The 115,343-nt window shown below is 65.5% G+C and carries 88 protein-coding genes, 5 tRNA genes and 2 pseudogenes (2 of these 95 running past the window's edge); 44 read left to right on the forward strand and 51 right to left on the reverse strand.

The annotated features are described in order from the left end of the window. From CXB49_RS12455 to CXB49_RS12490, 8 genes are all read left to right on the forward strand, one after another. Positions 1 to 647 carry the 3' portion of a hypothetical protein gene (locus CXB49_RS12455; protein WP_101708699.1) on the forward strand. Its footprint begins 391 nt before the window's first position, so the window shows 647 of its 1,038 coding nt (coding positions 392–1,038); its start codon lies beyond the left edge, outside the window; it ends in the stop codon at positions 645 to 647. A gap of 16 nt (positions 648 to 663) precedes the next feature. Continuing rightward, positions 664 to 1,593 carry a JmjC domain-containing protein gene (locus CXB49_RS12460; RefSeq protein WP_158300812.1) on the forward strand — a complete coding sequence of 310 codons (930 nt, stop codon included), beginning with the start codon at positions 664 to 666 and terminating at the stop codon, positions 1,591 to 1,593. Between the two features lie 21 nt (positions 1,594 to 1,614). Then, complete coding sequence (locus CXB49_RS12465; RefSeq protein ID WP_101708701.1) at positions 1,615 to 2,733, forward strand: bifunctional 2-polyprenyl-6-hydroxyphenol methylase/3-demethylubiquinol 3-O-methyltransferase UbiG; 1,119 nt, start codon at positions 1,615 to 1,617, stop codon at positions 2,731 to 2,733. Positions 2,734 to 2,759: 26 nt separating this feature from the next. Further along, positions 2,760 to 3,464 carry a ferritin-like domain-containing protein gene (locus CXB49_RS12470; RefSeq protein ID WP_101708702.1) on the forward strand — a complete coding sequence of 235 codons (705 nt, stop codon included), beginning with the start codon at positions 2,760 to 2,762 and terminating at the stop codon, positions 3,462 to 3,464. Between the two features lie 7 nt (positions 3,465 to 3,471). After that, complete coding sequence (locus CXB49_RS12475; RefSeq protein WP_101708703.1) at positions 3,472 to 4,326, forward strand: hypothetical protein; 855 nt, start codon at positions 3,472 to 3,474, stop codon at positions 4,324 to 4,326. Positions 4,327 to 4,470: 144 nt separating this feature from the next. Next, positions 4,471 to 4,701, forward strand: a complete 231-nt coding sequence (locus CXB49_RS12480) for a hypothetical protein (protein ID WP_158300813.1) — start codon at positions 4,471 to 4,473, stop codon at positions 4,699 to 4,701. A gap of 83 nt (positions 4,702 to 4,784) precedes the next feature. Then, positions 4,785 to 5,585, forward strand: coding sequence for a putative 2OG-Fe(II) oxygenase (locus CXB49_RS12485; protein WP_101708705.1), 801 nt, complete (start codon positions 4,785 to 4,787; stop codon positions 5,583 to 5,585). Further along, a complete protein-coding gene (locus tag CXB49_RS12490) occupies positions 5,572 to 6,408 on the forward strand; it encodes a class I SAM-dependent methyltransferase (RefSeq protein ID WP_101708706.1) in 837 nt (278 codons plus the stop codon). Before CXB49_RS12485 ends, CXB49_RS12490 begins: the two co-directional genes overlap by 14 nt. A gap of 54 nt (positions 6,409 to 6,462) precedes the next feature. Here the strand turns inward: CXB49_RS12490 and CXB49_RS12495 are convergent, their stop codons facing one another. Genes CXB49_RS12495 through CXB49_RS12510 form a run of 4 tightly spaced genes read right to left on the reverse strand, consistent with a single transcriptional unit; the run spans position 6,463 to position 12,019 of the window. Continuing rightward, the gene (locus CXB49_RS12495; protein ID WP_101708707.1) at positions 6,463 to 8,169 is read right to left on the reverse strand and encodes an ABC transporter ATP-binding protein; all 1,707 of its coding nucleotides are present in this window, start codon (positions 8,167 to 8,169) and stop codon (positions 6,463 to 6,465) included. A gap of 21 nt (positions 8,170 to 8,190) precedes the next feature. After that, a complete protein-coding gene (locus CXB49_RS12500; RefSeq protein WP_101708708.1) occupies positions 8,191 to 9,255 on the reverse strand; it encodes an ABC transporter permease in 1,065 nt (354 codons plus the stop codon). A 16-nt stretch (positions 9,256 to 9,271) separates the two neighbouring features. Continuing rightward, positions 9,272 to 10,210, reverse strand: a complete 939-nt coding sequence (locus CXB49_RS12505) for an ABC transporter permease (RefSeq protein ID WP_101708709.1) — start codon at positions 10,208 to 10,210, stop codon at positions 9,272 to 9,274. Positions 10,211 to 10,231: 21 nt separating this feature from the next. Further along, positions 10,232 to 12,019 (reverse strand): ABC transporter substrate-binding protein, encoded by a 1,788-nt coding sequence (locus tag CXB49_RS12510; protein WP_101708710.1) that lies wholly within the window; start codon positions 12,017 to 12,019, stop codon positions 10,232 to 10,234. Positions 12,020 to 12,263: 244 nt separating this feature from the next. Between CXB49_RS12510 and CXB49_RS12515 the strand changes: the two genes are divergently transcribed. Continuing rightward, the gene (locus CXB49_RS12515) at positions 12,264 to 12,629 is read left to right on the forward strand and encodes a hypothetical protein (protein WP_101710700.1); all 366 of its coding nucleotides are present in this window, start codon (positions 12,264 to 12,266) and stop codon (positions 12,627 to 12,629) included. A gap of 35 nt (positions 12,630 to 12,664) precedes the next feature. Here CXB49_RS12515 and CXB49_RS12520 read toward each other — a convergent pair whose 3' ends face one another. The 4 genes from CXB49_RS12520 to CXB49_RS12535 form a co-directional block, all read right to left on the reverse strand. After that, positions 12,665 to 15,784, reverse strand: coding sequence for an efflux RND transporter permease subunit (locus CXB49_RS12520; RefSeq protein WP_101708711.1), 3,120 nt, complete (start codon positions 15,782 to 15,784; stop codon positions 12,665 to 12,667). 10 nt (positions 15,785 to 15,794) lie between these two features. Next, positions 15,795 to 16,898, reverse strand: coding sequence for an efflux RND transporter periplasmic adaptor subunit (locus CXB49_RS12525; RefSeq protein ID WP_233492798.1), 1,104 nt, complete (start codon positions 16,896 to 16,898; stop codon positions 15,795 to 15,797). Between the two features lie 439 nt (positions 16,899 to 17,337). After that, the gene (locus CXB49_RS12530) at positions 17,338 to 17,991 is read right to left on the reverse strand and encodes a hypothetical protein (RefSeq protein ID WP_101710702.1); all 654 of its coding nucleotides are present in this window, start codon (positions 17,989 to 17,991) and stop codon (positions 17,338 to 17,340) included. A 142-nt stretch (positions 17,992 to 18,133) separates the two neighbouring features. Continuing rightward, complete coding sequence (locus CXB49_RS12535; RefSeq protein WP_101708712.1) at positions 18,134 to 20,698, reverse strand: TonB-dependent receptor; 2,565 nt, start codon at positions 20,696 to 20,698, stop codon at positions 18,134 to 18,136. A gap of 737 nt (positions 20,699 to 21,435) precedes the next feature. On the opposite strand from CXB49_RS12535, the gene CXB49_RS12540 reads away from it, so the two are divergent. The 3 genes from CXB49_RS12540 (at position 21,436) to CXB49_RS12550 (ending at position 25,653) form a co-directional block, all read left to right on the forward strand. Continuing rightward, entirely contained in the window at positions 21,436 to 23,079 is a 1,644-nt protein-coding gene (locus CXB49_RS12540; protein ID WP_233492799.1) for a protease pro-enzyme activation domain-containing protein, read from the forward strand. 241 nt (positions 23,080 to 23,320) lie between these two features. Beyond that, a complete protein-coding gene (locus CXB49_RS12545; RefSeq protein ID WP_101708714.1) occupies positions 23,321 to 24,937 on the forward strand; it encodes a protease pro-enzyme activation domain-containing protein in 1,617 nt (538 codons plus the stop codon). An 83-nt stretch (positions 24,938 to 25,020) separates the two neighbouring features. Next, positions 25,021 to 25,653: a HugZ family protein gene (locus tag CXB49_RS12550; protein WP_158300814.1), complete on the forward strand. Its 633-nt coding sequence runs from the start codon at positions 25,021 to 25,023 to the stop codon at positions 25,651 to 25,653. An 8-nt stretch (positions 25,654 to 25,661) separates the two neighbouring features. Here the strand turns inward: CXB49_RS12550 and CXB49_RS12555 are convergent, their stop codons facing one another. From CXB49_RS12555 to CXB49_RS12620, 14 genes are all read right to left on the reverse strand, one after another. After that, complete coding sequence (locus CXB49_RS12555; protein WP_101708716.1) at positions 25,662 to 27,107, reverse strand: PhoPQ-activated protein PqaA family protein; 1,446 nt, start codon at positions 27,105 to 27,107, stop codon at positions 25,662 to 25,664. A gap of 186 nt (positions 27,108 to 27,293) precedes the next feature. Then, on the reverse strand, positions 27,294 to 29,012 hold the full coding sequence (gene argS, locus CXB49_RS12560; protein ID WP_101708717.1) for an arginine--tRNA ligase: 1,719 nt from the start codon (positions 29,010 to 29,012) through the stop codon (positions 27,294 to 27,296). A gap of 151 nt (positions 29,013 to 29,163) precedes the next feature. Further along, positions 29,164 to 30,189: an MBL fold metallo-hydrolase gene (locus CXB49_RS12565; RefSeq protein WP_101708718.1), complete on the reverse strand. Its 1,026-nt coding sequence runs from the start codon at positions 30,187 to 30,189 to the stop codon at positions 29,164 to 29,166. Positions 30,190 to 30,294: 105 nt separating this feature from the next. Further along, positions 30,295 to 31,764 (reverse strand): DUF3138 family protein, encoded by a 1,470-nt coding sequence (locus CXB49_RS12570; RefSeq protein WP_101708719.1) that lies wholly within the window; start codon positions 31,762 to 31,764, stop codon positions 30,295 to 30,297. Between the two features lie 48 nt (positions 31,765 to 31,812). Then, positions 31,813 to 32,652 (reverse strand): ABC transporter permease subunit, encoded by an 840-nt coding sequence (locus tag CXB49_RS12575; protein ID WP_101708720.1) that lies wholly within the window; start codon positions 32,650 to 32,652, stop codon positions 31,813 to 31,815. Next, positions 32,649 to 33,557 (reverse strand): ABC transporter permease subunit, encoded by a 909-nt coding sequence (locus CXB49_RS12580; RefSeq protein ID WP_101708721.1) that lies wholly within the window; start codon positions 33,555 to 33,557, stop codon positions 32,649 to 32,651. The genes CXB49_RS12575 and CXB49_RS12580 overlap by 4 nt, the downstream gene beginning before the upstream one ends. A gap of 168 nt (positions 33,558 to 33,725) precedes the next feature. Then, positions 33,726 to 34,826 (reverse strand): polyamine ABC transporter substrate-binding protein, encoded by a 1,101-nt coding sequence (locus tag CXB49_RS12585; protein ID WP_101708722.1) that lies wholly within the window; start codon positions 34,824 to 34,826, stop codon positions 33,726 to 33,728. A gap of 677 nt (positions 34,827 to 35,503) precedes the next feature. Then, a complete protein-coding gene (gene yegQ / locus CXB49_RS12590) occupies positions 35,504 to 36,850 on the reverse strand; it encodes a tRNA 5-hydroxyuridine modification protein YegQ (RefSeq protein WP_101710703.1) in 1,347 nt (448 codons plus the stop codon). A 22-nt stretch (positions 36,851 to 36,872) separates the two neighbouring features. After that, positions 36,873 to 37,292, reverse strand: a complete 420-nt coding sequence (locus CXB49_RS12595; protein ID WP_101708723.1) for a hypothetical protein — start codon at positions 37,290 to 37,292, stop codon at positions 36,873 to 36,875. A gap of 156 nt (positions 37,293 to 37,448) precedes the next feature. Next, positions 37,449 to 37,664, reverse strand: a complete 216-nt coding sequence (locus CXB49_RS12600; protein WP_101708724.1) for a hypothetical protein — start codon at positions 37,662 to 37,664, stop codon at positions 37,449 to 37,451. Then, positions 37,661 to 38,518 carry a ferritin-like domain-containing protein gene (locus tag CXB49_RS12605; RefSeq protein WP_101708725.1) on the reverse strand — a complete coding sequence of 286 codons (858 nt, stop codon included), beginning with the start codon at positions 38,516 to 38,518 and terminating at the stop codon, positions 37,661 to 37,663. Before CXB49_RS12605 ends, CXB49_RS12600 begins: the two co-directional genes overlap by 4 nt. A gap of 44 nt (positions 38,519 to 38,562) precedes the next feature. Next, complete coding sequence (locus CXB49_RS12610; protein ID WP_101708726.1) at positions 38,563 to 42,453, reverse strand: ATP-binding protein; 3,891 nt, start codon at positions 42,451 to 42,453, stop codon at positions 38,563 to 38,565. 3 nt (positions 42,454 to 42,456) lie between these two features. Further along, positions 42,457 to 43,188, reverse strand: coding sequence for a response regulator (locus tag CXB49_RS12615; protein WP_101708727.1), 732 nt, complete (start codon positions 43,186 to 43,188; stop codon positions 42,457 to 42,459). Positions 43,189 to 43,199: 11 nt separating this feature from the next. Then, positions 43,200 to 44,414, reverse strand: coding sequence for an EAL domain-containing protein (locus CXB49_RS12620; protein WP_101708728.1), 1,215 nt, complete (start codon positions 44,412 to 44,414; stop codon positions 43,200 to 43,202). 258 nt (positions 44,415 to 44,672) lie between these two features. Between CXB49_RS12620 and fliW the strand changes: the two genes are divergently transcribed. Further along, positions 44,673 to 45,116, forward strand: coding sequence for a flagellar assembly protein FliW (gene fliW, locus CXB49_RS12625; RefSeq protein ID WP_101708729.1), 444 nt, complete (start codon positions 44,673 to 44,675; stop codon positions 45,114 to 45,116). Further along, the gene (locus CXB49_RS12630; RefSeq protein ID WP_101708730.1) at positions 45,113 to 45,685 is read left to right on the forward strand and encodes a DNA-3-methyladenine glycosylase I; all 573 of its coding nucleotides are present in this window, start codon (positions 45,113 to 45,115) and stop codon (positions 45,683 to 45,685) included. The genes fliW and CXB49_RS12630 overlap by 4 nt, the downstream gene beginning before the upstream one ends. Positions 45,686 to 45,733: 48 nt before the next feature. Here CXB49_RS12630 and clpB read toward each other — a convergent pair whose 3' ends face one another. Next, on the reverse strand, positions 45,734 to 48,313 hold the full coding sequence (gene clpB, locus CXB49_RS12635; protein ID WP_101708731.1) for an ATP-dependent chaperone ClpB: 2,580 nt from the start codon (positions 48,311 to 48,313) through the stop codon (positions 45,734 to 45,736). Between the two features lie 177 nt (positions 48,314 to 48,490). Between clpB and mnmC the strand changes: the two genes are divergently transcribed. Continuing rightward, positions 48,491 to 50,494, forward strand: a complete 2,004-nt coding sequence (gene mnmC, locus CXB49_RS12640) for a bifunctional tRNA (5-methylaminomethyl-2-thiouridine)(34)-methyltransferase MnmD/FAD-dependent 5-carboxymethylaminomethyl-2-thiouridine(34) oxidoreductase MnmC (protein ID WP_158300815.1) — start codon at positions 48,491 to 48,493, stop codon at positions 50,492 to 50,494. On the opposite strand, the gene CXB49_RS12645 is transcribed toward mnmC, so the two are convergent. Beyond that, entirely contained in the window at positions 50,495 to 50,920 is a 426-nt protein-coding gene (locus tag CXB49_RS12645; RefSeq protein WP_101708733.1) for a thioesterase family protein, read from the reverse strand. 443 nt (positions 50,921 to 51,363) lie between these two features. On the opposite strand from CXB49_RS12645, the gene crcB reads away from it, so the two are divergent. The 5 genes from crcB (at position 51,364) to CXB49_RS12670 (ending at position 55,152) form a co-directional block, all read left to right on the forward strand. Then, a complete protein-coding gene (crcB, locus tag CXB49_RS12650) occupies positions 51,364 to 51,744 on the forward strand; it encodes a fluoride efflux transporter CrcB (RefSeq protein WP_101708734.1) in 381 nt (126 codons plus the stop codon). Between the two features lie 159 nt (positions 51,745 to 51,903). Continuing rightward, entirely contained in the window at positions 51,904 to 52,947 is a 1,044-nt protein-coding gene (locus CXB49_RS12655; RefSeq protein ID WP_101708735.1) for an ABC transporter substrate-binding protein, read from the forward strand. Further along, positions 52,944 to 53,732 (forward strand): ABC transporter ATP-binding protein, encoded by a 789-nt coding sequence (locus CXB49_RS12660; protein WP_101708736.1) that lies wholly within the window; start codon positions 52,944 to 52,946, stop codon positions 53,730 to 53,732. Before CXB49_RS12655 ends, CXB49_RS12660 begins: the two co-directional genes overlap by 4 nt. Further along, positions 53,726 to 54,511, forward strand: a complete 786-nt coding sequence (locus CXB49_RS12665) for an ABC transporter permease (RefSeq protein ID WP_101708737.1) — start codon at positions 53,726 to 53,728, stop codon at positions 54,509 to 54,511. The genes CXB49_RS12660 and CXB49_RS12665 overlap by 7 nt, the downstream gene beginning before the upstream one ends. A gap of 194 nt (positions 54,512 to 54,705) precedes the next feature. Beyond that, the gene (locus tag CXB49_RS12670) at positions 54,706 to 55,152 is read left to right on the forward strand and encodes a hypothetical protein (protein WP_101708738.1); all 447 of its coding nucleotides are present in this window, start codon (positions 54,706 to 54,708) and stop codon (positions 55,150 to 55,152) included. Between the two features lie 60 nt (positions 55,153 to 55,212). Here CXB49_RS12670 and gltX read toward each other — a convergent pair whose 3' ends face one another. Beyond that, positions 55,213 to 56,601 carry a glutamate--tRNA ligase gene (gene gltX / locus CXB49_RS12675; protein ID WP_199406873.1) on the reverse strand — a complete coding sequence of 463 codons (1,389 nt, stop codon included), beginning with the start codon at positions 56,599 to 56,601 and terminating at the stop codon, positions 55,213 to 55,215. Positions 56,602 to 56,687: 86 nt separating this feature from the next. Beyond that, a complete protein-coding gene (locus CXB49_RS12680) occupies positions 56,688 to 57,314 on the reverse strand; it encodes a LysE family translocator (RefSeq protein ID WP_101708740.1) in 627 nt (208 codons plus the stop codon). 221 nt (positions 57,315 to 57,535) lie between these two features. Between CXB49_RS12680 and CXB49_RS12685 the strand changes: the two genes are divergently transcribed. Both CXB49_RS12685 and CXB49_RS12690 read left to right on the forward strand, forming a co-directional pair. Then, a complete protein-coding gene (locus CXB49_RS12685) occupies positions 57,536 to 58,963 on the forward strand; it encodes a PLP-dependent aminotransferase family protein (protein WP_101708741.1) in 1,428 nt (475 codons plus the stop codon). A gap of 107 nt (positions 58,964 to 59,070) precedes the next feature. After that, the gene (locus tag CXB49_RS12690; RefSeq protein WP_101708742.1) at positions 59,071 to 60,348 is read left to right on the forward strand and encodes an O-acetylhomoserine aminocarboxypropyltransferase/cysteine synthase family protein; all 1,278 of its coding nucleotides are present in this window, start codon (positions 59,071 to 59,073) and stop codon (positions 60,346 to 60,348) included. A 44-nt stretch (positions 60,349 to 60,392) separates the two neighbouring features. On the opposite strand, the gene CXB49_RS12695 is transcribed toward CXB49_RS12690, so the two are convergent. The 5 genes and pseudogenes from CXB49_RS12695 to CXB49_RS12715 form a co-directional block, all read right to left on the reverse strand. Continuing rightward, entirely contained in the window at positions 60,393 to 61,298 is a 906-nt protein-coding gene (locus CXB49_RS12695) for a L,D-transpeptidase (protein ID WP_101708743.1), read from the reverse strand. Between the two features lie 133 nt (positions 61,299 to 61,431). Beyond that, positions 61,432 to 62,661 (reverse strand): glycosyltransferase family 4 protein, encoded by a 1,230-nt coding sequence (locus CXB49_RS12700; protein WP_101708744.1) that lies wholly within the window; start codon positions 62,659 to 62,661, stop codon positions 61,432 to 61,434. A gap of 95 nt (positions 62,662 to 62,756) precedes the next feature. Then, positions 62,757 to 68,207: a calcium-binding protein gene (locus CXB49_RS12705; RefSeq protein WP_101708745.1), complete on the reverse strand. Its 5,451-nt coding sequence runs from the start codon at positions 68,205 to 68,207 to the stop codon at positions 62,757 to 62,759. Positions 68,208 to 68,242: 35 nt separating this feature from the next. Beyond that, positions 68,243 to 69,293: pseudogene (locus CXB49_RS12710) on the reverse strand (IS630 family transposase). Continuing rightward, entirely contained in the window at positions 69,242 to 71,203 is a 1,962-nt protein-coding gene (locus CXB49_RS12715) for a type I secretion system permease/ATPase (RefSeq protein ID WP_158300816.1), read from the reverse strand. Before CXB49_RS12715 ends, CXB49_RS12710 begins: the two are co-directional and overlap by 52 nt. Before the next feature lie 179 nt (positions 71,204 to 71,382). Between CXB49_RS12715 and CXB49_RS12720 the strand changes: the two genes are divergently transcribed. From CXB49_RS12720 to CXB49_RS12745, 6 genes are all read left to right on the forward strand, one after another. Further along, a complete protein-coding gene (locus tag CXB49_RS12720) occupies positions 71,383 to 72,807 on the forward strand; it encodes a TolC family protein (protein ID WP_101708747.1) in 1,425 nt (474 codons plus the stop codon). A 92-nt stretch (positions 72,808 to 72,899) separates the two neighbouring features. Then, positions 72,900 to 74,447 (forward strand): 23S rRNA (uracil(1939)-C(5))-methyltransferase RlmD, encoded by a 1,548-nt coding sequence (rlmD, locus tag CXB49_RS12725; protein ID WP_101708748.1) that lies wholly within the window; start codon positions 72,900 to 72,902, stop codon positions 74,445 to 74,447. Positions 74,448 to 74,701: 254 nt separating this feature from the next. Then, positions 74,702 to 75,889 (forward strand): NupC/NupG family nucleoside CNT transporter, encoded by a 1,188-nt coding sequence (locus tag CXB49_RS12730; RefSeq protein ID WP_101708749.1) that lies wholly within the window; start codon positions 74,702 to 74,704, stop codon positions 75,887 to 75,889. Positions 75,890 to 75,992: 103 nt separating this feature from the next. Then, positions 75,993 to 76,622 (forward strand): YecA family protein, encoded by a 630-nt coding sequence (locus CXB49_RS12735; RefSeq protein WP_101708750.1) that lies wholly within the window; start codon positions 75,993 to 75,995, stop codon positions 76,620 to 76,622. A gap of 137 nt (positions 76,623 to 76,759) precedes the next feature. Then, positions 76,760 to 77,590: an undecaprenyl-diphosphate phosphatase gene (locus tag CXB49_RS12740; protein WP_101708751.1), complete on the forward strand. Its 831-nt coding sequence runs from the start codon at positions 76,760 to 76,762 to the stop codon at positions 77,588 to 77,590. A gap of 343 nt (positions 77,591 to 77,933) precedes the next feature. Then, entirely contained in the window at positions 77,934 to 78,404 is a 471-nt protein-coding gene (locus tag CXB49_RS12745) for an NUDIX hydrolase (protein WP_101708752.1), read from the forward strand. Positions 78,405 to 78,467: 63 nt separating this feature from the next. On the opposite strand, the gene CXB49_RS12750 is transcribed toward CXB49_RS12745, so the two are convergent. The 3 genes from CXB49_RS12750 to folD all read right to left on the reverse strand — a co-directional run bounded on the left by CXB49_RS12750 (position 78,468) and on the right by folD (position 80,958). Then, entirely contained in the window at positions 78,468 to 79,040 is a 573-nt protein-coding gene (locus tag CXB49_RS12750; RefSeq protein ID WP_101708753.1) for a hypothetical protein, read from the reverse strand. 7 nt (positions 79,041 to 79,047) lie between these two features. After that, a complete protein-coding gene (gene purU, locus CXB49_RS12755; protein WP_101708754.1) occupies positions 79,048 to 79,917 on the reverse strand; it encodes a formyltetrahydrofolate deformylase in 870 nt (289 codons plus the stop codon). A 189-nt stretch (positions 79,918 to 80,106) separates the two neighbouring features. Further along, the gene (gene folD / locus CXB49_RS12760; RefSeq protein ID WP_101708755.1) at positions 80,107 to 80,958 is read right to left on the reverse strand and encodes a bifunctional methylenetetrahydrofolate dehydrogenase/methenyltetrahydrofolate cyclohydrolase FolD; all 852 of its coding nucleotides are present in this window, start codon (positions 80,956 to 80,958) and stop codon (positions 80,107 to 80,109) included. Between the two features lie 226 nt (positions 80,959 to 81,184). Here folD and CXB49_RS12765 point away from each other — a divergent pair. From CXB49_RS12765 to CXB49_RS12790, 6 genes are all read left to right on the forward strand, one after another. Then, positions 81,185 to 81,261 (forward strand) — tRNA-Pro (locus CXB49_RS12765). A gap of 18 nt (positions 81,262 to 81,279) precedes the next feature. Beyond that, positions 81,280 to 81,356: transfer RNA gene (locus tag CXB49_RS12770), tRNA-Arg, on the forward strand. A 28-nt stretch (positions 81,357 to 81,384) separates the two neighbouring features. Beyond that, positions 81,385 to 81,460 (forward strand) — tRNA-His (locus CXB49_RS12775). Positions 81,461 to 81,509: 49 nt separating this feature from the next. Next, positions 81,510 to 81,585 (forward strand) — tRNA-His (locus CXB49_RS12780). 50 nt (positions 81,586 to 81,635) lie between these two features. Next, positions 81,636 to 81,711 (forward strand) — tRNA-His (locus CXB49_RS12785). Between the two features lie 165 nt (positions 81,712 to 81,876). Further along, positions 81,877 to 82,551, forward strand: a complete 675-nt coding sequence (locus CXB49_RS12790) for a GntR family transcriptional regulator (protein ID WP_101708756.1) — start codon at positions 81,877 to 81,879, stop codon at positions 82,549 to 82,551. Here CXB49_RS12790 and CXB49_RS12795 read toward each other — a convergent pair. Next, entirely contained in the window at positions 82,545 to 83,450 is a 906-nt protein-coding gene (locus tag CXB49_RS12795) for a LysR family transcriptional regulator (protein ID WP_199406681.1), read from the reverse strand. The two genes, CXB49_RS12790 and CXB49_RS12795, sit on opposite strands and share 7 nt — an antisense overlap. A gap of 101 nt (positions 83,451 to 83,551) precedes the next feature. Between CXB49_RS12795 and CXB49_RS12800 the strand changes: the two genes are divergently transcribed. Beyond that, positions 83,552 to 84,391: a pirin family protein gene (locus CXB49_RS12800; protein ID WP_101708757.1), complete on the forward strand. Its 840-nt coding sequence runs from the start codon at positions 83,552 to 83,554 to the stop codon at positions 84,389 to 84,391. Here CXB49_RS12800 and CXB49_RS12805 read toward each other — a convergent pair. The 5 genes from CXB49_RS12805 to CXB49_RS12825 all read right to left on the reverse strand — a co-directional run bounded on the left by CXB49_RS12805 (position 84,370) and on the right by CXB49_RS12825 (position 94,167). Then, positions 84,370 to 84,738: a response regulator gene (locus CXB49_RS12805; protein ID WP_158300817.1), complete on the reverse strand. Its 369-nt coding sequence runs from the start codon at positions 84,736 to 84,738 to the stop codon at positions 84,370 to 84,372. The two genes, CXB49_RS12800 and CXB49_RS12805, sit on opposite strands and share 22 nt — an antisense overlap. A 138-nt stretch (positions 84,739 to 84,876) precedes the next feature. Beyond that, a complete protein-coding gene (locus CXB49_RS12810) occupies positions 84,877 to 89,676 on the reverse strand; it encodes a hemagglutinin repeat-containing protein (protein ID WP_158300818.1) in 4,800 nt (1,599 codons plus the stop codon). Between the two features lie 163 nt (positions 89,677 to 89,839). Beyond that, complete coding sequence (locus CXB49_RS12815) at positions 89,840 to 91,507, reverse strand: ShlB/FhaC/HecB family hemolysin secretion/activation protein (protein ID WP_101708760.1); 1,668 nt, start codon at positions 91,505 to 91,507, stop codon at positions 89,840 to 89,842. A 161-nt stretch (positions 91,508 to 91,668) separates the two neighbouring features. Beyond that, positions 91,669 to 92,739 (reverse strand): alanine racemase, encoded by a 1,071-nt coding sequence (alr, locus tag CXB49_RS12820; RefSeq protein ID WP_101708761.1) that lies wholly within the window; start codon positions 92,737 to 92,739, stop codon positions 91,669 to 91,671. A gap of 3 nt (positions 92,740 to 92,742) precedes the next feature. Next, entirely contained in the window at positions 92,743 to 94,167 is a 1,425-nt protein-coding gene (locus tag CXB49_RS12825) for a D-amino acid dehydrogenase (RefSeq protein WP_369826579.1), read from the reverse strand. Between the two features lie 22 nt (positions 94,168 to 94,189). On the opposite strand from CXB49_RS12825, the gene CXB49_RS12830 reads away from it, so the two are divergent. Beyond that, positions 94,190 to 94,678, forward strand: coding sequence for a winged helix-turn-helix transcriptional regulator (locus CXB49_RS12830; protein WP_101708763.1), 489 nt, complete (start codon positions 94,190 to 94,192; stop codon positions 94,676 to 94,678). A gap of 192 nt (positions 94,679 to 94,870) precedes the next feature. Beyond that, positions 94,871 to 95,071, forward strand: a pseudogene (locus tag CXB49_RS12835) (methyl-accepting chemotaxis protein); the annotation flags it as partial. A 53-nt stretch (positions 95,072 to 95,124) separates the two neighbouring features. On the opposite strand, the gene CXB49_RS12840 reads toward CXB49_RS12835, so the two are convergent. Then, complete coding sequence (locus tag CXB49_RS12840) at positions 95,125 to 98,250, reverse strand: M12 family metallo-peptidase (RefSeq protein ID WP_158300820.1); 3,126 nt, start codon at positions 98,248 to 98,250, stop codon at positions 95,125 to 95,127. Between the two features lie 417 nt (positions 98,251 to 98,667). Here CXB49_RS12840 and CXB49_RS12845 point away from each other — a divergent pair, with 417 nt between their 5' ends. Further along, positions 98,668 to 99,135, forward strand: a complete 468-nt coding sequence (locus CXB49_RS12845) for a YbaK/EbsC family protein (RefSeq protein WP_101708765.1) — start codon at positions 98,668 to 98,670, stop codon at positions 99,133 to 99,135. Between the two features lie 13 nt (positions 99,136 to 99,148). Here CXB49_RS12845 and CXB49_RS12850 read toward each other — a convergent pair whose 3' ends face one another. From CXB49_RS12850 to CXB49_RS12880, 7 genes are all read right to left on the reverse strand, one after another. After that, positions 99,149 to 100,426 (reverse strand): flagellar assembly protein T N-terminal domain-containing protein, encoded by a 1,278-nt coding sequence (locus tag CXB49_RS12850; RefSeq protein ID WP_101708766.1) that lies wholly within the window; start codon positions 100,424 to 100,426, stop codon positions 99,149 to 99,151. Next, complete coding sequence (locus CXB49_RS12855) at positions 100,427 to 101,155, reverse strand: LPP20 family lipoprotein (protein WP_101708767.1); 729 nt, start codon at positions 101,153 to 101,155, stop codon at positions 100,427 to 100,429. 113 nt (positions 101,156 to 101,268) lie between these two features. Continuing rightward, complete coding sequence (locus CXB49_RS12860; RefSeq protein ID WP_101710705.1) at positions 101,269 to 102,183, reverse strand: GlxA family transcriptional regulator; 915 nt, start codon at positions 102,181 to 102,183, stop codon at positions 101,269 to 101,271. Next, positions 102,176 to 103,081, reverse strand: coding sequence for an EamA family transporter (locus CXB49_RS12865; RefSeq protein ID WP_101708768.1), 906 nt, complete (start codon positions 103,079 to 103,081; stop codon positions 102,176 to 102,178). Before CXB49_RS12865 ends, CXB49_RS12860 begins: the two co-directional genes overlap by 8 nt. Continuing rightward, on the reverse strand, positions 103,068 to 103,280 hold the full coding sequence (locus tag CXB49_RS12870) for a DUF1737 domain-containing protein (RefSeq protein WP_101708769.1): 213 nt from the start codon (positions 103,278 to 103,280) through the stop codon (positions 103,068 to 103,070). The genes CXB49_RS12865 and CXB49_RS12870 overlap by 14 nt, the downstream gene beginning before the upstream one ends. A gap of 100 nt (positions 103,281 to 103,380) precedes the next feature. Then, the gene (locus tag CXB49_RS12875) at positions 103,381 to 103,935 is read right to left on the reverse strand and encodes an isochorismatase family protein (protein WP_101708770.1); all 555 of its coding nucleotides are present in this window, start codon (positions 103,933 to 103,935) and stop codon (positions 103,381 to 103,383) included. Positions 103,936 to 104,038: 103 nt separating this feature from the next. Further along, entirely contained in the window at positions 104,039 to 104,650 is a 612-nt protein-coding gene (locus tag CXB49_RS12880; RefSeq protein ID WP_101708771.1) for a LysE family translocator, read from the reverse strand. A 184-nt stretch (positions 104,651 to 104,834) separates the two neighbouring features. Between CXB49_RS12880 and CXB49_RS12885 the strand changes: the two genes are divergently transcribed. From CXB49_RS12885 to CXB49_RS12900, 4 genes are all read left to right on the forward strand, one after another. After that, positions 104,835 to 106,280, forward strand: coding sequence for a PLP-dependent aminotransferase family protein (locus CXB49_RS12885; protein WP_101708772.1), 1,446 nt, complete (start codon positions 104,835 to 104,837; stop codon positions 106,278 to 106,280). Between the two features lie 234 nt (positions 106,281 to 106,514). Next, positions 106,515 to 106,778 carry a translation initiation factor IF-1 gene (gene infA / locus CXB49_RS12890; RefSeq protein WP_101708773.1) on the forward strand — a complete coding sequence of 88 codons (264 nt, stop codon included), beginning with the start codon at positions 106,515 to 106,517 and terminating at the stop codon, positions 106,776 to 106,778. Positions 106,779 to 106,899: 121 nt separating this feature from the next. After that, positions 106,900 to 108,219, forward strand: a complete 1,320-nt coding sequence (locus CXB49_RS12895; protein WP_101708774.1) for a glycoside hydrolase family 19 protein — start codon at positions 106,900 to 106,902, stop codon at positions 108,217 to 108,219. A 201-nt stretch (positions 108,220 to 108,420) separates the two neighbouring features. Beyond that, a complete protein-coding gene (locus tag CXB49_RS12900) occupies positions 108,421 to 109,575 on the forward strand; it encodes a class I SAM-dependent methyltransferase (RefSeq protein WP_101708775.1) in 1,155 nt (384 codons plus the stop codon). A gap of 28 nt (positions 109,576 to 109,603) precedes the next feature. On the opposite strand, the gene CXB49_RS12905 is transcribed toward CXB49_RS12900, so the two are convergent. The 3 genes from CXB49_RS12905 to uvrA form a co-directional block, all read right to left on the reverse strand. Beyond that, positions 109,604 to 109,915, reverse strand: a complete 312-nt coding sequence (locus CXB49_RS12905; RefSeq protein WP_101708776.1) for a thioredoxin family protein — start codon at positions 109,913 to 109,915, stop codon at positions 109,604 to 109,606. A 56-nt stretch (positions 109,916 to 109,971) separates the two neighbouring features. Continuing rightward, complete coding sequence (locus CXB49_RS12910) at positions 109,972 to 110,418, reverse strand: VOC family protein (protein WP_101708777.1); 447 nt, start codon at positions 110,416 to 110,418, stop codon at positions 109,972 to 109,974. 61 nt (positions 110,419 to 110,479) lie between these two features. Then, entirely contained in the window at positions 110,480 to 113,311 is a 2,832-nt protein-coding gene (uvrA, locus tag CXB49_RS12915) for an excinuclease ABC subunit UvrA (protein ID WP_101708778.1), read from the reverse strand. Positions 113,312 to 113,477: 166 nt separating this feature from the next. Here uvrA and CXB49_RS12920 point away from each other — a divergent pair, with 166 nt between their 5' ends. Next, positions 113,478 to 114,839, forward strand: coding sequence for an MFS transporter (locus tag CXB49_RS12920; RefSeq protein WP_101708779.1), 1,362 nt, complete (start codon positions 113,478 to 113,480; stop codon positions 114,837 to 114,839). A 436-nt stretch (positions 114,840 to 115,275) separates the two neighbouring features. Then, positions 115,276 to 115,343 carry the start of an N-acetylmuramoyl-L-alanine amidase-like domain-containing protein gene (locus CXB49_RS12925; RefSeq protein WP_199406682.1) on the forward strand. Its footprint extends 877 nt past the window's final position, so only the first 68 of its 945 coding nucleotides appear in the window; it begins with the start codon at positions 115,276 to 115,278; the stop codon falls past the right edge of the window.

Genomic DNA, 115,343 nt, shown 5'->3' on the forward strand with positions numbered 1-115,343 from the left:
AAATGCAGCGGATGCTGGGCAAGCGCGTCCGCGTGGTCAATGACGGCGTGCCCGGCTACGGCCCGCTCGATTATATAAAGACCTTGCGCGCCATCCCGCAGCGGGATTGGGTCGTCGTGCTGCATACCGAGGAAAACGACGCTTGGGACGCCTACGGCCTGTTCCGGCATGTCAACGTCGCCTGTGGCTACCTGATCAGCTCCGGCATGGAGGGCGACGCGCTGCGTTGCGCGCTGATGAAGTCCCTGCTCCTGCAGGCCTCGCTCGAAGCCTGGGACAGCTTCGTGCATTACGACCGCCCGACGCCGCTGGGCTTCGACCAGCGCTCCGTCGTCGCCGCGACGGTGCTGAACGCCCGGATCGCGAATCTGTACCGGGAACAGCAGGCAAAGCGTGGACGGCATCTGACATTCACCATCGTGCCGTGGAAGGCGCGCTTTTCCCCGTCCTGGCTGCAGCGTTACAGCCCGCCGCCATTTATCGACGCCGCCAGACAGCCGTCGCCGTTCGAGGACGACCTGGACATGCTGAGCTATTTTCGCGGCGCCAAATCGCCGCTGTATCTGGAAACCGATGCCCATCTGGCGCCGGCGGGCGCCCAGCGGGTCGCCGAGAAACTGGCGCAGTGGGCTACGGACATACAATGATCGTCGGGAAACCATCATGAACGATATCGTGGACTCCAGCCTGAAAACGGCGACCTACCTGGCGGAACTGCTCAGTCCCATCGGCCTGGACGACTTCTTTGCCGAATACTGGGACCAGAAACCGCTCTATATCGCCGATGGCAGCCCGCGCTTTGCCGGACTGGCCGACGCGGGCCGATTGCGGGAAATCGTCGAAAGCGGCTCGCCCTGGCAATATCGTCGCCTGCCCGAAATGTATCTGGACAGCGGCTTCATCCCGCATGACCAGCTGATCGTCGAATATACCGACATGGATGGCAGGCGCGCGGTATCGGTCCGGCAAAAACGGGTGAAGATGCTGCTGGAGGCCGGCGCGACGGCGAATTGCTTCGGCCAGGAAGCGCACTTCCCCGAACTGATGCAATTGAAGAAACGCTTCGCCGAATACTTTTCCGCCGAGGTCGAAACCAGCCTGTTCTACTCGCAGCAGGACCACCCGGGCCTGGCGCCGCATTACGATTGCGTCGAGATCTTCGTGCTGCAGATCAGCGGTCGAAAACGCTGGTACGTGTCCAGCCAGCGTCAGACCAACCCGCTGGTCGGGTACGGCCAGCCGGTGAGCTACGACCACGACGCGCCCCACGCCGTCATCGACCTGGAACCCGGCGATCTGCTGTATCTGCCGCGCGGCAGCTTCCACCACGCCTGTGCGCTGTCCGGCGAATCTCTGCACACCACGGTCGCGGTGAAAATGCCCAGTTATTTCGATCTGTTCAGCGCGCTGGCCGATATCGCGGTCGGCAGCGACGACATGCGCGGCTACCTGCCTCCGGGCGGCGCCAACGCCTGGGCCGCGGCCGGCCCCGCCCTGCTGGAGCGCCTGTCCGCGCTGCTGGAGCAGCCGGCCTATGCCGCCGAAGTACAGAAGCTGCTGGGCCGCCGCAGCGGCGGCCACTTTCACGCCTGACCACCATCCGGGAACGCCGAGATGCTCGATGAACTGAAACAGATAGTGGGCCGGCTGATCGATGAGCCGGTCGACATGGCGCCGTTGCGGCAACGATTCGGTCCAGGCCGGGAGCCGGCCTCCCCGGCACAAGTCGCCGAGTTCGCCGGCCTGTATTGCGCGCAGGCGCTCGCCCAGGCCCCCGCCGACGCCGGCCCCGCCAGCGCGGCCGAAGAGGGGGCGTGGTCGCTGCTGCATTTCATCGCCGAACTACCGGCGCCTATCGCCGACGAGATCGGGCGCATCGCCGACTTCCGCGACACCGTCGAGCGCGCATGGCTGGAGCCGTTGGCCGACGCCTATGTCGGGCTATGCAACGTCACCCACGATGTGTGGGCGCACCTGCTGGGACAGGAAAGCGCCGAGGACGCGCGGATACTCGCCGCGCTGAATCGCCGGGCCGGCGTCCGGACGCTGGATTTCGGCGCCGGTTGCGGACACTTCGCGACGCAGCTGGCGATAGGCGGCGCCTGCGTCGATGTCGTCGAAATCGATCCGGTGAAGCTGGCCTTCCTGCAATATCGCAGCCGGCGGCTTGGGCTGGACATCCATTGCGGCATGCGGGACGCGCCGTATCAGCAGATACTCGCGATCAACGTGCTCGACCACCTGCTCGATCCCGGCGCCGCGCTGCGGCAGCTGACCGAACGCCTGCAGCCCGGCGGGCTGCTGCACCTGCTGGCCGAGTTTCCCGCCGACGGCTGGCACCAGGCCGACCCGGCCAGCATCCAGGCCTGCGCCGCGCTGCTGAACCGGCACTACGTCCGGCAGGCGCCGTCCGCCGTTCCCTGGCTGGACAGCTATACCCGCGCCGCCGCGCCGCCAACCGCCTCGGGCGGCCGGCCGGCCCTGCACCCGCGCGCCTCGCTGAGCGCTCGGCCGGGAGCACCGGAAATCATCTTGTCGAGCACCGCCTTCTATACCCGCCCCTGCGCGCTGGATCATCAAACCGCGACGCTGTGCGGCGAACTGGACGGCAGCCGCACGCTGCAGACGCTGTCGGCCGATCTGGAGCTGGAGCTGGACGAGCTGGCCGCCTTCTGCGACTTCCTGCAGCAACACGGCCAGCTGACCTGGCTGCCCGAATTTCAGCCTCGTTGACCCAAACAGATGACGGAAGGATGCCCATGGCCATCTTGCTAAGAAAATTGATCACCGCCGTTGCCCTGCCGATTCAGTGGCGGCGCAGCCGGCAACACGCCGCGGAAACGCTGAAGGCGTTTTCGGAAATCGAATTCGACAGCGCATGGCAATACCTGAACGCCATCCAATACGTCGACCAGCCGGAGATTCAACTGATGTTGTTCGGCAACTGCCTGGAGGAAATGGAACACTCGGACAAGTTTCTCAACGCCGCCCACAAGCTGGCGTCCGGCCGCATGGGCAGCCATACCCTGGCACGCAAGGAATTGGTCAAGAACCCGAACGACGTGCTGTACTTTCTTGCCTTCGCCCACGACAGCGAACGCTCGATCGCGACCCAATTCAAGGGCTATGCCAGGGCCTGCGGCAAATTCAGCGACGCCGCCGCGGTGTTCAACGACATCGCGATAGACGAAGAGAAACACGAACGCGAGGCCCGTTCCTCCTTGGTCAGCGCGGTGGGCTCGGAGCGCACCGCCCGCTGGCTGATATTCAAGGTCAAGCTGTACAAGGCCTACAGCGGCTGGATGCGTTTCAGCAAGAAACTGGGCGATATCATTTTCGCCGCATGGCTGGGCGTGATTTTCCTGCTTTTCGGCTCATTGCTGAGAAATTACTGCCGGCGCACCTTACTCAATCCATCACGACAAACACCTCAACTGGGAGGCACAAAAAATGAATGTTATTGATCGCTTGATGGCAGACCACGACAAGGATCCGGCGGCGGCCGCGCACGAGTTGCGCGAGCTGGACCCGTTGAGCCTGAGTCTGGATACCACGCCGCGTTACAGCTGGTTGCTGAATCATGTGCTGGGGGAGCTGGACGGCACCTGGGCCGACGCCTGCGAGCGCCAGCAACGGATCGCCGCGCTACCGGACGCCTCACCGACCATACATCGCAATCATGCGATCGCCGCGCTCTACGCCGGCCAGCCGCTGCAGGCATGGCACGCTCAGGCCCGCTTCATGGCCGCCAGCGGCGCCAGCGAGACCGAAGCCCAGGCGGTGATCCGCCTGGGCGTGCTGCAGCACAGCCCGGATCGCGAATCGTCCGGCGAAAACTTCCTGTCGGCGCTGCGCGGCGCCCTGGAGCAGATCAAGCAGTGGAACGGCCCGAACGCCGTCGCGGCGATGCTGGGCGCGGCGCTGAACAATGTCGTATCGGGCTGGATGAACCACGCGGCGGAACCGTCGGCGCCGATCAACGATGTCATGCAGGAGGCCGCCGTTCGCTGCCAGGCGATGTGGCAGGCCGGCGGCACCTGGGTCAACGCCGAGCGGGCCTGCTATCTGCGCGCGCTGGTGGCCAACCATCTCGGCCACTGGACGCAGGCCAGGGACGCCGCCGCCGAAGGCTTGAAGCTGATAGACAGCCATGGCGAGGAGGACGTGGACCGCGCCTTCCTGCTGCTGGAACTGGCCCGCGCGCACGGCGGCCTGTCCCAGGCCACGCAACAACAGCAGGCGCGGGAAACCGCCGTCGCCCTGGCCCAAGCGTTCTCGGAGCCGGGCCTGCGCGAATGGTTTGACAGCAAATTGGTCGGGGCCTGATCCGCTTGCCGCATGGCTGCGCGCCGGCGCCGGCCGACCCAGAACCTTGCCGACGATGGCTCGCCATCGCCTGCCTGGTATGTCCGCTTAGCCTGTCGTTAGCGGCCATCTTGTTACTTCGCAACTTACACAAAGGAGCAAGTCATGAGTGAAGTGCAAAACGATCAACGCAATGCGCGTCGCTTGAAGAAACTGGTATACACCAGCATCGCCACCGGCCTGATCGGCGTGACCAGCCTCAGCGCGGCGGCACACGGCAATGCCTCTTCCCACGCCTTCAGCACCATCGACTGGAAAGCGGACTCCTTCTCGGTACAGACCAAGGACACCGCCAAAGTCGAGCATGCCCAGGACGTGACCGACGTTAAGCGTTAAGTCGCATGCAGCATGGCGGCCGGCGCCTCGGCGTCGGCCGTCACCCGTTTGACGGCGGCTGCCAATGACAAGCAAGCGATATCATGCCGACTAGCCCCCAGATTACCGAGCAGGACCCGATCCGCTATTGGAGCGAATTGGGCCAGCGCCACGCGCTGGCATCGCGTTACGACGACGCCATCGCCGCCTTCGAGAACGTGCTGCGACTGGCAGGCGATCATGTGCTGGCGCAAGCATGGATGGCGGCGCTGCGGCATGCCAGCGGCGACCCCTCGGCCGACTACCGCCCGGCGGAGATGATAGTCGAGAGCCGGCCCGCCGGCGCCGACCTGCTGCGCCGCCTGTCCGCCTGGGTCGTCGAACGCGCCGATCTGGTGCCGGACCCGGTGGACAAGGCCACCCATGGCGGCAGGCAAAGCGGCGAACTGAGCATGGACGACGGCCCGCTGGCCGCCGAGTTGCAGCAGCTGCTGGCCGCCGAGGTTTGCCGGATACTCGAATTGCCCGATCCCGGCGTCGCCAGCCTGGCCGCCCAGGGCCTGCGCATCAGCGCCTGGTCGGTGGTGCTGGACAGCGGCGGCTACCAGGACATCCACATTCACCAGGCCGGCGTGCTCAGCGGCGTCTTCTATCTGAGGATTCCGGCGATGTCGGGCTCGGAGCACGCGGGCTGCCTGCTGTTTCCGCACACCGTGCCGTGGCTGCCGCCCCGGAGCGGGGTCCAGCCGCCGCCGCCCTGGCCGGTCAGGCCGGAATCCGGCCTGCTGCTGCTGTTTCCATCGTATCTGTGGCACCGCACCGAGCCGTTCCGCAGCGACGAGCCTCGCATCTGCATCGCCTTCGACGTCCTACCGGGAGCACCAGCCCGCCATGCCGATCAATGAGAACTTTCTTGCCGCCGCCGCCCGCGCCTTCGATCCGGGAATGGGCACCGAACATGTCGGGCCATTGCTGTACGCCTTGCTGCGCATGCATCGTCCGCGCCGCGCGCTGGCGATAGGGCTCGGTTATTCGACGCTGTTCCTGCTGCAGGCGCTGGCCGACAACGAGGCCGAGGCCCGCCGCGACGCGGCGGTCATCGCCGGCGCCGCGGACGATCCGCTGCGCCGGGAGGTGCTGCATCCGCAATACCCGCATGCCGGCCATCGCGGCCGCCTGCACGGCATCGACGATTTCTCCGACGATCCCGGCCGGCTGGACCAGTTTCTCGGCTGCGTCGAGCATTTAGGACTGCAAGCGTATTTCTCGCTAGAGCGTTGCCGCTATCAGGACGCCGCCCTGGCCCGGGCGCCGGACGGATTCGACTTCATGTGGATGGACTGCGGCCACCAACTGGACTACGCGCCGCTGCTCAACCGTTTCTGGCCGCTGCTCGACGACGACGGCGGGCTGCTGGCGATGCACTACACCTATGTCGATATCGACGCCGAGGACGAGCATGGCGGCAAGCACAAGGTGATGATGCCCGGGCCGTTCATCAACACGGTCCGCCAGCAGTTGCTGCAGGCCGGCCTGCAGGCCAATTTCGAGACCCTGTCGCTGATCGAGCCGCACAAGCACCGCCAGGGCAGCGTCAGCCTGCTGCGCAAGCTCGATGACGGCGAATGCTGCCGCCCGTCGTCGCTGGCCAGCGAGCAGAGCCTGCTGTACGGCGAGCCGGGCGAGCCGCTGGCGCCGTTGACGGAACGCGCCGAAGAGATGGACTGAGGTGGCGCAAAAAAACCGGCCCCGCGGGGCCGGTTGTCTCGACCGGGAAACGGACTAGGCCGGCGCCAGCGCCGCGCTCCAGCCCTGCGGAATCGCGCCCAGCAGCTTCTTCGTGTAGCCGTCCTGCGGCTCCCGATAGATCACGTCCGCGTCCGCCTGCTCCACCACCCTGCCCTGGTTCATCACCAGCACCTGGTCCGAGATGTGCTTCACCACCGCCAGATCGTGCGAAATGAACAGATACGACAGCTTGTACTCGTCCTGCAGGTCCTGCAGCAGGTTCAACACCTGCGCCTGCACCGACACGTCCAGCGCCGACACCGACTCGTCGCAGATCAACACCTCCGGCTTCAAGGTCAGGCAGCGCGCGATCGCGATGCGCTGACGCTGCCCGCCCGAGAACTCGTGCGGATACTTCGCCAAGGCGCCCGCCGGCAGGCCCACCTTGTCCAGCAGGTCCTGCGCCAGACGGCGCCGTTGACCCGCATCCTGGCCGATGCCGTGCAACAGCATCGGCTCGGTCAGGATCTGCTCCACCGTGAAGCGCGGATTCAACGACGCATACGGGTTCTGGAAGATGATCTGGATGCGCTTCTTGTACGCGTGGAACGCCTTGGCGCTCATGCCGATCAGGTCCTGGCCGTGGAACAGCGCACGGCCCGCCGTCGCTTGGTGCAGCCGCACCAGCGTCAGCCCCACCGTCGTCTTGCCCGAACCGGACTCGCCGACGATGCCCAGCGTCTTGCCCCGCGCCAGCTTGAACGACACGTCCTGCACCGCGTGGAACTGCCGCTTGCCGAACAGGCCCTCGCGGATGTCGAAGCTCTTGCACAGGCCCTGCACGTCCAGCACGATCTCGTCGCCGGCCGCGTAGCCGCGCGCGCGCTCCGCCGGCTCCACATAGCCGCCCGGCTTCAGGAAGTCGTCTATCACCGCCAGCCGCTCCGGCCGGCGGTCCAGGTTCGGACGGCACGACAGCAGCGCCTTGGTGTAGGCGTCCTGCGGGTTCTCGAAGATCTGCTCCACCGTGCCCTGCTCGCGGATCACGCCGTGCCGCATCACCACCACCTCGTCGGCGAACTCGCCGACCACGCCCAGATCGTGGGTGATGAACAGCACCGACATGCCGTGTTTCTTCTGCAGATCGGCGATCAGCTGCAGGATCTGCTTCTGTATCGTCACGTCCAGCGCCGTCGTCGGCTCGTCGGCGATCAACAGCTTGGGCTCGCAGGCGATCGCGATCGCGATCATCACCCGCTGCTGCTGGCCGCCGGACAACTCGTGCGGGTAGCGCTTCACCCGCTTCTCCGGCTCCGGCAGCCCCACTTCGCGCAGCAGCTCCACCGCCCGCTTCCACGCCGCGCCGCGGCTCAGGCCGGCGTGCAGCGTCAGCGTCTCGACGATCTGCTCGCCGACGGTGAACACCGGGTTCAAGGAGCTCATCGGCTCCTGGAAAATCATCGCGATGTCCTTGCCGCGCAGCCGGCGCAGCTCGGCCGGACTCTGTTTCAGCAAGTCCTTGCCCTGGAACAGCAGCTGGCTGCCGGCGTCGATCTCGCAGCCCTGCTGCGGCAGCAGCTGCATGATGGCCATCGACGTCACCGACTTGCCCGAACCCGATTCGCCGACCAGCGCCACCGTGCGGTTGGCTGGAATGTCGAAGCTGACGCCCTTCAGCGCCTCGAAGCGGCCGCCGTCCTCCTGGCGGAAACGCACCCGGAGCTCGCGGACCGACAGCAAGGCTTGATTATCGTTCTTCATCTTGTCTCTCCCCGTTCCGGCCTATTTGCCGACCGCGCGCGGATCGAGCGCGTCGCGCAGCGCGTCGACCAACAGGCTGAACGCCGTCACCAGCACCGACATGGCGACGGTCACCGCCAGCATCTGCCACCAATAGCCCTGGATCAGCTCGGTCGGCGCCTCCTCCAGCATCGATCCCCAGCTGACCTGGCGCACGTCGACGCCGAAGCCGAGGAAGGACAGGATGGCCTCGTACTTGATCAGCGCCACCGTCAGCAGCGAAAACTGCACCAAGAGCAGGTGGGAAATATTGGGCAGAATGTGGACGAACATCTTGCGCATGTCGCCGGCGCCTATCGCATTGGCCGCCTGCACGTACTCCCGGCCTTTCAGCTTCAGGTACTCGGCGCGCACCAGCCGGTAGGTGCCGGTCCAGCTGGTCAGCGCCATCACCGCGATGATGGTGCCGATGCCGCGGCCGGAAACGGCGGCGAAGGACAGCAGCAGCAGCATGTCGGGCACCGAGGTGAACACGCTGTAGAACCAGTTGAGGAAGTCGTCGACCCTGCCGCCGAAATAGCCGGACATCGCGCCGAGCGCGCAGCCTATCAGCAAGGAGCACACCGCGCCGAACACACCGACGAAGATCGAGGTGGACGTGCCCTTCAGCGTTTTCTGGATCACGTCGCGGCCCTGCAGGTCGCCGCCGAACGGCAGCGTCTCCAGCCGGCTCCGGGCCTTGCCGGCGTAGTCGCCGGCATGTGGTTTGGCGGCGGCCAGCTCCCGCCCTATCGGGTCTTCCGCCGGACTCATCGCGACCACCGGCGCGGCGACCACCGGCCGGGCCGAGACCGACTCGGGTGGCAACACGTCGTCGGCGGACGGCTGCACCCAGCTGGGCGGCGCGTACGGCACGCCGACCTCGTCGGTCCAGCCGGCGCCGATCAGATTGCACCAGCCGCCGACAGCGACCAGCAAGTAGGCCAGCACAATCCACAAGGAAAGAAAGCCCACCTTGTTGCGCTTCAGGCGCTGCCATCCGAGCGCCCACAGGCTGCGGGACGGCATGGCCGGCGCGCCGCCGGCGGTATTCTGCAATGTCGTCATTATCGTTCTCCCCCGCTCACTTCAGTTGCACGCGCGGATCGATCCACTTGTAGACCAGATCGCCGAGCAGATTGAACGCCATGGTGGCGATGGCGATGTAGATGGTGATCGCCTTGATCACCGGAAAATCGCTCTTGTTGACCGCCTGGATCACCTCGTTGCCCATGCCGGGAATGCCGAAGAAGTTCTCCAGCACCAGCGCGCCTATCAACAGATAGGGCAGCGACATCATCACGCTGGTGACCACCGGGATCAGCGCGTTGCGCAGCACATGCTTCAGCATGATGCCGCGCTCGGACAAGCCTTTGGCGCGCGCGGTGCGGACATAGTCCTGGCCCAGCTCCTCGACGAAGAAGCTGCGGTAGAAGCGGATATCCGGCCCCAGCGACACCATCAGCCCCATCAGCAGCGGCAGCGGCACATAGAGGAAGAGATTGGTCCAGAACGAATCGCCCCAGCCGCGCACCGGGAACCAGCCGAGCTTGAACGCCAGAAAATACTGGCCGGCGATGATGTAGATCAGCGCGCTGATCGACATCGCCACCGTGCAGACGATGGTGATCAGATGGTCGGTCAGGCCGCCGCGGAAATAGGCGACCAGCGCGGCCAGCGGGATCGCGATCAGCAGATCGACGACCAGCATCGAGCCGGCCAGCGTCAGCGACGGGCCCACGCGGCTGCCTATGATGTCGGCCACCGGCTGCTGGGTGGACCAGGAGGTGCCGAAGTTCAGCGTCAGCACCTGGTGGACGAACAGCCAGAACTGCTCCGGCAGGCTCTTGTCCAGGCCGAGCTGGCTGCGTATCTGCGCCAGCACTTCCGGCGTCAGGTGCTTGCCGGCCAGCACCAGCGACGGATCGCCGCCGACGACGCTGAACAGGGTGAAAACCAGCAGCATGACGCCGAGCAGGGTCGGGATCATTTGCAGCAGCCGGCGGATGATGAATGCGGACATGATGTTCTCCTCGCTAGCCGCTTATTTCTGCACGTCCAGGAAGCGCCAGATGGCGTTGAAGTTGGGATGCACCTTGAACCCCCTGACCCAGGGCTGGGCGACGCCGTTGGTATAGCGGACGTCGCCGTAGACCCAGGGCGTGTCGCCGGCCACGATCTTGTTCATCTGGTCGTACAGGCGGTTGCGCTCCGGTCCGTCCGGCAGCACCCGCGCCTGCTCGTACAGGCTGTCGTAGCGGGCCGAGCGGTAGCAGGCGTAATTGCTGCCGCCGGTGTTCGGCCCGTACAGCAGCTGCATGAAGTTTTCGCCGTCGGGATAATCGGCCCCCCAGGCGGCGCCGGCTATGCCGTACTTGCACTCCTGCAAGGCCTTGGCCTGCTCGTTCCATTGCACCACGCGGAAGTCGACGCGCACCTTGATGCGGTCGAAGGCCTTCTGCCAGTACTCGTTCCACTGCTTGTCGATGGCGGTCGGCCCGGTGACGAAGTCCACCGTGAACGGCTTGCCGTCCGGCTGGTCGCGATAGCCGTCGGCGCCGACCTTGTAGCCGACCTGATCCAGCAAGGCGTTGGCCAGCGGCGGATTGAACGGATAGGCGGCGCGGAAATCGGGATTGTGGCCGGCGACGTTGGGCGGGATGATGTATTGCACCGGCACCGCCTGGTTGCGGCGGATATTGCGTATCGTCTCGCCGTTGTCGAAAGCCATCGCGATGGCGCGGCGCAGCGCGATCCTGTCCTTGCCGAAACCACCGACCACCGGATCCTTCATATTGAAGGTGTAGAAGGTGATGCCCTCCTCCAGGCTGCGGTTGAGCTGGATGCCGCGCTCGCGGTATTCCGCCTTCAATTCGGCCCGGGCCGGATTGCTCGCATCCAGCCGCAACACCTGGCGGATCAGCGGCTGCGGAATGCTGGGATTGCCGCTCAGGACATCCAGCTCCCCGCTCTTGAACGCCAGCCAGGTCGGCTGCTCCTCCTGGATCACCGAGATCTCGATCCGGTCTATCTGCGGATAGCGCTTGCCGTTCATCTGCGCGGCTATCCGCCGGTCCAGCGGGCTGGCGCCGGCATCGTAATGGAAGGCCTCGCGGCGGAAGTTGGGATTGCGCACCAGCGAGATGCTGTTGCCGGGCTTCCAGTCCTTCAACATATAGGGGCCGGTGCCGACCGGATGGGCGTTGGTATTGTCGCCGTAGGCCTCGACGACCTCGCGGGCCTGCGCCTCCACCCAGCTGCCAGCCAGCAGATAGGGCAGCGACGGGAACGGCTGCTTGAACTTCAGCTGTAATGTGTAGCGGTCCGGCGTCTGTATGCCCGCCACCGGCGCATCGTAATCGAGCTTGCCCTTGGCGGCCTTCTTGACCAGCGCGTCCAGTCCCACCAGCTTGTTGGTGAAGGTGTCGCTGAGCGGCGACGCGATCGACGGATCGGACAGGCGCTTGATCGTGTAGGCGTAGTCGGCGGCGGTCAACTCGCGCCGCTTGCCCTTGAAGGCCGGATCGGGCGCGAAGTAGATGCCTTTCCTGAGATGGAAGGTGTAGCTCAGGCCATCGGCGCTGACCGTCGGCATCGCCGTGGTGACGTTGGGAATCACCTTCACCGGCCTGGCCAGATAATCGAAGGTCAGCAGCGGATCGTAGATGTGCTCGATCACCGCCGCCGAATAGACGTCCGCCACCTTGGCCGGATCGAAACCGGTTTCCTGGGCGTTGAACACCGCGTGCAGGATCTTCTCCGCCGACGCGTGCAGCGGCAGCATCCCCCCCCAGACCATCAGTGCCGCCGCAATCGGCTTTCTCAGGCACATAGTCGTTTCTCCTCCATTTTATTATTCGCGCGGTCGCGCCCGCGGCCTGCCGGTCTGTCGCCGTCATCGCCCGCCGTCGCGCCGCCTGTTGCACAAGCTTGTTAACAGAAACCCGTCACTGCCCAAACCTTAACGATTGACACGGTCGCGGGCTGACAGCATCGTAAAATTAATAACGGCGATTATGAACCTGCCATGCGCGGCGGCCTCGTCCGGCGCCGCGCCGACAATCAAGGAGAGCGACATGAAACCCCTGTTCACCGCCGCCGCGCTGCTGGCGGCCGGCCTGCTGGCCGGCTGCGCCACCCAGCTCGGCTATGCGCAGAAAGTCAACGGCTGGCAAGGCCGGGACGCCAACGAACTGCTGGCGACCTGGGGCACGCCCACCGGCCAGATGACCATGCCCAACGGCAATCTGCTGTACACCTATCGCAGCGCCTATAGCCAGGACATGCCTATCCAGGCCAACGGCTTCTACCATCCATGGATCAACGGCGGCGGCTCGGTCTATTACAGCTGCACCACCAACTTCGTCGTCGACCCGAAGAGCCACCTAGTTCAGTCGGTCAGCTTCGACGGCAACGACTGCGTCGCGCCGCCGCGTAAATAAACCAGGCCCGCGGGACCGGAGCCGGCGCTCGCCGGCTATTTGCCGCCCGCCTCGTTCAGCTTCAACGCGCGGCGGCCGCCCAGCAGACGACGGATGCGGGTGCGCAGGCTGTCCAGATAGGTGTACACCACCGGCACCACCAGCAGCGTCAGCAAGGTGGACGTCAGCAAGCCGCCTATGATGGCCTGCGCCATCGGCCGGTTGCTCTCCGAACCATCGCCGGTGCCCAGCGCCAGCGGCAGCATGCCGAAGATCATCGCCAGGCTGGTCATCATGATCGGACGCAGACGGACCCGGCCCGCCTCGGCGATCGCGTCCTCGCGCGCCATGCCGTCGGCGCGCGCCCGATTGACGAAGTCCACCAGCAAAATGCCGTTCTTCGCCACCAGGCCCATCAGCATGATGATGCCGATGATGGAGAACATGTTCAGCGTCGAGCCCCACAGGAACAATGCGACGAACACGCCGCCGAAGGCCAGGGGCAGCGACACCATGATGGTCACCGGCATCGTGAAGCTGCGGAACTGCGCCGCCAGGATCAGGTAGATGAAGATCACGCCGAGACCCAGCGCGCGCAGCGCGTTGCTCACCGTCTCCTCCATGTCCTTCTGCTGGCCGCGGTGCATCCGTTGCACACCCTGCGGCAGCGGCGTGCCGTCCAGCAGCTTGTCGATGTCGGCCATCGCAGAACCGACGTCGCGGCCCTCGACGTTGGCCATGATGCTGATCTCGCGCATCATGTTGGTGCGCTTGATCTGGCGCGGGCTGACGCCCTGGCGGGTCTCGATCAGCGTCGACAGCGGCACCATCTGCGAGGCGCCGTTGTCGTCGCGGTTGCCGGCCACCTTCAGCTGGTCCAGCAGCTCCTGGCGGCGCGCGTCCTTCGGCACCCGGATGCGCACATCGTAGTTCTCGCCGTCCGGCGCCTCCCAGGTGGTCACCACATTGCCGGCCAGCAGCATCGACAGCAGATTGCCGACGCGATTGAGATCGACGCCCAGGCTCAGCGCCGCGTCGCGCTTCAGCGTCAGGCTCAGCGACGGGTCGCCCTCGGTCAGATTGGATTCGATGTCCTTGATGCCCTTCACCTTGGCTATCCTGGCCATGATGTCGCGCGACACCGCGTCCAGCTCGACCAGATTGGAGCCGCGCAGGCCGATGAAGATGGGCTTGCCCTGCTGCTCGTCGTTGGCCACCGCCTTGATCAGCACGCCGGCCACCGGCTGCACCCGCTTGCGGGCGTCGGCGATCACCTGATCCAGGCTGCGCTGGCGCGAACGCTTGTCGCCGATGTCCACCGTCAGCGAGCCGTCGTTCTTGCCGGCGCCGAAATTGCCGGCGCCGACGTCCAGCGACACCGTCCGTATCTCCTGGATGCCGGACAGCGCGTCGGCCAGCTCCTTGCCCTTCTGCGCCGTGTATTCCAGCGACGAGCCGGGCGCGGTCTGGTAGACCACATTGATCTTGCCGCTGTCGCGCACCGGCAAGAACTCGCCGCCTATCATCGGCACCAGCGCGAAGCTGGCGGCGGTCAGGCCCAGCGACAGCGCCAGCACGGTCTTGCGATGGCCCAGCACCCAGCGTATCGCCGAGGCATAACGCTCGGACAAACGGTCCAGCGAGGTCTCGAACCAGTCCAGCATCCTGCCCAGCGGGCCGCGGTGGTGATCGCCGTGATGGTGCGGGTCGTGCCAGATCGACGACAGCATCGGGTCCAGCGAGAAGCTGACGAACATCGAGATCAGCACCGCCACCGCGACGGTCAGGCCGAACTGGTGGAAGAAGCGGCCGATGATGCCGCCCATGAAACCCACCGGCAGGAAGACCGCCACCACCGTCAGCGTGGTCGCCAGCACCGCCAGGCCGATCTCGTTGGTGCCGTCCAGCGCCGCCTGGTAATGGCTCTTGCCAAGCGCCGCGTGGCGGACGATGTTCTCGCGCACCACGATGGCGTCGTCTATCAGCAGGCCGATGGACAGCGACAAGGCCAGCAGCGTCAGCACGTTCAGCGTGAAGCCCAACAGCTGCATCGCGAACAATGTGCCGACCAGCGCCACCGGCAGCGTCAGCCCGGTGATCACCGTGCTGCGCCAGCTGCCCAGGAACAGGAAGACGATCAATATCGTCAGGCCGGCGCCCTCCATCAGCATCGACTCGACGCTGTCCAGCGCCTTCTTGATGTCTTCGGCGGAGTCGTAGGTGTAGCGCAGCACCGTGCCGGCCGGCATCTGCGGCTTCAATTCGGCTACCAGCTTCTTGACGCCGGCGGCCACCGCCACCTCGTTGGCGCCGCGCGCCGCCTTGACGTCCACACCGAGGCCGGGCTGGCCGTTGACCAGCGAGATGCTGTCCTGCTCGGCCACGGTGTCGGCCACCACGGCGATATCGTCCAACCGGATCGGCGTGCCGTTGCGGAAGCCGACGGCCAGCGCGGCGAAATCGTCGGCCGACTTCAGCTTGCCGGACACCCGTATCGCCCACTCCTTGCGGGAGGTGGACACGTCGCCGGCCGGGAAGTCCTGGTTGGCGGCCTTGATCGCGTCGGCCACATCGGTCAGCGCCAGGCCGGAGGCCTCCAGCCGCACCGGGTCGATGTCGATGCGGATCTCGCGCCGCACCGCGCCGATCAGGCTGACGTCGCCGACGCCCTCCACCATCTGCAGCCGCTTCTTCAGCACGTTCTCCACCCAGCTGCTCAATTCGCGCGGACGGGTCTGGCTGGAGGTCAGCGACAGCGACAGCATGGGCTTGTCGTTCGGGTCCACCTGGGACACCGACGGCGTGCCGATCTCGCGGCGGAACTGGCCTTGCACCGACGCCACCTTGTCGCGCACGTTCTGCACCGCGACGATGGGGTCGACCGACAGCTCGAATTCGGCCACGACGAAAGAATTGCCTTCGGAAGAATAAGAACGGATTTCCTTGATGCCGCTGACGGTGTTCAGCGCCTCCTCCAGCGGCTTGCTGACCTCGCTCTCCACCACCTCGGGCGAGGCGCCGGAATACGGCGTCGACACCACCGCCATCGGCAGGCGGACATCGGGCATCTCTTCCACGGCCAGCTTCTGCCAGGAGAATAGCCCCAGCACCATCAGCGTCATCATCAATACAGCGGCGAAATACGGATTGCGCACGCTAACACGGGTCAGCCACATCGCGCTCTCCTCAGACCCGGCCAGCCGGCAGGCTGACCGCGTCGCCGACCTTGCTGCCCAGCAATTCGCCGATCACCACGCTCTCGCCCGGCGCAACGCCGGCGATCGCCGCCTGGCGCTCGCTCTCGGCGCGCAGCGCCACCGTCACCGGCCGCTTGGCCAGACGCCCCTTCTCCGCCACCATCACCCACGGCTTGCCGTCGATGTCGCGCACGGCGGACAGCGGCACCACCACCTTGTCCTTGACCTCGCTCAGCACCACGCCGCCCTTGGCGAACTGGCCCACCTTCAAGTGACGGTCCGGATTGACCACCCGCACGAACAGCGTGAAGCTGCGGGTGCCGGGAATCGCCACCGGATTGATGCGCACCACCTTGCCGCCCTCCTGCGCGTCGCGACCGTCCACGCTGAAGCCGGCGGCCATGCCGACCCTGACCGCGCCTATCAATCGCGACGGCACGGTGGCGGCGATCTCCAGCACCGACAGGTCGGCCACCGAGAACAGCTTCATATTGCGGCTGGCCACCTCGCCCGGATTGATCTTGCGCTCGTACACCACGCCGTCGATCGGCGATTTGACCTGGGCGTCGGCCAACGAGCGCTTGGCGCGCGCCAGTTGCGCCGCCTGGGCGCGCAACTCGCCCTCCCTCACCCGGTAATCGCTTTCCAGCTCGTCGTAGGCCACCTGCGAGATAAAACCCTTGCCCAGCAGCTCGCGCTGCTTGTCCAGTTTGACCTTGGCCAGCTTCAGCCTGGCCTTGGAATTGTCCAGCTGGGCGTTCTGCTCCGCCACCGATTGACCCAGGGCCTCGGCGTCCAGCACCGCCAGTATCTGGCCGCGCCGCACCGCCTCGCCTTCGCGCACCCGCACCTCGCGGACGTTCGCGTCGACCTCGGACGCCACCGCGCTGCTGGACAAGGCGTTCAAGGAGCCGGTGAACGGAATGGTGGCCGCCAGCGGACGCACCTCCGCCCGCATCACATCGGCGTTGGACAGGCGGCGCGCCACCGGCGCGGAGGCCGCCTTGCCCTCCTTGCCGGAGGCGTCGCTGTGGTTACAGGCGGCAAGCGGCAGCAGGCAGAGGGCTAGCAGGCAAAGACGTGTGTTCATCATCTGTGTTTTCTGACATGGATATCGCGTCCACATCCGGTTTATTTGGCATCGGTTGGTCGACAAGCCGGAAGCATATCATCATATCCGGGACGAAACAGGCGGCCCAACCGCGACCGCCCGCCCGATCATGCCACAGGCATTGTTACATGTGAACGTCATTGGGCGAACAGTTCCGATCCGACGATGACCAGCTTGGCCGCCTGTCAGGCGCCGCGACTCCGCCAGCGCCATCGCCACCAACCCGTATCGAGTCCATGTTCCGCTTGATATGCCGCTCCGGCCGCAGCTCCGCCCTCCCCGTCGACGGCGGCTCAGACCGGCGACGGACCGAGCGCCAGGCGGAGGAGCTGGGTCTTGATGATTGCAGGTCCAGCCCGATGGCGGCCCGCCTGTCGGCCGCGCCGCCCTTCCGAGCCGGAGAAGATCATGGACAAGCTCGTCAGGAGCTTGAGTCGAGCCGGAAACCGAACTCCTGTTTCAGCTGGGAACTGGCCTGGCAGGTATAGCCTTGCAATGCGGTCGCGATCGCCGACTTGAACGCGCTGCGGTAGCGCGGCGGAATGTCGCCGCTGAAGCTGTAGCTGGCGTTGCCGCCGAACTTGCCGTCCGCGCCGACGCTGAACACCACGTTCACCACGCCCTGTACATCGTCCTCCTGCGCCTTGCTCGGATATTCCGGCGCCTCCAGATGGCTGCAGTTGGCCTTGGCCGAAACCGGGCCTTTGGGCGCTTCCACCACCGGCGCCGGTGCCGGCGTCGGCGCAGGCTGCGGCGTCGGATCGGATGTCACCGACTGGATCGCGTTCGCCGATTGCGTGACCGGCGGCGGGTTCACCACCGGCGGCACGTAGGCCTGCGGCTTGGGCGTCGCCGGCTGCTGCACCACCTTCTCGATTTTCGGCGGCGGCGGCGGCGGCGGCGGTTCGCTGATCACCGCGACTTCCACTTTCTGCTCGATCACTTTCACCACGCCCTGCGCCAATCCCGTCACCAGCCCGTAGATCAGCAAGGCGTGGAACACGATGACGCCGACAAGACCGGCCGAGCGTCGGCTGAATTTTCCGTTGCCAGGTTTGAGTGAAGCACTTCTCATCGCAAAGGCCTTCCCTACATGCATGCGCTTGCGGAGCGGGACCGGCATCTCGCCAGCCCCCGACAACACAAGTGAACTCCTGTAACGGATTGACCGCAATCCGTAGTTGCCCGGGCGCCGGCCGGCGCCCGGAGCAACACGCTTACATCTTGTAGTTGAACTTCATGAAGTAGGCCCGGCCCACTTGGTCGGCGAAGCGCGCGTCGTAGTTGCCTTGGAACAGGTACTGCTGGTTGCTCCACGGCGGCAACTGGTCGAACAGGTTGCGCACGCCGGCGGTCAGGGTCAGCTGCTTGGTCACATCGACGCTGCCGGACATATTCCAGGTGGAGTACGGCTTGACCATGTGGTTGGTCGAGGCGAACACGCCGGAGTTCTGGTCGGTATAACCGGACTTGTAGTTCTGGGACAGCAGCGCGCTCCACGGACCGCGGTTCCAGTTCAGGGTCAGATTATGTTGCCAGCGGAAGGTCGGCTCGTTCTGCGTCGCGACATACTGGCCGAGGTTGCTGTAATAAGCGCCGTTCTCCTCGATCTGGTATTCGTACTTGGCGAGATAGGTGCCGGCCAGTTCGACGGAGAAGTTGCCGACCGAAGTCTTAGGCAGCGCCCAGCGGAAGTTCAGGTCCACGCCGGAAGCGCTGGTATTGCCCATGTTCTGGGTCGTCGCGATGCCGGTCAGGTTGCCGCCATTGCTCGCGTCGTAGAACAGCAGGCTGTTGTGGTTGCCGTCGAACAGGGTCGCCTCGGACATCGTGCTGATCTGATGCTGGATCGTGACCCACCACAGATCGGCGCTGGCGGTGATGCTCTTGATCGGCTCGATCACGATGCCGGCGGACAGCGACGAGGACTTCTCCGGCTGCAGCTTGGTATTGCCGCCGACCTTCAGGTAGCGCTGCAGGCTCGGGCAGCTGGCCGACAGGCTCGGGCAGCTGATCGGATCCGCGTAGAAGTTGCCGGTCAGCTGGCTCTGGTTCGGCTGGTACATGTCATACAGCGACGGCGCGCGGAAACCGGTGCTGGCCGACGTGCGCAACAGCACTTGCGGCGACAGCTCGTAACGCAGCGAAACGCCCGGGCTGACCGAGTTGCCCACATCGTTGTAATGGTCATAACGAACGGCGACCTTGCCGTCCAGGTGTTTGATGATGGGCACATCGGCCTCGGCGAACAGCGCCGACGCGGTCCGGCTTCCCTTGGTGTTCAGCGACTGGTTCATGCCAGGGCCGATGGCATCCGTGGAAATCGGATAGTTGAAATTGTGCTCCAGCGTGTCATGGCGGGTTTCCGCGCCGAATGCGACGGCGAGCGGGCCGGCCGGCAGCTGCAGCACTTCCTTGCTCAGGCTGAAATCGGCGCTGGCAACGGTGTATTTGCCATCATCCAGATGGCCCTTGATGCCGATCTGGTTCCAGACATTCGGGTCGGTGGCCAGACCGGACACCAGGCTGATCTGGTTGTTTATGTAGGCATTGGCCACTTCCTTGTCGCCGGTGAAGCCGCTGACCAGCTCTTCGGACGCGTAGCTCTGGGCATAGCCCATGCCGGTCTTGTAGTCCCAGCCGCCCAGTTGGCCTTCCAGATTGAGCTGGAGCTTCTGCTGAACGTTGATGGCTTCGGTCACGCGGTTGCCCAGCGGCATGGTGCGCAGAAACGGCGAAATCGACGCGCTGCCGTCGGCGGTGACGATGCCCTGGGTGCCGCTCGGCAGGAAGACTTCGAGGCCGGTCGGCGCCGGCGCCGAGATCGTGGTGTTCTTGTTGCGGGTGATGTTGTAGGTCACCGACAACTCATGATTGTCGCCGATGCGGACCGTGCCCTTGGCCAGCGCGGACCACTGTTCGGTTTCCGGCTGGATGCCCACCATGGTGCCCGGGTACATCTTGCAGACGCCGCCCTTGGCCGCGGCGGCGCCGCAGTTCGGATAGCCGCTGGGGCCGATCAGGCTGTTGCCGCCGTCGATGGTGTAGTTGGCCGGGTAGCTGTTGGCGCTGGCCTTCATCGCCGGCGTCAGCGCCGAGGCGAAGTCGCGCTGGCTGGCCATGATGGCATCGGTCTTGTGGTAGGAGGCGGTGGCGAAGACGTTGAAGCCGTCTTTCGCCAGATTGCCATAGCCATAAGAGCCGTTCACGTTCTTTTCATTGCCGCCGGAGCGTTCCGGCTTCATGAAGTCGCCGCCTATGGTCAGGCCTTCGGCGGTCTTCTTGGTAATGAAGTTGATCACGCCGCCGATGGCGTCGCTGCCGTAGATGGCGGCGGCGCCGTCCGGCAGCACGTCCACCCGCTCGATGGCGGACAGCGGAATGGCGTTCAAGTCGGCAGCGGTGCCGTCGAACGGGTGATACGGTACGCGGCGACCATCGAGCAGCACCAGGGTGTATTGCTGGCCCAGACCGCGCAAGTTGGCGAAAGCGGCGCCACCGGTGGACTGGCCAACGCTGGAGTTCGCGCCGATATTGGATTGGTTGGAGGCCAGGGCGTTGACCACTTGCTCAACGGTATTCAGCCCTTGCTTCGTCAGATCGCTGACCTTGATCGTGGTGACTTCGGTGGCTTGTTCGCTTTTCAGGCGCTTGATGTGGGAACCAATCACATCGACGCGTTGCAGCGAGGAGCTGTCGGAATCGTCCGCGTAAGCAGCGGCGGTGGTCATGGTTCCCATCAGCGACAGCGCGACCACCAGTGTTTTTCTCTTGTAATTCATGATTTCTCCAAATCCCTTGTAGATTGTGTCGTCCGATCGCCTCGTGGGCGTTGGATCTATTTATTCGTCGTAACCGAGGAAGGCGTTTTGAGTGTGAAAGTTTGTAATGACTAACGTCAACAGCCATTTATTTTCGTGACGTCAACGGAAATCCGGACAGTCGATCACACCCACGTCCGTAACAAACCGTCACACTTTTCAAACACGGAATCCCCTTTAAATTCATTGTTCCGTCTCCAGTCTTGGTCACACTCCGTCACAAAAACAAATAAAAACATATTTTGACAGACGAAGGTCACACCTCGAATTTGTTGCTTTTTTGCATTTTCCTCCTCCTTTATGTTGTGTTTTTCACAAATCCGTCTCGATGCCTCAGCTAAAACCCATTACCTATCAGCATGCCTGTTATGAGTAATCTGTGAAACGCATTCTCATTCAAAAAAGAACAAAAGCTCTATTTCGTCATTTGGTCGAATTCCTAAACTCCCAAATTGGATAATTCTTGTCCAATTTATTAATTAAGCCCCGTAATTATGAATTTGTGTTAAATGCATTTGGCATTTTCCGTCCAGTTAATATATTGCGAAATAGTCGTATGAAATTACGACATGCCTCCGACTGCCGGAGGCGGTTTCAAGGGAGAACCGGGCGGACACAATTCGCAACACAAACCCCGCCCCCATCAGGGAAAGGCATACCGCCTTCCCCTGCTTTCAACTGCAATGAGGAGAAATTGCATGTTTGCAAAACAGCACGCTATTGCACTGATCGTTGCCGGCCTGTTCGGCGCCGGCGCCCAAGCAGCAGAAGCCTGGGTCGACACCGCGACCCAAGCCCACCCGCTGGTCTCCACCCTGACCAGTTCCGTCGCCGCCAAGAGCACGGGTGAACTCGCTGCGGGCCAATCGGTACACGTAGCCGTGACGCTGAAGCTGCGCAACAAGGCCCAGCTGGACGCGCTGACCGGCAGCCTGCTGGCCGGCACCAGCCACAAGACCCTGAGCCACGCTGAATTCATGGCCCAGTACGCGCCGACCCAGGCCCAGGCGCAAAAAGTGGTGGCCCACCTGCAAAAGAGCGGCTTCCGCAACATCAAGGTGGCCCCGAACCGCATGCTGATCACCGCCGACGGCAGCGCCGCCACCGCCAAGACCGCGTTCAACGCCACGCTGCACCACTTCAGCGTCAATGGACGCACGGCCTTCGCCAACGTGAGCGCCGCCCAGGTTCCGCAGTCGCTCGGCGACGTGGTGCTGGCCGTTCACGGCCTGCAGAACGTTCACACCTTCCACACTACCCTGCACAAGGCCAGCGGCGTGAAGACCCTGGCTTCGGCCAAGACCAACAGCGCCGTCGGCCACAACCCGACCGACTTCCCGCTGATCTACAACGCCAGCAGCCTGCCGGCGGCCAGCAACACCACGGTCGGCATCATCTCCGAAGGCGACCTGACGCAGACGCTGCAAGACCTGCAGCAGTTTGAAGACTCCGCCGGCTACAGCTATGTGCAGACCAATGTGGTCAACGCCGGCGACGCTTCGTCCGACACTGACGGCACCGACGAATGGAACCTGGACAGCCAGGACATCCTGGCCGCCGCCGGCGGCGCGTTGCAGCAGCTGAACTTCTACGTCGCCACCTCGATGACCAACGATGACATCACCGCCGCCTACAACGCGGCCGTCAGCGATGGCTCGGCCAAGGTGATCAACGTGTCGCTGGGCGAATGCGAAAGCGACGCCAAGAGCGACGGCACCATCGCCTCCGACGACCAGATCTTCCAGACCGCGGTCGCCCAGGGCCAGACCTTCGCCGTCTCCACCGGCGACTCCGGTTCCGCCGAATGCGGCCGCAGCGCGGGCCAGAGCTACCCGGCGACGTCGCCGTACGTGATCGCCGTCGGCGGTACCACGGTGAACACCAGCGGCACCACCAAGTACTCGTCGGAAAGCGTGTGGAACGGCGGCGGCGGCGGCCCGAGCGTCGTCGAGGCGGCTCCGTCTTGGCAAACCAGCGCCGGCGTGCTGACCACGTCGAAGACCAAGCGCGGCGTGCCCGACGTATCGTTTGACGCCGATCCGAACAGCGGCGCCAAGGTGATCGTCAACGGCAGCAGCGAACAAATCGGCGGCACCAGCCTGGCCGCTCCGCTGTTCACCGGCTTCTGGGCCCGCATCCAGTCCGCCCACAAGAACAGCCTGGTATCGCCGAACCCGGCCATCTACCAGTTCTTCAAGGCCAACCCGTCGCTGTACCACGACGTGACCACCGGCAGCAACGGCGGCTACAAGGCCACCGCCAGCTGGGATTACGCCACCGGTTGGGGCAGCCTGAACGTGGCCAACCTGAACACCTTCATCAACAGCCACTCCGGCTTCTAAGAAGGCATCAGGCATCAGGCAAAGCCCCGGGCAACCGGGGCTTTTTCTATTTCACCCGCCACCAGAACACGCACTCCCTACACACACATTAATTGATAGCAATCAATTAAAAAAGAATCAAGCAAACACTTTACAAAAGAAAAGACAAGCCGCTACCATGGAAAGTACACGCGCATAACACGCTCGGCTTACCCAGCCAAGGCGCGGCGCGTGCTTCCCAAAGAGATAAGGAGAAATAGGCATGCGTACCAATCAATCGCTTCTATTACTGCTCTTCGGCTTATCCAGCCTCTCTGCCGAGGCTGCCAGCTGGGCTGCCACCAACACCCAGGCTCACCCGATCCAGCAACTGATGCCGGCGGCGCTCGACGAAGGCGAGATCGCCGGCGGCCAACTCGTGCACATCGCGGTCAGCCTGGCCGTGCGCAACAAGGCCGCGCTGGACACGCTCACCGGCAACATCCTCTCCGGCCGGGGCCAGATCATCAACGATGACCAGTTCATGGCCCAGTACGCCCCCACCGCCGCCCAGGCACGGCAAGTGGTCGATTATCTGCAGCAAAACGGTTTCCATAACGTCACCGTGGCGCCCAATCATCTGCTGATCACCGCCGACGGCAACGCCGCCACGATTTACAACGCCTTCCGGACCAAGCTGCATCGGTTCAATGTCGACGGCCGGCAGGCGATAGCCAATATGCAGAGCGCCCAAGTCCCGGCCAGTCTGGCCGGCATCGTGCTGGCGGTGCACGGCCTGCAGGACGTCAGCCGTTTCCATACCACCTACCGCGCCCAGAGCGTAAGCAAGGCCGTCGCCACCACCGCCGTCATCGGCCACGAACCGACAGACTTCGCCGCCATCTACAACGCCGCCAGCCTCCCGCCCGCCAGCAATACCGTGGCCGGCATCATCGCCGCCGGCGATCTGACCCAGACGGTAGCCGACCTGAACAGCTACGCCAGCAGCGCCGGCTTCGCCGCGCCCAATGTCTCCATCGTCAATGTCGGCACGCCCGGCACCGACACTTCTGGCACCATAGAGTGGAATCTGGACAGCCAGACCATGCTCGCCGCCAGCGGCGGCGCGCTGAAACAGCTGCAATTCTACGTGGCGACCTCGCTGAGCAATGCCGACATCATCGCGGCCTTCAACTCGGCGGTGTCGGCCAACAGCGCCAAGGTGGTCAATGTGTCCCTGGGTGAATGCGAGCTGGCCGCCCTCTATTCCGGCATGACGGCCAGCATCGACCAAACGCTGCAGGCGGCCGTGGCCCACGGCCAGACCTTCTCGGTCTCCAGCGGCGACTCCGGCTCCTACAGCTGCGGCGGCTCCACTCCCTACCAAAGCTATCCGGCGGCATCCCCGTACGTGATCGCCGTCGGCGGCACCACGCTGAGCACCAACGGCAACACCGCTTACGCCGGGGAAACGAGCTGGAGCGGCGGCGGCGGCCCCAGCGCCACCGAGGCCGCGCCGTCCTGGCAGACCGCCTCAGGCGTGCTGACTCTCTCCAAAACCCGGCGCGGCGTACCCGATATCGCCTTCGACGCCGATCCGGGCAGCGGCGCCTTGGTTCGGGTGGCCGACAAGACCTATCAGGTCGGGGGCACCAGTCTGGCCGCGCCGCTGTTCTCCGCCTTCTGGAGCCGCATCCAGTCGGCCAACGGCAATCGGCTGGGCATGCCGGCCCGCGGCATCTACCAGTATTTCAAGGCCAACCCCTCGCTGTACCGCGATATCGCCAGCGGCAGCAACGGCGCCTACAAGGCCGCGGCCGGCTGGGACTACACCACAGGCTGGGGCAGTCTGAACGTGGCCAATCTCAACGCCTTCATCGGCAAGACCGGCGGCTTCTGAGTCACCAGAGCCACCACGCCCCGCTGCGGCGGGGCGTCTGTTTTGCGCTTAGAATGACGGCATCGTCACCACGCCGGCCCGCCATGAAACCCGATCTCGCCATCCGCCTGCTGCACCGATGCCGCCACGCCACGCTGGCCACGCAGTCGCGCCAATATCCCGGCTACCCGTACGCCAGCGCCATCCAGTTCTTCTGCGACGAGCGTCACCACCCGGTGTTCGTCGTCAGCGCGCTGGCCGAACACAGCAAGAACCTGCTGGCCAACGCCCGCGTCAGCCTGTCGCTGCTCGAACCCGGCGATGACGGCGCCCAGTCGGCGCTGCGGCTGACCATGCTGGGCGACGCCGAACGCTTCGATGCGCCCGACGTGCTGCGCCGCCGGCTGCTGCGCTACCTGCCGGAAGCGGAGGCGTGGCTGGGGCTGGACTTCATGTTCTTCAGATTGATTCCGAAGCGGCAGCGGCTGATCGCCGGCCTGGGCAGCATGGGCTGGATAGACGAAAGCGCCTGGGCGGCGCTGCCGGCGCTAGCGCTGGACGAGGAGCAAGCGCTGCTAGACGAGGCGCAGGCGGCGCTGCCGGCCGCCATCCGGCTGCTGGGCTGCGATTGTTTCGGCGCCGACCTCTTGGATGACGGCAGTTACCGGCGCGTGGACTGGGAGGCGGAGGCGCGCGCCCCCGCCCAGATCCGCGAGCGCTTGCTGCGGCTTGCCTGAAGACGGCTTCAGCCGCCCAATTGCAGGCGCGGCGCGCCGAAAGGCACGCGCGAGCCATCCGGGTAACGATTAGGCCAGATCAGCGGCGGCGTGGTCCAGGTGAAGTCCTTGCCCTCGAACTCGATGAAATAGGACTGCCAGCCCGGCTGCGACGCGTCCGGCGTGAACTCGAAACGACACTCGCCTTGCCGGCAGCTGCCGTCGATCGGCTGATCCTGATAACGGATGCCTGAACGGAGGCGGAAGTCGCGGCTGTCCGGATTGCGCGCCAGCCATAATTTGGCGCGGACCGCCGGCTCCCGGGTGCTCACGCTGAGCCGCCCGCTGGCCTCATCCCCTTCCACGCTGGCCTCGGGCAAAGGCTTGCCCGCCAGCCAGCGGCCCATGAACTGGCTCAGCGCCTCGCCCACCTGCTTGCTGCCCACGTAATGGGACTGGTTCGGCAGATAGCGTAGCTGCATCGGTCCCTTCAGCATCGGCAGGTAGCTCCAGGCGGAGTCCGGCACCGCGAAATCGTCCCCTGACGCCGATATCAGGTATTTCTTCAATCTGGGCATGCTTTGCCGATAATTGACCACATCCTCGAACCGCAGCAGGGCGTCGAAACCGGGGCTGCCGTTCAGCACCTCGGCGGTGATGCGGTTTTGCTGATAGTCACGCAAGGCCACCGGCCATTGCTTGCCGTAGCTGTTGTACACGTGGGTGAAGTTGACGCGGATGTTCCAGAAATCGGCGACCACCGGCACGATGGCCTGGACCCGTTCGTCGTTCAGTCCGGCCAGCCAGCTGGTCCAGCCGCGCTTGGAACTGCCCGACAGCACGAAGGCGCGCGCCTCCGGCAGGCTGGCCTGGATCGCGTCCATCGCCGCCGTCGCCGCCTGCGTCATCGGCAGATGCAGCGAGCTGAAGCGATCGGCCTCCGGCTGATCCACGCTTTTGCGCCAGCTGTAGGCGACCAGCGCATCCTCGCGGCCGGCCGGCTGTCCGTCCAGCTTCAGATTCTGGTTGGGCGCGTAATACAGCTCGGCCACCGCGATGCCCAGCCCGCGCGCCAGCTCGGCCAGCGGCAGCGGGTCCCGCGGCGGCTGCGCGCCCTTCTCCGCATGATTGATGCCGCCGCTGATATACAGCAATACCGGCGAGCCCGGCCTGCGTCCCGGCGGCAGCGCCAGTTTCAACTCGTGCTCCCATTGCGGCGCGTCGCTGACCAGCGTGCTGCCCTCGCCCGGCCAGCGCTGCGACACGAAGCCGTAGCTGCGCATCTTGACGCCGCCCTCCTCGCTTTCGCCGAGCAGCTTGGCCGGCCGCTGGCTGGCCTTGGCTTGCTTCAGGTATTGCGGCACGGTTTGCGGATCGGCTTGAGCCGGCGCGGCGGCGGGCAGCAGCAGGCAGAGCGCGACGCCGGCGCGGCGCGCGGCGACAGACAGGGAGGCATTCATCAGGATGGCGTTCATATGATTTGGAGGATTGATTTTTGATCATGCGCGGGTAGCGCAAAAACACGCCCGCCCACGATGGACTCCGCGCCCGCCATGCCATCCGTTCCGGAAAACCTTGCCACGCGCGCCCTCCTCATGCGCCCGCCGATAAAAAAACCCCGCCGTTCAGGGCGGGGCTTTCTGCGTCAGGCAGGCAGGCGCTTACATCGACTCCAACACCTTGATGCCCAGCAAATCCAGACCGGCGCGCAGCGTCCTGGCGGTCAGCGCGGCCAGTTGCAGACGGCTGGCGCGGACCTCGCCCTCGCTCTTCAGGATCGGGCAGGCCTCGTAGAAGCGCGAGAACAGCGTGGCGATGTGGTACAGGTATTGCGACAGATAGTGCGGGTAGCAGCCTTCCACCACCGAGTTCAGCGTGTCCTCGAACTGCGCCAGCGCGGCGGCCAGCTGCTTCTCGGCCGGCTCGGTGATGACGATCTTCGCGCCGGCGTCGTAGTCCTCGGCCTTGCGGAACACGCTCTGCACGCGGGTGTACGCGTATTGCAGATAAGGCGCGGTGTTGCCCTCGAAGGCCAGCATCGTGTCCCAGTTGAAGATGTAGTCGCTCATCCGGTTCTTCGACAGATCGGCGTATTTCACCGCGCCGATGCCGACCGCGTTGGCGATCTCGCGCTTCTGCGTTTCGGACAGGTCCGGGTTCTTCTCCGACACCAGCGCGTAAGCGCGTTCCTCGGCCTCGTGCAGCAGCTCGATCAGCTTGACCGTGCCGCCGGAACGGGTCTTGAACGGCTTGCCGTCGTCGCCCATCATCACGCCGAAACCGACGTGTTCCAGCTTCATTTCCTCCGGCGCGAAGCCGGCCTTGCGGCAGATGCTGAACATCTGGGCGAAGTGCTGGCTCTGGCGCGCGTCCACCACATAGATCACGCGGTCCAGCTTCAGCTCGCGGTGCCGGTAGCGCACCGCGCCGATATCGGTCGTCGTGTAGATGAAGCCGCCGTCCTTCTTCTGGACGATCACGCCCATCGGCTTGTCTTCCTGGGTGCGGAACTCTTCCAGGAACACCACCTGAGCGCCGTCGTCCTCGGTCAACAGGCCGGTTTCGCGCAATTCCTGCACGATGACCGGCAGGTCGTCGTTGTACGACGATTCGCCGCGCACGTGCTCGCGCCTCAGGCCGACATTCAGCGTCTGATACACTTCTTCGCAGTGCTTCAGCGACACGTCGACGAACTGGCGCCACAGCTTCAGCACCTCCTCATCGCCACCCTGCAGCTTGACCACGTAGTCGCGCGCGGTGTTGGCGAAGTCCTCGCTCTCGTCGAAGCGGACCTTGGCGTTGCGATAGAAGGTTTCCAGATCGGACAGTTGCAGGTCGGCGTCGCCGGCGTGGCGGGTTTCCACCAGATAGGCCACCAGCATGCCGAACTGGGTGCCCCAGTCGCCGACGTGGTTGGCGCGGATCACGTCGTGGCCGACATATTCCATCACCCGGGCCAGCGCGTCGCCGATGATGGACGAGCGCAGGTGGCCGACGTGCATTTCCTTGGCCAGGTTGGGCGACGAGTACTCGACCATCACGCGTTGCGGCGCGACCGGCGCGATACCCAGCTTGTCGTCTTTCAGGGCGGCTTCGCTTCGTCGGGCAAGATATTCGGGGGCTAGGTGAATATTGATGAAACCCGGACCGGCGATTTCCACCTTGTCGGCGATGCCGGCAAGATCGAGCGCGGCGACGACCTTTTCGGCCAGCGCGCGCGGATTGGTCTTCAGCGCCTTGGCGGCGCCCATCACGCCGTTTGCCTGGTAGTCGCCGAATTCCGGCTTGGACGCCGGCTGGATCACGGCGGGCGCGTCCGGCGCGCCGGCTGCCGCCAGCGCTGCCTGTACCCGCTGATTGATTAGTTGATGAATCGTCATTGATAGCCCCGCGAAATGCCGCGAAAACGAAAAAACGTCTTCGCTTCTGAAAAATATGGGTTTGATTGTATGCGCCCGCGCCGATGCGGGCAATGCTTGATCCGGCGATGTCGGCCGCCAATCGGCGTTCGCTTGATCCACTGCAGGTGAATCACGCATCCAGCCAGAAAGTCTCGCCTAGCGCCGGCACGCCGAAATCGGCCGGATCGACGCCGCGGCGCGCCAGCGCCACGGCCAGGTCCAACGGCGGCTGGTGCAGCGGCTCGTCGGTCAGCGCGAAGCTGCCCCAGTGCACCGCCAGCGCGCGCCGCGGCCGGATGATGCGGAAGATTTCCACCGCCTCGGCCGGATCGATATGCTGAGCGGCCAGAAACCAGCGCGGCTGGTAGGCGCCTATCGGCAGCAGCGCCAGATCGACGGCGCCCAGGTGTTCGGCGATGCGCGCGAAAAGCTCGGGATGATAACCGGTATCGCCCGGATACCAAAGTTGGACGCCGCCGCCCGCCGCGGCGAAACCGCCCCACAACGCGCGGTTGCGATCGCCCCAGGCCCAGCGCTTGCTCCAGTGCTGGGCCGGCGTCAGCGTCAGCTCCACCGCGCCGTGGCGGTGGCGCTGCCACCAGTCCAGCTCGACGATGCGCCCGGCCGGCGCCCCCGCCCGCCGCAGCGTCGCGCCGACTCCCAGCGGCGCGACAAACAGCGGCGCGCCGCCCGGCTGCGCCGCCAGCCGGCTCAAGGTGGAGAAATCGAGATGGTCGTAGTGATTGTGCGTCACCATCACCACGTCGACATGCGGCAGCGCTTCCAGCGGCAAGGCCGGCGGCAGCAGCCGTTTCGGCCCAGCCCATTGCAGCGGCGACGCGCGCTCGGACCATACCGGGTCCAGCAACAGATTGACGCCTGCCAGCTGGATCAGTCCGCTGGCGTGGCCTATCCAGGTATACGACGGCCGGCCGCGATTGGCCGTCAGCGCGGCGACGTCGGCTTCGACGCGGCGGACGTCCTGCGGCCGGTGCTCGGTCCGCAGCCAGCGCCGCCGCCATCTCCAGCGCGCCAGGTCGACGAAGCGCGGCTGCTTGAACGGATACAGATTGCGGTAACCGTCCGGGCCATGGTGGGGGCGCCCGGGATCGGGACGATAGCGCGGCAGCGGCCAGCGCAGCAGATCGAGAAGCATGGTCGGGGAAGCGGCGTCGCGCGAAAATAAAATGATTACGGCATTTTGCCGCAAGGCGGGCAAATAAAAAAGCGGCGGGCCGAGCCCGCCGCCGCGTCTGCTCGATCAGAAGCTGTAGACCGCCTGGGCGCCCAGCATGTCGTTGCTCCGCTTCAGGCTGCCGTCGTTGCGCTGGAACACCGCCTGGCTGGCCCAATCATGCCGGTACTCCAGCTTCAGCGTCAGCTGGTCGGTCGGGAAGAACAGCAGGTCGGCGGTCAGCGCCTGGCGATTGGCGCCCTTGCAGTCGGTGGCGCCGCTGGCCAGGCAGGCCGGATCGACGCCGAAACCGTTGACGCCGTCGTAGCCGCCGCTGCCCAGCGCCACGCCGCCGCCGCCGCCGCCGTTCTTGCTGTCGTTCAGATAGTCGTAGCGCAACGTGGCGCCCATCTTGCCCAGCGTGTCCGTCATCCACTTGCGGTGGCCCAGCAGCGACACGCCGTACCACTGCGCCTGCCCGCCGTTCCAGGCCGCCTTCTGCTGCTGGCCGTAGTCCAGCTCGGCGTTGTAGATCACGTCGCCCAGCGTGTAGCTGGCGTCGGCCTCGACGAAGAAGTAGTTGGAGTACGGATCGGTCGCCCCGCACTGGTAGCCGAAGCCGCCGCTGCAGCCGCTGCCGGTCAGCAGCGTCTGCCGGCCGGCGTTGAACGAGCCGCCCAGATCCAGCGCGCTGCTCCAGGTGTAGTCGACGCGGGCGGTGACGGTCGGCGTGTTGTTGCTCTTGACCTGGGGATTGCCGTTGGCCGCGTTGGTGCCGGTATTGGCCAGATTCGCGTGGGTGCGGTACTGCTCGTTGGCCAGCAGGAACTTCCACGCCCAGACGTCGTGGCTCCAGGCGACGCCGGCGCCGACATAGCTGCCCGGATCGCTGAAGTCGTACAACAAGCCGTGGGACAGCGTCACCATCTGATTGGACTGCTGCACCTCGTAGCCGCCGAAGCTGTTCTGCAGGCCGGCGTTGACGCTCCAGGTGTCGGACAGCGGGAAGTTGATCACCGCGGTGTTGATGATGTTGTTGCCGCTGCCGCCGTCCAGCAGGGTGTTGCCGGAACCGCGGTTCGGCATGATGGTGATTTCGGCGCTGGGGGCGGTCGGCCCGACGCCGAAGGTCTTCTTGATGTCCAGATAGACGTCGCCGAAGGTGCTGTTGCTGTAGGCGTAGCTGTTCTGGTGGTTCAGGAACTGGAAGCCGGCGCTGTTCTGTGCCCGGTTGTAGACATAGGTGGGATCGAGATAGCCGGTGATGCTCAGGCCGGCCAGCGGGCCGTCGGTGGCGGCGGTGTTCAGCTTGTCCACCTTCAATTCCATATTGGCCACCCTCTCCTTCAGCTCGGAATTGGCGTCGTCGCCGGCCGCGGCCGCGGCCGGCGACGGCTGGCTCGCCGCCGCCGCGTCCACCGCCTTCTGCAAGGCGGCCATCTGCTGCTGCAATTGCTGCATCTGGGCCCTCAGCCTGGTGATCTCGTCCGCCTTGGCGTCGGCCAGCGCCGCGCCGGGCAGCGCCGCGATCAGGGCGCTGATCAATATCCTCTTCATCGTCATTTCTCCTTGTGCCGCATTGTCGTTGTCGTTTTCACACCGCTCTCAACCATTGGCGAAGGCCAGCCGCATTTCCTTGTCGCGCTTGCGCGCCATCGCCCCCATATAAACATTGGCCGCCACCACGCCCAGCGACACCAGCACGATGAACAGCGTGGCCAGCGCGTTCATCTCCGGGTTCAGACCCAGCCGCACGCGGGAGAAGATCACCATCGGCAAGGTGGTGGAGCCCGGCCCCGACAGGAAGGCGGTCAGCACCAGATCATCCAGCGACAGCGTGAACGACAGCAGCCAGCCCGACACCAGCGCCTGCGAGATCAAGGGCAGCGTGATGACGAAGAATACCTTCAACGGCCGCGCCCCGAGATCCATCGCCGCCTCTTCCAGCGACAAATTCAGCTCCCTCACCCGCGACTGCACGACGATGGTCACATAGGACACGCACAGCATCACATGGCCTATCCAGATGGTGAACACCCCCCGGCCCTCCGGCCAGCCGAAGCTCTGCTCCATCGCCACGAACAAGAGCAGCAGCGAGATGCCCTGTATCACCTCCGGAATCACCAGCGGCGCGTTGACCATGCCGGTGAACAAGGCGAACAGCCGGAAGCGGCCGAAGCGGCCCAGCACGAAGCCGGCCCAGGTGCCCATCACCACCGACGCCGTCGCCGTCATCAGCGCGATCTTCAGGCTGAGCCAGGCGGCGCTGATCAACTCGTCGTCGTCCAGCAGCGCGGCGTACCACTTGGTGGAAAAGCCCGACCATACCGTCACCAGCTTCGACTCGTTGAACGAGTACAGCACCAGCAACGCGATCGGCAGGTAGAGGAAGGCGTAGCCCAGGCCCAGCACCAGAAAGGACAACGGTTTGCTTGGCTTGATCATCGCGCCTCCTCCATGGTCTTGACCTGGTAGTGCTGGAACAGCGCCATCGGCACCAAGAGCAGCGCCACCATGCAGCAGGTGACGGTGGCCGCCATCGGCCAGTCCAGATTGTTGAAGAACTCGTCCCACATCACCCGGCCTATCATCAACGTGTCCGAACCGCCCAACAGCTCCGGGATCACGTACTCGCCGACCGCCGGGATGAAGACCAGCAGGCTGCCGGCGATGATGCCGTTCTTCGACAGCGGCAGCGTCACCTGCCAGAACGCGCGCCACGGCCTGGCGCCGAGGTCGTAGGCGGCCTCCAGCAGCGTCAGGTCCATCTTCACCAAGTGAGCGTACAGCGGCATGATCATGAAGGGCAGATAGGAGAAGACCATGCCGATGTAGACGCCCCAGTTGGTGTGGTACAGGTGCAGCGGACTGTCTATCACCCCCAGCCACAGCAGGAACTGGTTCAGGAAGCCGTCGTTCTTCAATATGCCTATCCAGGCGTAGACGCGGATCAGGTAGGAAGTCCAGAACGGCAGCATCACCATCATCATCAGCGTATTGCGCGTCGTCCCCTCGGCCCGGGCGATGTAATAGGCCATCGGGTAGCCTATCAACAGGCACAGCACGGTGGAGAAGAAGGCCATCTTGACCGAGCTGATATAGGTGGCGAAGTACAGGTCGTCGCTCAGCATGAACTTGTAGTGGCCGATGTTGAGCGCGATGGTGTAGACGTCGCTCTCCAACTTGGTCAACGGCGTGTAAGGCGGGATGCCCAGCTGCTGCTGCGAAAAGCTGATGCCCACCACCAGCAGGAAGGGCAGCAGGAAGAACACGAACAGGAACAGGAAGGGCACGCCGATCACGGCGCCCCTGCCCGACGGCAAGAAGCGTTTCAGAACGGTTTGTTTCATGGTGGCACCACGACGCGCCAGGCGTCTCGACATTGCGTCCCGCCGGCGGATCCAGCCCGCCGACACCATCCGTCCCGCCGCGCGCGGCGGGCGATGTTCCACGGTTGTCCGGCCGTCCCGGCCAGGCCGGGCGGCGGACTGATTGTTATGCGCTACGGCCGCGACGACTCAGCGGCCGGTCTTCAACTGCGTCCACAAGCGGTTCTGCAGACGCATGATGTCCGGCGGCAGCGGCTTCAGCAGGAACAGCGTCTTCATCACCGGCTCGGGCGGGTAGATGGTCGGATCGTTGGCGATTTCCGGCTTGACGAATTTGCGCGCCGCCGCGTTGACGGTCGGGTAGAACACCTCGTCGGTGATCGCCGCGTTGACTTCCGGCGTCTCGATGTAGTTGATCCACTTCAGAGCCTCTTCCGGATGCGGCGCGTCCTTCGGAATCACCATCACGTCGAACCAGATCGGCGCGCCGGACTTCGGAATCACGTAGCCCAGCTGGTAGGCGCGCTTCGCCTCGGCCGCGCGGTGCTTGGCGATGTTGACGTCGCCGGACCAGCCCAGCGCCAGACAGATGTCGCCGTTGGCCAGGTCGTTGATATAGCCGGACGAATTGAACTGGGTGATGTAGGGCCGGATCTTCTTCAAGGCCTCGAAGGCGGCCTGGTAGTCGGCCGGGTTCTTGCTGTTCGGGTCCTTGCCCAGATGATGCAGCGTGACGGCGAACACGTCGTTGGCCTGATCCAGCACCGACACGCCGCAGCCCTTCAGCTTGGACACGTATTTCGGATCGAACAGGATGTCCCAGCTGTCCAGCGGCGCGCCGTTGCCCAGCAAGGCCTTGACCTTGGTGTAGTTGTAACCGAGGCCGTCGGTGCCGTAGGCCCAGGGCACGCCGTGGGCGTTGCCCGGATCGGCGTCGACGATCTTGGCCATCAGCGCCTTGTCCAGGTGCGACAGGTTGGGAATCTTGGACTTGTCGAGCTTCTGGTAGATGCCGGCCTCGATCTGCTTGGCCATGAAGTTGGACGTCGGCACGACGATGTCGTAGCCGGCGCGGCCGGTCAGCATCTTGGCCTGCAGCGTGTCGTCGCTGTCGTAGACGTCGTATTTGACCTTGATGCCGGTCTGCTTTTCGAAGCCGGGTATCGTGGACTTGGCGATGTAGTCGGACCAGTTGTAGACGTTGAGCACCTTGTCCTCTGCCAGCGCGCCCGAGGCCGGCAACAACAGCAACAGCGAATACAGAACTTTGCGAACCAGTTTCTTGTTCATGACAGGCTTCCTAAGTAGCACGACCATAAAGGCTCCCGATCCAGGCCGGGAGAGCCGGGGAACGCATTCTTCAATCGCAGGACCGCTGCCGCCGCCACACTGCCAACATACACCGTGGGCAGGCGCGCGCAATATGTCCATGCGTTACGGCATGTACAACGGAATTCCGTATGGAATCAGCGGGGTGGATCAGCGGGAGACGGGAGGGCTGGGGTGCTCGGACGGGGGAGAGGCGACGGATGCGGACGACGAACAGGCGGATGCGCGACAGTCGGGTCGGAAGCAGGCGATTTGCATCATGGTTTCCTCTCTCACTCTCCATGCGCGGCGTTGGTGTTTAATAAATTCCACGCCGCTTGCTTTATGTCACTACTTTTTAATCACAATTACTTACGCTGGCAATAGCGCCCCGCTTGTCCGGGATGAAAAAACCGCCTCCGACGCGGCGGCGACGTCGGCGCCGTTTAGGATAGTCAACAGTCGCGCGCCGCTGCCGACCTTGGCGCCAGCCTGGCCAGCCGGCCATCCAAGACAATGTCATCACAATGCCTCGCCCGTCGCCACGCTCCGCCGCCGGTACCGCCCATCAAGTGGAAATCCCGCAACACCGCAGGCACCAGCCGCGCAAACAAAAAGCCGCCCAAGGCGGCCTTTTCCAACGACGGCGACAACCGCGCTTAGAACAAGCGGGTGATCAGCGCCCTGCCGTCGTAGCCGGCCATGCCAGGAATGCGCACCTGCATGCCGTTGCCCGGCGCGACCTGCACGGCCTCGCCGTTGCGGGTCATCTCGGCCAGTTCGATCACGCGGTTACCGGACGGGTGTATCACCTCCAGCTTGTCGCCGACGGCGAAGCGGTTCTTCACCTCGATCAGCGCCCAGCCGTCGGCGTCGACTTCGATCACGTCGCCGACGTACTGGCTCTGCTTGGCCTTGGAGTGGCCGGTCAGGTAGTTCTGGTAATCCTGGCTCTGATGGCGCTCGAGGAAGCCCGGCGTGTAGCCGCGATTGGCCAGGCCGTCCAGATCGGCCAGCAGGCCGAGATCGAACGGGCGGCCGGCGACGGCGTCGTCTATCGCCTTGCGGTAGACCTGGGCGGCGCGCGCCACGTAGTACAGGCTCTTGGTGCGGCCTTCGATCTTCAGCGAATCGACGCCTATCTTGACCAGCTTCTCCACCTGCTCGACGGCGCGCAGGTCCTTGGAGTTCATGATGTAGGTGCCGTGCTCGTCCTCGATGATGGGCATCAATTCGCCCGGACGGCTGCCTTCCTCGATCAGATAGGTCTTGTCGGCCAGCGGATGGCGCTGCTGGCTGCCGCAGGACGAGAAGCTCTGGTTCGCTTCTTCCATCGCCTTGTTGAAGTCGAACTGGATCACCTGCACGTCGCCGGAGTCGTCGCCCTCGGTGTCGTGCACCTTGTAGTCCCAACGACAGGCGTTGGTACAGGTGCCCTGGTTCGGATCGCGGTGGTTGAAGTAGCCGGACAGCAGGCAGCGGCCGGAATAGGCGATGCACAAGGCGCCGTGCACGAACACTTCCAGCTCCATGTCAGGGCATTCCTGGCGGATCTCGGCGATCTCGTCCAGGCTGAGCTCGCGCGACAGGATGATGCGCGACACGCCCAGCTTCTGCCAGAACTTGACGCCCATGTAGTTGACGGTATTCGCCTGCACCGACAGGTGGATCGGCACTTCCGGCCACTTTTCGCGCACCATCATGATCAGGCCGGGATCGGCCATGATCAGCGCGTCGGGCTTCATCGCGATCACCGGCTCCATATCGGCCATATAGGTCTTGATCTTGCTGTTGTGCGGCAGGATGTTGCTGGCGACGAAGAACAGCTTGCCGCGGGCGTGAGCCTCGTCTATGCCCTGCTTCAGCTCTTCCAGCTTGAAATCGTTGTTGCGGGCGCGCAGGCTGTAGCGCGGCTGGCCGGCGTAGACTGCGTCGGCGCCGAAATCGTAGGCGGCGCGCATCTTGTCCAGCGTGCCTGCCGGCAGCAGCAGTTCGGGGGCTTTGATCATGGCGGGAAGTCGGTAACGGTTAGTTGAGCAGGCAGGACACCGGCAGCGGCTGCTTGTCGGGCTTGACGAAGGCCTTGCGCGCGGAGTCGGCGGCTAGGCGCTCTGCCGAGTAATACTGTTCCAGCACGGCGCGGGCATCCTGCGCCAGGTCGGCGCAGCTGTCCAGGAAGGCCTGCCAGTCTTCCGTCAACGCCGGACAGGATTCGACGCGGCTGTAGGCGATCGCCAGCAGCGCCATCGTCAGCGTGTGGTTGTACTTGGTCGCCGCGCCGTTGGCCATCGCATAACGCGACAGCGCGTGCGCGCAGCGTGCCGCCGCCTCCGGCGCCGGGTACTCCCGACGATAGCCCCAGGCCGCGTACAAGTGGGCTGTGTGGTTAAAATCCGATGCAGGCAGCGAATGGGTTTCCAGCTGACGCAGGAATACCTGATGCTCCATGGTGCAGACACTCCGCAAGTGCAAAAAACGACAGGCTCGCCCAGCAGGGGAGCCTGTTGACTAAATATCCGGCGCGATTATGCGCGGCCCTGGTGGCAGCGTCAAGCCCGCGTGACGCGATGCCGCAACTTTAAGCCGCTGTTTTTAAAAGCCGTTTCATTTTCGTGGTTTTTGTAATAACACGCACAGCGAGGCCAGTTGCATGCCCAGGGCCGGCAGCATCAGCACCGGACACAGCAGGCGCAGCCAGGCGCTGTCCGCCTGCCCGCCCTGCCACAGGCCGGACAAGGCCGCGAACAACAGGGTGGACAGCGCCAGCATCGCCAGCGCCAGCTTGCGGCTGCGCTGCATGCGCTTGATCAGGTTCATCATCGGGTATCGCCTGTTTTTTCAGATTGGAAATCGGTCGCCGCGGCCGTCTCGCCCAGTCGGGCCAGTTCGGCCAGCTCGTCGGCGAAGAAGCCCGCGGCCGCGCGCGCGGGCAGATTATACTCGCCGGGATGAAGCCGCATGCCGTGCTCGTCGAGCAGCCGCAGAAAAGTGGCTTGGGGCGCCAGGCCGCGCTGTCGGCACAGTTCGCCGAACCAGCGGTTGCCTATCCCGACATGGCCGACCTCGTCGCGCAGGATGACGTCCAGCACCGCGACGCTGTCGTCGTCGCCTATGCCGGCCAGCTTGCGCTGTATGCCCGGCGTGACGTCCAGCCCGCGGGCCTCCAGCACCCGCGGCACCAGCGCCATCCGCGCCAGCGCGTCGTGATCGGTCTTGCGGCACATCGCCCACAGCCCGTCATGGGCCGGGAAATCGCCGTAAGCAAAGCCCAGCGCCGTCAGCCTGCCCTGCAGCAGGCGGAAATGGCCGGCCTCCTCGGCCGCGACCCGCAGCCAGTCGTCGACGAAGGCGTCCGGCATGTCGCGAAAGCGCCAGGCGGCGTCCAGCGCCAGATTGACGGCGTTGAATTCGATGTGGGCGATCGCGTGCAGCAAGGCGCCATGGCCCTGCGGCGTCGACAGGCCGCGGCGCGGCACCCGAGCCGGATGCACCAGTTCGGGCCGCTCGGGCCGGCCCGCCTGCGGCAACGAATACGGCGGCGCCTCGTCCCGCCGCGCCAGCCGCCCGGCATCCCAGTCGCGCCGGATCCGCTCTGCCAGCGCCAGCTTGTCCTCCACCACCGGACACAACAGCGCCGTTTCCAGCCAGGAATACAACGATTGCTCTCGGTTCATCGGAGCGATTCTAAAACGCCGCGCCGCGACAGGCAAAGCCGGAGTCAGCCTATGGTCTCCGCCTGCCTCGTCAGCCAGTCCTCGAACACCGCCAGCCGGGCCTCGAAGGTCTCCATCGCCTGATGCGCCAGTTCCAGGTTGCGTCCCTTGCCGGCCTTTTCCACCGTCTCGGCGGCATCGCCCATCGCATTGGCGCCCACCATGCGGCTGGCGCCCTTGATCCGGTGCGCGGAGAAGCCGACCCGCTCGGCGTCGTCGGCCGCCAGCGCCGCGCGCAGCTCGGCGACGTCCTCGTTGTTGCCGGTCTGGAATTCGCGCAGGATTTCCAGCTCCACGCTCAGTTCGCCGTTGCTGTACACCTCGAGCACGCTGCGGTCGACCGGCGGCGCCTCCGCGGGGGCCGGCGCCGACTCGGCCGGCGCGTCCGCGGCGACTGGCGCGACGGGTGCCGCCAGCGTCTCTACCCCGTCCGCGCCGCCGCCCTGCCCCATCCATTTGCTCAGCACCGCCTCCAGCGAATAGATGGACAGCGGCTTGGTCAGGAAGTCGTCCATGCCGGCCTCGCGGGTCTTGTCCATCTCTTCCTTGGCGGCATTGGCGGTGCAGGCGACGATGGGAATGCGGCCGCGCTCCGGGTGGGACTCCTCATGCGCGCGCACCAGCCTCGCCAACTGGTAGCCGTCTATGCCCGGCATGTGGCAGTCGGTCAGGATCAGCGAATAACGGCCGGACAGCCACTTGCTGAAGGCGCGATCGCCGTCCTCGGCCCAGTCGGCCGGATAGCCCAGTTTTTCCAGCTGCTTCAGCGTCAGCTTGCGGTTGGTCGGATTGTCCTCGGCGAACAGTATCGGGTACAGGCTCGCTCCGGCGCCGCCGGCGTCCAGCCCGGCAGCCGGCTCCATCGGCACCGGCTGTTCCGGCAGCACCACCGGCTCGACCTGTTCGGCCAGCCACTCCAGTTCCAGCAGCAGCCGCGCGCAACTGCCCTTGCCCTGCTCGCTCTCCATTTCGACATGGCCGCCCATCAGCCCGGCCAGCCGCCGGCAGATCGCCAGGCCGAGGCCGGTGCCGCCGAAGCGGCGGGTGGTTTCCGAATCGGCCTGGGTGAACGGCTGGAACAGCTTGTTCAATTGTTCGAGCGACATGCCGATGCCGGTATCGGCGACCTCGAAGCTCAGCACCTGGTAGTTGGCGATGGTGTCCATCACCTTGACCAGGATGTCGACGCGGCCGCTGGAGGTGAATTTGATGGCGTTGCTGATGAAGTTCTGCAGGATCTGCCGCACCCTGAGCGGGTCCATCACCAGCGTCGGCGCCAGTTTCTCGTCCAGCGTCAGCGTCAATTCCAGGCCCTTCTTGTTGGCGTTCTCCTGGTACAGGCTGCGCACGCTGTCCATGAAGGGCCGCACCGCCGTGCGGGCCGGCACGATCTCCAGCCGGTCGGCCTCGATCTTGGAGAAGTCCAGAATGTCGTCTATCAGCCGCAGCAGCGTGTTGGCGGAGTCCTGTATCGTCGACACGGTGTCGCGCTGCTCGCCGTCAAGCCGGGTCATCGCCAGCAACTCCAGCATGCCCAGCACGCCGTTCATCGGCGTGCGTATCTCGTGGCTCATCGTCGCGAGGAAGGCGCTCTTGGCGCGGTTGGCGGCATTGGCCTGGTCGCGCGCCATCCGCAGTTCGAACTCCGCCATCTTGCGCTCGGTGATGTCCAGGCAGGCCAGGATGATCACCGACTCGGCGGCGTCGGGAAACAGCAGCTGGCCCTCGAACAACACCCAGATCGGCCTGCCGGTGCCGGTCAGGCATTCCAGCTCGCAATGGATGCGGGCGTTGTCCTGCTGCATCTTGGACATCTGTTCGGCCAGTTCGTACCAGCCGTGCTCGGACGCCAGCAGCTCCATCAGATGCATGCCGGACAAGCCGTATTCGTCGCCGACGTCGAAAATGCCCTCGGCGGTCAGATTGGCCCGGGTGATCTGAAAATGCTCGTTCAGCCGCAGCAAGCCCACCGGCGACGCCGAATAAACCGCCTCCTCTTCCTGCAACACCGCGCGCAACTGCGCTTCCGACAGCTTGCGGCGGTCCTCCTCGGCATAGAAGCCCAGGATGTTGGCGTAGGCGCCCATCAAGGGCAGGATGCTGATGCCCAGCAGCGACAGCGTCGGACGCAATAGGCAGACGCCGGCGGCGGCCTCGCCGCCCAGCATCACCGGCAGCGACACCCAGGACGGTTGCGCCGACAGGCTGCGGAACAGGCCCGCCAGCGGCGCCGCCGCCTGCGACAGCTGCTGTATCGTCGGCAGAAAGTCCGGCCAGTCGCCGGCCTGCAGATGCAGCGCCTCGTCGTCGCCGTCCCGCGTGGACCACGCTACCAACAGGCAGTGTTCCGAACTGGTGAAATCGACGAAGGTGTCGTGCAGGCGCCGGAAGACCTCGCCGCGCTCGGCGCGCGACAGCAGCATCGATTCGATCTCGGAGATCACCGACAGCAAGGCCACGCTGCGCTCCAGCGAGGTCTCCGCCAGCCGGCGCTTGTGCTCGTCGCGGACGATCAGGATATTCAGCGGCGGGTCGGTGTCCTCGAGGAAGCGGCTGACGGTCAGCATCGCGTGAAAGCGCTCGCCGCCGCTGCCCATGCCCTCGACCGGCAGCGTGCGCCCGACTTGCACTTCCAGACCCGCCATCACCGCGTGCAGCTCGTCGTCCATCACGAACAGCTGCCGCACCGGCATGCCGATCAAGGTGTCCATGACATAGCCGAACATCCGGCCGGCGCCCTCGTTGGCCATGTCGATCACGCCATCCTGATTGACCACCAGCATCGAATCGCCGGACACGTCCAGCATGCGCTGCAGGAAATCCAGCGGCTTCAACACCTTGCGCACCATCACGTAGAGCAGGAAGGCCAGCAGCGCGAGCACCACCACGCCGAACAGGCCCTCGCGCAGCAGGATGCGTCGGTAATAGCTGCGATTCTCCTTGGCCACCTCGTCCGCCCGGGTCGAGACGATGTGCTGCGAGCGCTGCAACACATCGGTCAGCTGGCGCAGATTCAGCGCGTAGTCGTTGGCCTGGCCGAACTTCAGCTTGCCGTCCAGCTGCTCCAGTTGCAGTTGCACCAACAGCTGCTGCTTGTTCGCCATCTGCGACAGCTGGGCGAACTGCTGGGACAGCTGCGGATCGTTCAGGCTGCCGATGCGCAGCTGCAGCTTGGACAGCGTCAGCATCGCCGCGCTCAGCCGCCGCGCCAGGTCCTCCTCCACCCGGCGGTCCAGCCGGTGTTCCAGCTCCGCGCGCAGGACCAGCGATTGCGCGTTGGAGCGCAGCCAGAAGTCCAGCGTGCACACGTCCTGGGTCAGCCACGCCAGATTGTTGATGCGCGCGTCGCCGCTGGCCGCCATCTGCACCACATCCTCGTCCAGCAGGTGCTGGATCCGTTCCTGCACTTCGCGCGACTGCTCGAACATCGCGGTGGTCAAGTTCTCCCGCTCGTCGACGGCGGCGCGCCATGCCGCGCGCGCCTGGGAGCGCATCTGCTGAAACTGGCGGAACGATTGCCGCAACTGGGTCAGGCGCTGGGCGACGCGCGCCTCGTCGCGGCCGTGCAGCGAGGTGATCAGCGTCAGGAAACGCTCGTCCACCTGGCGCGCCTGCCGATCGAGCTGGGCCAGCTCGGCGGCGGTGGGCGGTTCCCGCCGCAGCAGCAGCATGCGGATCTGGCCGCTCTCCTGGTGCTGCAGGCCGGCGAACTCGAACATCAGCGCCGAGTCCTGGTTCTGCTCCACCAGCTGGCCGGCCTGTTCGTATTCGTCCCAGGCCTGCCATTGCAATTGCAGCATCACGCTGGCCTGCAGCAGGCCCAGCAACAGCACGATGGCCAGCACGCTGCGCCCGATCGCCATCGCCTGTCTGTGCCGCGGCCTGGCCTCGGTCATGTCCTAATGCCTCACTGTCGGATTGGCCGCCGCTTCGTTGACTTCCACCACATAAAGCTGCGCCACGCCGTAGCGGTCGCGATAACTCTTCAGCACCGCCAGCTGATTGGCGGAAATGGTCGCCCCGCGCGGCAGCAGCAGGTGGCCGGCCTTATTGCGCAAATCGCGCGTCAGCATCGCCCCCGGCTTGACATCGTCCAGCGGCATGCAATGTTCCTCCGGCTCCTCCTGGTAGACCAGGCCGCGAACCTCGAACAGGCGGCCGAACACCTTTCTGTCGTACTCGGTGCCGGTGGCCACATGGTAGTAGGCGAACGGGTCGATTTCCGGTCGCGGCCGTTGCAGCGCCGCCTGGATCGCCTTCTCGACGTCGGCCGGCTTCGGCGGCTTGACGACGAAACCGTCGGCGTGCAGCTGGCTGGCCAGCACCACATTGGCGCGGTCGGCGTGGCCGGACAGGAAGACGAAGGGCAGATTGGAAGCATTGGCGGTATGGCCGCAGCGCAGTTCCTTCAACAGGTCCATGCCGTTCATCGGCAGCATCTGCACGTCGCACAGCACGATATCGACCATGCGGATGTCCAGCATCCGCATCGCGATGGTGCCGTCCGCCGCCTGGAAAATGGATTCCTGCTTGACGCCCATATGATGCAGCGCCTGCGAGATCAGCGTGCGGACCAGGGTCTGGTCGTCGACGATCAGCATGCGCAAGCGGGTGAAATCGGTCGGAGCCATCGCGTCCTCCCTCACTCGACGGCCGCCCCGGCGCCGGACTTGCCGCCCAGGCTGTCGGCGGTCATCTCGACCAGTTCCTGCTCCGGCACCGCCGGCGCCAGATGCTCGCCGACTCCGTGCGGGCAGCCCAGCGCCTGCGCCAGCGCCACGCTTTCCTCGTCGTTCAGCCCCGTCGCGCAGACCGCGGCCTGCGGCAGGCCGAAATAACGCAGCAGCCGGAACGCGCCGGCGTCCTCTCCCAGCAGCGTCCGCAGCCAGCGCAGCGTTTCCGCCGGCACATTGACCTGGTCGAACGGAAACTTCAGCAGATTGCTGACCGTCAGCGAACCGGCGCCGAAACCGTCGGCCACCAGCCGGAAACCCAGGTATTTGATCTTGGCGACGTTCTCGAAGCACAAGGCGCCCGAGCGCCGGCTCAAGCCGTCGGCCAGCTCGAAGCCGATCCGGTCCGCCGCGACGCCGTACTGCTGCAGCAGCGCGAAGCAGTGGTCGAAGACATTGTCGGCGCCGAGGCAGGCTTCGTCGATGCGGATATTCATCGGACACTCGTCCAGCGCGGTGCGCTCGCCGATCTGCAGCAGCAGCTTCGCCATCCGTTCGACCACCGTCTCCAGCGCCACCGCCGAGGCCATCCGCCGCCCCGCCAGCAGAGGCAGCAGGTGTTCGAAATCGTAGCGGGCGCCGGCCACGTTCAGCGCGTTCAGCGAAAATCCCCGCAGCCGCCGGTCGGCCAATGAAAACACCGGGGCGAACTCCAGCCGGTAGTTGTCGTTGCAGATATCGTCGAGCAGCGCCTCGATGTCGACGCCCGCCTGCGGCCCGCCCCGCTCCAGCGCGTTGAAGATATTGTTCAGCGTGGCGACGAAGGCCTCGGCCGAATACGGCTTGGACAAGAAGCGGGTGCAGGCGATGCCGAGATTGGCCGACATGTCGGCTATCGTCTGCAAGGTTTTGTCGTCATAGCCGGAAATGATCAGCAGCGCGCCCTGATAGCCGAGCCGGGCGACATTCTTGATGAAATCGATGCCGTTCATGCCCGGCATGCCGATGTCGGTGATCACCAGGTGGTAGCCGCCCTCGGCGATGCTGCGCATCGCCTCCGCCGGGTCGCTGAACTCGTCGATGTCGACGGCGAAACGGTTGAAGAAGCTCGCCTGCCGCGAAATCAGCTTGCGCAGTACCAGCTGATCGTCGAGGATCAGGAACCGCTTCGGTTTCAACTCCATGCCAGACCGCCCCTTTCCAGACGGAACCGGACCCGGCTCCAAGCGCCGGGCGCAGACGCGCCGCCTTGACTTGCCGATTATGATTGAGTGAGCGCTGTGTGAAAAACCGCGGGGCGCCGGGGTCGTTTCCCCATTCCGGCGCTAAGACATTCGCGTAACATCACGTAACGCAATACCATGTATAGGCTGACAACTTTATCAGCACAAGCGGGCACGGCGTCATGCCCGCCGCAACCGTCCACGCCTGAGGAGAATCCCGTGCGCTTCGATTCCAACCAGTTGGGCAGCGTCGAGGTGGATGAAACCACCGTCATCACTTTCCCGCAGGGCATTCCCGCGCTGGAAAACTGCACCCGCTTCAAGCTGTTCCACGACATCACCCACCCGCTGCCGCAAGTCTATTGGCTGCAATCGCTGGACGACCCCGGCGTCACCTTCAGCCTGGCCCTTCCGGACAGGTTGGGCGTGCGCCTCCAGATCGAGCTGTCGGACGAGGAAGTGGCCGAGCTGGGACTGTCCAGCCCGCAGGACGCCGCCGTGCTGCTGATGCTGTACCGCCCGCTGGATGCGCAGCGCGAGTCCCATCCGGCGCTCGGCGCGCTGCAGGCCAATCTGTGCAATCCGCTGGTGATCAGCCTGGCCTCGCGGCGCGGCATCCAGAAAACTGGTCTGCTGATCGACGTCCTGCTGCACACGCCATGAACGAAACGCCACGCTGTCCCTGGTGCGGCGACGATCCGTTGTACGTCGCCTATCACGACGAGGAATGGGGCCGTCCCGAGCGCGACGACCGCAAGCTGTTTGAAATGCTGATACTGGAAGGCGCGCAGGCCGGGCTGTCCTGGATCACCATCCTGAGAAAGCGCGAAGGCTACCGCGCCGCCTTCCACGGCTTCCAGCCGGAAAAGGTGGCGGCGATGACCGAGGACGATGTCGAGCGGCTGATGCTGGACGCCGGCATCGTCCGCAACCGCTTGAAGATCAACAGCGCCATCCGCAACGCCAAGGTTTTCCTGCAGATGCAACGGCAGCACGGCAGCTTCGCCGACTGGTTGTGGGCGCACGTCGACGGCAAGCCGATACTGCGGCGCCGCGACGACGAACGGGTGCCGGCCAGCACCGAGTTGTCCGACCACGTCAGCAAGGCGCTGAAGAAGGCCGGCATGAACTTCGTCGGCAGCACGGTGGTTTACGCCTATCTGCAGGCCTGCGGCGTCGTCAACGACCACCTGCCCGGCTGCTTCCTGCACCCGGAACCGGCCGGACGATGAAAAACGGCCGCGCGAGCGGCCGTTTCTTCCGTCTACAAGGCGGGGAACTCAGTCGAAGGCCAACCGGCCGTCGCGCGCCTCCACCATCACCGTCGCCTTCGGCAGGTAGCGGCCGGCCAGTATCGCCTTGGCCAGCGGGTTTTCCAGCTCGGACTGGATCGCCCGCTTCAGCGGCCTCGCGCCGTAGACCGGATCGAAACCGACCTCGGACAGCAGCGCCAGCGCCTCGTCGCTGATCTGCAGATTCAGCTCCAGCTTGGCCAGCCGCGCCTCCAGGCCCTTCAGCTGGATGCGGGCGATGGCCTGGATGTGCTTCTCGTCCAGGCCGTGGAACACCACCACGTCGTCGATGCGGTTGATGAACTCCGGACGGAACTGCGTCTTCACCTCGGCCATCACGGCGAGCTTGATCACCTGGTAGTCGTCGGTGGCCATCGCCTGGATCTGCTGGCTGCCGATGTTCGACGTCATCACGATCACCGTGTTCTTGAAATCGACGGTGCGGCCCTGGCCGTCGGTCAGCCTGCCGTCGTCCAGCACCTGCAATAGCACATTGAACACGTCCGGATGCGCCTTCTCCACCTCGTCCAGCAGGATGACGCTGTACGGCTTGCGGCGCACCTGCTCGGTCAGGTAGCCGCCCTCCTCGTAGCCGACATAGCCGGGCGGCGCGCCGATCAGCCGGGCCACCGAATGCTTCTCCATGTATTCCGACATGTCGATGCGGATCAGATGGTCCTCGCTGTCGAACAGGAAGCCGGCCAGCGTCTTGCACAGCTCGGTCTTGCCGACCCCGGTCGGCCCGAGGAACAAGAAGGATCCATACGGCTTGTTCGGATCGGCGAGGCCGGCGCGCGAACGACGGATCGCGTCGGCCACCGCCGTCACGGCCTCGTCCTGGCCGACGACGCGCCGGTGCAGCACATCCTCCATCTTCAGCAGCTTCTCGCGCTCGCCGGTCAGCATCTTGGACACCGGGATGCCGGTGGCGCGGCTGACCACCTCGGCGATCTCCTCGGCGCCGACCTGGGTGCGCAGCAGGCGGTTGGGCCGGGCTTCGCCCTGGTCGCCGGCGGCCTCGGCCTCCTTCAAGCGCGCCTCCAGCTGCGGCAGCTTGCCGTACTGCAGCTCGGCCAGCTTCTGCCAGTCGCCCCGGCGCTTCAGCTCGTCCATGTCCACCTTCAGGCGGTCGATTTCCTCGCGTATGGTCTGCGTGCCCTGCTGGGCGGCCTTCTCTGCCTTCCAGATCTCTTCCAGATCGGCGTACTCGCGCGACAGCGCGGCGATCTCGTCCTCTATCAGCTTCAGCCGCTTCTGGCTGGCCTCGTCGCTTTCCTTGTTCACCGCCTCGCGTTCTATCTTCAGCTGGATCAGCCGGCGGTCCAGCCTGTCCATCGATTCGGGCTTGGAGTCCAGCTCCATCTTGATGCGGCTGGCGGCCTCGTCTATCAGGTCTATCGCCTTGTCCGGCAGGAAGCGGTCGGTGATGTAGCGCTGCGACAATTCCGCCGCCGCGACGATGGCCGGGTCGGTGATGTCGACGCCGTGGTGGATCTCGTACTTTTCCTGCAGGCCGCGCAGGATGGCGATGGTGTCCTCGACCGAGGGCTCGCCGACCAGCACCTTCTGGAAGCGGCGCTCCAGCGCGGCGTCCTTCTCGATGTACTTGCGGTACTCGTCCAGCGTGGTCGCGCCTATGCAGTGCAGCTCGCCGCGCGCCAGCGCCGGCTTCAGCATATTGCCGGCGTCCATCGCGCCGTCGGCCTTGCCGGCGCCGACCAGCGTGTGGATTTCGTCGATGAAGATCAGCGTCCGGCCGTCGTCCTTGGCCAGATCGCTCAGCACCGCCTTCAGCCGCTCCTCGAACTCGCCGCGATACTTGGCGCCGGCGATCAAGGCCGCCAGATCCAGCACCAGCAGGCGCTTGCCCTTCAGGCTCTCCGGCACCTCGCCGTTGACGATGCGCTGCGCCAGGCCTTCGACGATGGCGGTCTTGCCGACGCCGGGCTCGCCTATCAGCACCGGATTGTTCTTGGTGCGGCGCTGCAGCACCTGGATCGCGCGGCGGATCTCGTCGTCGCGGCCGATGACCGGGTCCAGCTTGCCCTGGCGGGCGCGCTCGGTCAGGTCCAGCGTGAACTTCTTCAGCGCCTCGCGCTGGCCCTCGGCGTCGGCGCTGGCGACGCTGTCGCCGCCGCGCACCGCGTCGATCGCGGCCTGGATGGACGCGTGGTTGCCGCCGTGCTCCTTGAGCAGGCGACCGGTCTCGCCCTTGTCCTGGGACAACGCCGACAGGAACAGCTCGCTGGCGATGAAATCGTCGCCGAGCTTCATCGCGATCTTGTCGGCGACGTTCAAGAGATTGGCCAGGTCGCGCGACACGGTGATCTCGCCGCCGGCGCCCTGCACCCGCGGCAGCCGTTCGGCGGCCTGCTTCAGGCCGCCCTTCAGCGCCGGCACATTGACGCCGGCGCGGGCCAGCAGGCCCCCGATGCCGCCGTCGGCCTCGTCCAGCATCGCCAGCAGCAAGTGCTGCGGCTCGATATAGGCGTTGTCGTTCGCCACGGCCAGGCTCTGGGCGTCGCCCAGCGCCTGCTGGAATTTGGTGGTCAGTTTGTCGAATCGCATCGTTGCGGCTCCCTGGATGGACTGTCGATGACTGTCATTTTGGGGAGGGCCTTAACCATTTCAAGAGTGGCGACATTCGCTTTGCCACTGTGGAATCGTTGCATGGCCCGTGCGACAATCGTCTCTGACCAAAACAGCCGGTCCGCGCCGCAGCGGCCGCGGACCTTTGCGCATACCATGACTAGCTCGAACGCTTACGGCATCGCTCCGCATGCCGAACTCGCCTGGCAGGACGGCCAGCCGCAATCCGTCGCCTTCGGCGATGTGTACTTTTCCCGCGACTCCGGCCTGGAGGAGACCCGCCACGTCTTCCTGCGCCACAACCAGCTGGAAGAGCGCTTCGCCGCGCTGCGGCCCGCCTCGCAGTTCGTCATCGCCGAGACCGGCTTCGGCACCGGCCTGAATTTCCTCTGCGCCTGGCAATGTTTCGCGGCGCAGGCGCCGGCCGACGCGCGGCTGCATTTCGTCAGCGCGGAAAAGTACCCACTGACGCCGGCCGACCTCGGGCGCGCGCTGGCCTTGTGGCCGCAGCTGGCCGCGCTGTCGACGCAGTTGCTGGAACAGTACGACGCGCTGACGCCCGGCTGGCACCGCTTCGTGCTGGCCGAGGGCCGGGTGATGCTGACGCTGATGGTCGGCGATGTGCTGGACGTGCTGCCGCGGCTGGACGCCCGCGTCGACGCCTGGTTCCTCGACGGCTTCGCGCCGTCCAAAAACCCCGACATGTGGCAGCAGCCGCTGTTCGACCAGATGGCGCGGCTGTCCGCCCCCGGCGCCAGCTTCGCCACCTTCACCAGCGCCGGCGAAGTCCGGCGCGGACTGGCCGCCGCCGGATTCGACGTGCACAAGGCGGCGGGGCACGGCCGCAAGCGCCACATCTGCCACGGCTGGATCGCCAGTCCACCGCAGCCCGGCTGGCAGCCGCCCTGGTATGCGCGGCCGCCGCAGCGCTGGCGCGAGCGCAGCGCCATCGTGGTCGGCGGCGGCATTTCCGGCGCGTCCACCGCCCGCAGCCTGGCCGGCCGCGGCTGGCAGGTGACGCTGATCGAACGGCTGCCGCACCTGGCCGGCGCCGCCTCCGGCAATCCGCAGGGCGTGCTGTACGCCAAGCTGTCGCCGCATCTGACGCCGCTGTCGCGGCTGGTGCTGTCCGGCTACGGCTACAGCCTGAGAACGCTGCGCCGCCTGCTGCCGCAAGGCGCGGACTGGCAGGCCTGCGGCGTGCTGCAGCTGGCCCACGACGAGCAGGAGGCCGCCAGACAGCGGGGACTGGCGCAACTGGGCCTGTCGCCGGCGGTCGTCCGGCCGCTTGACCGGGACGAAGCCAGCGAAATGGCCGGCGTGGCCTTGCCTCAGGGCGGCTTGTTCTTCCCGCAAGGCGGCTGGGCCCACCCGCCGGCGCTGGTCCGCCGGCTGGCCGACCATCCCAATATCGCGCTGCGCGCCGGCCGCACCGCGCTGGAGCTGAGCTACGATCCGGCCCAGCGCAGCTGGACGGCCAGCGACGAAAGCGGCGCGCTGGCGGTGGCTTCGGTGGTGGTGCTGGCCGGCGCGGCGGAAACCGCCCAGTTCGACCCGGCCAGCCACCTGCCGCTGAAAAAGATACGCGGCCAGATCACCAGCATCGCCGCCACCGAGCAAAGCGCCCGGCTGCGCACCGTGCTGTGCGGCGAAGGCTATGTTTCGCCGGCGCGGCAGGGACGCCACTGCCTGGGCGCCACCTTCAAGTTCGACGACGACGATCTGGCGCTGCGCGACGACGAGCACCGCGAGAACTTGTCGATGCTGACCGAGCTGTCTCCGGCCTTGCGCGCCAGCCTGATCGACGACGCGCCGGAGCAGTTGGAGGGCCGCGCCTCCTACCGCTGCACCAGTCCGGACTACCTGCCGCTGATCGGCCCGCTGGCGACGGCGCGCGATTTCGTCGACAGCTATCGCGACCTGGCGCGGGACGCCACGCTGAAACCGGAGCAGGCCTGCCCCTGGCTGGAGGGCCTGTACGTCAATACCGCGCACGGCTCCCGCGGCCTGATCACCGCGCCCTTGTCAGGCGAGATCCTGGCGGCGCTGCTGGAAGGCGAGCCGGCGCCGCTGCCGGCGGAGCTGATGCAGGCGGTGCACCCGAGCCGCTTCCTGCTGCGCGACCTGGTGCGCCGCAAACTGAGCCCGGACGCGCCCTGATCAGGCGGCGGGCAAGGCGGCCGTTATCGCCGCGCGGATGGCGTCGGGAATCGGCACCGACTTCTCCGCCTGGTAATCGACCCAGACCAGCGTCACCTCGGCGCTGGCGTACACCGTGTCCGGATCGCCCTGCCGATAGAAGCGGTGGCGCAGCTTCAGGCTGCTGCCGCCCAGCTTCTCCAGTTCGATGGTGATTTCCACCGTCGCCGGGTAGACCAGCGGCTTGCGGTAGCTGCAGCGGGTGTCGGCCAGCACCGGTCCCACTCCGCTGGGCTCGATGCCGAAACCGATGCTTTCCAGCCACTCGATGCGGATCTGCTCCAGATAGCGGAAATAATAAGTATTGTTCAGATGCCCCACCGCATCCATATCGCCCCAGCGCATGGCGATCGCGCGGCGGTCGATAACGGGAAACTGCGTAGTCAAGACGATTCCTTTCGCTGTAGTCCGGCCGGCAATCATACGGCAAAACACCTGACCGATAGTGCAAGAGCCTGTTCATGATTTTTACATCCGGCAGAAAACGCCCGCTGCCGGAAAAGATCGTGAACAGGCGCTTAACGCCATGCCAGGTCCATTGTTTTGCGAAAGTGTTAACCCGGCCGGAATTTCAATACACCCCGTCACATAAGCCATCAACAATCACGCTACTGCCGGCGCGGCGCCGGCCGGATAATCATCTCGTCAGTTCACGGGATTCTTCGGAGCCCGCGAGCCGGACGCGATCGGATTGCTTACCGCAGTCCGATCACCTGAGCGAAGGTGCAATTCAGAGCCCCCCTGGGGCTCTTTTTTTTATCCCTTCGCCCGCTAGGCGAAAGCCCCCGCGCGATGCACAATGGCATTCCCGCCCCCGATATCGCCAGACCATGTGGAAATCGATACTCGCCGTCTCCGGCGGCGCCGCGCTGGGCGCCCTGCTGCGATGGCTGCTGGGCCTGCGGCTCAACAGCCTGTTCCCGGCGCTGCCGCCCGGCACGCTGGCCGCCAATCTGATAGGCGGCTACATCATAGGCGTGGCGGTCGCCTGCTTCGCCGACCTGCCCAATCTGTCGCCGCTGTGGCGGCTGCTGATCATCACCGGCTTCTGCGGCGGCCTGACCACCTTCTCCACCTTTTCGGCCGAAGTCGTCGACCTGCTGCGCCAGGGCCAGCTGCTGCCGGCGCTGACCTCCATCGCCATCCACGTCAGCGGCTCGCTGCTGATGACCATCGCCGGCATCGTCAGCTGGCAGTTGCTGCGCCGCTGAGCCCCCTTTCCCGGCAAACGGCGCCTGCGCGCCGATGAAACTTTCGCAAACGACGACAGGTCACTCACCATGACTTGGTACGTCATAGAACATGTCCACCGCGGAAGCGACTTCGGCGACTTCCGCGTTTTTGTCCATTTGCGTTAAGGGAATCGGGAAATGAATCGTCACTCGCGTCGCGCCGTTTTATCGCTGGGCCTGGCCGCCCTGCTGGCCTCATCGTTGTCGCAGGCCGCCGAGGCGCCAAGACCGGAAAAGCGCGAGATCACGATAGCGGTGGGCGGCATCGGCGTGATGTATTACCTGCCGTTCGTGATCGCCAAGCAGCGGGGGTATTTCCACGACGCCGGGCTGAACGTCGAAGTCGTCGATTTCCCGGGCGGGGCCAAGGCCTTGCAGGCGCTGATCGGCGGCAGCGCCGACATGGTTTCGGGCTCGTTCGAGCACGTGCTGCAGATGCAGGCCAAGGGCCAGGCCATCCAGTCCATCGTCACCCAGGGCGAGATGCCGGGACTGGCGCTGATGCTGCGCAAGGACAAGGCGGCGTCCTGGCGCTCCCCGGCCAATCTGAAGGGGCTGAAAGTCGGGATCAGCGCGCCGGGCTCCAGCACCCAGCTGTTCCTGAACGCGCTGCTGGCCAAGGCGGACCTGAAGCCTGACGCCGTGTCGGTGATAGGCGTCGGCACCGGCGCCACGGCGATCGCCGCGCTGGAAAGCGGCCAGATCGACGCGCTGGTCGGCGTCGACCCCAGCGTCAGCGTGCTGGAACGGCACGGCAGCGCCGTCGCCGTCGCCGTCGTCGACACCCGCAAGCCGGGCGACAGCAAGGCGGTCTACGGCGGCAGCTATGCCGCCGGCGCCATCTACGCCAAGACCGCCTTCATCCGCGATAATCCGAAAACCGCGCAGGCGGTGGCCGATGCGATGACCCGCTCGCTGGCGTGGCTGAAACAGGCGACGCCGCAGCAGATCGTCGCGACCGTCCCGCCGGCCTTCTACGGCAAGAACCAGGCCGTCTATCAGCAGGCGCTGGCCAAGAACCTGCCCTCCTACACCGCCGGCGGCGTGATGACGGCCGAGGCGGCGCGCAATGTCTACCAGTCGCTGCTGCCGAACCATCCGGCGCTGAAGCGGATCAGCCTGGAATCCTGCTATGACAACCGTTTCGTGCTGCAAGCCGGCAAGCAGGCGGCGAAGCCGTGACGTCGCCGGCGCTCGCCTTCGAAAGCGTGACGGCCGGCTATGCGCCCGGCCGGCCGGTGGTCGAGCAGTTCGACCTGCAGCTGATGCCCGGCGAGTTTCTGGCGCTGGTCGGCCCGTCCGGCTGCGGCAAATCGACATTGCTGAACCTGGCCGCCGGCCTGCAGGCGCCGGACGCGGGACGGGTGACCGTCGATGGCCAGCCGCTGGCCGGCCCGAACCGCCATGCCGGCTATATGCAGCAAGCCGACACGCTGCTGCCGTGGAAATCCGCGCTGGACAATGTGGCGCTGGGTCCGATATTGCGCGGCATGGACAAGGCGGAGGCGCGGCGGCTGGCACGTCAATGGTTGCGGACCGTCGGCCTGGCCGCCGATGTCGACCGCTATCCGGCGCAACTGTCCGGCGGCATGAAAAAGCGGGTGGCGCTGGCGCAGATGCTGATCACCGACTCGCCGATACTGCTGCTGGACGAACCGTTTTCGGCGCTGGACGCGCAACTGAGACAGCAAATGGGCACCGAGCTGCTGCGCCTGATGCGGACAGGCCGCCGGTCTGCGCTGCTGATCACCCATGACCTGCAGGAAGCCATCGCGCTGGCCGACAGGGTGGTGGTCCTGTCGGCCGGGCCGCGCTGCCAGGTGGTGGAGAGCCTCGCCATCCAACTGCCGCGCCCACGCGTCGTCGAGGACATGCTGCAGCAGCCCCGCTTCATGGACTACCACGCCGCCTTGTGGAGCGTGCTGAGACAACAGGTCCGGCGGGCCGAGAAGGAGACGGCATGCTGACGGCGCGGCCTATCGCCCTGACGGCCTTGCGGCTGGGACTGCTGCTCGTTGTGTTCGGCGCCTGGTGGGGGCTGACCGCCAGCGAAATCCTGCCGCCGTTCTTCTTCGGCGAGCCGGTCAAGGTGGGCCGGCAGCTGTACGACTGGTTCGCCGACGGATCCGTGTTCGCCCATCTGGGCGTGACATTGCTGGAGACTTTGCTGGCCCTGCTGATCGGCTCGCTCGCCGGCGCCGGCGTCGGCCTGTGGCTGGCGCTTTCGCCATTGGCCGCGGCGCTACTGGACCCCTATATCAAGGCGGCCAACGCGATGCCGCGCGTGGTGCTGGCGCCTATCTTCGCGGTCTGGTTCGGCCTCGGCGTCGCGTCGAAGGTGGCGCTGGGCATCACCCTGGTGTTTTTCGTGGTGTTCTTCAACGTCTACCAGGGCGTGCGGGAAGTCGATCCCCGGCTGCTGGCGAACGCCCGGATGCTGGGCGCCGGCCGAGGCCAGCTGATGCGGCACGTCTATCTGCCGTCGGCCGCCGGCTGGCTGTTCTCCAGCATGCACAACGCGGTCGGCATGGCCTTCGTCGGCGCCGTGGTCGGCGAGTATCTCGGCTCGGCGCGTGGCATGGGTTATCTGATCCTGCAGGCGGAGGGCATGTTCGACATCAATGCCGTCATCGCCGGCATCGTCGTGCTGACCGCTTGCGCGCTGGGACTGGACGCGCTGGTGAGCCGGGCCGAGCGGCGCGCCCTGCACTGGCGTCCGACGGCCAGGGCCGAGACCGGGGGATAGCAGACGCTGAACAGGTTCTAAGAGCCTCTACTGAGCCAAGGCGCGCCGACACAGGCAGTACCAGTCGTACGACAAGAAGGCGCAACGCAGGATCAGGGGTTTTGTCAGCGGGTCTAAGTATTTCCCACATTTGAAAGCGGATAGTCCTAATCCTATGTTCAAGCTCTGCATTCGGCATTCATCCGGAGCTTGTCATGGCCAATCCCCTCACCCTGCTGCTGCCCGTCCGCGCCGACGCCGACCCCTCGTCGCTGGCCGCGGCCATACGGGACAACCAGCCCCGGTTGCGCCAGGCGCTCGCCGTCATCGGCACCGTGCATTACGCCCGCCTGATGCTGCTGGACCGCGCCGCGCCCAATCTGCAGCCCGGCCCCGAACCCAGCGACCGCCAGGTGCTGGCGGTGATAGGCGAATACGACGGCCCGCAGGAGCGTTGCGCGCTGGACCTGGCACGCGAGGCCGGCGCGGTGTTCGACCCGCTGCTGCGCTTCGTCGACGGCGCCGACGCGCTGCTGCCGGTGGCCGCGCACCAGCAGGCCTTCGCCGCCTTCATCCGCGCCAACGACGCCACGCCGCAGGGCGCCGGCCAGTACCAGGCCTATGTCGCCACCGCGCGCGAGATCATGGCGGCCTTGCCATAAGCGGCCCACGCAAACGAAAACGCCCCGCGTCGCGGGGCGTTTTGCTTCTGCCGGACAGGCTCAGCCGCGGATGCGGCGCAGCACCTCGTCCTTGCCGATCAGCGCCAGCACCGCGTCCACCGACGGCGTCTGCGTGGTGCCGCACACCAGCACGCGCAGCGGCATGCCCAGCTGGCCCATCTTGATGCCCTCGTCGGCGCAGAACGGCTTGAACAGCTCGTGGATGCCTTCGGCGGTCCAGGCGTCCAGCGCGGCCAGACGGTCGGCGAAACGGCCCATGCGCTCGACGGCGTCGCCGGCCAGGTGCTTCTCGACGTCGGCGGCGGCCGGCTCGCGCTTCTTGTAGAAGTAATCGACCTCCAGCGCCAGCGCGTTCAGGTCCTGCACCCGCTCCTTCACCAGCGCCAGCACGTCGGTGATGGCCGGGCCGCCGGCGGTGTCGACATCGGCCTTGTCCAGGCGCGGCGCAATCAGCTCGGCCAGACGGCCGTTGTCGGCGGCCTTGATGTGCTGCGCGTTCAGCCACATAAATTTCTCGTGGTTGAAACGGCTGGCCGACGGGCTGACCGCCTCCAAGCTGAACCACTCGACGAACTGCTCCATGCTGAAGAACTCGTCGTCGCCGTGGCCCCAGCCCAGGCGCGCCAGGTAGTTCAGCAGCGCTTCCGGCAGAATGCCCTTGTCGGCGTAGTCCACCACGCTGACCGCGTCGCGGCGCTTGGACATCTTCTGGCCGTCTTCATTGAGGATCATCGGCAGGTGGCCGTACACCGGCAGCGGCGCGTTCAGCGCCTGCAGGATGTTGATCTGGCGCGGGGTGTTGTTGACGTGGTCGTCGCCGCGGATCACGTGGGTGATCTGCATGTCCCAGTCGTCCACCACCACGCAGAAGTTGTAGGTCGGGCTGCCGTCCGGACGGGCGATGATCAGATCGTCCAGTTCCTCGTTGGAAATCTCGATGCGGCCCTTGACCGCGTCGTCCCAGGCCACGACGCCGGCCAGCGGGGTCTTGAAACGCACCACCGGCTGCGCGCCTTCCGGAACGGCCGGCAGGGTCTTGCCGGCTTCCGGGCGCCAGCGGCGGTCGTAGCGCGGCTTGTCGCCTCGGGCTTCCTGCTCGGCGCGCATCGCCTCCAGCTCTTCCTTGCTGCAATAGCAGTGGTAGGCGTGGCCCGAGGCCAGCAACTGTCCGATCACTTCCTTGTAGCGGTCGAAACGATGAGTCTGATAGAACGGACCCTCGTCGTAGTCCAGGCCCACCCAGTGCATGCCGTCCAGGATCGCCTTCACCGATTCCGGCGTCGAGCGCTCCAGGTCGGTGTCTTCGATGCGCAGCACGAACACGCCGTCGTTCTTGCGGGCATAGGCCCAGGAGAACAGCGCGGTGCGCACGCCGCCGATGTGCAGGTAACCGGTGGGGCTGGGGGCGAAACGGGTACGAATCATGATCGCTTGGACTCTGAGAAAAACACAAAGGCGCTATTGTACGCTGCCAACAAAAAAGCCCGCAAACGCGGGCTGCAAAGATTGTTCGCTCAGGCGGTCAGCGCCGACAGCGAATCGGCCGGCATCATCTGCGCCAACAACCACACGGCGGTCAGCGCCAGCATCGCCGCCATCGTCCAGTTGAAGGCGCGCAGCCGCGGCGGCGAATCGAGGAAGCGGCGGATCGCCACGCCAGAGCCGGCCCATACCGCGATGCACGGCAGGCTGGTGAAGAAGGTGATCAGCACGAACAGCGCCGCGGCATGCCACGGATTCATGTGCGCCGGCAGGAAGACCATCACCAGATTGAAGCCCATCAGCCACACCTTGGGATTCAGCCAGTTGAACAGGATGCCGCCCCAGAAGCCCATCGGCCGGGCGCCCGCCTCCCCGCCCTTCGCCTTGCCGGCGCGCGCCATGCTCCAGGCCAACCACAACAGATAGCCGCAACCGGCGACGGCCAGGTAGAGCTGCAAGGACTCCATCAGCGACATCAGCGAGCCGAGGCCCACCGTCAACAGGCCTATCTGCAGCGACAGTCCCAGCGTCATGCCGAGCAGAGACGGCAGCGTGCGGGAAAAACCGAAATTGACGCCGGACGAGGCCAGCACCAGATTGTTGGGGCCGGGGGTGATGGACATCACCAGCAGATAAGTGACCAGCGCAAGCAGATTCATGACGACTCCCAAGACCGCGACCGGCCAAACGCCGGTCCATGCGGGGCAGATCCCCGATCCAAGGCCGTCATATTAGTCCGTCCCACTGGACAATTACAGATTCAGAAAAATAGAATTGAGACCATAACAGTTTTGAATTGCACAAACTGTTATGGTCGGTTTTCTGCCAAACTGTACCGCCGACGACACATCCTGTACCCACGATTAGCCGAGGAGCCCGCATGAGCGGCGAAACGCTGTACCAGCAACTGGTCAATGAATGGACGACGCTGATCCAGAACGGCACCGTGCTCCCCGGCGAGCGGCTGCCGTCGGTGCGCAAGGCCTGCGCGATGCACAAGGTCAGCCCGTCCACCATCCTGCAGACCTACCGCACGCTGGAGGACCGCGGCCTGATAGAGGCGCGGCCGCAGTCCGGCTTCTACGTCAAATCGGCCGCCAACCTGCCCTTGCCGCGGATGCGCCGGCAGAGCGCCGCCCACCATACCGGCGAGGTGGTGGACCAGATCGAGGCGGTGATGGGCGTGCAGAACCAGGCCGACTTCATCGACCTGTCGCTGGCCAGCCCGCGCGGCAGCGACTTCTATCCGACCAAGCGCTTCAAGCACATCATGGGCCGGCTGCTGCGCCAGCAGCCGGAACTGACCACCGACTATCCGTTCCCGCCCGGCTCCGAGCGCCTGCGGCGCCAGATCGCCCAGCGCGCGGTCAGCTGGGGCTGCGTGCTGGCGGCCGACGAGCTGGTGATCAGCAACGGCTGCACCGAGGCGCTGCAACTGGCGCTGAGGGCCGTCTGCAAGCCCGGCGACACCGTCGGCGTCGAATCGCCTACCTATTTCGCGCTGCTGCCGATGCTGAAGGAGCTGGGGTTGTCGGTGATCGAGATCCCCACCCACCCGACCAGCGGCCTGGCGCTGGACGCGCTGGAGCTGCTGTTGTCGGAAAAACGGCTGAACGCCGTCGTCGCGATGCCCACCGTGCACAATCCGCTGGGCAGCACCATGCCGCCGGAGGCCAAGCAGCGGCTGGCCCAGCTGGTCAACGATTATCAGGTGCCGCTGATCGAGGACGTTCCGCACGCGGAGTTGTTTTACGGCGCGGCGACGCCGGACGCGGTCAAGGCCTATGACCGCGACGGCTGGGTGCTCTTGTGCTCCAGCTACAGCAAGACGCTGGCGCCGGGCTTCCGCATAGGCTGGATCGCCCCCGGCCGCTTCCTCAGCGAGGTCAGGCGGCTGAAATTCTCCAGCAGCCTGGGCCAGCCGGCGCTATTGGAGGAGACGCTGGCCGAATACCTGGAAAGCGGCGGCTACGACCACCACCTGCGGCTGATCCGCCGCCACTTCATCAGCCAGATGGAAAAGCTGCGCGGCGCGGTGGCCCAGCACTTCCCGGCCGGCACCCGCGCCACGCTGCCATCCGGCGGCTGCCTGCTGTGGGTGGAGCTGCCCAGCCACGCCGACACCATGCAGCTGTTCCGCGCCGCGCTGGCCGAACGCATCACCGTGGTGCCGGGCGCGATGTACTCGGCCAAGGGCCGCTACCGCAACTGCCTGCGGCTGTCGTGCTGCTATCCGTGGAACGAGGCCTACCAGCGGGCGCTGGTCCGCGTCGGCGAGCTGGCGGGCGAGCTGGTCGGCGGCGGCTGACATAGAACAGATGATTCTATCCAGTATGATTTTTATGTTCTTGTGATCGATCGCGGGCGGCGTTAAGGTAGGGAATCATGACAAACGCCTGATCAGGAGCCGCCCCGATGAAACTGGAAACCCTGGCCGTCCACGCCGGCTACAGCCCGGACCCGACCACCAAGGCGGTCGCGGTGCCGCTGTACCAGACCACCAGCTACGCCTTCGACAGCACCCAGCACGGCGCCGACCTGTTCGACCTCAAGGTGCAGGGCAATATCTACACCCGCATCATGAACCCGACCACCGACGTGCTGGAGAAGCGGCTGGCGGCGCTGGAGGGCGGCATAGGCGCGCTGGCGACGGCGTCCGGCATGGCTGCCATCGCCTACGCGATCCAGACCATAGCCGAGACCGGCGACAATATCATCGCCACCCGCACGCTGTACGGCGGCACCTACAATCTGTTCGCCCACACCTTCCCTCAGCTCGGCATCGAAGTCCGCTTCGTCGACTACCAGGATCCGGCGGCGATCGCCAGCCTGGTCGACGACAGGACCAAGGCGGTGTTCTGCGAATCGATAGGCAATCCGCTGGGCAATGTCGTCGACTTCGCCGCCTTCGCCGACGAGGCCCACCACCACGGCCTGCCGCTGATCGTCGACAACACCGTGCCGTCGCCGTATCTGTGCCGGCCGTTCGAGCACGGCGCCGACATCGTCGTCCACAGCCTGACCAAATACCTGGGCGGCCACGGCAACAGCATAGGCGGCGCCATCGTCGATTCCGGCAAATTTCCGTGGGGGACGCACAAGGCGCGCTTCAAGCGGCTGAACGAACCGGACGTCAGCTATCACGGCGTCAACTACGTCGAGGCGCTGGGCGAGGCCGCCTACATCGCCCGCGCCCGCGTGGTGCCGCTGCGAAACATGGGCGCCGCGCTGTCGCCGTTCAACGCCTTCCTGATCCTGCAGGGCATAGAGACGCTGGCCTTGCGCATGGACCGCATCTGCGACAACGCGCTGAAGGCGGCGCGCTTCCTGAAGCGCAGCCCGGCGGTGGAATGGGTGGAATACGCCGGCCTGGACGAGCATCCGAGCAAGCCGCTGGCCGACCGCTACCTCGGCGGCCGCGCCTCCGGCATCCTGTCCTTCGGCATCAAGGGCGGCGCCGCGGCCGGCGGCCGCTTCATCGACGCGCTGCAACTGGTGACGCGGCTGGTCAATATCGGCGACGCCAAGTCGCTGGCCTGCCACCCGGCCACCACCACCCATCGCCAGCTGTCGCCGGAGGAGCAGTTGCAGGCCGGCGTGCGGCCGGAACTGGTGCGGCTGTCTATCGGCATAGAGCACATAGACGACATCCTGGCCGACATCGGCCAGGCGCTGACCGCCGCCGCCAGCTGAGTCCGAAATGGACAGGGGCCGCGTCGGCGGCCCCTGGGAAACAATCAACCGGCTTTTCTGGCGGAGCCGGCCCGCGCGCGCTGGCCGGAAGGCGGTCCCGGCTCGCGCTGCTGTTGCTGCGGCTGGCTGGCCGCCGGCGCGGCTGGCTCGGCGGCAGGCGTCGCCGGCGTCAGCCTGGACAACCACGTCATCGCGTTCAGGCCGCCGCTGATCGCGGCCTTGCCGCTCTTGCAGCTCAGGCACACCGGCGTGCCGTCCCGCCGTTTCAGCGCGTCGTCGACCCGCTGGCCGAACAGCGCCTGCTGATGCTGGCGCTGCCAGTCCAGCAGCGTCTGCGCCAGGTAGGGCAGCGACGGATCCTCCTGCTTGTAGCGGTTGCGGTAGGCGGTCATCCACAGCTGTCCGGCCTCGTCCTCGCTCAGCACGATGGTCTGGTAGGCGACGGTGACGGCGTCGCCGCGGCTGACCGTCTTGGCCAGCTCCAGCGCGTCGTCGTTGCGCATCCGGACACAGCCGTGGCTGCGGAAGCCCGGCACCGAGGCCGGCGCGTTGGTGCCGTGGAAACCCAGGCCCAGACTGCTCTCGCCGAAACGGACGAAGACCGGGCCCAGCGGATTGTTCGGTCCCGGCGGCACCACCGTCTGCACTTCCTTGCCGCTGCGGCGCATTTCCTCCTGGATGGACTTCGGCACGTGCCAGCTGGGCGCGCGGTAGATGCCGGTGATGTCGAAGCTGCCCACCGGCGTCTGCGTCAGCATCTTGCCGACGGCCACCGGGAAAATCCGCGCCAGCTTGCCGTCCTGATACAGGAACAGCCGCGCCTGCGGCAGGTTCAACACCAGATGCCGGCCAGCGGGATTGACCTGGATGTCCGGAGCCGGCGTCACCGCCGCCATGGCCGGAACCGCCAGCGAGCACGCCAGCGCCAGCACCGAGAAGCACTTCAACATACCGTACCTTGAATCACATGAATCATGGTCTGAATTGTAACAGAAAGCGCTGATAGGCCGAGATTGTGCGAATTTACATTGTTCCCACAGGTCAGACAGACGCCGCCTCCACTCTGCGATCACGGATCAAGCGTCAGTTCGCCAGACCCAGCAATCGCAACTGCCGTGGCAGACAGACGTCGTGCAAGTCGTAGCTCTCCACCACCGACTGCCGCGCCGCTTGGCGCAGGGGTGTCAGGCCATGTCGCTGCCGGCAGACGTCGGCCACCACATCGGCGATTTCATCGGGCGAGAAGAAGTCCACCAACAAGCCGTTGCAGCCATCGTCGATCACCTCCTCCACCGGCGCGGTCCGTGAGCCGATCACGACGCCGCCGCACGCCATAGCCTCCAGCATCGACCACGACAACACGAAGGGATAGGTCAGATACACATGCGCGGTCGATACCTGCAACAGCCGCAGGTAATAGTCATACGGCACTTTGCCGAGGAAATGGATATTCTCCGGCTTCAAACCGTCGCCAACCTCGTCCAGCATCCGCTGCCGGTAATAGCCGGGCGGCGCCTGCTTCCCATACGAAACCTCGTCTCCGCCGACAATCAGGATCTGGGCGTCGGGACGTAGCCGCTGCAGACGCGGCAAGGCTCGCATAAAGGAGTGAAAACCGCGGTAAGGCTCCAGATTGCGATTGACGAATGTCACCACCTCGTCCGCCGCGGACAGAACCCGGCCATCCGGCAATGTCAGGCGGGCTGCCGGATCCGGCCGGACCAGAGAGGTATCGACCCCATCATGCACAACCTCGATGCGGTCGCGATAGGCGGATGGAAAGCATTGCCGCTGCCACTCGGTGGCGCTGATGCCAAGGTCCATCGCGTCCAGGCTCAGCAAGTGATGGCTGGTGCGCGACCTCAGCCGCAACCGCTCCTCGAAGGGATCCGGGAATTCGGGATCGAAGCCGACATCCTGACCATCGACCCGGTAGAAAAACTCGCAGTAATGAACCAGCCGGGCTGCGGGAAAGACGTCCTTGACGAACAGGGACTCGCCCCAGCCCGGATGGGCATACACCACGTCCGGACAATAACCCTGCTTGCGCAGGCGCAGCAAGGCTGCGGCAACCTGCTGTCCCCGCGCGATCGCCTGCGCGCTGGTCCGCAGCATGCCATCCGCCTCCCCCGGGATGGAGGACGGCATATCGTAGCCCACCACCGGCATTCCGGCAGGCAAGCGGCCAAGATTGGCCGCCACCCAGCGGCGCTCGCCGAGGCCCATCACGTCGCAACGCCCTGACTGCCACAACGGAGCCAGCAGATGGCAAAACTGGCCTGGGAAATTCTGGTGTATGAACAACAGCTTCAACTTACTCATTCCAAACCCGACAGAAAGGGCGGGGAATCCGCAGATCCCCCGCCCAAGCCCGGCCGGCCAAAGCCGGCCGGGCGATGACAACAACCTTAATGCCAGTTGGCGGACAACACCGGCTGCAGCTTGTTCTGCACATCCTGCGACAGCGCAGCGGCACCGGCGGCCGGCGGAGCGAAAGCAGACATCGCGCTCACCAGCGCCTCCACCTGCGTATCCGACAACTGCTTGCCGTCAGCCGCGTGGAAACTCTGCACATGCGCGGCGCCGTTCGCGTACCAACCGGCGACATCGACCTGCGCCGACGAACCGACCTGGCTCACCAGCAAATCGTTGCCGGAGCGCTGGAACCACAGCTGGCCGCTGGTGGCGCCGTCAAACTGCACGACGGCCGAATGCCCGGTTCCGCTGGCGGCATTGTCGATCAACACATGCGCGGCGTTCGCCGAGATTTCATACGTGTTGTTGCCGGCGCCACCCGTCATCGTGTCGTTCTGGCCATCCGATTTCATCAGCTCGTTGGCGCCCTTGCCGCTGAACACGCCATTGACCGGATCGATCTGGATGGTCGTGCTGTTCAGCCAATCCGGCAGCTTGACGCTGCTGCCATCGGCGAACTGCACGGTCTGCACCGGGTACAAAGCCGCATTGAACCAGCCGCCTAGCGTCACCGAGTCCTTGGCCGAGTAATGCAGGATCAAGTCGGTGCCGCTGGCTTCGGCCCTCAGATCCGTCTGCGCAATGCCGGCGCCAAACTTCAGAACACTGTTGGCGCTGGCATTCATGCCGCTCAGCCACTGGCCGGGCGCGTCGTGGCCGGCACCATAGATGGTGTCGGAACCGCTGCCCAGCGCCAATTGGTAGGTGTTGTTGCCCAGCGTGCCGTACATGATGCCGCCACCGGTGCCGGCGATATAGGTGCTGCCGACGCGGTTGCCGCTGGCGTCGACGGTATAGCCCTGCGTCGCGCCGCTAGACCAGCTGGCATTGCCCATCACGTCGAAGCCGCCGCCGCCGATATAGGTGGCGCTACCACCCAGCACCTCCATCGTGGCATTGCCGCTGCCGCCGATGAAGGTATTGTGACCGGCCGCCGCGCCCAGCATATAGGCCGTGCCAGCCCCGCCCTGGAAGGTATTGTTGCCGACGCCGCCATACATCGAAACCGGACCGCTGCCGGCGACGAACTGGTTGTTGCCCGGGCCGCCGTACATCAGGTCGGTGCCGGCGCCGCCGGTCAGCGTCGCGTCGCCGACGCCGCTGCGTAGCGTGTCATTGCCGTCATCGGCCTTCAGTTGCTGATGCAGGCCGATGCCATAGGCTACGCCATTGGCCACGTGGTTGCCGACGTTCGGCAACGTCGTCAACAAATCCGGCAACTTGTAACTGCTGCCATCAGCGAACTGCACCGTCTGGGCAGGATACAGCGTCGAGGTGAACCAGCCGCCCAGCGTCACGGCATCCTTGTCCGAATAGTGCAGAATCAGGTCCGCGCCATTTGTCTCCAGTTTCAGATCGCCGATGGCGATGCCGGCGCCAAACTTCAAGACGCTGTTGGCGCTGGCATTCATGCCGTTCAACCACTGGCCGGGCGCATCGTGGCCGGCGCCGTAGATGGTGTCGGAACCGCTGCCCAGCGCCAGCTGGTAGGTATCGTTGCCCAGCGTGCCGTACATCACCGCGCCGCCGGTGCCGGCGATATAAGTGCTGCCGACACGGTTGCCGCTGGCGTCGGTGGTGTAACCCTGCGTCGCTCCGCCGGACCAGCTGGCGTTGCCCATCACGTCGAAGCCGCTGCCGCCGATATAGGTGGCGCTGCCGCCACGGCTGTCCATCGTGTCGCGTCCGCTGCCGCCAATGAAGGTATTGCTGTGCGCGCCGATGCCGCCCAACATCACGTCATTGCCGGCCCCGCCGCGCAACGTGTTGTCGCCGGAACCGCCGGTCAAGGTCTCGTCGCCGTTGCCTGCGGTCAGCTGCAGATTATTGACGTACTTCGGCAGCTTGTCGGCCATATCTGGCAGCTTGTAACTGCTGCCGTCGGCGAATTGCAGCGTCTGCACCGGGTACAAGGCCGCATTGACCCAACCACCCAACGTCACCGAGTCCTTGGCCGAGTAATGCAGGATCAGGTTGGAGCCGTTGGTCTCGGCCTTCAAATCGCTGAAGCTGATTCCCGGCCCAAACTTGATCACGCTATTGCTGCTGCCGGTCATGCCGTCCAGCCACAATCCCGGATGGTCGTAACCGGCGCCGTAGATGGTGTCCGAGCCGCTGCCCAGCGCCAGCTGGTAGGTGTTGTTGCCCAGCGTGCCGTACATGATGCCGCCACCGGTGCCGGCGATATAGGTGCTGCCGACGCGGTTGCCGCTGGCGTCGACGGTATAGCCGTGAGTCGCGCCGCTATCCCAGCTGGCATTGCCCATAATGTCAAAGCCGCTGCCGCCGATATAGGTGGCGCTGCCGCCCAGTGCCTCCATCGTGACCTTGCCGCTGCCGCCGATGAAGGTATTGTGACCGGCTGCCGCGCCCAGCATATAGGCCGTGCCGGCGCCACCCTGGAAGGTGTTGTTGCCGACGCCGCCGTACATCGAAACCGGGCCGCTGCCGGCGATGAACTGGTTGTTGCCCGGACCGCCGTACATCAGGTCGGTGCCGGCGCCGCCGGTCAGCGTCTCGTCGCCGCTGCCGGCTGTCTGTGGCTGATTATTGACGTACTTCGGCAGCTTGTCGGCCAGATCCGGCAATTTGTAGCTGCTGCCATCGGCGAATTGCAGCGTCTGCACCGGATACAAGGCCGCATTGACCCAACCGCCCAACGTCACAGAGTCCTTGGCCGAGTAATGCAGGATCAGGTTGGAGCCGTTGGTCTCGGCCTTCAAATCGTTGAAGCTGATTCCCGGCCCAAACTTGATCACGCTATTGCTACTGCCGGTCATGCCGTCCAGCCACAATCCCGGATGGTCGTAACCAGCGCCGTAGATGGTGTCCGAGCCGCTGCCCAGCGCCAGCTGGTAGGTGTTGTTGCCCAGCGTGCCATACATGATGCCGCCGCCGGTGCCGGCGATATAGGTGCTGCCGACGCGGTTGCCGCTGGCGTCGACGGTATAGCCGTGAGTCGCGCCGCTATCCCAGCTGGCATTGCCCATAATGTCAAAGCCGCTGCCGCCGATATAGGTGGCGCTGCCGCCCAGTGCCTCCATCGTGACCTTGCCGCTGCCGCCGATGAAGGTATTGTGACCGGCTGCCGCGCCCAGCATATAGGCCGTGCCGGCGCCACCCTGGAAGGTGTTGTTGCCGACGCCGCCGTACATCGAAACCGGGCCGCTGCCGGCGATGAACTGGTTGTTGCCCGGACCGCCGTACATCAGGTCGGTGCCGGCGCCGCCGGTCAGCGTCGCGTCGCCGGCGCCGCTGCGCAGCGTGTCGTTGCCGTCATCGGCTTGCAATTGCTGATGCAGGCCGATGCCGTACACCGTGCCATTGACCATGTGGTTGCCGATGTTCGGCAGCGTGCCCAACAGATCCGGCAGCTTGTAGCTGCTGCCGTCGGCGAATTGCAGCGTCTGCACCGGGTACAGCGCCGCATTGAACCAGCCGCTCAGCGTCACCGCGTCCTTGCCCGAATAGTGCAGGATCAAATCGACGCCATTGGTCTCGACCTGCACATCCTTCAGACTGACTCCCTGTCCGAATTTGATCACGCTGTTGCTGGCGGCGCTCATGCCGTCCAGCCACAACCCCGGACGGTCGTAGCCGGCGCCGTAAATGGTGTCGGAGCCGCTGCCCAGCGCCAGCTGGTAGGTATTGTTGCCCAGCGTGCCGTACATCGCCGCGCCGCCGGTGCCGGCGATATAGGTGCTGCCGACGCGGTTACCGCCGGCATCGACGGTGTAGCCCTTCGTGGCCGCGCCAGCCCAGCTGGCATTGCCCATCACGTCGAAGCCGCTGCCGCCGATATAGGTGGCGCTGCCACCCTGGCTGTCCATCGTGTCGCGTCCGCTGCCGCCGATAAAGGTGTTGCTCTGCGCGCCAACGCCGCCGAGCATCGTCGCATTGCCCGCCCCGCCCTGAAAGGTATTCTTGCCGGTGCCGCCATACATCACATCGTTGCCGGCGCCGCCGGTCAACGTAACCTCGCCGGCGCCGCCATGCAGCGTGTCGTTGCCGCCGTCGGACATCAGGTGCTGGTTCAGGCCCACACCATACGCCACGCCATTAACGGCGTGGTTGGCGACGTTCGGCAGCGTGTTCAGCAGGTCCGGCAGCTTATAGCTGCTGCCATCGGCGAACTGCAGCGTCTGCACTGGGTACAGTGCCGCATTGAACCAGCCGCTCAACGTTACCGCGTCCTTGCCCGAATAATGCAGGATCAGGTCGACGCCATTGGTCTCGACCTGCACATCCTTCAAGCTGATCCCCTGGCCGAACTGGATCACGCTGTTGCTGGCGGCGTCCATGCCGTTCAGCCACTGCCCCGGACGGTCGTAGCCGGCGCCGTAGATGGTATCGGAACCGCTGCCCAGCGCCAGCTGATAGGTGTTGTTGCCCAGCGTGCCGTACATCGCCGCGCCGCCGGTGCCGGCGATATAGGTGCTGCCGACCCGCTTGCCGTTGGCGTCAGTGGTATAGCCCTGCGTCGCCAAGCTGTCCCAGCGGGCATTGCCCATCACATCGAAGCCGCTGCCGCCGATATAGGTGGCGCTGCCACCCTGGTTGTCCATCGTGTCCTTGCCGGCGCCAGCGTAAAAGGTGGTGTTGCCGTCATAGCCGAACATGATGTCATTGCCGCTGCCAGCCACGACTATCGTCTTACCGGCATTGTCGGTCGCGGTGAGCATCCCGTCGGGAGCAAGCATGATGGAACCGCGGGCGCCGGGCTTGCCCAGTGCCAGCCCGCTGCCGGTGAACAGCGAATCCATGCCATCCTGCAACTGGCCAGCCACGCTCTGCCACTGGCCGGTCTTCGTCATCTGCAGCGCCCACTGGCTCAGCTTCGCGGCAAAATCGTATTGGATAGCCGACAGCACATCGTTGCCGTACCCCGCCAGCTCCACCATGTCCAATGCCGCGTTGACCGGATCCGCCGCGTAATGGGAGTCCAGCAGCTTGTCCAGCCCGCCGCAATCAAAGCGAGTACCTGCTTGGGCATCGCTATGTACAGTGATAGTGTCCAGATACGGCTTCAGACGGGTCTGCATCAGCAGACCCTGATAGACACTCTGCTCAAAGGCGAGATAGCTCTGCTGCAGATTGGCAACCTGGTCTGCGCTGACGGCAATGCCGTATGTGCCGGTTTCCAGGGCCGAGCCCGATCCGCCCACGGCGGCGCCGTTGTTGGTCTGCATATGTATGCCGGCATGCCCCCACAACAGTCCGGTCTGCTGCGGGTCGTACAGCGCCTGGCCGTTGAACACTTCCAGCATGCCCACCATCGCGGCCATCTTCTTGTAATCGTCGGACCACAGCTCGCGCTGCGACAGCTGCGGCGGACTCTTGGGATCGGCATGGTCGAACATATTGACCCCATCGAACACATACACATATTAATCCGGCAGTCAAATACCGTACAGAAAGCTCATGCCGCGTAGCGGATTTTTTCATGCCGGAAGTACGACCGGATTCTGGCCGGCTGCTTCTGCAATGAGCGTAAATGGGACAGCACTTTCCCTTGAAGTTGACCGTCTGATCGAACCGGCTCACCTGCGCTCATTCTGGCCTTCAGGTCGCCGTTCAAGTATTCATCCGGGTTCAGTTCCGGTGAGTAGCTGGGCAGGAAGAACAACTCAATCGCCTTCTTGTTCTCTTCCTCCTCCAACCATGCTTGCACCAGCTTGCTGTGATGCACGCGCAAGTTGTCGAGGATCAAGAACACCTTCTTGCCGCCAGCATCACGGATCAGCCGCATCAGAAACTTGATCAGCACCCGGGCCGTCAAGGTCTCCCGGTACAGCATGAAGCGCATCTTGCCTTGGTTGGTAATGGCCGAAATCAAGTTGATGCGCGCTCTTTTCGATTGGGATAACACCAGAACTGGGGTTTGGCCTTTTGGGGCGTAGCCACGCGGAAAGTGCTCAACACTCGACACCGCCGATTCGTCGCCCCAGCTGATTTCAGCCATTTCCGCTTTGGCACGCGCGACGATAGCCGGGTATTCCTCCTTGAGCCATTTCTCGACTGCTGCCGGTCGCTGCTCATAAGCGCGTTTGAGCGGGCGCTGCGGCGTAAAGCCCCAGCGGGCCAAGTACAGACGGACAGTACGGATCGGCAGATCGATCAGAAACATCTGCTTGATTACAGCCTTGACCGCCTGAGCACTCCACAGGGCAAACCTCAGCTTCATCTGGTCTGGCGTGCGATCCACGATGTCCTGCTTGATCCGGGCTTCCTGCGCCTCGGTCAGCCGACGGCCGGTGCCTTCGGCGCGACCGCGCTTCTGTTCTTTGAATCCCTGCGCACCTAGTGCTGCCTCACGCACCACCCAGGCGGAAATGGTGGGGCGGCGCAGCCCGAGTTCGTTCTTCGGCAATACTGGCTTGAGACCGGCCTCGCTTGTACATCCGGATAGCGGTACGCCTCAGCTGCTCACGGGCGGCCAGTTCAAGCTTGCGCACATCGATTTTTTCCATGCCGGAAGTATACAATCTGTACGGATTATTACTGCCGGATTAATAACCAGCGCCCGCGCGATGGCGATGCGCTGCCTCTGCCCGCCGGACAGCCCGTTGCCGTGCTCGCCTACCCGGGTGTCGTAGCCTTCCGGCAGCTCGCTGATGAAGTCGTGCGCGCCGGCCAGCCGCGCCGCCTGCATCACCGCCTCCAGCGGCAAGGCTGGATCGGCCAGCGCGATGTTGTCGCGTATGGAACGATTGAACAGCATGTTTTCCTGCAATACCACGCCCACCTGGCGCCTCAGCCAGGCCGGATCGGCCAGCGCCAGGTCGATGCCGTCGATGCGGACACGGCCGCCCTCCGGCAGATACAGCCGCTGCAGCAATTTGGTCAACGTGCTCTTGCCTGAGCCGGAACGGCCGACGATGCCGATCACCTCGCCCGGGCGGATCTGCAGGCTGACGCCCTTCAACACTTGCGGACCGTCCGGGGTGTAGCGGAAACGGATGTCTTCGAATTCGATGTCGCCGCGCAACGCCGGCAAGGCCTGGCGGCTTTGCGGCAGTTCGCTGCGGGTGTTGAGGATATCGCCCAGCCTTTGCATCGAGATGCCCACCTGCTGGAAGTCCTGCCACAGCTGGGCCAGGCGCAGCACCGGCGCGGAAACGCGGCCGGCCAGCATATTGAACGCCACCAGCTGGCCCACGCTGAGATAGCCGTCTATCACCAGCTTGGCGCCCAGCCACAGGGTCGCCACCGTCACCAGCTTGCCGATCAACTGGATGCCCTGCTGGCCGATATTGGCCAGATTGCCGACACGGAAGCCGGCGCTGACATAGCTGGCCAGTTGCTGGTCCCAATGCCGGGTGAACTGCGGCTCCACCGCCATCGCCTTGACGGTTTCGATATTGGACACGGTTTCCACCAGCATGGCCTGGTTGTCCGCCCCGCGGGCGAATTTCTCGTCCAGACGGCTGCGCAGCGGCGGCACCAGCAGCGCGGACACCACGGCATAACACGGCAAAGACAGCGCGACGATCACCGTCAACTTGACGCTGTACACGGCCATCACCGCCAGAAACACCACCGAGAACAGCACATCGATCACCGCGGTGAGCGCCTGACCGGTCAGGAAGTTGCGGATGCTTTCCAATTCCCGCACCCGCGCCACCGTATCGCCGACGCGGCGCGCGCCGAAATACGGCAAAGGCAGCGCCAGCAGGTGACGGAACAAGCGTGCGCCCAGCTCCACGTCGATACGGTTGGTGGTGTGCGAAAACACATAGCTGCGCAGGCCGGTCAGCAACACCTCGAACACCGAGCAAACCAGGAGCGCGATGCAGATCACATCCAGCGTGGTAAAGCCGCGATGCACCAGCACCTTGTCCATCACCACCTGGAAAAACAGCGGCGAAACCAGCGCGAACAGCTGCAGCACCAAGGACACGCCCAGCACCTCCAGCAGCAACCGGCGGTATTTGACGATGGCGGGAATGAACCAGGAGAAATCGAAACGAGCCAATTCGCCAGCCAGCGACGCGCGCGAGGCGAACAGCATGGCCCGCCCCTGCCACATCGCCTGCAAGGCGGACAGCTCCATCTTGCGCGGCCCCGGCTCGTCAGGGAATTGCACCAGCGCGTGGCTGTCGTCCGCCCGCGCCAGCACGAAATGGCGGCCGGATTCGGTCAGCGCGAGGCAAGGCAGGGCAGCCTGCCCGAGCCGGTCGAACTTCAACGTCACCACACGGGCTTTCAAGCCCATGCCGCGGGCCGCCAGCAACAGCTCAGGCTCTTGCAGGGCCGACGACAGGCCGGATTGATGACGTAGCTGCGAAGGGTCCGCAGCGATGCCGTGATAACGGGCGATCAGCACCAGGGAAAGAAGGCCCGAATCAACAACATCGCCATATTCGGACTCAGAAGGCATGCCAGACATTTAAATCTACAGAATTGGTAAAAAATGTCCTATATTATTGATTTCAATGAAATTTACTGTCAAAGTTCGGCTGCAAAAAACCAGAAATATGGTGCATAATCCGGTTTTTGCAAGATTGTTTGAAAGTAAACACCTGTTAACAATTCCTTGATGGCATTTAAATTCCAGCAATGCATTTCACAGTTCTTTTCCGGCGAGCGCTACCCTGCATCCTCCTCTCATTCGCGACCTCGGGCCATGCCGCGTCCTGGCTGAGCGACCCTCTGCTAAGCCGAGGCGACGCTCCCTCATGGCAAGCCGAAGGATGCCCCGCACACGATTCCTCCGCCCCGCTTTCCCTGTACACCGCGGCCACCCAGGCGCTTTGCCGCCATCCGCAGACGCATGAGGCCTGGGCCCAGCTACATGCCGGGGAAGCCCAGGTTGGCAGTGCCCGCGCCGCCTATCTGCCAACGCTGAACGCCTCGCTGCAAAACGCGCGCGACCATGCCATCACGCAAGTGCCATCTATTCCGGTGTTGAATACCGACACGCACAGCCGCTACCGCAGCGACACGCTGACGCTGAACTGGCTGCTGTACGATTTCGGCGCCCGCGACGCCGCGCTGAAGAACGCGCATGCCCTGCTGGAAGCGGCCCAGGCCAATATCGATGGCACCATGCAAAAAGTCCTGGCCGGCACCGCCCAGGACTATTACGCCGCCATAGCCGCCCAGGCCGCCTGGCAAGCGGAACAGGAAACCGAAACGGCCGCGGAGCAAAGCCTCGAGGCCTCCAGCCGGCGCGTCCGCGCCGGCGTTGCCGCCATCAGCGACCAGTTGCAGGCGCAAACGGCGGCCGCCCAAGCCCGATACGCGCTGGCCAAAGCCGAAGGCGCCTGGCGAAATGCGACCGGGGCCCTCGCGCTGGACATGGGCTTGTCGCCATCGACCTTATTGCGTCTGCCGCCAGCCAGCCAGCTCGACGCCTCGTCCAATGCCGGCCTGAGGCCGGTCGACGAACTGCTGGCCGCAGCTCAACGAGAGCATCCCAGCCTGCAGGCCGCCCGCGCGCAGCTGGCCGCGGCCCAGGCCAAGGAAGATCAGGTGCGGGCTCAGGGAAGACCCTCGGTCAACTTCGTCGCCCGCGCCAACCACAGTACCCAGCCAGAGAGCCTGGGCACCGGTCTGCCGCTAGTGGGCGCGCATACGCAGGATCGATACATCGGCATACAAGTCGATATCCCGCTATTCGAAGGTTTCGGCCGGCACTATCAGGCCTTGCAGGCGGCTGCCGAGGCGGAAAGCAGGCAGAGCCAGCTGGAAGACGCCCAGATGCAGGTGGCACAAGGCGTCTGGACCCATTACCAGGCGCTGGAAACCGCCACCGCCAATACTCGGATCACACGCGAGTTGCTGGACAGCGCCCAGGCCGCCTTCATCGCCGGCAAGGCCAGATACGAAAAAGGCGCCGGCAATATCCTGGAGTTGCTGAGCGTGCAGGCGGAACTCGCCAGGGCGCGCCAACAGCGTGTACAAGCCTTGACCGACTGGCTAACCGCCCGCCTTCAGCTAGCCGCCAGCGTCGGGCGGCTGGATCCGGCCGCCTTGCGCTGATTGTCCCTCGGCTCCGCTTCATAAAAAAACCAGCAGGAATCGCCGGTTTTTGAGAAAATCCGCGTTTACCGTTTGATTTTGCAAGCAAGACGATGACGCACCCACAGACTATTGCCCTGGTCGAATCGCTGGATCACGAAGGCCGGGGGGTCGCCCACGTTGACGGCAAGACCATCTTCATCGATGGCGCGCTGCCGTACGAGAAGGTTGTCTACAGCAGCTACCGCAAGAAGCCCAGCTACGAGAACGCCAACACCTCCAAGGTGCTGAAGGAAAGCTTCATGCGCGCCGATCCGCGCTGCCCGCACTTCGGCGTTTGCGGCGGCTGTTCGATGCAACACGTGGAATTCACCGCCCAGGTGGCGGTCAAGCAGCGCGTGCTGGAAGACAATCTGAAGCGCATCGGCAGAGTCAAGGCCGAGCGCATCCTCACCCCCATCGCCGGACCGGCCTGGCACTACCGTCATCGCGCCCGCATGTCCGCCCGCATGGTGGCCAAGAAGGGCGGCGTGCTGGTCGGCTTCCACGAGAAAAACTCCAGCTACATCGCCGAAATGCGCGAGTGCCACATTCTGCCCAAACACATCTCCGACCTGATCATGCCGCTGCGCGCGATGATAGCGACGCTGTCGATCAGCCAGCGGATGCCGCAGGTGGAAGTGGCCGTCGGCGACAAGCTCGACATCCTGGTGTTCCGCAATATGGACGCGATCACCGACGCCGACTTCGCCATCCTGAAGGGCTTCTCCGACACCCACGGCAGCGCCGAGCGTCCGCTACAGGTCTGGCTGCAGCCCAAGGGCCCGGAGACCTGTTACCCGATCTACCCGCTGGACGCGCCCAAGCTGACCTACAGCATGCCGGAATATGCGGTGGAAATGCCCTACTACCCGACCGAGTTCACCCAGGTGAACCCGCAGATCAACGCGGTGATGGTGGCGCGCGCGCTGAAATTCCTCGATCCGCAGCCGGGCGAGCGCATCGCCGACATGTTCTGCGGCATCGGCAACTTCACGCTGCCCATCGCCCGCTCGGGCGCCGTGGTGCACGGCATGGAAGGCAGCCAGGCGCTGGTCAAGCGCGCGGTGGAAAACGCCACCCACAACGGCCTGCAGGACCGCGTCAGCTACGAGATGGCCAATCTGTTCGACGTCACCGAGGCATCGTTCGCGGCGCTGGGCCAGTTCGACAAGATGCTGGTGGATCCGCCGCGCGACGGCGCGGTGCAGCTGTTGAAGGCCATCACCGAGGAGACCGCGCCCAAGCGCATCGTCTACGTGTCCTGTAATCCGGCCACGCTGGCGCGCGACGCCGGCATCCTGGTCAACACCAAGGGCTACACGCTGAAGACGGCCGGCATCATCAATATGTTCCCGCACACCGCGCACGTCGAGTCGGTGGCCTGGTTCGAGAAGACCGGCCCGTGCAAGACGCCCAAGGAGGTCGAGGAAATCGAGGCGATCGAGGCCGCCGAACGCGAGGCCGCCAAGGCGGCGCGCAAGGCGGAGGAAGCCGCGGAAGAGGCGAAAAAAGCCCAGCTGCTGGCCGAGAAGGCCGCCGCCAAGGAGGCTCGCCGCGCGCACTACTTCGCAGAGAAGGCCCGCCGCGAGACCGAAGAAACGGCGGACGGCCAACAGTGAGCGAGACGGCTCGCGCCGGCATTTCGCCGGCATGAGCCGTTTTCTTTATATCAAGACAGATTGTTTGATCTAAAGACAAGTATTATTCTTCGCTTCAGCGCATTGTGCTGACGCCGACGGCATCCGCTTTCCCGCGCATCGTCGCCCGGCATGATGTTATAAGAACCGGCACACGGCCCGCCGCATCAGGCGGGACCGCAGCCTTGCTCGATACCTGCTTCGGCGGGAAGAAACCCTAAAGCGACATTCAAATCATGCATATCGTCCAATTCCTGATCGGCCTAGTCGTGGTACTGGCCCTCACCCAGCTGGTCTCCCGCGACCGGAAGAACATCAAGATCCGCTCGGTCATCCAGTTGCTGGTCGTCGAGATCGCGCTGGCTTTCTTCCTGCTGAACACCACTTATGGCCTGGCCATCGTCGGCAGCATCTCCGGCGTCTTCACCAAGCTGATGGATTTCGCCGGCGAAGGCACCAAGTTCGCCTTCGGCGGCATCCAGAACAAGGATGAGTTCAGCTTCTTCCTGAACGTGCTGATGCCCATCGTGTTCATCTCGGTGCTGATCGGCATCCTGCAGCACATCCGCGTGCTGCCGGTGGTGATCCGCGCGGTCGGCTTCGTGCTGTCCAAGGTCAGCGGCATGGGCAAGATCGAGTCGTTCAACGCGATCAGCTCGATGATGGTCGGCCAGTCCGAGAACTTCATCGCCTACAAGAACATCATCCACACCTTCGACGAGAAGCGCATGTACACGTTGGCCGCCACCGCGATGTCCACCGTGTCGATGTCCATCGTCGGCTCCTACATGCAGATGATAGAGCCCCGCTTCGTCGTCACCGCGCTGGTGCTGAACCTGTTCAGCACCTTCGTCGTGCTGTCGCTGATCAACCCCTACGACAGCGCGCTGGGCGAGGACGAGCTGATCAGCAACGAAGGCCACCGCGTGTCCTTCTTCGAGATGCTGGGCGAATACATCCTGACCGGCTTCAAGATCGCCGTGATCGTCGCCGCGATGCTGGTCGGCTTCATCGCGCTGATCGCCTGCGTCAACTTCATCTTCACCGCCATCTTCGGCATCAACTTCCAGACCATCCTGGGCTATGTGTTCTGGCCGTTCGCCTGGCTGATGGGCGTGCCGACTCACGAGGCGCTGACCGCCAGCAGCATCATGGCCACCAAACTGGTGACCAACGAGTTCGTCGCGATGCTGGAGTTGAAGAACCAGGCCGCCCACCTGTCGGCCTACACCCGCGGCGTGCTGTCCATCTTCCTGGTGTCCTTCGCCAACTTCAGCTCGATCGGCATCATCGCCGGCGCGGTGAAGGGCCTGGACGAGGAGCGCGGCAACATGGTGTCCCGCTTCGGTCTGAAGCTGGTCTACGGCTCCTCGCTGGTCAGCATCCTGTCGGCGCTGATCGCCGGCCTGGTCCTGGCCTCCTGAGACGGCTCCACCGCCGCACCCGAACCGCCCGCCTTCGCGGGCGGTTTTGTTTTGTCCGCCCCTGCCGCATAATGGCCGCCTGATCCCCAATGGAATGCCTCTCATGCCGCACCAGCCGCTCAGCGAGCAAGACTACCAACGCCTGTCCGCCACCCTCGCCGGCTTCGCCGGCCAGGACTGCATGAATCTGGAGCAGCTGGACGGCTTCTTCGCCGCGCTCCTGGCCGGCCCCGACGCCATCCCGCCGTCCGAGTGCCTGCCCATCATCCTCGGCGGCGCTTTCGACGACGAGGCCGCCTTTCCCAGCGAGAAGTCGCTGGAGCAGTTCGTCTCGCTGCTGCGCGGCCACTGGCAGGACATCGCCGACGCGCTGAAAGGCGGGGAATTCCAGCCGTGGCTGGAGGCGGACGCCGCCGGCGTGGTCCACGGCAACGACTGGTGCGAGGGCTTCGTCGCCGGTATGGAGCTGCTGAACGACGACTGGGGCCTCTTGTTCGAGTCGCCGGAAAATTCCCCGCTGCTGGAACCGGTCATGGCGCTGGGCTTCGAGCGCCATCCCGACGCCGAGATGCGCCCCTTCGTCGAAGCCATCTCCGCCGAGCAGCGCGCCGAATTGCTGGCCGCCATTTCGCCGTCGGTGCACGGCATACACGATTTCTTCGCCGCCATCCGCCGCCAACTGGAACAGGAAGAGCGGGAGCTGGAAAAGAACCCCGACCGCCGCGCGCACTAGGCGTCGGGCCGCGATCGGTTTCCGGCCGGGATCGGACCCGGACGCTGGGCGCCGGTAAACCGGCGGCGGCCCGCGGCGTTAAACAGGCACGCGCGAAGAACAGCGCGGCTCGTTATCTTTCAAGACAGGGGTAAGCCATGAACGCAATCGAAGCCTTGCTGTTTGCCGTGATCCAGGGCATCAGCGAATTGTTCCCGGTCAGCAGCCTGGGCCACGGCGTGCTGATTCCCGACTGGCTGCACTGGTCGATCAACCGCAACAGCCCCGACTTCCTGCCGTTCATGGTGATGCTGCACCTGGGCACCGCCGTCGCGCTGCTGATCTATTTCCGCCGCGACTGGATGGCGCTGATAGGCGGCTGGCTGAAGGCCGGCGGCCGCGCCAGCAATCCCGAGGCGCGCCTGATGTGGCTGGTGATCGCCGGCACGATACCGGCCGGCCTGCTGGGCCTGTTGCTGGAGAAACAGCTGCGCCAGCTATTCACCAGCACCACCGCGGTGCTGGTCTTCCTGGCGCTGAACGGCCTGCTGCTGCTGCTGGGCGACCGCCTGAAGAAGAGAACCGCCTCGCACCCACTGTCCGAGCTGAGCTTCGCCGGCGCGATCAAGATAGGCGCCGGCCAGGCGCTGGCCTTGCTGCCGGGCTTCTCCCGCTCCGGCGCCACGCTGGTAGCCGGCCTGGCCCACGGCCTGGACTACGCCTCGTCGGCCCGCTTCTCCTTCCTGCTGGCCACGCCCATCATCGCCGCCGCCGGCGTGCTGGAAATCCCCAAGCTGGCTCATCACGGCCACGGCTCGGCGCAGTGGGGACTACTGCTGGCCTGCGGCGCGGTGGCCGGCCTGTGCGCCTACGCCAGCACCTGGTTCCTGATGCGCTACTTCAAAAAGACCGAAATCGAATCGCTGCGCCCGTTCGGCTGCTACTGCCTGCTAGTCGGCATCATCGGCTTGCTGGCCAAATTCGTGTAAATAGACTGGACTTGTCCGGACAGTATTATAAAATTGCATTCATAATAGTAATTTTACTTATTGAAATACCGGTCGTGCTTTACTAAGAACCTGTTCACGATCTTTTTTCGAGCGTCTCGGGGCCGTTTTCTGCCGGCGCATGGCTTTGTCAAACGCCCCTTGCAGTGAATGACACTGCGGCGGGCCGCTTTTCGCGCCCTGCACCCGGCAGAGGTGGCCGCTGCCGGAAAAGATCGTGAACAGGTTCTAAAAGCCGCAAGCGCATTGGCAGGATGGCGCAGCCGGTCTCGGAATTGCTGTCGCAGGGGCGTCAGACCCCAATCATAAAAACTTTTTTGGAAGAATGATCGTTTTGGAAGACCGCAAGACTGAGCGCCTGCCCAACGACCTGGCCAGGCGCGCCACCGCCATCATCGAATTGCCGGACGGCGTGCTGGTGACAGCCAGCCGCGGCGGCCGTTACAACCTCCCGGGCGGCAAGGCCAACCGCGGCGAGCTGCGCTCTCAGGCGCTGATCCGCGAAGTGCGCGAGGAGACCGGGTTGCGCATCAACTCGATGCTCTATCTGTTCGATCACATCACCCCGTTCAACGCCCACAAGGTCTACCTGTGCATCGCCCAGGGCCAGCCTAAGCCGCAGAACGAGATCGAGCGGATCGCCCTGGTATCGTCGCCCGATACCGACATGGACCTGTTCGTCGAAGGCCGCGCCATCCTGCGCCGCTACGCCCGCCTGCGCGGCGAGGAAACCGCCAAGGGCGAGGCGCTGCGCGCGCTCCTGGGCCTGGCGCGCTACATCGCCAAGGTGAATTGAGCTTTCGCCGATAAAAAAAGGACATGCCGCGGCATGTCCTTTTTCCCATTGCGCCCCGCGCCGCTATTTCTTGGCCGCGGCGCCCTGCTGCTGCATCATCGCCACCATGTCGGCCGGCAGATCGACCCAACCGGCCTGCTGGGCCGCCGACAAGGTCATCGCCAGCAGCAGCAAGGCCAGCGGCGCGAACAACACCACGCCGGCCAGCACCCTCAGCACCGACACGCCGGACACCTTGACCAGCGCGTTCACCAGCACCACCAGGCCAAGTATCGACAGCAGCACGTCGATGACCTGGGCGGCGTCGCCCGGCAGCCAGCTGGTCAGCGGCTCGAGGAACTGCAAGCCGCTGGCCACCACCACCAGGCCGAACAGCGAACCGCTCAGCTCCCCCTTGCCCAGTTTCAGCCAGAAGGTCATGAAGCGGGTGAACAGCAGCGTTTCCAGCCAGGTGAACAACACCATGAAGCCAATGCGGCCGGCGATGTTGCCGCCCAGCTCGGCGGTGTCGCCGCTGGCGATCAGGCCCAGCGCGGTCAGCAGCAGCGCCGGCTGCCACAGCGGATACTGGTAGGCGGCCAGCGGCTTGACCCGCAACCGCAACAAATCGAGTACGTCGTCGATCAACAAGCGCATGGCGGACTCAATCAAAAACCACGGTTTTGTTGCTGTACGACAGCACGCGGTTGTCCAGATGCCAGCGCACCGCGCGCGACAGCACCACTTTCTCCAGGTCGCGGCCCTTCTGTATCAGGTCCTCTACCGCGTCGCGGTGCGAAATCCGGGTGACTTCCTGCTCGATGATCGGGCCCTCGTCCAGGTCTTCGGTCACGTAGTGGCTGGTGGCGCCGATCAGTTTGACGCCGCGGGCGAAGGCGCGGTGATAGGGCTTGGCGCCGTCGAAGGCCGGCAGGAAGCTGTGGTGGATATTGATCACCCGGTCCGGATAGCGCTCGACGAACTCGCCGGACAGGATCTGCATATAGCGCGCCAGCACGATGAAATCGACGCCGGCCTCCTCCAGCAGGCGGAACTGCTCGGCCTCGGCCTCGGCCTCGGCCTTGTTGTCCTTGCCTACCTTGATCACATGGAAGGGGATGTCGTTGAACTCCGCCAGTCGGCGGCAGGTTTCATGATTGGAGATCACCAGCGGGATATCGCATTCCAGCTCGCCGATGCGCCAACGGTGCAATAGGTCGGCCAGGCAGTGTTCGTACTGCGACACGAAGATCGCCATCCGCGGCTTGCGGGCCGACAGCGACACCTTCCAGTTCATGCCGTGCTCGTCCGCAATCGGCTGGAAGGCGGCGGCGAAGCTGTCCATCGGCAGCGTGAAGCCGTTCAGGTCCCATTGCACCCGCATCAGGAACAGGTTCTCGCTGGTGTCCTGATGCTGGTCCGCATGCATGATGTTGGCGTTGTAGGTCATCAGGAAGTTGGCGATGGCCGCCACCAGGCCCTTTTTGTCCGGCGCGCTGATCAGCAGCGTGGCCGAATGCTTCTCGTGAGTCATTTAGCAAATCCGTATTTAGTTTTACGTGATACTAACAGCAGCCGCGCGCCGCTGTCTGCCTTGGCGCCCGCTCAAAGCCTTGAGCATGACGGAGGCAAGGCCCGGCCGCCGAAAATAAAATCGCCACAGCCCGGCGCGGCGGCCGCTGTGGCGAACATGCTTGCGGCCGCCGCTGACGCGGCGCCCGGCTCAGGCGTTCAGATTGGCGGAGTCCAGCGTGTTCTGCAGCAACGTCGCCACCGTCATCGGCCCGACGCCGCCCGGCACCGGCGTGATGAAGCCGGCGCGCTCGCGCGCGATGTCGAACTCCACGTCGCCGCACAGCTTGCCGCTGTCCAGCCGGTTGATGCCGACATCGATGACCACCGCGCCCGGCTTGATCCACTCGCCCTTGACGAAGTTGGGGATGCCCACGCCGACCACGACGATGTCGGCGGCGGCCACCTCGTCGGCCAGATTCCGCGTCGCGCTGTGGCAGACGGTGACGGTGGCGCGCGCCAGCAGCATTTCCAGCGCCTGCGGGCGGCCGACGATGTTGGAGGCGCCGACGATGACCGCCTTCTTGCCCTTGGGATCGATGCCGTATTCTTCCAGTAGCGTCATCACGCCGCGCGGCGTGCACGGCCGCATCAGCGGCATCTTGATCGCCAGCCGGCCGACATTGTAGGGATGGAAGCCGTCGACGTCCTTTTTCGGATTTATGCGTTCGATCACTTCTTGCGGATCGATCTGCGGCGGCAGCGGCAGCTGCACCAGGATGCCGTCTATGCCGTCGTCGGCGTTCAGGTCGTCGATGATCTCCAGCAACTGCTGCTGGCTGGCGGAGGCCGGCAGGTCATAGGCCACCGAGCGGATGCCGGCCTTCTCGCAGGCCTTCTTCTTGCTGCCCACATAAACCGCGGAGGCCGGATTGTCGCCGACCAGCACCACCGCCAGCGCCGGCGCGCGCTTGCCCTGCAGCAGACGCTCGCCCACGCCTTCGCTGACCTTGGTCACCAGCTTCTCCGCCACCGCCTTGCCATCGATCAATTGTGCCGCCATGCCTCAGTCCCACCTTGATGCAATAAATAATGGCCGTCATTTTCTCATTTTTTCCACATGGCGGTAAGCCGAGCGGAAAAGAATATTTTTCTTAAGATCAAGAGAAATAAAGGAAAACTAAAAACAGCGACATTACGCACTGGAAATGTTTGCCCGAACTGGCTGAAATATTTGCTCGCAAACGTTGACAGGGCAAGGCGGCGTCCGTATAGTTGCGCTCTCTGTTCGGGGCGTAGCGCAGCCTGGTAGCGCACCTGATTTGGGATCAGGGGGTCGCGAGTTCGAATCCCGCCGCCCCGACCAGACAACATGCCCGATAGAGCGCCCGTAGCTCAACCGGATAGAGCACCGGCCTTCTAAGCCGGGGGTTACAGGTTCGATTCCTGTCGGGCGCGCCAAAGTTTCTGGCAATGGCAACAAACAGTGGTGGATATAGCTCAGTTGGTAGAGTCCCGGATTGTGATTCCGGTTGTCGTGGGTTCGAGTCCCATTATCCACCCCAAAATTTGCAGCAGTCATGGCCTGGCCGTGACAGCGACCCGCTTACGGCGGTGGATATAGCTCAGTTGGTAGAGTCCCGGATTGTGATTCCGGTTGTCGTGGGTTCGAGTCCCATTATCCACCCCAACAATTTGCAGCAGTCATGGCCTGGCCGTGACGGCAACCCGCTTACGGCGGTGGATATAGCTCAGTTGGTAGAGTCCCGGATTGTGATTCCGGTTGTCGTGGGTTCGAGTCCCATTATCCACCCCAGTATCCCGAAAGCCCGACCTCGCGTCGGGCTTTTTCGCATTTGGCCGGCGACTTACAGATTCGCGACCAAAATGTTCATATTCCGTGCTTGCCTGAATAGTGAAGCTCCGTATAATCGAATACATTTGCATGTATCCGATTGACTGACAGATAACGATACCCACCATGACCACCCTGCAGCCGATCAAGCGCCAGACGCTTACCAGTGCCGTCACCGAATCATTGCGCCGGCGCATTCTGTCCGGCGAATTCGCCGACGGCCAACAATTGCGCCAGGAGGCGCTGTCCAACGAATACGGCGTCAGCCGGGTGCCGGTGCGCGAGGCGCTGCGCCAGCTGGAGGCGGAGGGACTGATCCAGATCATCGATCACAAGGGCGCGCTGGTCTCCAAGCTGTCGCTGGAGGACATCCTGGAATTGCTGGAAGTGCGCGCGCTGCTGGAAGGCTCGCTGCTGAAGGCCGCCATCCCCTGTCAGAGCGCGGCCGATCACGAAGCCGCCGCACAGACCTTGCGCGAATTCGAGACCGCGCTGAACAACAACGACGTGCGCCACTGGGGCGAGATCAACTCCCGCTTCCACCTGGCGCTGTACCGCGCCGCGCGCCGGCCGAACACGCTGGCCCTGATCGAGCAGCTGCACAACAAGACCGACCGCTATACCCGGATGCAGATCCTGTTCACCCGGACCATGGAACGCGCCCACGAAGAGCACACCCGGCTGCTGGAGCTTTGCCGCCAGGGCCGCGCCGAGGAAGCGGCCGAATTCCTGCGCTTCCACATCCTGTCAGCCGGCCATGCGCTGGAAAGCTATCTGAAGGGCCAGCAGGCCAATCACTGAGCGCCGCCGCGCTGCCGCCAGGCGGCCGCCGCGCGCCGCAAGGCCTCGGCCAGATACAGGCAGGCCGGACCGGCCGACGACGGCTCCGCCAATACCAGGTGCAGCGACGCCCTGCGCACCGCTCCGCTCTTCAGCGGCAGCGGCTTCAGGCTGCCGTCGGCCAGCTGGCGGCCAATCCGGTGCCGCGCCAGCCAGCCGAAGGCCAGACCGGCCTCCACCATCGCGATGCCGGTTTCCGGCTGCGATACCGTCCAGCGCTGATGCGCGCCCAGCCAGCCCTCGTCGCGCGGCTGCCTACTGCCGGAATCGCGCAGCACCACCTGCACTTCTCCGCGCAGCTGCTCGCCGTCCAAAGACTCGCCCAGGCCGTGCAAGCGATGATGCGGCGCCGCGCAGGCGATGAACTCGGCATCGAGCAGCCAGTCGCCGAGAAAACCCTGCGGCACCCGCCCGGCCACCGCCAGTTCGGCGTCGCCGCGGTATAAGGCGTCGTCGGCGCCCGACATCACCACCTCGTGCAGCTGCAGCCGCGTCTCTCGACAGTGGCCGGCGAAATCGCCGCAGGCCGCCAGCATCACCTCGGCCGGCAGCAGGCTGTCCAAGGCCACCGTCAGCTCCGGCTCCCAGCCGCGCCCCAGGCTGCCGGCCCGGCGCTCCAGCTGCTCGGCGTGGCGCAGCAGCTCGCCGGCCTCGCGCAGCAGAACCTCGCCCTCGTCGGTCAGCCGCATCCGCCGGCCGTCCGGCCGCAACAGCTCCACACCCAGTTGCTCGCGCAGCCTCGCCACCGCGTAGCTGACCGCGGACTGGCTGCGATGCAGCCGCTCCGCCGCGCGGGCAAAACCGCCCTCCTCCACGATGGCCTGCAATACCTGCCATTGCTCCAGCGTCGTCCTCGGCATTTCAATATCTGATTTTTTGATCAATAACAGCTGAATTTTGCGCTTTTTTATCTGATTTTTCACTGCAAAAATGTGGGCATAGACATGCAAGGAGAAGCGAAATGAGCAATGCCAGCCGCACAGTGGAACAGATCGTCAATGGACGCGAGGTATCGGACGGCGCCGGCGTGCGCCTGCTGCGGGTGCTGAACCAGCCGCAGCAGCGCCGGCTCGACCCCTTCCTGATGCTGGACGAATTCCGTTCCGACAATCCGGACGACTATATCGCCGGCTTCCCCAGCCATCCGCACCGCGGCTTCGAAACCGTGACCTATATGCTGGACGGCCGGATGCGCCACCGCGACAACGCCGGCAACGAGGGCCTGCTCGGCCCGGGCGGCCTGCAATGGATGACCGCCGGCCGCGGCATCGTCCACTCGGAGATTCCCGAGCAGCAGGACGGGTTGATGCACGGCTTCCAACTGTGGATCAACCTGCCCGCCGGCGACAAGATGACGGCGCCGGGCTATCGCGACATCCCGGCGGACGACATTCCGCAGTGGCGCGACGAGGCCGGCAACGCGATCAAGCTGCTGGCCGGCCGCTTCGGCGGCAGGACTGGGCCGGTGGAGCGGCCGCACACCGAACCGCTGTACCTGGACCTGGCGCTGCCGGCCGGCAATGCCGTCTGGCTGCCGCTGCCGGCCGGCCATCAGGCTTTCATCTATCTGTACCAGGGCCGGCTGGATGCCGCCGGCAGCCCGGTGGCGGCGCGGCAGATGGCGGTGCTGGGCAATGACGGCGACGGGGTGGCGCTGATCAACGGCGACGCGGAAAGCCGGCTGCTGTTGCTGGCGGCGAAACCGCTGAACGAGCCCATCGTGCAATGGGGGCCGTTCGTGATGAACAGCCGGGAGCAGATAGAAGAGGCGATGGCGGACTACAGCGAAGGCAGGTTCTGATCGCCGCCCAGGCAGGCGTTTATCGTCTGCCTGAGCTCTTCCAGACGAAAGGGCTTGATCAGCATGCCGTCCATGCCGGCGTCGCGGCAACGCTGTCTATCCTCGGTGAAGGCGCTGGCCGTCATCGCGACGATGCGCGGCTGGCGGGCCAGATCGCTGGCGCGGATCAGCCGCGTCGCCTCCAATCCGCTCATCACCGGCAGCTGCACATCCATCAGGATCAGCCGGTAAGCGCCGACGCGCGCCATCTCCACCGCCTGCAACCCGTCTTCCGCCTGGTCGGCGGCCAATTCCAGCCACTCCAGCATCTGTTCCAGCAGCGCCCGGTTCAGGGGATTGTCTTCCACCAGCAATATGCTGGCTGTCTCGTCCGACGCCATGCCTCCCCCGATATGAAAACGGCGGCGGCGCACTCCCGCCGCCGCCGCCGTCTTTCAGCATAGCCCAAGCGGACGACAGGCCAAGCCTGTCGTCCTTTTCCGCGCTCAGCCTCCCGACTTCACCGCGCCCGCGACGGTCTGGTCCTGGCCGTTGCGCTCGACATGGATCAGCGGCATCTGGCCGGAAGTCACATCCTTGACTGCCTGCTGCACGATGGCCGCCGGCGAACCGTCCAGCTTGACGCCGCCGCTGTCGGACTGGGTATGGGTCTGGATGTCGCTGGCCTCCACCTTGGCGTCGCCCAGGTTCACCTTGCCGCCGCTGGAGGCGATCTGGCCGCCGACCAGCTGCACCTTGCCGCCCACCGCCAGATTGATGCCGCCGTCGCCGTTGATGGCGCTGACGCTGCCCACACTGTTGTCCTTGTTGACGGCCACGTCGATGACACCGGACACCTGGGTGCCCTTGTCCTGCGGATTCAACAACTTGTCCTTCAGCGTGGCGCCGGCCTGCTGGCGTGCGCCGTCGATCAGGCCCGGCTTGGCGTCGCCGGCCGGCTGGGCGCCCTGCAGCTTGTCGGCCGCGGCGTTGATCGCCTCAGTCGCCTTGTCCTTCGCCGCACCCGCCAGCGGGCCGGCCAGGCCGGCGGCCTGATCGACGACGCTGGGGTTCTTGGCGTCGGAACGGCTGACGTTCAGGCCCACCTCCACATGGCTGCCGTTGTTGCGGTCCTGCTGGCTTTGCACGACGATATTGCCGCCGACGCTGCCGTCCACCTTGCCGCCGTTGATGTCGGCGCCGGCCAGCGTCAGCTGGCCGTCGGCCTTGACATTGACCTGGCCGGCCTTGACCACGGCGTTGGCATTGGCGAGCTTGTCCTGCTGGTCCACCTTGACGTCGAAGCCGCCACCCGCCTGGTAGGTCTTGCTGGCGCCGTCGGCCTTGGCCTGGCCGCTCGCGTCCTTGGCCACGCTGCTGTTGGCGCCGCCGCCCAGATTGGCGCTGGCGCTCCAGTCATTGCGCTGGCTGCCGTTCTGCGCCGACTGCAGATTGACGCCGCCGTTGTCGGCCGTCAGCTCCACCGTCTTGCCGGACAGCTGGCTGCCTTGCAGCGACACGGCCTTGTCGCCGGTGGCGCCGGCGCTAACGCTCAGCGCGCCGCCCGCCGTCGCCTGGGTGCCGGCCTGCGTGACACTGGACTCGTTCTGGCTGGACAGCTGGACGCCGCCGCCCACGTTGAAGCCCTGGCCGGACGCGTCCTTGCCCTTGCTGTTGCTGCCGCCGGCATTGACGTTGAAGCCCCAGCCGTTGCCGGTCTTGCTGTCGCTGCCGGTGGCGGCCTGCAGGCTGACCTTGCCGTCGGACTGCAGCTTGACGTCGCCGCCGCTGGAGAGGCTGCCGCCCTGCACGGTCAGGCCGTTGCCGGACGTCAGCGCGATGCCGCCGGCCGCCTGCACCGAACCGGTCGCCGCCTGGCTGGAGGCGGTCTGGCCCTGCTGGCTGTTCACCGCCAGATTGCCGCTGCCGCCGAGCTTGCTGCCGCCGTCGATCGGGCTGGTGCTGACGCCGACGCCAACCGACACGCCGACATTGCGCTGCTGGCTGCTGGCGGTGTTGTCGGCCTGGCTCAGGCTCAGCTTGCCGCCGGCCTGCACATTGGCCTGGCCGCCGCCGCCGTTGATGTTCACGCCCTGGTAGGACGCGTCGTTGTTGATCTGCACGCTGACGCCGCCGGTCGACAGGATGGAACCGGTCCCCGCGGTGCTGGACGCGCTCTGGCCGCTGACATAGCTGCCCTGGCCGCTGCCCTTGACGTTGACGTCCTGGCCGGTGGTCGTATAGACGCGCACGGTGGCGCTGCCTTCGCTGGCCTGGCTGCTCTGGCTCTGGGTATTGGCCGCCGCCGTCATTTGCTGGCTGTCGGCGCTGATGCTGACCGCGCCCTGGGTGGCCTGGTACTGGGTCGCCTGGTCCTTCAACGCGCCGCCGGCGGCCACATTGACCGAGGCGCCCGCGATGCTGGTGACCTGCGCCGTGCTGCTCTGGCTCTGCGATTTGGCGCTGCCACCGGTCGCGGCGATGTCCACGCCCAGATTGGCCGCGCCCAGGTTCGCCGCCTGAGCGGCCGCGCCGGACACATTGCCGCTGGCCACGCTGGTCCCGGCGTTGACGACCGGGCGGGTCAGGCCGCTGTAGTCGACATTGGCGCCGACGTCCACGCCCCAGTGGCTGCTGGTCTGCTGAGTGGACTGCTGGCTGATCGCCGCCTGGTTGCTGATATCGCCGGCGGCGATGCTGACCGCGCCGCTCGCCTGGATCTGGCTGCCCTGGTTCTGCACGCTGCCCATGCCGTTGCCGGCGGTGATGTCCAGCTTGCCGCCGGCCTTGACCGCGCTGGCCTGGGCGACGCTGCCGTCGACGACGATGCGGTTGCCGGTCTGGCCGAACTCGACGCCGGCGCCGGTCTTGTCCAGGCCGCCGGTCAGATACAGGCCGCCGCCGCTGACGGTGCCGGCCTTGTCGCTGTGGCTGGTGGCCTGCGCCGCGTTCAGGCTGACGTTCTGGCCGGACAGGCTGGCGTCGCCGCCGCTTTCCAGCTTGGAACCGCTCAGCGTCAGATCGTTGCCGGCCGCCAGCTTGACGCTGCCGCCGGCCAGTTGCGAGCCGGTCTGGCTCGTCTGGTCCAGCTGCTGCTCGGTGCTGCTGTGCTCCAGCCGCACGCCGCCGCGGTATTGCTTGTCGCCGGTCTCGGCGCCGACGCCGCGCAGCGCCAACTGGGTGTCGCTGGACTGGCTGTGCGTTTCCGCCGCCTGGCTGGCCACCTTGATGTCGCCGACCGCCTGGATGTTCAGCGCCTGCGCCGCCTTGAGCAGGCTGCCGGTCACCGCCACGTCGCCGGCGGAGATCAGTTGCAGGTCGGCGTCGGACTTCAGCGCCGAGCCGACCGCGGTCTGTTGGCTGCTGCTGCCCTTGCTGGAACTGCTGGTGATGTTGAAGGCGGTGCCGCTGCGCTGATCGATGCGGGTCTGGCTCAGATCCAGCGCGCTGTCGATGACGACGCCGCCGGACTGGGTCTTGGCGTAGGCGCCTTGCGTACCCTTGGCCTGGCTGCCGTTGATCGCGATGCCGGCGTCGCCGTTGATGAACAGCTTGCCGCCGGCGTTGACCGCGCTGCCGGTGTTGACGGTGGCGCTGCTGCTGTTGTTCTGGTTGCCGCCGCCGCCGATGCCGCCCCAATAGGTCTTGCCGTTCTGCGTGCTGCTGCCGTTGGCGCTGGTCTGCGCGGCCAGCATGGTCTTGCCCTGCGACGACAGGATGGCGTCGCCGCCGGCTTGCAGCACGGCGGCCTGGGCGTTGATGTCGCCGCTGGCGGTCACGCCCAGCGCGTTGCCGGCGCGCAGTTGAGCCTGCACCAGGCGCTGCTGGCTGCTGCTGTTGTTCCAGCTGCCGGTTTCCAGCGCCGCGCCATCGTTCTTGCGATTGCCGACGTCGCTGCTGGTATCGGTTTCGCTCAGCGCCGACAGCTGGACGCCGCCGGTGGCGCCCAGCTTCAGATTGTTGCCGGCCTGCACGCTGGCGCCGGCGACGGCGATGTCGCCGCCGGTCGCGACGACGGTCGCGTCGTGGCCGGCCTTGATCCGCGCCACCGACTGCTGCTGGGTCGTGCTGCTCTGTTCCTGGTTGTACGCCCAGGAATTCTTCCAGGCGTGGTCGCTGCTGCTGCTGCCGCTTTGCGCCAGCTGGCCGTCCAGATTGACGCTGGCGCCGGACAGCTGCACGTCCTGGCCCTGAATGTCGGCGGCGCCGACATGGGCGTTGCCGCTGGCGCTGACCGTCACGTTGTCGCCCTGCAGCGACGCGCGCTTGACGCTGGCCTCGGTCTTGCTGGACGTGCTGTTGCTCTCGCCGGTCTTCCAGATGAACCAGCTTTCGTCGTGCTTGCTGTCCTTGCCGGTCTCGCTGTCCACCCGGCCGGAAATGTCCACGCTGGCGCCGCTCAGCGCCAGCTGCTTGCCCTTCAGCTGGGCGGCCTGCACCGACAAGGCGCCGGCCGAGCCGACGGTCAGTTCGTCGCCGCCGGCCAGATTGCCGCCGACATTGACGCCGGCGCCGGCCGCGGTGCTGACGATATTGATCCGGCCCGCCTGCATCGCGCCGAGGAAATAGCTGTCCAGCTTGCCGACGCCATCCGGCGTCCTGGCGGTGGCCGTCACCTGGCCGCCGGCGTAGTCGACGGTATTGAAGCCGGCGCGGACGCGGATGGCGTCGGCGGCGGAGACATTGGCGCGCACGTCCAGCCGCGGCGCGATCAGGTCCAGCACATTGACGCCGGAAGCGCCGCCGCCGGAAATGCTCAGCGCGTTGCCGTTATTGGCGGCCTGCAGCGAGGCGATGGCGCCGTCCTGCAGATTGGCCGTGCCCACCAGCAGCGAGGCGCGGGGGGTATTGATGAAGCCGCACCCGTCGCAGGCGATGCCGTTCGGGTTGGCCAGCACGTAGTCGGCGGCCTTGCCGAACACTTCCTGCTTGCCCAAGAGCAGCGAGGGATTGCGGCTGACCACCTCGTTCAGGATCACGCTGGCCTGGTTGCCGCCGAGCTGGGCGTTGGCGCCGAGCTGGCCCGCCAGTTGCGACTGGCCGGCCTGCAGCGCGTTGTTGAACACCGCGCCGGGCTTGCCGACGTTGAAATCCTGGTACTGGTTGACCGACACGCCGGCCGCCGTCGGCGCGACGATGTTGATCACCTGGGCGCCGTTGCCGGCGGTGGAAATCTGCGGCTGCGCGCCGCTGCCGCCGGCGGCCGAGATGCCGCCCGCCGAAACCGCCTCAGCCACCACGAAAGCCAGCGTCAGCGCCGCGGCCACCCTGCCCGTCGTCGACAGGCCGAACCTTGTTTTTCTCATCATCATTGCCCTCGAATCCAACATCGTGCGCCGCGTTTATCGGTCGCGGCCTATTCAAACAATTGTTTGATTTGGAATCTAAGGCTTTTTTTAAATCAATTCAATTGAAATGCTTTTTTACAATGATGTGAATTTTATTTTCGTTTCATTTACAACACAGCACTCACCACTGCCAGTTCAACCGGGCGAACAGGATGTGGCCCTCCGGGACCCAGCCCGACGGCTGGCGCAGCGGCCGGCTGTAATCCAGGTCCAGCGTCAGGCCCCCGCGCGCCAGCGCGACGCCGACATCGGCGCCGGCGATGTCCTGCCAGGTTTCGCCGCCGCCGCGCATCAGCGCGCGGCCGCCGTCCAGCCCCAGCCGCGGCGTCACGCTGAAACCGCCGTATTGCAGACGCTTCGACAGCGTGTTGCGCCAGTACCAGCCGGTTTCCGCCGCCAGCGAATTATTGCGGAAGCCGCGCACCGCGCTGCCGTCGGCGATATCCAGCTGCTCGACGCCCGGCAGCGGATCGCGGCTGGCCTGGCCGGCCAGCGAACTTTGCAACTGGTACGGCCCTCCGGGCAAGCGCAGCGCGCCGTACCAGCTGACGCCTAGCTTGAGCTTGAGGAACTGCGGATTGGGCAGGCCGGGGAAACGGCCGTCCTGCGCGTCGGCGCCCAGCCAGCGGGTGCCGCGCTGCAGGCTGCCGTCCAGCTGCAACAGCCCCCCAGGCAGGATCAACATCTGCGACAGCCCGCCCTCCAGCACCGTCAGGCTGGGGCTGCTGATCGCCAGTTGGGCATCCTGGAAATAGTTTCGCACCCGCTTTTGCGTCAGCTGCAGCTCGGCGCTGAGGATATGGCCCTGGTCGCGCGCCAGCACCCTGTCCAGCCTCACGCCGCCCTGGGCGGTATCGCCGGACAATTCGATCGTGCCGAACGGCAGCCGCTGCGGATTCAGGTAGTCGGCCCGGCTGGCGAAAGCGCTGAAAGTCCAGTAGCCGTAAGGCAGCGAGTAGAACAGCGACTCGCTGCGGCTGTGGCGCAGCGACGGCTTGTCGGTGGTGGTCTGCGCCGACAGGCTGAGAAAATCGGACCAGCCGGCGGCATTGTCCCAGTTCAGGCTGGCGCCGGCCTGGGTCCGACCGGTGCCGGCGCGTCCGGCATTGTCCAGCGACAAGGCGCCGGAAAAGCGCGAATCCGGTTGATTGTGCAGTTGCAGGACGGACTCGCCGGTCGCTTCGCCGGGCAGCACGTCCACCGTGACGTGGTTGGAGCGCAGCCGATTGGCCTGGTCCAGGCCCTGGTCCAGGTCGCGGACATTCAGCGGCGCGCCCGTCATGCCGGGAAACAGGTTGCCGGGCCGCGGCGCGGCGGCGTCGGCGCCGATCGCCGCCACCCTGCCCTCCTCCACCTGCAGCGTCAGCACGCCGCGCGCGTCCGGCCCGCGGGCCAGCACCCGCGCCGCGATATAGCCGCGGCTCAGATATAGCGCGGTCAAGGCGCGGCTGAAGCGGTTCAGCTCGGCCACGTCCAGACAATCGCCGCGGGGCAGGCCCAGCGCCGCCACCTCGCCGCGGCTCAGCAGCGTGATGCCGGCCAATCGCAGGCCGGCGACCGGCAGGCAGGCCTCGCCGGACAGCGGCGGCGGCGCCTCGACGGGCGCGGCGCTGGGACCGCTCTCGATCTGGCGCAGCTTCTGCTGGCGGATCAACTCGTCGAAACGCCGGTCGCTGTCCTGCAACTGGCGGCGGGCGTCACCGCCCAACAGGTCCGGCGACGGCGGCTCGGCCAGGCTATGCTGCGCCAGCGACAGCGCCGCCATTGCCGCTATGGGAAAATATTTCATCGTTGTTCTATCGCGCAGCGCGTCTGCCGACCATCGGCGGATTGAGTCAATAAGCGCGGCAGATTAAAGCACATTTGAATATGCCGGCCCAAGTCCCGTCGCCGCGGGCAAAACAAAAGCCCGGCGATGCCGGGCCTGTACTTAGCCGCGCGAACCCGCGCTCAGCGGTAGTGGAAATGCGCGCGCTTGACGTTGCACAGCAGTTCGTAGCCTATGGTGCCGGCATGCGCCGCCACCTCGTTGACCGATACCGCCTCGCCCCACAGCTCCACCTCGCTGCCGACGCCGGCCTGGGGCAGGTCGGTCAGGTCCACCGTCAGCATGTCCATCGACACCCGGCCGATCAAGCGCGAGCGATGGCCATCGATCAGCACCGGACTGCCGGTGGACGCGCGGCGCGGATAGCCGTCGGCATAGCCGCAGGCCACCAGGCCGACCCGGGTCGGGCGCTCGGTGACGAAGTTGTCGCCGTAGCCTATCGGCTCGCCGGCGGCCAGCTCGCGCACGCCGAACACCTTGCTGGAAAAACGCATCACCGGACGCAGCGCCTCGCCCTGCCCGCAACCGGCCGGCAGCGGCGTCACGCCGTACAGCGCGATGCCGACGCGGCCCCAGTTGCGCTGCGCGCGCGGATGGCACAGGATGCCGGCCGAGTTGGCGACCGACTCGTCGCCGGCCGGCAGGCCCTTCACCGCGGCGTCGAAAGTCTCCAGCTGGGCGAAGGTCATCGGGACCTCAGGCTCGTCGGCGCGGGCGAAATGGGTCATCTTGGTGATGCTGCCCACCTTGCCGCTGGCCTCCAGCCTGTGCCAGGCCGCATGGTAGTTTTCCGGCAGAAAGCCCTCGCGGTGCATGCCGGAATCCAGCATCAGCCAGACATTGAACGGGCGGGACGGATTCGCCCGCTCCACCATGCGCAGCTGTTCCTCGCTGGCCACGGCCATCCACAGGCCGTGCTGGTCCACCGCCTCCAGCTCCTCGGCCTCGAACACGCCCTCCAGCAACAGGATGGGCTTGGCGATGCCGGCGGCGCGCAGCTCCAGCGCCTCCTCCAGGCAGGCGACGGCGAAACCGTCGGCGATGTCGGCCAACGCCAGCCCGCAGCGCGCCGCGCCGTGGCCGTAGCCGTTGGCCTTCAGCACCGCCAGCGTCTTGTCGCCGTGGGCGGCGCGCGCCAGCTGATAGTTGTGGCGCAGATGATCCAGCCGTATCGTCGCGATCAACGGACGCATGCTTCAGGCCCCTTGCACCGCCGGGCGGATCACCGGCACCACCAGGGTTTCGCCTTGTTTGGCGTAGCGCTGCATCGACAAGCCGTCGACGCTGATTTCCGGCTTGACGCCGGTGATCAGGTCGGCCAGCACCTTGCCGGAGCCGGCGCACATGGTCCAGCCCAGTGTGCCGTGGCCGGTGTTCAGCGACAGATTGGCGAAGCGGGTGCCGCCGACGATGGGGGTGCCGTCCGGCGTCATCGGGCGCAGGCCGGTCCAGAACGAGGCCGCCGGAATGTCGCCGCCGTTCGGGTACAGATCGCCGACCACCATTTCCAGCGTTTCGCGACGGCGCGGGTTCAAGCCCAGATTGTAGCCGGACAGCTCGGCCATGCCGCCTACGCGGATGCGGTCGTCGAAACGGGTGATCGCCACCTTGTAGGTCTCGTCCAGAATCGTCGAGGTCGGCGCGCCGGCCGGGTTGGTGATCGGCACCGTCAGCGAGTAGCCCTTGACCGGGTAGACCGGGATGTCCACGCCCAGCGTCTTCAGCAGATCGCGCGAGTAGCTGCCCATCGCCACCACATAGTGGTCGGCGCGCAGCGTTTCGTCGCCGACGCGGACGCCGGTGACGCGCTTGCCGTCGCTTTCTATCGCGTCGACGCTGACGCCGAAGCGGAATTCGACGCCCTTCGCGCGCGCCAGCTCGGCCAGGCGGCTGGTGAACAGATTGCAGTCGCCGGTTTCATCATTGGGCAGCTGCAGGCCGCCGGCCAGCTTGTGCTTGACCGCGGCCAGCGCCGGCTCGACGCGGGCGCAGCCGTCCGGGTCCAGCACATTGAAATCGACGCCGCACTCGCGCAGCACGGCGATGTCCTTGGCCATGCCCTCCACCTGGGCCTGGCTGCGCAGCAACTGCAGCGTGCCGCCCTGGCGGCCCTCATATTCAAGGCCGGTCTCGGCGCGCAACTCCTTGATCTTGTCGCGGCTGTATTCGGCCAGTCGCATCATGCGGCCCTTATTGACGGCATAGGCCTTCTCGTTGCAGTTGGCCAGCATTTTGGCGATCCACTGCAGCTGGTACAGGCTGCCGTCCGGCGTGATGGCCAGCGGCGCGTGGCGCTGGAACATCCACTTCAGCCCTTTCAACGGAATGCCGGGCGCGGCCCACGGCGCCGAGTAGCCCGGCGAGATCTGGCCGGCGTTGCCGAAACTGGTTTCCAGCGCCACGCCGTCCTGACGTTCCAGCACCGTCACCTGGCAGCCCGCCTTGGCCAGATACCACGCGGTGGACACGCCCAGAACGCCGCCACCCAGCACGATTACCTTCATGATTCCGTCTCCGTTGGTAGCCTTGTCGCTACAGCTAGTGAATTCCGCCAGTATATTCATTGATCTATGGTTTTTTTCACTGAAATTGACGAGAATCAAAAGATTGATCCAATAAATTTATTACCAAGACAGTGAAAACATGAAGACAATCACCACCACCGGAAAAGCGCTGGACAAGATGGATCGCAAGATCCTGCGCATCCTGCAGAAAAACGCCCGCATCGCGATGACCGAACTGGCCGAAAAAGTCGGCCTGTCCACCACCCCGTGCACCGAGCGGGTACGCCGGATGGAGCGCGACGGCATCATCGAAGGCTATTACGCCCGGCTGAATCCGCAGGCGCTGGGCGGCGCGCTGCTGGTCTTCGTCGAGATCAAGCTGGAAGCCAAGTCCGGCAATATCTTCGACGCCTTCCGCCGCGAAATCATGAGCATCCCGGAAATCCTGGAATGCCATCTGGTGTCCGGCGACTTCGACTATCTGATCAAGGCGCGCATCGCCGACATGTCGATGTACCGCAAGCTGCTGGGCGACATCCTGCTGCAACTGCCGTCGGCCAAGGAGTCGAAAAGCTATGTGGTGATGGAGGAGGTCAAGGAGACCTTGCAGCTGCCGCTATCGGACTGAGCGAGGCGAGCCATCGGAAATCGCCCGGCGACATAACAAAAATTTCATCAAAGTCGTACTGGCGCAGCTTGTCTTTACAAAAAAAGCCATTACTTTATTCACAATTAATGAAAAGCTAAGCAACACCTCGGCATCGCCCGGTCAGGCCAACACCCGCGGCAGCGGCAAAGCCGCGAGCACACCCAAGCGAGGATGCAAATGTTTGGCCAGATCATCGGCGTGATCAAGGACATCGCCGACCAGACCAATCTATTGGCGCTGAACGCGGCGATAGAGGCGGCGCGGGCCGGCGAGGCCGGCCGCGGCTTCGCCGTGGTGGCCTACGAGGTGCGCAAACTGGCGGAACGCACCACCAAGGCCACCCAGCAAATCGGCGAGATGATCCACGCCATCGCGAAAAAGCCCCGCGCCGCGGGGCTTCGCCGTTTGCCCGGCCAATGAAGACGCTACGGCTCGACAGTGATCCGGCAGGTCTGCAGTATCGGCTCGATCTTCGCATGCGCCGCATGCACCGTCAGCCAAGCCTCCCCGACCGCCGTCGCCGGCGTCAGCGGAACCAGGACGCCGCCGATATCGCCCGAGCGGCTCTCGGCTTGCAGCTTGATGCCGGTGCCGCCCGCTTCCAGCGTGAAATGCACCGGGACGTTCCCGGTCAGCGCGCCATCGTCGATGACATGCGCCCTCACCCGGACAGCGTCTCCGATCTTCAACGTCAGATGATCCTGCGTCAGTTGCAGATTTCTCTCCGCCACCGCCCGGATCGCGAAGCGAACCGGCTCGAACGCCGCCGCCGTGCTGGCGGTGACGACGGCCTCGCCCGGATGCCGGATCGCGCCGTTCAACTGGACGCCGGCCTCCCCCTTTTCGTCGCTGACGCTTTGCGAGACGGACAATCCCAAGCCGGTCTGAGCCGCCCTTATCGCAAAATCGACCTTGACGCCCGCCGCCGGCTTGCCGAACTCATGCACCCGGACCCGCAACGGCGCCGGCGCGTCGCCGCCGAACAGATGCTGCCGATCGCCGCTTACCGCCTCCAGCCGCTGCGACTTGACCTGCAGGACGCAGGTTTGCAGTATCGGCTCGATCTTCGCATGCGCCGCGCGTATGGCGAGCCTGGCCTCCCCGCTCGCCGTCGCCGGGCTCATCGGGACCGGGACCCTGCCATGCGCGTCGCTGACGCCGCTCTCGGCTTGCAGCCGCAGGCCGGTGCCACCCGGCTCCAGCGCGAAATGGACCGTCACCTTCTCGGCCGGGCGATTGTCGTCGATGACAGCCGCCCGCAGCTGGACAGGCTCTCCGACCTTCAGAATCAACTGATTGTCAGACAATTGCAGAACCCTCTCCCCCACCACCCGGATCGTGAACCGGGCAGCCTTGGACGCCCCGGCGGCGCTCGCCGAGACGGTGGCCACCCCGGCGTTGCGGGCCTCGCCGGTCAAACGGAGGCTGGCCTCTCCGCCGACGTTGCTCAGCGATTGCCCGGCGGGCAGCCCCAAGCCGGTCTTGCCGTCTTCAATCGCGAAATCGACCTTTACCCCCTCGCCCGCCGGCTTGCCCAGATCGCGCACCTGGACCGTCAGGGGAAGCGGCGCCTCCCCGTTGAACAGATGCTGATCATTTCCGCCGACGATGGCGATGAAACGCCTGGCTATCGTCATGTCGAAGCGAACGGCGACGGTCGATGCCGGCAAGCTCGCGCCGACCTTGACCGCGCCCGCCTCGGGGCCGGTCCGCAGCGTGATTTGCGCATACCCGTCGGCATTGCTCCTGACCTGGGAACCGCCTTCCAGCGTGGTTCCCCCCGGGGCCTCGAGCAAGGTGAACGTGATCCATTGGTCAGGCAACAGCTTCAGGCTTTCCTTGTCGAACACGCGCACCGCCAGCGTCTGGCTGCCATTGGCCTCCAGCATGTCGATCGCCGTGTCCTTCTCCAGGGTCCGGGTATCCTTCAGCCGGGCTTCGAGGCGATGGCGCCGCTCCATGCACAAGTAGACGGAGGACGCGTCGCCGACCGCCTGTCCATCCAACTCCCAGCGGTCCAGCGCCAGGCCGGGCGCCAGCGGACTCAGCGTCGCCCGGACGTCGCTTCCGGGCGGATACGCCGGTCCGGGCGGCGTCAGCCGGATCCGCCCCCCCGCCTCCGCCGGCAACAGCGCCGTCTCCAGCTCGCACCACTGGTCGCCATCGACGAACTCCGCCTGCAGCGCATGCGCCTTGTCCATCGTGATCATGATCTCCGGGGCGGCGCCGGCGTTCTCGCCGTCCAGTAACCAGCGGGAAAAGCGGTAACCGACGCGCGGCGCGGCGGCCAGCCTGACCACGCTGCCTTTCTGATACGGGCCGAGCGTCCCGGGCATGATCACACCGGCTATTCGCGGATGGATGGACAAAACCAGCGCGAGCAGTTCATCGGCCGGCGCGGCCTCTCCCCGGTAGCGCGCGACGACCCGCGTGCTGAGCCGGAAGAAACGCGCCGCGTCGGCCGCGTCGGGCTGGCCGATCGGAACGCCCAATGCCTTGCCGTTCCAGCTGCGGTCCGCCGCGGAATAGGCCGGCACATAGGAAAACAGCCCCTGCTCGTAGCCCATGATGGTGACAAACGATTTATCGGCCGGCACATAGCCCCGCACATAATCGTATTGAGGATCCAGCGGCCCGCGCACCGGCTGGGTCAGCCTGTCATGCTTGCCGCCCAGCAAATGCCCGAACTCATGGGCGAAGGTGTAGGCGCTGTCGCTCTCCCCGACGACCATCGCGAAGCTCGCATGCCTCAAATCCGATGCATCGAGCCGCGGCGGCTCGGGAATATTGGCCGCCTTGCCCGCCACATAGCCCAGATTTCTGTCCAGCTTGATCTGATCGGTCAACAGCGCGACCACCGATGCCCTGGCCTGGTCCCGCGCCTCGGATACCGCCTTCCACAGCGCGCTGTTCGGCGTGCCGCTGACCGCCGTCAGCAGCGCCTCCGGCTCCACCCGCGGCAATGCCGGCAATTCCCGCACGACGATTTCGACGCGCGCATCGATCCCGCTGTGGTGGAAGGCCTCGTTGGTCTGCGCCCTGGCCACCGCCATCACCGCCTCGACGGCCGCCGCGCCCCGCGCTTCCCCGACTTCGATGCCTGTCGGGTACAAGGCCAGGATGCGGATCACCGCGGTCTCGGGCGCCTGGTCGGCCAACTCGATATCCGGATGCGGCGCCGCCGCGCCGGGCCCCTCGTCCCGATACAACGGGTCGCCGCAGCGGGCCAGCGGCTTGCGGACGCGCGCGATGCGCACCTTGCCGTCGGCCGCCGGGCCGATCGCGTAATGGCGTCCGTTCGACATCACCCAGCCGGCGACCATCGGCGCGGCGTCGCCCGACCGTCCCAGGCCGATGGCCGACAAATAGCCGCGCACGCCGGGCATGCCCGGCAGCGCGCCGCGCCACACCACGCCATCGTCCCCCACCGGCTCGATCAACGTCGTCCTCAGGCGCAGCACCTGGTCGTCGAACAGGTTCAGCGTCAGCGCCTCACCGTCCCCGGACGGAAAAAGCGCCGCGCGCAAAGCCTCGATATCCAGCCCGGCCACCCGGACATCGTGATCGGAATGCGAATCGCCGGCATGCAGGAAGACCGGCTTGCTTGCTAATGAAACCATGACCTCGCCCCTAGAAGAGTATGGCAGAGCGGCTGCGGGGCCACGGCGTCGAAGCCGCTCTTCGCGCGATGGCGCGGGCGGCGGATTCGCGGCTGACAATGCTTTCCTCGACCGGGCGTGACGATTTGTGCGAATCGACCACGCTCCTCGCCTATGGTCCCGGCGCCGGCGTGAAATGGACCGGCACGCGCTCTACGGGACGCTTATCGTCACCGAGCCGCGCCTCCGGCCTGCCGGCCCTTTCGACTCTTCGGAGCAATCCTAGCCCCGCTCAGGACCCGGCCTTCGATCTGGCGCCCTTGGTTCGCATCGGGAATAATGGAGGCTCCCCACTCGCGAAAGACGACCATGAGCCTGGAATCGGTCCGCCAGTTCTTCGCCAGCCGCCGGCTGGAGATCGCCATCATCGAACTGGACGTCAGCACCGCCACCGTCGCGGAGGCCGCGGCCGCCCACGGCGTCGAACCGGGGCGCATCGCCAAGACGCTGGCCTTTCGTCTAGCCGACGGCCGCGACGTGATCCTGGTGGCGCGCGGCGACGCCCGCATCGACAACCGCAAGTTCAAGGATGCTTTCGGCAAGGGCAAGATGCTGCCGCCCGAGGAGGTCGAGGCGATCACCGGCCATCCGGTCGGCGGCGTCTGCCCCTTCGGTCTGGCGCGCGAACTGCCGGTCTATCTGGACCAGTCCATCCGGACTTTCGACGAAGTGCTGCCGGCCGCCGGCGCGGTGCACAGCGCGGTGCGCATCAGCCCGGCGCAGCTGGGGGAGGTCACCGCCGGCGAATGGGTGGACGTCTGCCAGGCCTTCGGCTGAGACGCCCGGCGCCTCAACGGCTGTTGGGCACGAAGCGGACGTAGTCGCCCTCGCGCACCGGCTGCCGATTGCTCTGCACGACGGCTATCGAGAAGTTCGGCTGCACCTGGACCAGCGAGATGTCGCCGTTCAGGCTTTCCGGCACCCCCAGGTCCAGGCTGGTGATCAGGTCCCGCACCGGCTGGCCCGACGAGCGCTTGTACAGCAGCAGCTTGTCGCCGACCGCCATGCCGTCCAGCAGGCCGGCGTTGATGTAGACGCGCTTGCCCTCCAGCCGCACCACGCGGGCCGAGAACGGAATGCAGGAAATGACGTCGTCGACGCGCTGCGCGGCCTGATCCATCAGGCGGTTCACCAGCTTGCCATAATCGGTTTCCCAGAAGGCGGTCGAGGCGAAGGGCTTGGGCAACTTGGGCACCACCTCGCCGTTGGCCTCGCCGCTGACGCGCTCGTTGGCCAGCAACGAGCCGGTCAGGCCGTCGTAGATCCACAATTCCATGTCGAACTGGCGCCGGGTAGGCGCGTACTTGACGCCGCCGCCGAACATGCCGGAGAACGGCCCATTGTAGATCGCGCTCTGCAAACTGGTGTTGTTGGACTCGTAGATCGACGGGCGAGTGTTCTTGTCGGTGACCGAGGTGGACAGCACCCGTCCGGCCACAACGAATTGCACGCCCTCGCGCAAGCCCAGCTGGCTGGCGACGTCGCGGCCGGCCGACGGCTCGGAGACGCGGCTGTCGGCCAGCACCGAGATGGTGTCGGCGTCCCGCACCAGCAGCATCGGATTGCGCGACAGCCGGCGCGACAGCTCGGTCGGCAAGCCGGTCGCCAGACTGCTCAGATCGGACGCCTCGGCCGGGCGATCGACGTTGAAATAGGTGGTGACCAGCCTGCGCCTCAGCGAGCGCCCCGGCGGCATCGCGCAGGCCGGATCGCGGCTGCGGGCCGGCTCGGCGGCCGGATTGCCGGTATCGACCGAGATCTGCACATGGTAGAGACTGCCCTGCCGGTACTCCTTCAGCACCTTGACCGTGCCTTGCACCGGACCGGAGGCGGTCAGCGTGCCGGATTCGCCGGCACCGCCGTTTTCCAGCACCTGCGCCGACTCGATCCGGGCGCCCTTGCGGATCGCCAGCAACTTCAAGGCATCGCGTATCGCCATGTCCCGCGCCGCCACCACGCCGTTGTCCAGCGGCGCCACGCCCTCGGCGTTCAGGACTTCGGCGCCGGCCGGGCCGCTGAAAACCAATGCCGCCGCAAGCGCGGCGGCAATCGCGGAGAAACGCCCCATTTACTGGTTCACGTAGAAATTGCTGCTGTAGCGCGACGACGGCGCGGCCGCCGGCGTCATGACCGGCGCGGTCGACGGCACCACGCGGGTGGCGCCGCAATTGCCCTCCGGACACAGCGCGCCGGAGGTGCCCACATCCTTGGAGGCCTGCATCACGCTGCCGGTCTTGTCCAGCGTGTTGCGGAACTGGCGGTAGAACTCCTGATCCAGCGTGATCTCCGCCACCGCCTCGCTGGTGCCGTCCGGCTTCATGCTGGTGGAGACGATGGTGACGCCGCGCAGATAGGCGTCCACATAGGTGCGGAAACTATCGTTGTTGGCGATCATGTTCGACACCGAGCTGTTGCCGACCAGCTTCATGCCCTGCACCTGTTCGGCGATCGCGCGAAAGGCGTCAAGCCGCGCCGCCCGCATCGCCAGCAGCTTGCGCTGCGACGGCGTCAGGCTGTTGGTGTACGGCGCGGCGCCGGTCCCGGTGACGCGGACGATGATGGGCTGGAACGGACTGACTTCCTTGACCACCACCCTGACCTCCTGGCCCTCGCCGACGCTGCCGTCCTCGCCGGAGCCGACATAGCCGACGCCGGACGGCGTCATGCCCGCGTCCTTCGCCGGCATCGGCGCCATCGGAGTCATCGCCGGCCTCGGCGGCGCCGCGGTGGTGCAGGCCGACAGGGCGGCCATCAGGACCAGGGGGAGAAGACGGGGCAGGCAGCGGGCTGTTTTCATGGCGATTACCGATAGATATTGATCGAATGGTATGAACCATTCAGCGGGCTCGTCAACCCGAACATCGGCCTGTCGCGATGAAACTTGAGAAAAGCCCGGCATCGAACTGCCCGTCAGTCATGCAAGACGGCGGCGCGGTCCATCTGGCGCGCCGAGGAAAACCCGGCCGCCAGCGCCGCCTTCTCCTTGCCCAGGCCGCCGGCGCGCCATTGACGGGCCAGCGCCAGCCGCAGCGCGCGATGGTAGTCGTGCGCCGAGACGCCGGCGTGATCGCGGAACAGCCGCGACAGATGGCGCGCGCTGACATGCACCTTGCCGGCCAGCTCCTCCAGCGGCCAGTCGCGCACCGGATCGGCGCAAATCAGGTCCTGGGCGCGGTGCAGCGCCGGATGCAGATGGTTGCGCCAGGCCAGCCACGGCGACAGCTCCGGGTCCTGCGACGAGCGGCGGAAATACACCACCATCTCGCGCGCCACCGCGCGGGCGACGCCGGGATCGGCCAGCGCGCCGATCAGGTGCAGCGCCAGGTCGACGCCGGCGGTGATCCCGGCGCTGCTGCTGCACGGCCCGTCGTCGACGAAGACGCGGTTTTCCAGCACCCTGGCCGCCGGCGCCAGCGCGCGCAGGCGCTCCAGCAGGCTGTGGTGGCTGGTGCAATTCCGGCCGTCGAACAAGCCGGCCTCGGCCAGCAGCAGGCTGCCCGAGCAAATGCCGACCCAGCTCACGCCGGGCTGCGAGCGGCGCGCCGCCAGCCAGGCGACGATGCGCCGCGCCTCCGGCCGGGCATGGGCCTCGGCCGACGGCGTCGAGCCGGGCACCACCACCAGCGAGCCGTCCGGCAACGCGTCCGGCAACGGTCCCACACGGCCCAGCGGCAAGCCCAGCGAGGTGTCCACCTCGGCCGACGCGCCGACGTAATGCAACCGGAAGCCGGCGCCCTGCTCCCCGGCCAGACGAAAAGCGTCGGCCGGACCGGCCAGGTCCAGCAACAGCAAGCCGGGCGGCAGGACGAAATAGATGTCACGCACGGCGGGCCCCGCCATCCGCGACCGCCGCCAGCAGCCGGCCGCCGAACACCGTGACCACCAGGCCGGCCATCAGCAGGCCGCTGCCGGCCAGCTGCGCCGGCGTCAGACTCTCGTTCAGCAGCCAGTGCGAAGCCAGCAGTCCCACCACCGGCACCAGCAGCGAAAACGGCGCCACCTTGGCCGCGGCGTGGCGCGCCAGCAGCCTGCTCCACAGACCGTAGCCGAGCATCGTGGCCGCGAAGGCCAGATAGGCGACGGCGAACAGCGACTGCGAGTCGAAGCCGCGCAGGGCGCCGACGATCCGCTCGCCGCCCTCCAGCCACCACGACAGCAGCAGGAAAGGCAGCGGCGGAATCAGGCTGGACCACACCACCAGTCCCAGCGGCTCCACCTTGAAGCCGGCCTTGCCTATCGCGCGCACGACGATATTGGACGCCGCCCAGCTGGTGGCCGCGGCGATGGTCAGGCCAAAGCCCAGCGCCGTCATGTCGCCGCCGTTGCCGATGCCGATCAGCGCCAGCCCGCCCAGCGCCAACACCAGTCCCGCCAGCTGGCTGCGCCGCCAGGGCTCGCCCAGCACCAGCCGCGCCAGCAGCAAGGTGAAGAAGGCCTGGGACTGCAGCACCACCGAGGCGAGGCCGGCAGGCATGCCCAGCTTGATCGCCGAGAACAAGCAGCCGAACTGCCCGACCCCGACCGTCAGCCCGTACCAGGCCAGGTAGCGCCACGGCAGCGCCGGCCGCCTGACGATGAACACCGCCGGCAGCGCCACCAGCGCGAAGCGCAAGGCGCCCAGCAACAGCGGCGGCACGCCGGCCACGCCCCATTTGATCACCACGAAATTCACGCCCCAGACCAGCACGATGGCCAGCGCCTGCGCCACGTCAGTCAGCGGCATCGTTCGCTCCCGGCCACAGCACCGCCTGCGCGACGATCACGCGCTCGCCGTTGAAGGCGGCCGCCGGCGAACCGTACAAGCGGTAGCCGAGCGCCAGCGCCTCGCTGACCCGCTTGCAGAAGGCCGAATCATCCGGTCCTGTCAGCAGCCGGTAGGCCGGCATGCCGTCGGGCGGGGCGCTTGATCGATGTTGCGGCATGACTGCTCCTCATCTGGACAAATCGAATGGCGACACCTTATGACATGCGGGCGTCCAGCGGCAAGCGCGGAAGGCGCCCGCCGCCGGAATAGGCCCGGGATCAGTCCTCCAGCCGCCGCAGCGCCTCCTCCACGGTGACGATGGTGGCGAAGCGGCCGGCCAGCACCAGCTCGGTGCGGGCGCGGATGTCGGCGGCGCTGTAGGTCACGCCGCTGCCGGCGTGCGTCATCGGGAAAGTCAGCGTCGCCTCGGTGACGAAGTCCACCTCGTAGCCCAGGTCCGACGCCACGCGGGTGGTGGTCTCGCAGCACTGTTCGGTGCGGATGCCGGAGATCAGCAGCTTCTGGATGCCGTGCTTGATCAGCCAGCTTTGCAGGCCGGAATCGGTCAGCGCGTTATGGACATGCTTGACGAAGGTGGCGTCCGGCGTGTGCTTCAGCCAGTCCAGCGGGCGCACCAGGCCGGAGGCCGCGGAGAACGGGCCGTCCGCGCCCTGCTCGTGCAGGATGTTGATCACCGGCACGCGGCGCGCCTGGGCGCCGGCGATCAGCGCCTGCTGCGCCGCCTGGTAGGCCGGCAGATCCTGTTCGGTCCAGAACGGACGGTTGCGGAACGATTCCTGTACGTCGATGACCAGCAGCGCGGACTTCTTCATGGTGCTTCTCCTTGATTGGGGCGTTGAATATGGACTTGATATTAGGCTTCTCAACTCCAGTATTTAAGGCCATCAATGGACAAGCCCCTGCCAAAAACGGACATCATGCCGCGAGTACCGGCAACAGCTCGTCGCACAGCAGCCACAAAGCGGTGACGGCCATCAGCGCGCCCATCGTCAGGTTGTAAGCCAGCAAGGCGCGCGGCGCGGCCAGCCAGCGCCGCAGCTTCTCGCCGCCCCAGGCCCAGACGCTGATGCAGGGCAGATTGACCACGGCGAAGGCCAGCGCCAGCAGCAAGGCGGCGACCAGCTGGCCGCCGCCGGCCGGCATGAACAGGATGGACGCGTTCAACACCATCACCCAGGCCTTGGGATTCAGCCACTGGAACAGCGCCGCGCCGACAAAGCTCAGCGGCCGCGCCTGCTCGCGCGCCTCGGGCCGGCCGGCGCGGGCGATCTGCCACGACAGCCACAACAGGTAGACGCAGCCGGCCACCGCCAGCGGCGGCCGCCAGGAACTGAGCCAGCCCAGCATCTGCGCCAGCAGCATCCCCACGATGAACACCTGCAGCGCGCAACCTAGGCTGATGCCCAGCATGTGCGGCACGGTGCGGCGAAAACCGAAATTGACGCCGGACGAAGCCAGCATCAGGTTGTTGGGCCCCGGCGTGATCGACATCAGGGCGATATAGGACAGCAAAGCGAATTCTGGCATCGCGGATCTCCTGCGAAAACGGCAAGCGGCGACAGGCCCTTGCCCACCGGAAAATCTTATTCGCGCCACGCCGATGGATACAGAACCAAAAATACACTATTGATCTGGTTACAGATTTGTCTTTCCTTCAACTGTCACCATCCGCTATGATCACAGCTGTGCCCCTCCGGTCCGCAAGGCAGACATGCAGAACAGCGCCCCCACCCTCTACCAGCAACTGGCCGACGACCTGTCGCTGGCGATCAGCCGCGGCACGCTGCCGCCGGGTTCGCGGCTGCCGTCGGTGCGCCGCGCCGCGCACAGCCGCCAGCTCAGCCTGAACACCGTGGTCAGCGCCTACCGCGTGCTGGAGGATCGCGGCCTGATCGAGGCCCGGCCGCAATCGGGCTATTACGTGCGCTCGCGGCTGCCGTCGCCGGCGCGGCCGGCCGGCACCGAGAGCGGACCGGCCACGCCGACCCAGCACGCGGTGCTGGATCTGATAGGCACCGTGCTGCAGGCGCAGCAGAGCGAGGGCTTCATCGATCTGGCGCTGGCCTGCCCGCGCGGCGGCGACTTCTATCCCGGTAACAAGCTGGCGCGGCTGATGGGACAGATCCTGCGCCGCCAGCCCGGCATGGTCAGCACCTATGCGCTGCCGCCCGGCTCGGAGCGGCTGCGCACCCAGATCGCCCGCCGCGGCATGGACCTGGGCATGACGCTGCAGCCGGACAACATCATCCTGACCCACGGCTGCATGGAGGCGCTGCAGTTGGCGCTGCGCGCCGTCACCCGTCACGGCGACGCGGTGGGGCTGGAATCGCCGACCTATTTCAATCTGCTGCCGCTATTGGCCAGCCTGGGGCTGAAGGCGGTGGAAATCCCCACCGATCCGCAGACCGGCTTGTCGATAGACGCAGTGGAGGTGCTGCTGGCCGAACGGCGCATCCAGGCGCTGGTGGCGATGCCCAATGTGCACAATCCGCTGGGTTGCTGCATGCCGCTGGAAGCCAAGAAACGGCTGGCCCGGCTGGTCAAGCAGCATCAGGTGCCGCTGATAGAGGACGCGCTTTACGCCGAGCTGCAATTCGCCGACACGCTGGCGCCGGCGGTGAAGGCTTTCGACAGCGACGGCTGGATCATCGTCTGCGCCAGCTACACCAAGACGCTGGCGCCGGATTTCCGCATAGGCTGGATGGAAGGCGGCCGCTTCACCGCCTCGCTGCGCAAGCTGAAATTCGCCTCGTCGGTGGCGCAGCCGGCCGTGCTGGCCGAAACGCTGGGCGTCTTCCTGGAATCCGGCGGCTACGACCACCATCTGCGCACGCTGAAGCGCCGCTACGCCGCCCACGTCGAGAAAGTGCGCGGCCTGATCGCCCGCCACTTCCCGGCCGGCACCCGCGCCACGCTGCCGCAAGGCGGCTTCCTTATCTGGCTGGAGCTGCCGGAGGACTGCGACAGCGTGGCGCTGTTCCACGCCGCGATGGCCGAGAAGATCAGCCTGATTCCCGGCCCGCTCAGTTCGCCCGGCGGCCGCTACCGCAACGCGCTGCGCTTGTCCTGCTGCTATCCGCTGGACGAACGCTATCTGGCGGCGCTGGTGCGGGTCGGCCAGCTGGCCTGCGCGCAACAAGAAAGCCCGGCCGCGTGAACACCGTTGCCGCCTTGCAAACAAATCAGCTGACCGCGCCGGCGGTTGGCGCTACAATGACGGTTGCCTCTATGAGTTCCGACGCCCGGCCGCCGGCCTGGCGTCTCGCCTTGCCCTTTGGAATGCCCCGCGTTCCAGCCTGCTTGGTCCCGAATTGAAGCTCCATCGCACCGCCCGGCTGTCGCCCGCGACCGCCCGGCCGCATTGCATTGTCCGTATTGAGAAAGGAAATCCATGTCCAAGGAAGACATGATCGAACTGGAAGGCGTTGTCGTCGAAATGTTGCCGGAGTCGCGCTTTCGCGTGAAGCTGGACAACAATATCGAAATCCTTGCCTACGGTTCGGGCAAGATGAAGATGCACCGCATCCGCGTACTGGTCGGCGACCGTGTCACCGTGGAAATGTCGCCGTACGACCTGACCAAGGGCCGCATCAACTTCCGCCACCCGACCGCCAATCCGGGCGGCGGCGCCCCGCGCCCGTTCCGCAGACGCTAAGCCGCTGCCGGGCCATGCGCCCGGAGCAGGCCAATCGAATACATTTGCATTTGACATATTTCGTATTGGTTCCATAGTGGTATTACGTGCCGTTCGGCATGCCCCACTTCGAGGATCCAATATGAAACTGTTCGCCTCATTCGCCCTATTGCTGCTGGCCGGCCCGGCGTTGGCCGCGCCATGGAGTCTCGGCGCCGGCTACCAAAAGGGCCAGGTCGTGCAATGGCAGGGCCGCGACTGGCAGGCCAAGTGGCCCACCCGCGGCGAAACGCCCGGCGCCAACCCCCGCGGTTCGTGGATCGCCCACGTCGGCGCCGGCGCGCGCCGGCTGGATGACGCCGCGCCGCCGATTCCGACGCTGCAGCAAGCCCTGCAGCACGAAGCCGACCTGACCAACAACGACTTCTTCCGCAAGGTCAAGGCTTCGATCCGCACGCTGCCCAGCGACCAGGTGGAGCAAGTCGCGCCCGGCCGCGCCGCCAATCCGGTCAATGTCCGCCGCGTCGAGCGGCTGCTGCCGTCGGCCAAGTGGGAATACTATTTCTCGCGCCGCGACCCCAGCTACACCTATACCCGCTTCCTGCAGGCCGTGGCCAAATTCCCCGGCGTCTGCGACGACTACAGCGACGGCCGCGACGCCGACGCCATCTGTCGCCACAGCCTGGCGACGATGTTTGCCCACTTCGCCCAGGAAACCGGCAACCACGACGCCAGCGACACCGTGCCGCAATGGCGCCAGGGCCTGGCCTATCTGCGCGAGATGGGATGCACCGACAGCGGCAGCGCCTGCGGCTACAACACCGAATGCAACGATCCGGTATTCAACAAGGTGTGGACCTGCGGCAAGAACGCCGACGGCAGCTGGAAGAAATACTACGGCCGCGGCGCCAAGCAGCTGTCGTACAACTACAACTACGGCCCGTTCTCGCAGGCGATGAACAACGGCGACCAGTCGGTGCTGCTGCAGAATCCGGACCTGGTGGCCAGCACCTGGCTCAACCTGGCCTCGGCCACCTTCTTCTTCGTCTACCCGCAACCGCCGAAACCGTCGATGCTGCACGTGATCGACGGCACCTGGGTGCCGAACGCCGCCGACATCGCCGCCGGCGCCGGCAACAACTTCGCCACCACCATCCAGATCATCAACGGCGAATGCGGCGGCGGCACCGAGCGGCAGGCGGCGCAGAACCGCATCGACTACTACAAGCAGTTCGCCCACGATTTGGGCTGGGACTACGGCAACGAACAGCTGTCCTGCGCCAATATGCAGCGCTTCACCTCGGCCAGTTCCGCCGCCTACAACATCTACTGGGAAAAGGACTGGAAATGGGGCGATGACTACCAGTGCCAGCTGGTCAGCTACCAGACGCCGTACAGCGCGCTGCAGGCGGGCAACTACCAGCACTGCGTCGAAGACAACTGGGGGATCAAGCTGAAATAAGCCCGCAATCCGCGCCGGACGGCCCGCCCTTCCAGTCCGTCCGGCGCGTTTTCCAGGTGACGGCCGCCCCCATTGCGTTTACCATTCAGCCCTTCCCCGCCGTCCCGCACCCCAAAGCCCGCCGCCGCCTCGCGGCGAGTCGCCCCTATGGCCATGCGCTGACGCGAACCCGCCTTTGGCCAACCTTTTCGACCGCAAGACATGACCCAGACAACGCAGCCCGGCGCCGACGCGCACCCCACCGCACACTGGCAGGAAGCCGGCGCCGAACGCAGCGCCCGCTGGCGCTCCGAAGCCGGCCTGCCGCCGCCCAAACGCATCGTGATCGCCGACGACAGCCTGTCGGCCGACGCCGCCTACAAGCTGGCCTGCGAAGGCGGCACCCTGCTGTGGCGCGGCGACTACCAGAACGCCCGCCAGCTGCTGCAGGCACTGGCGCGGCGCGTGGACCGCAAGGGCGCCAAGGCCGGCGCCACGCCGCTGGAATCGTTCCACCTGCACCGCCAGGCGCAGGGACGCCGCGCGCAGATCCTGTCGCGGCTGGTGCTGCCGCTAGACGCCGACTACATCATCCCGCTGCGGCGCGCGCCCGATCTGAGCCAGGCCTGCCTGGAAGCCTACGGCGAGGGCGGCGAAGCGTCGCTGGTGCCGCTGCGCGAGCTCTTGGGCCTGATAGGCGCCCACGAATGGCGCAAGAAGGGCGTGGAAGTGAAAGCGCTGGCCGCGCGCATCCACCCGCATTACGGCGTATTCGCGCCGATACGCGGCGAATACGTCGATCTAGTCGCCGACGCGCCGCTGCCCGGCACCGCGCTGGCCTTCGACATCGGCACCGGCAGCGGCGTGCTGGCGGCGCTACTGGCCAAGCGCGGCGTGGCCCGCGTCGTCGCCACCGATCAGGACGCGCGCGCGCTGGCCTGCGCCGCCGACAATCTGCAACGACTGAAGCTGGATGGCCAGGTGGAATTGCAACGCGCCAATCTGTTCCCCGAGGGACGGACGCAACTGGCGATATGCAATCCGCCCTGGCTGCCGGCCAAGCCCAGCTCGGCGATAGAATACGCGGTCTACGACCCGGACAGCGCCATGCTGCGCGGCTATCTGGACGGCCTGGCCGAACACCTGCTGCCCGGCGGCGAAGGCTGGCTGATCCTGTCCGACCTGGCCGAGCACCTGGGCCTGCGCCCGCGCGAGCAACTGCTGCAATGGATGGACCAGGCCGGCCTCGTCGTGCTGGGCCGGCTGGACGTCAAGCCCAGCCACAAGAAGGCGGTGGAACAGACCGACGGCCTGAGCGCGGCGCGTCAGGCCGAAATCACCAGCCTGTGGCGGCTGGGCGTCAAAACGCCGGTCTGAGACCGCGCCGCCCCGGCCTGCCTCCCGGCTAGACGCCGGCCGGCAGCGCCTCCAGATCGCCCAGACTCTGCGGCCTCACCGCGCGACCGATCTCGACGCCGTCGCGCAGCAGGACGAAGCTGGGCCACAGCTTGACGCCGTACAGCCGCCCCAGCCGTCGGCCCTTGCCGTCCTCCACCGCCAGATGGCGCAGAGACGGGTGCGCGGACAAGAACTGCGCCAGCAGCGGCTGCGCGCCCTGGCAATGCGGACACCAGTCGACGCCGAACTCCAACAGCGTCAGGCCCGGCAGCGCCGCCACGTCCTCCGGCGAGGGATTGTCGATCAGATAATGCGTCATGCGCCCGCTCCAATGGAAAAACACCCGCTCGCGGCGGGTGTCTCGAACAACGGGGATCAAACGGCCAACTGGCCGCCCAGCTTCAGCTTGCCGACCAGCCAGGTGTGGTCGTAGCTGACGATCTCGTACGGATTGCCGAACGGGTCGACGAAGGACAGCGCGCAGAAGAAGCGGTGGTCGCGCACCGAATCGCGGGCGATGCTCTGGCCTTCTCGATTGGTGACGCGCTCGCCGGCCAGCTGGTCTATCCATTCGACGAACTCCTGGCCGCTGACCACGAAGGCGACCGCGCCCTGAGCGCCGGATGGCGCCGCGTCGGGATCTTCGCTGATCGCCAGCCGCACATTGCCGCTGGCATTGGCCAGCATCGCGGTATTGTGCTCGCCGTCGGTCTTGTAACGCGTGTCGGCCACCAGGCCCAGCACGCGCTGGTACCATTTCAGCGCCGCCGCAGCGTCCTTGACGCGGATGTGGATGTGATCGATTTTGCCTAAGCTCAGCATGCCTGCCTCTTGTATTCGGTGTGTCTGGCGCCGGCCGTGGCCGGCGCATCGTTTTGACGTATCAGCCCTTGTCCCGCGCCAGCAACGGCGCCAGATAGCGTCCGGTATGGCTGACCGGATTGGCCGCCACTTGTTCCGGCGTGCCGCAGGCGATGATCTGGCCGCCGCCGGCGCCGCCTTCCGGCCCCAGGTCTATCAGCCAGTCTGCGGTTTTGACCACGTCCAGATTATGCTCGATCACCACCACGGTGTTGCCGCTTTCGCGCAGACGGTGCAGCACCTGCAGCAACAGGTCGATGTCGTGGAAGTGCAGGCCGGTGGTCGGTTCGTCCAGGATGTACAGCGTTCGGCCGGTGTCGCGCTTCGAGAGTTCCAGGCCCAGCTTGACCCGCTGCGCCTCGCCGCCGGACAGCGTGGTCGCGCTCTGGCCCAGACGGATGTAGCCCAGGCCGACGTCCATCAGCGTTTTCAGCTTGCGCGCCACCGGCGGCACCACGGCGAAGAATTCCAGCGCCTGCTCCACCGTCATCTCGAGCACTTCCTGGATGCTCTTGCCCTTGTAGTGCACTTCCAGCGTCTCGCGGTTGTAGCGCTTGCCGTGGCAGACGTCGCAGGGCACGTAGATGTCCGGCAGGAAGTGCATCTCCACCTTGATCACGCCGTCGCCCTGGCAGGCCTCGCAGCGGCCGCCCTTGACGTTGAACGAGAAACGGCCCGGGCCGTAGCCGCGCTCGCGCGCCAGCGGCACGCCGGAAAACAGCTCGCGTATCGGCGTGAACAGGCCGGTGTAAGTGGCCGGATTGGAACGCGGCGTGCGGCCGATCGGGCTCTGGTCGACATTGATCACCTTGTCCAGCTGATCCAGGCCCTTGATCTCGCGGTACGGCGACGGCTCCTCGCCGGCGCCGTTCAGATCGCGCGCGGCGATCTTGTACAGCGTGTCGTTGATCAGCGTGGACTTGCCGGAGCCGGACACGCCGGTGATGCACACCAGGCCGCCCAGCGGCAGATTCAGCGTCACATCCTTCAGATTGTTGCCGGTGGCGCCGATCAGCTGCAGCATCCGCTCCTCGGAGAGCTCGCGGCGGCCACCCGGCAGCGCGATCTTGCGGCGGCCGGACAGGAAGGCGCCGGTGACCGAGTTTTCGCTGGCCGCCACGTCGGCCGGCGTGCCGGCCACCAGCACTTCGCCGCCATGCTCGCCGGCGCCGGGCCCCATGTCCACCAGGTAGTCGGCCTCGCGGATCGCGTCCTCGTCGTGCTCGACGACGATCACGCTGTTGCCGAGGTCGCGCAGCCGCTTCAGCGTGCCCAACAGGCGGTCGTTGTCGCGCTGGTGCAGGCCGATGGACGGCTCGTCCAGCACATACATCACGCCGGTCAGGCCGGAGCCGATCTGGCTGGCCAGCCGGATGCGCTGCGCCTCGCCGCCGGACAGGGTGTCGGCGGAGCGGGACAGGTTCAGGTAGTCGAGGCCGACGTTGTTCAGGAAGGAAACCCGCTCACGGATCTCCTTGACGATCTTCTCCGCCACCGCCTGCTTCTGGCCGGTGAATTCCAGCGAATCGAAGAAGTCCGCCGTCTCCTTCAGCGGCAGCTGGTTGATCTCATGCAGCGTGCGCGTGCCGATGAAGACGTGGCGGGCCTCCAGCCGCAGCCGGGAGCCGCTGCAATGCGGGCAGGCCTGGTTGTTCTGGTACTTGGCCAGCTCCTCGCGCACCGCCATCGAATCGGTCTCGCGGTAGCGGCGCTCCAGATTCGGGATGATGCCCTCGAACGGGTGGGCGCGGGTGAACTTGGTGCCCTTCTCCGACATATAGCTGAACTCGATGCTGTCGCGGCCGGAACCGTGCAACACCACGTGCTTGACCTTCTCCGGCAGGTCGTCGAAAGCCAGTTCGGCGACCGAGAAACCATAGTGCTCGCCCAGCGCCAACAGCATCTGGAAGTAGAACTGGTTGCGCTTGTCCCAGCCCTTGATCGCGCCGGAGGCGAGGGAAAGCTCCGGATGCGCGACCACGCGCTTGGGATCGAAGAAGGTGATCTCGCCCAGGCCGTCGCACTTGGGGCAGGCGCCCATCGGATTGTTGAACGAGAACAGCCGCGGCTCCAGCTCCGGCAGGCTGTAGCTGCACACCGGGCAGGCGAACTTGGCGGAAAACCAGTGCTCCTTGCCGCTATCCATTTCGACGGCGATCGCGCGGCCCTCGGCGTGACGCAGCGCGGTCTCGAAGCTCTCGGCCAGCCGCTGCTGCATGTCGGCGCGCACCTTCAGGCGGTCTATCACCACCTCGACGGTGTGCTTCTTGTTCTTGTCGAGCTTGGGCACCGCGTCCAGCTCGTATACCTCGCCGTCCACCCGCACGCGGACGAAGCCCTGCGCGCGCAGGTCGTCGAACAGATCCAGATTCTCGCCCTTGCGGCCGACGATGACCGGCGCCAGGATCATCACCCGCATTTCCTCCGGCAAGGCCAACACGTGGTCCACCATCTGGCTGACGGTCTGGCTGGACAGCGGCACATCGTGGTCCGGGCAGTGCGGATCGCCGACGCGGGCGAACAAGAGGCGCAGGTAGTCGTGGATTTCGGTGACGGTGCCGACGGTGGAGCGCGGGTTGTGGCTGGTGGCCTTCTGTTCGATCGAGATCGCCGGCGACAGGCCCTCGATCAGGTCGACGTCCGGCTTTTCCATCAATTGCAGGAACTGGCGCGCATAGGCCGACAGGCTCTCCACGTAGCGGCGCTGGCCTTCGGCGTACAGCGTGTCGAAAGCGAGCGAGGACTTGCCGGAGCCGGACAGGCCGGTAATCACGATCAACTGGTTGCGTGGCAGATCCAGGTTGACGTTCTTCAAATTGTGGGTGCGGGCGCCACGGATGCGGATGCTGTCCATAAGAAGCTGTTACTCACCGTCGTCAGGGAACCTGTTAATATACCCGACTTGGCCGGGCCGACTCCACTCGTCCGTGCAGCGGCGACACCGAATCTGCCGTTTCGCCGTCATCCATTTGCCCGGCGCGGTCGTTAAAACCAAGATACCCAAGAACGAAACACACCGCATGAATGCCACTGAACTGCGGGCCAGCCTGGGGCTGGCCGGTATCTACGCCCTGCGCATGCTGGGCATGTTCCTGATCCTGCCCGTCTTCGCCATCTACGCCAAAACCCTGCAGGGCGCCGACAACCACACGCTGATCGGCATCGCGCTGGGCAGTTACGGCCTGACCCAGGCCATCCTGCAACTGCCGCTGGGCATGCTGTCCGACCGCATCGGCCGCAAGAAGGTGATCTACGGCGGCCTGCTGCTGTTCGCGCTGGGCAGCTTCGTCGCCGCCGGCGCGCACGACATTGCCACGCTGACCATCGGCCGCGTGATCCAGGGCGCCGGCGCCATCTCCGCCGCCATCACCGCGCTATTGGCCGACCTGACCCGCGAGGAAAACCGCACCAAGGCGATGGCGATGATAGGCATGTCGATCGGCACCACCTTCGCCGCCAGCCTGGTGCTGGGCCCGCTGCTGGCGAAGTATATCGGCGTCAACGGCATCTTCGCGCTGACCGGCTTCCTGTCGCTGGCGGCGCTGATTGGCGTATGGCTGATCATTCCGGATCCGGCGCAGTCGCGCTTCCACTCCGACACCGAGGCCAACGCCAAACGGCTGCCGGCGGTGCTCAGAAACGGCCAGCTGCTGCGGCTGAACTACGGCATCTTCGCGCTGCACGCGGCGCAGATGGCGATGTTCGTCACCGTGCCCTTCGCGCTGATCAAGACCGCCCACCTGGACAAATCCCAGCACTGGCAGGTCTACCTGCCGGTGACGGTGATAGGTTTCATCCTGATGGTGCCCGCCATCATCTACGGCGAGAAGAAGGCCAGGCTGAAGCCGGTCTTCATCGGCGCCATCGCGCTGATGACCGCCGCCCAGCTGGGCATGGCGCTGGCGCTGGACAGCTTCTGGCAGATCGCCAGCTGGCTGTCGCTGTACTTCATCGCCTTCAACATTCTGGAGGCGACGCTGCCGTCGCTGATCTCCAAGATCGCCCCGGCCGACGCCAAGGGCACGGCCATAGGCGTCTACAACACCTCGCAATCATTCGGCCTCTTCCTCGGCGCGGCCGCCGGCGGCTGGCTGTACAGCCATTACGGCCCGGCCGGCGTGTTCGGCTTCACCACGCTGCTGATGCTGTCCTGGCTGATCTGGTCGCTGGGCATGCAGGCGCCGAAGGCGGTGCGCTCGGTGATGCTCCACATCGGCGACGCCTGGCAGGGCGATGCCGAGGCCTTGTCGCGCGAGCTGGCCTCGGTGGCCGGCGTCGACGAGGCGGTGGTGGTGCTGGCCGACCGCGTCGCCTATCTGAAGGTGTCGCAACAGCAGTGGGACGAGACCGAGGTCCGCCGGCTGATAGACGCCACGTTCTAAGCCCCCGGACGCCATCAAGGGCGGTCTTGAGCATAAGGCCGCCCTTAGACATTTCAGACATCGCAACAGTAGTTAACAACTCGGTCGTCCGGATTCACATCGGCTTTCAATTCCGTCACGAAATCCGCCATGTTCGCCGAATGGCATGCAATACAATGATTTTCATCAAATCAGCAACAAGGAAAACATGAGACGCCATGCCTGAGGCCTAGCGCCGCGCCACGCCGCGGGCCACCAGACTCAGCCATGCCGTTTCCCGCCTGTACGCCGAGGGGCGCCTCCCGCGCCATTCGACCTCGCGCTTCCCCATCCCACTCGACGCCCCTGCGGGCGCGCAATCCGCCTGAACTTGGCAAGGAGACTCCATGAAGTCTGCGATTCGGACGACTCTCTCCCTCACCTCCAGCGGTGTTTACGCATTGAAGACGGCATCCCGATGCGAAATCGGCAAGCCCGCCCCGATATCGATGCGGACATCCGGCAAAGGCATCAGCCATCCGCCGC

Origin of the sequence: Chromobacterium sp. ATCC 53434, assembly GCF_002848345.1 — a bacterium.
Classification (GTDB): Bacteria; Pseudomonadota; Gammaproteobacteria; order Burkholderiales; family Chromobacteriaceae; genus Chromobacterium.

Excerpts from the sequence above, each read along its gene's own strand:
- CXB49_RS12460 (WP_158300812.1), top strand. The coding sequence starts at position 664 with ATGAACGATATCGTGGACTCCAGCCTGAAAACGGCGACCTACCTGGCG.
- CXB49_RS12465 (WP_101708701.1), top strand. The coding sequence starts at position 1,615 with ATGCTCGATGAACTGAAACAGATAGTGGGCCGGCTGATCGATGAGCCG.
- CXB49_RS12470 (WP_101708702.1), top strand. The coding sequence starts at position 2,760 with ATGGCCATCTTGCTAAGAAAATTGATCACCGCCGTTGCCCTGCCGATT.
- CXB49_RS12475 (WP_101708703.1), top strand. The coding sequence starts at position 3,472 with ATGGCAGACCACGACAAGGATCCGGCGGCGGCCGCGCACGAGTTGCGC.
- CXB49_RS12480 (WP_158300813.1), top strand. The coding sequence starts at position 4,471 with ATGAGTGAAGTGCAAAACGATCAACGCAATGCGCGTCGCTTGAAGAAA.
- CXB49_RS12485 (WP_101708705.1), top strand. The coding sequence starts at position 4,785 with ATGCCGACTAGCCCCCAGATTACCGAGCAGGACCCGATCCGCTATTGG.
- CXB49_RS12490 (WP_101708706.1), top strand. The coding sequence starts at position 5,572 with ATGCCGATCAATGAGAACTTTCTTGCCGCCGCCGCCCGCGCCTTCGAT.
- CXB49_RS12495 (WP_101708707.1), bottom strand. The coding sequence starts at position 8,169 with ATGAAGAACGATAATCAAGCCTTGCTGTCGGTCCGCGAGCTCCGGGTG.
- CXB49_RS12500 (WP_101708708.1), bottom strand. The coding sequence starts at position 9,255 with ATGACGACATTGCAGAATACCGCCGGCGGCGCGCCGGCCATGCCGTCC.
- CXB49_RS12505 (WP_101708709.1), bottom strand. The coding sequence starts at position 10,210 with ATGTCCGCATTCATCATCCGCCGGCTGCTGCAAATGATCCCGACCCTG.
- CXB49_RS12510 (WP_101708710.1), bottom strand. The coding sequence starts at position 12,019 with ATGTGCCTGAGAAAGCCGATTGCGGCGGCACTGATGGTCTGGGGGGGG.
- CXB49_RS12515 (WP_101710700.1), top strand. The coding sequence starts at position 12,264 with ATGAAACCCCTGTTCACCGCCGCCGCGCTGCTGGCGGCCGGCCTGCTG.
- CXB49_RS12520 (WP_101708711.1), bottom strand. The coding sequence starts at position 15,784 with ATGTGGCTGACCCGTGTTAGCGTGCGCAATCCGTATTTCGCCGCTGTA.
- CXB49_RS12525 (WP_233492798.1), bottom strand. The coding sequence starts at position 16,898 with ATGATGAACACACGTCTTTGCCTGCTAGCCCTCTGCCTGCTGCCGCTT.
- CXB49_RS12530 (WP_101710702.1), bottom strand. The coding sequence starts at position 17,991 with ATGAGAAGTGCTTCACTCAAACCTGGCAACGGAAAATTCAGCCGACGC.
- CXB49_RS12535 (WP_101708712.1), bottom strand. The coding sequence starts at position 20,698 with ATGAATTACAAGAGAAAAACACTGGTGGTCGCGCTGTCGCTGATGGGA.
- CXB49_RS12540 (WP_233492799.1), top strand. The coding sequence starts at position 21,436 with ATGTTTGCAAAACAGCACGCTATTGCACTGATCGTTGCCGGCCTGTTC.
- CXB49_RS12545 (WP_101708714.1), top strand. The coding sequence starts at position 23,321 with ATGCGTACCAATCAATCGCTTCTATTACTGCTCTTCGGCTTATCCAGC.
- CXB49_RS12550 (WP_158300814.1), top strand. The coding sequence starts at position 25,021 with ATGAAACCCGATCTCGCCATCCGCCTGCTGCACCGATGCCGCCACGCC.
- CXB49_RS12555 (WP_101708716.1), bottom strand. The coding sequence starts at position 27,107 with ATGAACGCCATCCTGATGAATGCCTCCCTGTCTGTCGCCGCGCGCCGC.
- argS (WP_101708717.1), bottom strand. The coding sequence starts at position 29,012 with ATGACGATTCATCAACTAATCAATCAGCGGGTACAGGCAGCGCTGGCG.
- CXB49_RS12565 (WP_101708718.1), bottom strand. The coding sequence starts at position 30,189 with ATGCTTCTCGATCTGCTGCGCTGGCCGCTGCCGCGCTATCGTCCCGAT.
- CXB49_RS12570 (WP_101708719.1), bottom strand. The coding sequence starts at position 31,764 with ATGAAGAGGATATTGATCAGCGCCCTGATCGCGGCGCTGCCCGGCGCG.
- CXB49_RS12575 (WP_101708720.1), bottom strand. The coding sequence starts at position 32,652 with ATGATCAAGCCAAGCAAACCGTTGTCCTTTCTGGTGCTGGGCCTGGGC.
- CXB49_RS12580 (WP_101708721.1), bottom strand. The coding sequence starts at position 33,557 with ATGAAACAAACCGTTCTGAAACGCTTCTTGCCGTCGGGCAGGGGCGCC.
- CXB49_RS12585 (WP_101708722.1), bottom strand. The coding sequence starts at position 34,826 with ATGAACAAGAAACTGGTTCGCAAAGTTCTGTATTCGCTGTTGCTGTTG.
- CXB49_RS12595 (WP_101708723.1), bottom strand. The coding sequence starts at position 37,292 with ATGGAGCATCAGGTATTCCTGCGTCAGCTGGAAACCCATTCGCTGCCT.
- CXB49_RS12600 (WP_101708724.1), bottom strand. The coding sequence starts at position 37,664 with ATGATGAACCTGATCAAGCGCATGCAGCGCAGCCGCAAGCTGGCGCTG.
- CXB49_RS12605 (WP_101708725.1), bottom strand. The coding sequence starts at position 38,518 with ATGAACCGAGAGCAATCGTTGTATTCCTGGCTGGAAACGGCGCTGTTG.
- CXB49_RS12610 (WP_101708726.1), bottom strand. The coding sequence starts at position 42,453 with ATGACCGAGGCCAGGCCGCGGCACAGACAGGCGATGGCGATCGGGCGC.
- CXB49_RS12615 (WP_101708727.1), bottom strand. The coding sequence starts at position 43,188 with ATGGCTCCGACCGATTTCACCCGCTTGCGCATGCTGATCGTCGACGAC.
- CXB49_RS12620 (WP_101708728.1), bottom strand. The coding sequence starts at position 44,414 with ATGGAGTTGAAACCGAAGCGGTTCCTGATCCTCGACGATCAGCTGGTA.
- CXB49_RS12630 (WP_101708730.1), top strand. The coding sequence starts at position 45,113 with ATGAACGAAACGCCACGCTGTCCCTGGTGCGGCGACGATCCGTTGTAC.
- clpB (WP_101708731.1), bottom strand. The coding sequence starts at position 48,313 with ATGCGATTCGACAAACTGACCACCAAATTCCAGCAGGCGCTGGGCGAC.
- mnmC (WP_158300815.1), top strand. The coding sequence starts at position 48,491 with ATGACTAGCTCGAACGCTTACGGCATCGCTCCGCATGCCGAACTCGCC.
- crcB (WP_101708734.1), top strand. The coding sequence starts at position 51,364 with ATGTGGAAATCGATACTCGCCGTCTCCGGCGGCGCCGCGCTGGGCGCC.
- CXB49_RS12655 (WP_101708735.1), top strand. The coding sequence starts at position 51,904 with ATGAATCGTCACTCGCGTCGCGCCGTTTTATCGCTGGGCCTGGCCGCC.
- CXB49_RS12665 (WP_101708737.1), top strand. The coding sequence starts at position 53,726 with ATGCTGACGGCGCGGCCTATCGCCCTGACGGCCTTGCGGCTGGGACTG.
- CXB49_RS12670 (WP_101708738.1), top strand. The coding sequence starts at position 54,706 with ATGGCCAATCCCCTCACCCTGCTGCTGCCCGTCCGCGCCGACGCCGAC.
- CXB49_RS12680 (WP_101708740.1), bottom strand. The coding sequence starts at position 57,314 with ATGAATCTGCTTGCGCTGGTCACTTATCTGCTGGTGATGTCCATCACC.
- CXB49_RS12685 (WP_101708741.1), top strand. The coding sequence starts at position 57,536 with ATGAGCGGCGAAACGCTGTACCAGCAACTGGTCAATGAATGGACGACG.
- CXB49_RS12690 (WP_101708742.1), top strand. The coding sequence starts at position 59,071 with ATGAAACTGGAAACCCTGGCCGTCCACGCCGGCTACAGCCCGGACCCG.
- CXB49_RS12695 (WP_101708743.1), bottom strand. The coding sequence starts at position 61,298 with ATGTTGAAGTGCTTCTCGGTGCTGGCGCTGGCGTGCTCGCTGGCGGTT.
- CXB49_RS12715 (WP_158300816.1), bottom strand. The coding sequence starts at position 71,203 with ATGCCTTCTGAGTCCGAATATGGCGATGTTGTTGATTCGGGCCTTCTT.
- CXB49_RS12720 (WP_101708747.1), top strand. The coding sequence starts at position 71,383 with ATGCATTTCACAGTTCTTTTCCGGCGAGCGCTACCCTGCATCCTCCTC.
- rlmD (WP_101708748.1), top strand. The coding sequence starts at position 72,900 with ATGACGCACCCACAGACTATTGCCCTGGTCGAATCGCTGGATCACGAA.
- CXB49_RS12730 (WP_101708749.1), top strand. The coding sequence starts at position 74,702 with ATGCATATCGTCCAATTCCTGATCGGCCTAGTCGTGGTACTGGCCCTC.
- CXB49_RS12735 (WP_101708750.1), top strand. The coding sequence starts at position 75,993 with ATGCCGCACCAGCCGCTCAGCGAGCAAGACTACCAACGCCTGTCCGCC.
- CXB49_RS12740 (WP_101708751.1), top strand. The coding sequence starts at position 76,760 with ATGAACGCAATCGAAGCCTTGCTGTTTGCCGTGATCCAGGGCATCAGC.
- CXB49_RS12745 (WP_101708752.1), top strand. The coding sequence starts at position 77,934 with ATGATCGTTTTGGAAGACCGCAAGACTGAGCGCCTGCCCAACGACCTG.
- CXB49_RS12750 (WP_101708753.1), bottom strand. The coding sequence starts at position 79,040 with ATGCGCTTGTTGATCGACGACGTACTCGATTTGTTGCGGTTGCGGGTC.
- purU (WP_101708754.1), bottom strand. The coding sequence starts at position 79,917 with ATGACTCACGAGAAGCATTCGGCCACGCTGCTGATCAGCGCGCCGGAC.
- folD (WP_101708755.1), bottom strand. The coding sequence starts at position 80,958 with ATGGCGGCACAATTGATCGATGGCAAGGCGGTGGCGGAGAAGCTGGTG.
- CXB49_RS12790 (WP_101708756.1), top strand. The coding sequence starts at position 81,877 with ATGACCACCCTGCAGCCGATCAAGCGCCAGACGCTTACCAGTGCCGTC.
- CXB49_RS12795 (WP_199406681.1), bottom strand. The coding sequence starts at position 83,450 with ATGCCGAGGACGACGCTGGAGCAATGGCAGGTATTGCAGGCCATCGTG.
- CXB49_RS12800 (WP_101708757.1), top strand. The coding sequence starts at position 83,552 with ATGAGCAATGCCAGCCGCACAGTGGAACAGATCGTCAATGGACGCGAG.
- CXB49_RS12810 (WP_158300818.1), bottom strand. The coding sequence starts at position 89,676 with ATGAGAAAAACAAGGTTCGGCCTGTCGACGACGGGCAGGGTGGCCGCG.
- CXB49_RS12815 (WP_101708760.1), bottom strand. The coding sequence starts at position 91,507 with ATGAAATATTTTCCCATAGCGGCAATGGCGGCGCTGTCGCTGGCGCAG.
- alr (WP_101708761.1), bottom strand. The coding sequence starts at position 92,739 with ATGCGTCCGTTGATCGCGACGATACGGCTGGATCATCTGCGCCACAAC.
- CXB49_RS12830 (WP_101708763.1), top strand. The coding sequence starts at position 94,190 with ATGAAGACAATCACCACCACCGGAAAAGCGCTGGACAAGATGGATCGC.
- CXB49_RS12845 (WP_101708765.1), top strand. The coding sequence starts at position 98,668 with ATGAGCCTGGAATCGGTCCGCCAGTTCTTCGCCAGCCGCCGGCTGGAG.
- CXB49_RS12850 (WP_101708766.1), bottom strand. The coding sequence starts at position 100,426 with ATGGGGCGTTTCTCCGCGATTGCCGCCGCGCTTGCGGCGGCATTGGTT.
- CXB49_RS12855 (WP_101708767.1), bottom strand. The coding sequence starts at position 101,155 with ATGAAAACAGCCCGCTGCCTGCCCCGTCTTCTCCCCCTGGTCCTGATG.
- CXB49_RS12865 (WP_101708768.1), bottom strand. The coding sequence starts at position 103,081 with ATGCCGCTGACTGACGTGGCGCAGGCGCTGGCCATCGTGCTGGTCTGG.
- CXB49_RS12870 (WP_101708769.1), bottom strand. The coding sequence starts at position 103,280 with ATGCCGCAACATCGATCAAGCGCCCCGCCCGACGGCATGCCGGCCTAC.
- CXB49_RS12875 (WP_101708770.1), bottom strand. The coding sequence starts at position 103,935 with ATGAAGAAGTCCGCGCTGCTGGTCATCGACGTACAGGAATCGTTCCGC.
- CXB49_RS12880 (WP_101708771.1), bottom strand. The coding sequence starts at position 104,650 with ATGCCAGAATTCGCTTTGCTGTCCTATATCGCCCTGATGTCGATCACG.
- CXB49_RS12885 (WP_101708772.1), top strand. The coding sequence starts at position 104,835 with ATGCAGAACAGCGCCCCCACCCTCTACCAGCAACTGGCCGACGACCTG.
- infA (WP_101708773.1), top strand. The coding sequence starts at position 106,515 with ATGTCCAAGGAAGACATGATCGAACTGGAAGGCGTTGTCGTCGAAATG.
- CXB49_RS12895 (WP_101708774.1), top strand. The coding sequence starts at position 106,900 with ATGAAACTGTTCGCCTCATTCGCCCTATTGCTGCTGGCCGGCCCGGCG.
- CXB49_RS12900 (WP_101708775.1), top strand. The coding sequence starts at position 108,421 with ATGACCCAGACAACGCAGCCCGGCGCCGACGCGCACCCCACCGCACAC.
- CXB49_RS12905 (WP_101708776.1), bottom strand. The coding sequence starts at position 109,915 with ATGACGCATTATCTGATCGACAATCCCTCGCCGGAGGACGTGGCGGCG.
- CXB49_RS12910 (WP_101708777.1), bottom strand. The coding sequence starts at position 110,418 with ATGCTGAGCTTAGGCAAAATCGATCACATCCACATCCGCGTCAAGGAC.
- uvrA (WP_101708778.1), bottom strand. The coding sequence starts at position 113,311 with ATGGACAGCATCCGCATCCGTGGCGCCCGCACCCACAATTTGAAGAAC.
- CXB49_RS12920 (WP_101708779.1), top strand. The coding sequence starts at position 113,478 with ATGAATGCCACTGAACTGCGGGCCAGCCTGGGGCTGGCCGGTATCTAC.